Source organism: Bacillus sp. RB3, assembly GCF_030164735.1.
GTDB classification, from domain to species: Bacteria; Bacillota; Bacilli; order Bacillales; family Bacillaceae_G; genus Bacillus_A; species Bacillus_A cereus.
Window position 1 is genome coordinate 1 of record NZ_JASNGE010000002.1, and the last position, 115,343, is coordinate 115,343.

Sequence of the window (115,343 nt, forward strand, 5' to 3'; positions counted from 1 at the left end):
CTATTTCATCTTATATTTAATTATTTTTTTTGTAAATGTGGAACAACTTTATTGTTTAGGTTGTCTATTAAGTATTACAGCATGAAGAAAGGAATAATTAGCATGAAAAATTACTAGCAAGTTTATATGTAAGTTTAATAAGAGTTATTATACAGTTTAGCACTTCTAATGCAAGTGGCAAAAAAAATAGAGAGAAAACAAGAAGGGAGAGTTATTAATTCCGTAGCTAAACGAAAAGGAATGGTTGCTTACAAGGATTAAGCAAAAAATTGAGGCGATATTTATAACCGATTATCGGTATCTAATATATAAGGAATGCTTTTAGTATTTGTAGCAATTCCTGAAAGGATTAAATGGAGGATTTATGAAAGGACAAAAAGGCAAGAAGCAGAAGACATATATATCTATTCGATTAAATATAATGTTCCTTTGCATATTTGTACTATTCTCAGCTATTATTATGCAGCTAGGAAAGGTACAAATCGTTGAGGGAGAGGCTTATAAGAACCAAGTGGAAAGTAGTCAAAATGCAATAACTAGTATTCCAGTTCCACGTGGACAAATTTTAGATCGAGAAGGGAAAACAGTTGTTAATAATAAATCTCTTCGCACAATTACGTATACAAGGGTGAAGGGAATTACGAGTGAAGATATTTTAAAAACAGCAAAAGACTTGGCGAAAGTACTTGAAATGCCTGAACAAGATATAAATAAATTAACAGATATCGATAAAAAAGATTTTTGGATGCAGTTGAATTTGAAACGTGCGGAGACAAAGATTACTAAGAAAGATATAGAAAAGTTTAAAGAAAAGGGTATAGAGGGAAAAGAGTTAGATAAAAAAATAGAAGACTTAAGACGAGGTCGTGTTACAGAGGTAGAATTAGCAGAATTAACAGCACAAGATTTAAAGGTGTTAGCTATTAAAAGTAAAATGAGTTCAGGTTATCAACTAACACCACAAATTATTAAAAAAGATGTAACAGATGAAGAGTATGCGCGGATAAGTGAAAACCTTGCGAATTTTCCAGGAGTAGATGCAACTGTTGATTGGGAACGTAATTATGTAAATGGTAATTTATTTCGTTCTGTATTAGGAAATATTACGAGTAGTGAAGAAGGATTACCGAAAGAAAATTTAGATTCTTATTTAGTACGTGGATATAACCGTAATGATCGTGTTGGAAAAAGTTATATTGAACAACGATATGAAGATGTATTACACGGCACAAAAGAAGAAGTGAAAAATATTACTGATAAATCAGGAAACATTGTTAGCACAGAAATAATCTCTAAAGGAAAAAGTGGTAATAGTTTAACATTAACGATTGATATGGAATTACAAAAGAAAGTGGAAGAAAGTATAGAGAAAAACTTGAGAGCTTTTAAGAGTTCAGAGCCACTGCTCGATCGAGCTTTTGTTGTCATGACGAATCCAAATAACGGACAAATTTTATCAATGGCAGGCAAAAAGATTGTAGAAAAAGAAGGAAGAATAGAGGTTGAGGATTTGGCATTAGGTAACATGACAACTTCGTATGAGCTAGGGTCAGCTGTAAAAGGTGCTACTTTATTAACTGGATATGAGACAGGGGCAATACATCCAGGAGATCAATTTTATGACGCGCCGATGAAATTTAAAGGTACACAAGCTAAGAAATCGTGGAATGTATCCGGATTTGGTAATATTAATGATTTACGGGCTTTACAAGTATCTTCGAATGTATACATGTTCCAAACAGCTTTAAAAATTGCGGGAGTCAATTACGTACCAAATGGCTCATTGGATATTAAACAAGGAGCATTTGATACGATGCGCTATTATTTCAAGCAATTTGGTTTAGGTGTCCCAACAGGTATTGATTTACCGAATGAAATAATTGGACAAACGAGAAAAGTAGATAGTCAACCTGGGTTTTTACTAGATTTTTCTATCGGTCAGTATGATACGTATACGCCGTTGCAATTAGCGCAATATATTTCAACGATTGCGAATGGTGGTTATAGAATGCAACCTCAAATTGTACAAGAAATACGAGAACAATCAATAAAAGAAGAGGTTGGCAAAGTTATACGTTCCATAGAGCCTGTCGTATTAAATCGAATTGATATGAAGAAAGAACATATTGATCGGATAAAAGAAGGGTTTAGATGGGTATTCCAAGAAGGTGATGGAACTGGCGTGAAATATTTCAAAAACGCGCCATATAAACCAGCAGGAAAGACAGGAACAGCCCAAACTGTATATGGTGGAGATGACCCGATTGGTAGAAATGCAAAAGGAGAACGTATGGAATGTTACAACTTAACGTTAGTTGGATATGCTCCATATGATAATCCAGAAGTAGCATTTTCCGTAGTAGTTCCATGGCTTCATGATGATAAAAATGGAATTAATTCTATAATTGGAAAGGAAGTATTAGATGTATACTTTGATTTGAAACAGCAACGTATACATGGTGAAGCTACTAGTACAGGTAGTTCTAAGCAAAATTAGAGTACTTTTCTCAGGGAAGAGACCCTGTTCATATAAAGCCATTTATAAGTAAAAAAATGAAATATGAAATAAGAGATAGAGGCGTCGTAGCTACTATCTCTTATTTTGTTAATAACTCTCATACTAGCTATAAATTTTTTTCAGTTTATGGAACAAATTTGGTTCGGTGATTGTCTATTATGTGTACGTATAAAAAGGTGCTAAAAATTTGGAAGGAATGATGATTTTGAAAAATAAGAGGATGCTAAAAATAGGAATATGCGTTGGTATATTAGGTTTAAGTCTTACAAGCCTAGAAGCTTTTACAGGATGGGCACTGCAAGTTGAAGCGAAAGAAAAGACTGGTCAAGTGAAACATAAAAATCAGGCAACGCATAAAGAGTTCTCTCAACTTGAGAAAAAATTTGATGCTCGATTAGGTGTATATGCGATTGATACTGGTACAAATCAAACAATCTCTTATCGACCTAACGAAAGATTTGCCTTCGCATCAACCTACAAGGCTTTAGCCGCGGGAGTATTACTACAGCAAAACTCAATTGATTCATTAAATGAAGTAATTACATATACGAAAGAAGACTTAGTGGATTATTCACCTGTTACAGAGAAACATGTAGATACTGGAATGAAACTAGGAGAAATTGCTGAGGCAGCTGTTCGTTCAAGCGATAATACTGCAGGGAACATTTTATTTAATAAAATAGGAGGACCGAAAGGATATGAAAAAGCGCTTAGGCATATGGGGGATCGGATTACTATGTCTGATCGCTTTGAAACAGAATTAAACGAAGCTATTCCAGGAGACATTCGTGACACTAGTACAGCGAAAGCTATTGCTACGAATCTTAAAGCTTTTACGGTCGGAAATGCACTTCCAACTGAAAAACGTAAAATTTTTACAGAGTGGATGAAAGGAAATGCTACAGGGGACAAACTTATTCGTGCAGGCGTACCAACTGAATGGGTAGTTGGAGATAAATCAGGTGCTGGTAGTTACGGGACAAGAAATGATATTGCTATCGTTTGGCCTCCAAATAGAGCACCAATTATCATCGCAATTTTATCTAGTAAAGATGAGAAAGAGGCAACCTATGATAATCAACTCATTGCAGAGGCAACTAAAGTTATAGTTAAGGCTCTTAAATAGTATTTTAGTTTTCGCATTTTTAACATGAAAGTATTAAAAGTATAAAGTTAGAAAACGACTCTTTTCTTGTGATAAGAGTCGTTTTTGTATTCTTATTATTAAAAAGGTAAAAGTAAAAATATAACGAATATATATGACATATCTCATACGAAATTTCATGTACTGTATTATTATATTGATTTAAATAAATTTCAAGAAAGTATAATATAATTCAGTTAGCATATAGAAGTGTTTGATGAGAATGTAAAGGAGAAAATATGAAAAAGAAAATTAATAGAATTGTAATGATTATTTGTATATTAGTAGGTTTTACAATCTTTTTATATTTACAGAACAATTTAATAAGTATAACTGAGGTTAAAATAACCTCTAGTAAAATACCATCCTCTTTTAAAGGGTATAAAATTCTACAAATTTCAGACTTACACAATAAAAAATTTGGCGATAATCAAGATGTGTTAATTCAAAAAATAAAAAGTATAGACCCAGATATTATTGCGATTACGGGTGATTTAATTGACAGTAAATCATACGATGCAGAAGTGAGTATGCAATTAATACAAAAAATGGTAAATAAGTATCCTGTATATTTTGTGACAGGAAACCATGAACAATGGTCTGGAAAGTATAACAGTTTAGAAAAAGAGTTGAAGAAATATGGTGTCAATGTTTTAAGGAATGAACATGTAGGCATTCGAAAGGGTGAGCAAGAAATAAACTTGCTAGGTATTGATGATCCAGAGTTTGTTACTGGAAACCGTGATGAAGGAAATATTATAATAGATGAAATTAAAAAAGCAAAAATTGAAATGCAGCCAGATAGATATAATGTATTATTATCCCATAGGCCTGAATTTATAAAGGAATATACGAATGAGAGGTTGGATTTGGTTTTATCGGGACATGCTCATGGAGGGCAAGTTAGATTGCCATTTATCGGTGGATTAGTTGCTCCAAATCAAGGTGTTTTACCTAAATATACAGCAGGTTTATATGTAGAACAAAATACATCAATGGTAGTGAGTAGAGGATTAGGAAATAGTATCATTCCGCAAAGAATTTTGAATAGGCCAGAGATTGTAGTCGTGCAGTTAAATTAAGCTGTACGATTTTTTTATACAAAAGTGAGTAAAGAGATTTTATGTATTTTGCAGGAGTTAACATTACAATTTTGTTAAAAATTTTCTACGTTACATAAAGTAACAAAATTTGACCCTGATTGTTTGTTATAGTGTAAATAATCAAAAAACTTAAAATTTGTCGAGTGAAAATTGTGATAAGTAATTCATGTAAAAAACTTAAAGGGGTGTACACATGCATAAAGAATATGAAATTGAAGAATACACAGCGATTGAGGAACAAATACATTATTATTGTAAATGTTTATTAGTAAGTCATCCTGATCAAATAATAAAGTATTTAGAAAAAAGGTTAGAAAAATATGCAGAAACATTACAATATGCACATTTATATCCTGACACAGTTATTTTACCGTTACAGCAATTAGTTATTGAATATTCTTTAGATGTTGCTAGAATTCGGAAGTATATGAATTTAAAAACGTAAAGTGAAATTTATAGTTTAAATGAAACAGAGTCGACTTTAGGAAATGAAATTCTAATGTCGACTCTGTTTCATTGTTTAATATCGTTGATTGAACATACATACTAATCAATGAAGTTTGACATATAATTAAGCAAGGGTAAAATAAAAGTGAGTACTCACTCATTTTATTGGAAAAGGAGGATGAAACGTGCAACAACCTTCCATTATTTTACGGACTGTATCAAAAAGTTTTGGGAAAAAAGAAGTGTTACACAATCTTTCATTGCAAGTTGAAAAAGCAGAAATTTTTGGTTTTGTTGGACCTTCTGGATCGGGGAAAACAACGCTCATTAAAATGATTGCAGGTATTAATGAGGCAACGAAAGGTGAAGTGCTTGTTAATAATACTAATATGCCTAATTTAAATGAAATGAAAAGAATTGGTTATATGGCCCAGGCGGATGCATTATACGAAGAATTGTCAGCATATGAAAATGCAGATTTTATAGCAACGATGTATGGACTAAAGGGAAAACGTAAAAAGACAAGAATTGCAGAGGTTTTTGAACTTGTACAATTGTCTCAGTATATGAAAAAGCAAGTACAACAATTTTCAGGTGGAATGAAAAAACGCTTATCATTAGCAATAGCGCTCCTTCACGAACCAGAAATATTAATTTTAGATGAGCCTACAGTGGGGATAGATCCGCTTCTTAGAAAAACGATTTGGGAAAAATTTTATGATCTTAAAAAGAAAGGCACAACGATTATTGTAACGACGCACATTATGGATGAAGCTGAATTTTGTGAGCGTCTAGGGTTAATTAGAGAAGGGAAACTAGTTGCGGTTGGAACAACTGAAGAATTGAAAAAATGCGTGTCATCTGGACGGATTGAAGATGTCTTTTTGCTAGAAGAGGTGGTGCCATCATGAGAGTTACTGGTGTAATTATACGTATTATTCGTCAATTTTTTCGAGATAAGCGTTCGTTAGCAATGATGTTTGGAGCACCGATGTTATTACTTTGGCTTTTGTCACTAGTGTTTACACAGAAAGACTATATACCGCAAATTGCTGTTGTTGATATGCCCGCTCAAATAGTAAAAATGATGAAAAATCAAGAAGCGTCAATTTATGAATACAGTAAGGAAAAGGCGATTTCTGAGTTGGAAAAACAAAAAGTAGATGCAGTATTTCGTATAGAGAATGGAAAAATGAAACTTCTGTTGGAAGGTAGTGATTCGTCAAAAAATCGTGCTGTACTTCAAGTATTGCAAAAAAGCACAGAGAAGAATGATGTATCGATTATGAAACCTGAAGTAAATTATTTACATGGCTCTAAAGACTTTACGATGTTTGATGGGCTTGGTCCTGTATTAATTGGTTTCTTTACATTTTTCTTTGTATTTATATTATCAGGTGTATCTTTCGTAAGAGAACGTTTAAGTGGTACGCTAGAAAGGTTATTATCCACCCCAGTAAGAAGATGGGAAATAGTCGCAGGTTATATTATTGGTTTTGGAATCTTTGCCTTTATACAATCCATTATTATCGTAAGCTTTTCCGTTTATATTTTAGATTTATACGTAGCTGGCTCCATATGGCTAACGCTACTTATTACATGTATGCTCTCTTTAACTGCACTAACATTAGGTACGTTTTTATCAGCATACGCAAATAATGAATTTCAAATGATTCAATTTATACCGCTTGTTATTGTGCCACAAATCTTCTTTTCTGGATTGTTTCCAATGGAATCTATGAATAAGTGGCTACAAATGTTAGGGAAAGTATTTCCACTCACATACGGCGCTGACGCAATGAGACAAGTGATGATTCGGAATCAAGGGTTTACAGAGATTGCATTAGATCTTACTGTATTATTACTTTTTTCACTATTATTTGCAGTAGGAAATGTATTTGCTTTAAAGAAACATCGCAAAATATAATAATGACAAAAAGGAGCTTTATAAATGCAGAAGGATTGGCTGGAGGAATTAATAGCTGCAACTAATACGGATAAACGAAATGAACGTCAAATGCGAATATTAGAGGCGGCTGTTGATATGTTTGGAGAGAAAGGATACGCTTCAACTTCAACAAGTGAAATTGCAAAGCGTGCTGGTGTAGCGGAAGGAACCATCTTCCGCTACTATAAGACGAAAAAAGATTTATTACTAGCGGTCGTAATGCCAACTTTAACTAAGTTCGTTGCACCATTTTTCGTACAAACCTTTGCAAAAGAAATATTTAAATCAGAGTATGAATCGTATGAAGGACTTTTAAGGGTTGTAATTCATAATAGATTTAAATTTGCTCAAAAACACTTTCCTATGATAAAAATATTAATTCAAGAAGTACCATTTCAACCAGAACTAAAAAATGAAATACAGCAATTAGTAGAAACAGAACTGTTTTCACATTTCAAAAAGTTGATTGTGAAATTTCAAGAAGAAGGAGAGATTATTGAGATACCACCATCTTCCGTACTACGTCTTACTTTATCAGCTGTATTAGGTTTATTATTAACACGATTTTTATTATTACCTGAAGAAAAATGGAATGATGAAGCAGAAATTGAAAATACGATTCAATTTATATTGTATGGATTAACTCCACGAATTTAATCGTCGAAGTGTGAATTACATATATTACTTTTTAAGTAAAAATAAATCGCCTTTAAAAAGGCGATTTATTTTCGTTATATATTTTTGATAAATAAGTACTTGTTTATTAAAAACATTCTAAATCAGCGTGTTTCTTTGTCTCTTCTTCTAAGACCTAATAATCCTGCTAGTCCTAATAAACCAAGCCAAGCCCAATTATTATTTCTATCACGATTATCATTTAAATCATTTGTTGTATTTACATTTCGAGTTCTTACATCATTATTAACTCTGTCTAAATTATTGTCATTTACTCGAGTTGAAATATCAGTGTTATTCACTCTATTCATATTATTTCCATCGTATTCAGCTTGCGCAGATGTACCTAAAAACATAATAGAGAGTGCTAAAACACTTAAAATAGATGATAATTTCTTTTTCATAACAATTCCCTCCTTTCTTAATCATTAATTTCTCCGGAGCATCTGTGTATTATTCATTTCACAATATCTAAACCAGTATAATAGGGCGCACATTTATTGAAAATAGAGTTGAATGATTGTTAATATATTATTGTATATATTTCTCATAAAAATAAATGAATCAAACTTTGCTTAAAATGTTAATCTTAGTACAATTTATAGTATACGGACTAGCACTAAGGAGGTAATGAGATGCGACAATTTGCAAAACCTACAATCGTCGTAAGTAAATGTTTAGAATTTGATGCTTGTCGATATAATGGAGAGATGATTCCAGATGTAACAATACGAAATTTGCAGCCATTTGTTACATTTATACCTGTTTGTCCAGAAGTGGAGATTGGATTAGGAACTCCTCGTGAAACGATACGAATTGTAGAAGAAAATGGTGAGAACAGACTTGTGCAACCGTCGACACGAGAAGATGTAACTGAAAAAATGGAGCAGTTTTCAAATGACTTTTTACAAACAATATCGGATGTGGATGGTTTTATTTTAAAGAATCGTTCACCAAGTTGTGGTACGCGTGATGTGAAAATTTATTCTGGTTTTGAAAAAGCGCCAGCAAAGGGAAAAGGATCGGGCTTATTTGGCGGAGCAGTAGTAAAAAAATTTTCGCATCTTCCTATTGAAGAGGAAGGCAGATTGTCGAATTTTATTATTAGAGAGCATTTCTTTACAAGACTATTTACAATCGCATATTACAAAATGATTAAACATAATAAAAATATGAAAGACCTTGTATCGTTTCAGTCGGACAATAAATATTTATTTATGGCATATAATCAAGTGAAACAAAAGGAATTAGGGCGTATAATTGCAAATCACAAAAATGAAAAGATTGAAGTTGTATTTGAAAACTATGAGAAGACTTTATATGAATTATTTATGCGCACCCCCCGCTATACATCGAATGTAAATGTATGCGAGCACATTTTTGGATACTTTAAAACAAAGCTAAAAAAACAAGAAAAAGATCATTTTATAGAACTGTTACAAAAGTATGCAGAAAAGAAAATACCACTTAGTAGTTTACTTACAATTTTAAAATCATGGGCCATTCGATTTGATGAAAAGTATTTATTAAGACAAACGTATTTCGAACCATACCCTGAAGCATTAGTAGAAATTTCTGATTCGGGAAAAGGTAGAGATTATTAAACAATAAATTACATAATTCGACACAAAATCTCCTATGTTGTTGTAGAACAATGTAGGAATTTTTTTGTGCATTAGTACAGAATCTGTTTTAAAATTAATTTATGACAGAATTATAGCAATTGTCTAACTAATATTCTTGTCTTTTAAGTTGTTATGTTTGTAGTAGAAACTCGCACGCTGTCGAAACTCAATATTCGATAAGGGGTGTGTAGCGGAATGGAATTTACTCTAACTCGCGAAAAACAAATGATTAAAGAAATGGTACGTGACTTTGCTGAAAAGGAAATCGCACCGAAAGCTGTATATTATGACAAAACTGCAGAGTTTCCATATGAAACATTTCAAAAAATGGGCGAACTAGGATTATTAGGCATCCCATTCCCAGAAGAGTATGGAGGTTCAGGTGGCGATACTGTATCGTATGCGTTAGCAGTTGAAGAAATTGGTCGCGCTTGTGGTGGCACTGGTTTAAGTTATGCTGCAACAATTTCATTAGGTGCTTCTCCAATTTATTATTTCGGTACAGAAGAACAAAAACAAAAGTATTTAGTTCCAATGGCGTCAGGTAAAACATTAGGTGCCTTCGGATTAACGGAGCCGAATGCTGGATCAGATGCAGGTGGTACTCAAACGAAAGCGGTACTAGATGACGATGAGTATGTAATCAGTGGTGAGAAGTGTTGGATTACAAACGCAGAGTATGCAAATACCATTATTGTAACCGCTGTCAACGGTGTTGAAGAGAATGGTAGAAAACGCATTTCAGCATTTATCGTACCTACTACTAGTGAAGGATTAACGATTTCTAGTCCTTACGATAAAATGGGCGTTCGCGCTTCTAATACTTGTGAAATCGTACTTGATGGTGTTCGTGTACCGAAAGAAAATATTCTTGGTGATGTAAATAAAGGTTTTAAACAATTTTTATATACACTTGATGGAGGACGTATTTCAATCGCAGCATTGGCAGTTGGTATTGCGCAATCAGCCTTTGAACGTGCATTGCAATATGCGAAAGAACGTCAACAATTTGGAAAGTCAATCTCTAATTTCCAAGCGATTCAATTTAAATTAGCTGATATGGCGACTGAAGTAGAGCTAGCACGCAATTTAGTACATAAAGCAGCTTGGTTAAAAGATAACGATAAACCTTTCGGTAAAGAAGCGGCAATGGCAAAACTATTTGCATCGGAAGCGGCAAGCCGTATTGCGAATCAAGCAGTACAGATTCATGGTGGATATGGCTATATGCGTGAATATGAAGTTGAACGACATATTCGTGATGCGAAACTATTAGAAATTGGTGAAGGAACTTCTGAAATTCAACGTCTCGTAATTGCTAGACATTTAGGATGTAGATAAAAGGGAGGAATCACTATGTTTCAAAAAATATTAATTGCGAATCGCGGGGAAATCGCTGTTCGTATTATGAAAACTTGTCAAAAACTTGGCATTCGCACTGTTGCTATTTATTCTGAAGCAGATGAAAATGCCCTTCATGTGAAAATGGCAAATGAAGCTTACTTAGTAGGTGGACCGCGTGTCCAAGAAAGCTATTTAAACCTTGAAAAAATTATTGAAATAGCTAAGAAGACAAATGCAGAAGCAATTCATCCGGGTTATGGTTTATTATCAGAGAATCCGTCTTTTCCGGTTCGCTGCAAAGAAGAAGGAATCGTATTTATCGGTCCTTCAGAAGAAATCATTACGAAGATGGGAAGTAAAATCGAATCACGTATCGCAATGCAAGCAGCAGATGTCCCAGTAGTCCCAGGTATTACTACAAATATTGAAACTGCTGAAGAAGCAATTGAAATTGCAAAACAAATTGGTTATCCATTAATGCTTAAGGCATCCGCAGGCGGCGGAGGCATTGGTATGCAGTTGATGGAAACTGAGCAAACGCTCACCAAAGCGTTTGAAAGTAATAAAACGAGAGCGCAAAACTTCTTCGGTAACGGAGAAATGTATTTAGAGCGATATATAGCAGACGCGCATCATATTGAAATTCAGCTTTTAGCAGATACACATGGTAACACAGTGTATTTATGGGAGCGTGAATGTTCGGTACAGCGCCGAAATCAAAAAGTAATCGAAGAAGCACCTTCACCATTTTTAGATGAAGGTACACGAAAGGCGATGGGAGAAGTTGCTGTACAAGCTGCCAAAGCACTTGGTTATACAAATGCAGGTACAGTTGAGTTTCTTGTAGATGATCAGAAGAACTTCTATTTCTTAGAGATGAATACGAGATTACAAGTAGAGCATCCAGTGACAGAAGAAATTACGGGATTAGACCTTGTAGAACAACAACTTCTGATTGCAAGTGGAGAGAAACTATCATTTACTCAGGATGATGTAAAACGTAGTGGTCATGCCATTGAAGCTCGTATTTATGCAGAGGATCCGAAAACATTCTTCCCGTCACCTGGGAAAATTACAGATTTAACATTACCGTCAAATGTACGGATTGATCACTTCTTAGAAAATCATGTAACGATTACACCTTTCTATGATCCAATGATTGCGAAAGTCATTGCACATGGCGAGACTCGTGAAGAAGCAATTTCAAAATTACATGATGCTCTAGAGGAATTAAACGTAGAAGGTATTAAAACGAACACACCAATGCTACTGCAAGTTTTGGAAGACGAAGTGTTCAAAGAGGGTATTTATACAACAGGCTTTGTAACGAAACAACTCGTTAAAAAATAAGATTTAACAATATTAAGGGGGAAAAAATGATGACGAAAGTATACGCATCGATGGCAGGAAACGTTTGGAAGATTGTTGTAGGAGTAGGAGATACAGTAGAGGAAGAGCAGGATGTCGTCATTTTGGAATCTATGAAAATGGAAATTCCAATCATTTCAGAAGAAGCTGGCACAGTTATGAAAATTAATGTGCAAGAAGGCGATTTTGTAAATGAAGGAGATGTATTATTAGAAATTGAATAGGGAGATATAGGGGGAAGCGAATTGAAACTACCTAATTTTGCTGTCATTAAAGAAGTCGGGCCACGTGATGGCTTACAAAATGAAAAAAAGATTGTTGGCACAAAAGATAAAGTAAAATGGATTCAACTACTTACAGAAGCAGGATTGTCGTATGTTGAAGTTTCCTCATTCGTTCACCCAAAATGGGTCCCTGCATTAGCGGATGCAAATGATGTATTTTCTGAGCTGAAAAGGGATCCAAATGTTACATATGCTGCGCTTGTTCCGAATCAAAATGGTTTGGAACGAGCTTTTTTGCAAAATGTAGATGAGGTGAATGTTTTTTTATCAGCAAGTGAATCTCATAATAAAAGTAATATTAATAAATCGATTAAAGAAGCATTAGTTGTAATTGAAGATATAACAAAACAGGCATTATTCGAAGGGAAAAAGGTAAGAGGCTATGTTTCTACTGTATTTGGATGTCCTTATGAAGGGGATATAAGTGTCGCAGCAGTTGACGAATTATGTAATCAACTATTTTCATACGGCATTTATGAAGTTTCTCTTGGGGATACAATCGGTGTAGCGAATCCATTACAAGTAGAACAAGTATTAGAACATCTATTAAAGAAGTATGATGCTTCGCAGTTTGCCATGCATTTTCATAATACGTATGGAATGGCTCTAGCGAATGTAGTTAAATCATTAGAATACGGTATTACAACGTTTGATAGTTCTTGTGGTGGACTCGGGGGCTGCCCTTATGCACCAGGAGCATCAGGTAATGTTGCCACTGATGACCTAGTACATATGCTCCATAAATTAGGAGTCCAAACGAATATAGACGAAGAAAAGTTATTGAGAGCTAGTCAATTTATTCAAAGTAAGTTGAATATCCAATTACCGAGTCATGTGTATAGAGCGCTTCAACATAAAACGATAAGTAGGTGAGAAGATGCTACAATTACAAAACATTTCAGTTGATTATGTAACACCTCACGTAGTAAAGATTTCGTTAAATCGTGCAAGACAAGCAAACTCATTATCTTTGGCATTATTAGATGAACTACAAACGATATTAACTCAAATAAGTGAAGATTCAAACGCACGTGTAGTTATTTTGACTGGTGCTGGTGAAAAAGCATTTTGTGCTGGTGCAGATTTAAAAGAGCGTGCCGGTATGAATGAAGAACAAGTTCGCCATGCTGTTAGTATGATTCGCACTACTATGGAGATGGTTGAACAATTACCACAGCCAGTTATTGCTGCTATAAATGGAATTGCACTTGGTGGTGGTACGGAATTAAGTTTAGCTTGTGATTTTAGAATTGCTGCTGAATCCGCAAGTCTTGGTCTTACTGAAACGACACTTGCAATTATACCAGGAGCAGGTGGTACACAGCGCTTACCGAGATTAATTGGTGTTGGTAGAGCGAAAGAATTAATTTATACAGGTAGACGTATTTCAGCGCAAGAAGCAAAAGAATACGGTTTAGTAGAATTTGTTGTACCAGCTAATTTACTTGAAGAGAAAGCGATTGAAATAGCAGAGAAAATTGCTAGTAATGGACCTATTGCTGTTCGATTAGCAAAAGAGGCAATTTCAAATGGTATTCAAGTTGATTTACATACCGGATTACAAATGGAAAAACAAGCGTATGAAGGTGTAATCCATACGAAAGATCGAATAGAAGGATTACAGGCATTCAAAGAAAAACGCAAACCGATGTATAAGGGGGAGTAAATATGTTAGACCAAAAACAACAATCTAATTCATTTGAAGAACGAGTTGAAACAATTAAACAAGGCGGGGCACCGAAATATCATGAGCAAAATAAAGCAAAAGGAAAATTATTTGTTCGAGATCGTTTAGCGCTTCTATTTGATAATGGCGAATATGTAGAAGATGCATTATTTGCTAACTGTGAACAAACAGGCTTACCTGCGGATGGCGTTGTAACGGCAACGGGTAAAATACATGGGCGTACTGCGTGTGTAATGGCCAATGATTCTACTGTAAAAGCTGGATCATGGGGATCACGCACAGTTGAAAAGATTTTACGTATTCAAGAAACAGCTGAAAAACTACGTGTTCCGTTATTTTATTTAGTCGACTCTGCTGGAGCACGTATTACAGATCAAGTAGAAATGTTCCCAGGGCGCCGCGGTGCAGGAAGAATCTTCTATAATCAAGTGAAGTTATCAGGTAAAGTTCCTCAAGTATGCTTGTTATTTGGACCTTCTGCAGCTGGTGGTGCGTATATTCCAGCCTTTTGTGACGTTGTAATGATGGTAGAAGGAAATGCATCTATGTATTTAGGATCTCCTCGTATGGCTGAGATGGTTATCGGTGAGAAGGTAACTTTAGAAGAGATGGGCGGAGCTCGTATGCATTGCTCTGTATCAGGATGCGGAGATGTTTTATGTAAGACAGAAGAAGATGCGATTAAACAAGCAAGACAATACATTTCATATTTTCCAAATAACTACTTAGAAAAGACTCCATTGGTTACACCTCAAGAACCGAAACAATTCGATAAAACGTTAGAACAAATCATTCCAGAAAATCAAAATGCTCCTTTCAATATGAAAGATCTCATTAATAGAGTTATTGATGAAGGTTCATTCTATGAAGTAAAAAAATTATTTGCTCAAGAGCTAATTACAGGCTTAGCACGTATTGATGGTAAGCCAGTTGGTATTATTGCAAATCAGCCGCGTATGAAGGGCGGCGTATTATTCCACGATTCAGCTGATAAAGCTGCTAAGTTTATTAATTTATGCGATGCATATCATATTCCATTATTATTCCTTGCGGATGTACCAGGATTTATGATTGGTACAAAAGTAGAGCGTGCCGGTATTATTCGCCACGGTGCAAAAATGATTTCTGCAATGAGTGAAGCAACTGTACCGAAGATTTCTATCGTTGTTCGTAAAGCATATGGCGCTGGTTTATATGCGATGGCAGGTCCAGCATTTGAACCAGATTGCTGTCTGGCATTACCGACAGCCTCTATTGCGGTAATGGGTCCAGAAGCTGCGGTTAATGCTGTATATGCAAATAAAATTGCAGCTTTACCAGAAGAAGAGCGTGCTAGCTTCATTGCTGAAAAACGTGAAGAGTATAAGAAAGATATTGATATTTATCATTTAGCATCAGAGATGGTGATTGATGGTATTGTTCATCCAAACAATTTACGTGAAGAGTTAAAAGGACGTTTCGAAATGTATATGAGTAAATATCAAGTATTCACAGATCGTAAACATCCTGTATATCCAGTTTAAAAGCCCTATTTAGGGCTTTCTTGCTCAAAAAGTTAAGGAGGGGAAAACATTGAAACAAGCAGTTTGGTTTCCAACAGAAGAGTACAAGGAAAAAACACGTTTATATGGTTGGATGAAATCATTGGGATATGAAGACTATGAAACTTTTTATAATAAATCTATTGAGGAAACAGCTTGGTTTTGGGGAGAGGCAGAAAAAGCGGTAGGCTATCAATGGATGAAACCTTATACAGAAGTGTTAGACTTAGAAAATGGTACACCGTTTGCACAGTGGTATAATGGCGGAACATGTAACGTTGTAGAATCAGCTTTATCTCGCTGGCTTGCGGATGAAGAGACGAGAATACAGCCAGCACTTCAGTACGAAGGGGAAAATGGAACTTCAAAATCATTTACATATGAAGAGCTTGACAACTGGGTAAGCCGTGTTGCAAATGGTTTGAAACACGCGGGTATTGAGAAAGGTGATCGTGTAACAATTTATATGCCGATGATTCCAGAAACAGTTGTTGCGATGCTAGCTGTAATGAAAATCGGAGCAATTATTTCACCAATATTCTCAGGCTTTGCGTCTGATGCAGTCATGACACGTGTGCAAGCGGCAGGTTCAAAAATGATTATTACCGCAGATGGATTTTCACGCCGCGGTAAAATTGTTTCTTTAAAAGATGAAGTAGATAAAGCTTGTGAACATTGCCCAACTGTTGAAAAAGTTGTTATCGTTCGTCATGCAGGAAATGATTTTACACCACATAACTATGATTTTTCGTGGAGTACGCTAGAAAAAGAAAAACCATTCATACATGCCGAGGAAATGCAAAGTGATGATCCATTGATGCTCATTTATACATCAGGAACGACTGGTAAGCCGAAAGGAACAGTACACACGCATGCAGGATTTCCTTTGAAAGCAGCTTTTGATGCAGGATTTGGAATGAATATTAAACAAGGTGATCGTGTATTATGGGTAACTGATATGGGCTGGATGATGGGGCCGTTTCTATTATTCGGTTCACTCATTAATGGAGCAACGATGGTTATGTACGAAGGTGTTCCAGACTTCCCAGAAGCAGACCGGTTATGGGAGACAGTTGATAAATATGAGATTACTCATTTAGGTATTTCGCCAACGTTAATCCGAGCATTAATGGCAAAAGGTGATGAGTATGTCAATAAACATTCTTTAAAGAGTTTGGAAGTATTCGCATCAACAGGAGAACCTTGGAATCCTGATCCATGGATGTGGTTATTTGAAACAGTTGGAAAAGGAAATGTCCCAATCTGTAACTACTCAGGTGGAACTGAAATCTCTGGTGGGATTTTCGGTAATGTTCTTATTAAGCCAATAGCACCGATTAGTTTTAACGCATCTTTACCAGGAATGGCAGCTGTCGTACTGGATGATCAAGGTAAACCAATTCGAGATGAAGTCGGAGAATTATGCTTAGAGAAACCTTGGGTAGGTATGACGAAAAGCTTCTGGGAAGATGATGAACGTTACGTAAACACATATTGGTCGCGTTTTGAAAATAAATGGGTCCACGGTGACTGGGTCATTTACGATGGTGAACAATATATCATCACAGGGCGTTCAGACGATACGTTAAATATTGCAGGTAAACGTATTGGACCCGCTGAATATGAATCTATTCTTGTGAAACATAACGATGTAATCGAAGCTGCTGCAATTGGTGTACCTGACGAAGTAAAAGGTGAAGTTTGTCATTGTTTTGTAGTATTAAGAGACCATGTAACATTCACAGGAGAATTAAAAAAAGAATTAATGAGTTTAGTAAACTCTCATATTGGAAAAGCGTTGTGTCCTAAAGACATCCACGTTGTAGAAGATTTACCGAAAACACGTAATTCTAAAGTAATGCGCCGTGTTATTAAAGCAGCTTACTTAGGAAAAGAATTAGGTGATTTGTCTTCACTTGTAAATCCTGAAGTAGTTCCGTTTATTCAGGGGTTACAGTCTAGTAAATTATAAAATTAGAAAGGAGCTCTATATAAATAGAGCTCCTTTTTTATGTTTATAAAAAAAGAAGAAGTGAAGTTGATGAAGATGAAAAATTCTACTATTAGTGTTAAGTATGTTTTATAGTTTTAATCAAAATACGATATTATAGAATGTCTATTCAATGGGGGAATACTAATTTACAACAACAAGGTGGTGACAAAGCGTGACTGCTTATATGTCTGTTTAAACCTTTACGTGTTAATATATAAAAAGCTGACTATACTCAGTCAGCTTTTTATATATTACATTCTAGTATTTATCTCGCTATTTGTCAGGCAGTAATGCCCCCACCTAAAAATTCAGCGAAAGCAAGGAAGTAGGTGAGGGATCAACTTTCCGGAAAAGTCCGATTGGTTCCAAAAGACATATTCTTTCCGTTAAGTTGACATTAAAAATATTACCAGTTTTTTCTTTTACAATGGCAACAAATAAAGAAACATTTACAACGACACTTATTTCGTTTAGAACTCCAATTGTCATCACAATGACACTTTTCTTTAGATTTCCACCAATCATCATTACAATGTTTTTCCTGAGAACTCCAATCGTCATCACAATGACACTTTTCTTTAGATTTCCACCAATCATCATTACAATGCTTTTTCTGAGAACTCCAATCATCATCACAATGACGCTTTTCTTTAGATTTCCACCAATCATCACAACAATGCTTCTTCTGAGAACTCCAGCAATCATTTTTCCATGACATTTATTTCTACCTCCTTTCAATAGTGTTCATATTATTCTATGTTTTAATAAAAAAATGGCTTGTTTATTAACCTACTATTTTATCTTTATATGATAGAGTGTTTTCTACTCGATATAGAGTTCATACAAACTATGCTAATTTTTAAGAGATAGTGGAGGGAACTACTACTAGTTATGGTATTTTTTAATAAACATTTGTTGAAGAAAGCGTTCTGATTACAAATAATATCTTATTTTCGAGTACGCTTTTTTGAATGTATATTTCACAATAACAAAGGAAAAATCCACAAATAAAGTCTATGTATATGTGAGTTAATGGGAAAATCTAGTGCGTTTTTAAGGAGCGTCTTATTTAAAAGAAAAAAGATTTGTTTTAGAAAGCGGTGTCTAAACATTAAATGGAGTAGGACTAAATTCACGGCCGCTCATTAAACAAGCTTTTAATTAGGAGAGGTCTGTTTTTATAATGAATAATGAAAAGAAAGTTTGGTACAATTGCTTGTTTTTTTTTTTTATGTGTTTGCCTCGTACCCTTTTAAGCTAGTGGACATACTTTATTAATAGAAAGGATTAGGGGGTGAGGTATTGGGTTCTCGATTTAATAATTGTAAAAAGAAGTGTACATGTAAACAAGATGATTGTTGGGAAGTATTCGAAGAGTGTAAAAAAGAACAGCATGAGAAATGTGATAATTCTTGTGTACAAGGAATTAGAGATGAACTTAAGAAATTAATTAATCGAACAGTTCAAATTAACACAGAGGGACGTACTTATGTAGGTACTGTTTCGTCTGTAAGTTGTGATGTAGTTAAGCTTGCAGCTATTCCTGGATCGGTTGGAGTAATTATTTCCATTTGCAAAATTGAAGCAATTTTCCCACCGGTTACAACGGTTACTGCTGACTTTGATTTTAATGGTATTGATGTAGCAAACAAAGCATAATTATGCTGCTTTTTTGTAAAGCCATTCACATGAATGGCTTTATTCTAATTTTATATAAAAGGAGAATATATTCTTTATATAGAAATAAGTTTGAGGTTATAAAGCATGATGTACGAAAGGAGCAAGGAAGTGATTAAACTAGAAAGCTTTAAGAAATCTGATTTTAAACAATTAATAAATTGGATTAATTCCGAAGAATTTCTAATACAATGGTCAGGAAATGCATTCACATTTCCTTTAGACGAACAGCAATTAGAGAAGTATATAGAAAGTGCAAATACACTCGCTTTCAAAGTGGTAGATGAAGAGACTTCAGACGTTATTGGACATATTTCGCTTGGGCAAATAGATAATATTAATAAGTCCGCTAGAATTGGAAAAGTATTAGTTGGTAATACGAAGATGAGAGGACGTTCTATAGGAAAACATATGATGAAAGCAGTACTTCATATTGCTTTTGACGAATTAAAACTACATAGAGTAACTCTTGGTGTGTATGATTTTAATACATCGGCCATTTCATGTTACGAAAAAATAGGGTTTGTAAAAGAAGGCTTATTAAGAGAGTCAAAAAGAGTAGGAGAAACGTATTGGAATTTATGGGAAATGAGTATGTTAGAATATGAATGGAAGAAGTAGAAACGATAGTAATTTAAGTAATTTATAATTATATTATGTTAACAAAGGGATTTGGTGGGTATAGTGGATAATAAAACAAAAATAATTTCAATTGCAGCTGTTTCGGGAGGAGGTAAAACTACAATTACAGAAAGATTAAAGCATAAGTTTAAAAACTCAAAAGCTCTATATTTTGATAGTTATACATTTGATAACTCTCCTGCTGATATTTGTAAATGGATTGATGATGGGGCGAATTACGACGAGTGGGTATTAACACCATTAATTCATGATATTGAGCAACTTATACAAAATAATACCTTAGACTATATTATTGTAGATTATCCTTTTGCATACTTAAATAGTGAGATGCGAAAATTCATTGATGTAACTATATTTATTGATACGCCTTTAGATATTGCGATGGCTAGAAGGATTTTGCGAGATTTTAAGGAAGGTACAATAGATGAAATACATAATGATTTAGAACATTACATGACATATGCGAGAAAAGCTTATTTAGAGGCAATTCATACTGTTAAGCCGAATTCAGATATCATATTGGATGGTTCTTTATCTGTAAGTGAAATAATTAATCACGCTGTAGAGGAACTTGGCCGAAGAGAAGTGATTGTCAATGGTTAAATGTATAACAGATGCTGTTAGGTGGATAATTGAAGTAAGGGAGAGATAAATGTGTACACTTTATTTCAATATAATTGGCAAGTAAGAGATGATTGGTTTAAGTGGTGTGAACAACTTTCAGAGGAAGATTTACTTTGCAAACTGGTGGTATGTTAGAAACATTATTTCATATTGTAGATGTAGAGTATAGTTGGATTAGTGCTCTTCAAGGAGAAGAAGATAGAAAACCGCAATTTAAAGATTATCAATCGGTTCAAAAAGTGAAAGCGTTATTTGATTTATATAAACGAGAACTTGAAGTTTTTTTGCAGTCATGATCATCTAGCATAGAATGCTAGCACACTTAAAATAAGCCGTATAAAAAGTTAATCATTGTGTGCTTTGATTATATAACGTCGGCGAAATAAATAGTGTGAGGGACAGCTATCTTAACAAGTGTTTCATGTAACGTTCATATACTTTAATTTTTTATAATTAATCAAATTTGAATTTTGTTTGTTGTTAAGAAAAGGTGAGAAGAAAATAAAAAAAGAGGGCTAATGCCCTCTTTTTCTTTTAATTTGGTAATTAATCACAGATTGGTATCCCAAGCACTCTTAGAGCTAATGCTACTTGAAGGGAAATCTCTAATCTAGCAATTTCAATACCAGCTACTGAAAGAACTAAAAAAGGTTGTCCGTTTACAAATACAACGCAACTATCCATAGTTAAACCTCCTTTCTAGTAATTTACTATAGTATATGAGTAGAACTTTAAAATGTAATAGTTCAATTGTTGGATTTAATAGAATTAATAGATTAACCCATTTAAACTAAACAAACGAACACAACGAAAGGAAACAGAGATGGATGTATGCCTCAAAAAACATAGGTTTTAAGACATGTAATGGGATATGAAATTCATCATATTGGTCAGCTGTCTGAATGGGCGAGGAAGTTAAACTTGCAACCAGTTTCAGCAAATTTGAAGAGGATGATAGAATTAAAAACCGACTTGCATCTTAAGCGCAAGTCGGTTTTATATATAAGAAGATTTCTTAATTGAAATCCTCGGATTTTTTCTGACGTATATGTAAAAACATTAAGGTGGTAATGATTAAAAAAATCATTATAGTTTGTATAATTAAATTTTTAAACTGAAGCAATATTGTCCAAGATGTAAGGGCGTCTTTAAAAGCTTGGAGTGCAGAGTACGAGGAAGGATCAAAACCATACTGTAGTAACTTTTTTGTTTCAATAAATGAAATGTTTTCTTCATCTGCATCTAATATTACTGAAATTAGTCTAGTATCTCCAAGTTTTGCTGTACTGACAAAACTATAATTACCGTTAGTTGAAAAACTAGTTTGTAAGCCATCAACACCTTGAAGTTTAATGTTTTCATTAAGGGAATATATCATTTTATTCGTATTGAAAACCTGGGAATCTTTGAAGGTAAATTGGTAAGAGGTTAGTTTCGTAATATTCAATACATCTGGAAAATCTTTTACTAATCGTGCTGCTAGTTTAGCTGCGTCTATCGCTGTTGTAGTTGATTGTTTATTTGTATTATTATTAATTCCAGTAGAGTTTAGAAATGGAGATGGTTGTAATAACTTTAGTTCTTTTGCTTTTTTATTCATTAATATTGTAAAGTTATCTTCATTTCCAGCAATGTGTTCTGCTAGAGCGAGTGCAGAACGATTATTCCCTGCCAGTAGCAATGCATGAAGTAAATCACGAACCGTTGTTTTATCATTCGATGTTACTTGTATAGGGCTTGTTTCTACTCGGAAAACTTCGTTACTTATTTGTACTAAGTCATCTAACTGTATCTTTCTATCATTTAGTTGCTCCAATACGATATATTCTGTCATTAATTTAGATAAAGCAGCTGATTGTACTGGAGTTTCTTCATTTTTTTTATAAACAATTTCACCTGAATTAGCATTTATTAAAATAGCTGATTTAGCTTGAATAATCGGACCATTTACATAAAGGTAAAAATATAAAACGATAAGTGCAGTAATGAAAAAAGATAATAATAAAATAGCGAATTTTTTTAAGAATTGCATAAGCGATCCTCCTATTATGACATCAATACTAGTATTGTAAAAAGGAATGCTTAATTAGGAAGAAAGAAAAGGTAAAGAATTTCTAAAGAATTATAAAGGATTATTAAGTTTTGGGCATTAATGGAAAAAGTTCAATTTCTTATATGATAAGAAATTGAACTTTTTATTTATAATATTAACATTTGTATGGGAGTAGTTTTACAGTGAATGTTGTTTTTTCATCATCACTATATACTTCAATTGTTCCTTTATGCAATTCGACTATACTTTTTGCAATAGCTAATCCAAGTCCAGATCCACCAGTGTTTGTAGAGCGAGATTTCTCAACGCGATAAAAACGTTCAAAAATATGAGGTAAATCCGTACTAGGAATAGGTTGCCCGTAATTTGTTATATCAATTGTAATCATATTATTGCTTTCATAAGCAGTAAGGTCAATATAGCGACCTTCGCTTCCATAAGCGATAGCGTTTATAATAAGATTTTCAAACACACGCACTAATTTTTCACCATCAGCTAATACCATGAGCTTTTGAGATGGGAAAGAAGGTCGACATTCTATATTTGCTTCTTGAAATTGTATACGGAATTGAACAGTTAATTGTCCAAGTAACTCTACTATGTCAATAGGAACAGAATACAAGCTTAACTCTTTATTTTGAACACGTGTATATTCGAACAAGTCATTCATTAATGCATTAAGACGAGTTACTTTATCGTAAATGACTTGAATATAGTATCGCAATTCTACTTCATCTCTATAATTATCATGATGGATTAAATTTACGTATCCAACTATAGAAGTAAGGGGAGTGCGTAAGTCATGTGATACATTTGTAATAAGTTCACTTTTTGCTTGTTCCGCTTGTCTTTCTTCATCAATGGAGACTTTTAATTGTTCAACAATTTCATTGACCCCGATTGCTAATTCTTCTAGATAATTATGATTTACAATAGAAACTTTATGATTGAAGTTTCCATTTGCAATATAACGAATTTCTTCTATCATTTTTTTAATACAAGTTTCATAGTAAAGTTTTTTCTCGTGGCGATAAAAAATGTAAAGATAGGATGAAAAAATAGAAAATAAAAACAAATAAGATACAATCATCATCCATAACGATTCTTTAATCCCTTTATACTTTTCATAACCAAAAATTCGAATGAATTCTTTACCAAGTTCAGTTAGAGTAAGTGAACTCTCAATTACACTCGTAACGAGGCGATAAATAATTAACTCAGTAATAGGCGTGAGTGTGATAGCTAATAAGAGCCAAAAAATAAGTTTCCATTTAGGGATATCTTTTAATATATCAAATGCTTCATTTCTCAATTTTATAGCCAACTCCCCAAACAGTGTGAATAAATTTTTCTCCATTTATAACTGTTTCAAGTTTATCCCGTAAGTTGCTAATATGAACCATTACAGTCTTATTTGAACCGTAACCATCTTCATTCCAAACGCGTTCGAAAATTTCTTCTGAACTAAATACTCTTCCTGTATTACTTGCAAGTAAATATAAAATATCGAACTCAATAGAGGTTAATTTAATATACTCTCCATTTACTTTAACAGTATGATTATGTTTGTGTATTTCAACAGAGCGAATACGAATAATACCATCTTCATTCTTTTGCGAAGTAGCGTTTTGGAAAGAGGATCTTCGTAATAAAGCTTTCACTCTTGCTACTAATTCTAATGGATTGAATGGCTTGATCATATAATCATCGGCACCTGTCATAAGACCTAATATTTTATCCATATCTTCTGCTTTTGCACTAAGCATTAGAATTGGTACAGTATTATTTTCACGCACTTCCTGACAAACTTCTAATCCGTTTCGTTTTGGCATCATAATATCCAAAATCATAAGGTCAACTTCATATGTAGAAACCTTTTGCAATGCTTCATCGCCATCATAAGCTTTATAAATGTTATAGCCTTCATTTCGCAAATAAACAGCAAGTAATTCAACAATTTCTTTATCATCATCAATAATTAATATATTTTTATTCATTGTGTAGTTCCTTTCCTTACAAATCATCAACATTACTATAATATCAAACATTTATGTACTTGTAGCGATGATTCTGTATAAAATTTCATGTAACGTATTAAAAAGGAGTAAAAAGATTAATAACGAATATAAAATAACGAGGATATTTAGATCCTACATTATAATGAAAGTTAGTTATAAGGGGGATTTTCTATGTTATGTAATGATATATATTCATTTACTCCAACTGGAAAAATAGAAAATGATATTAAAGCTTTTCTACTAAAATATAATAAAGAGTTTACATATAAACATTCAATTCGTGTGGCAAATGAGGCAAAAAAGATTGCAGAAAAGTTTCACGTAGATAAAGAAAAAGCAGCAATTGCAGGATATTTACATGATATTAGTGGCATTTTTCCGAACGAGGAGCGGATTGCAGTTGCTGAAGAATTTGGTGTAGAAATAGTGGAAGCAGAAAGAAAGTTTCCTATGATCATTCATCAAAAACTATCGAGAGTAATCGCAAAAGAAATATTTAAAGTAGAAGATGAAGAGATTTTAAATGCAATTTGTTGCCACACAACGTTGCGTAAACATGCAACGAAGATGGATTTAGTATTATTTGTTGCAGATAAAATAGAATGGGATCAAAAAGGGACACCACCATATTTAATAGAAATAAAAAAAGGATTGGAAAAATCTTTGGAAAAAGCAGCTTTTGTATATATTTCATATTTGTGGGAAAGGAAAGATACATTGAAAGTTATACATCCATGGCTAGAAGAAGCATACTGGGATTTAAAAGGAATTGTACAGTAGAAAGGACAAGGAAATGCAATTAAAAGAATATATGAATCAAACATTTCCAGGAGTTACATTAGTACCCTACTTATATTCTTAGTGGGAAAATCATTTACAATTTGATTTTGGAAAAGATAAATATCAAATTGTAGAAGGAACCGACAATTTAAATACGGAATACTTTTCTCAACTATATACATATAATAAATTCTTATTTGAAGACATATTTTCAAAAGAAGATGTAGTGTTTGTAGTGACAAATGTTTATAGATTTAAAAAGGAAAATATAAAAACTCCACAGAAAATAAATGTATACAATAAATATATTAAGAAAAGAGATTTAAGATTTCATATAAGATAAGAAACGTTACCGTTTTTATTTGAAGATGAAGAAGCAGATTTATATTGTACATATCATTTTTCTTTAAAATGCCTTGCGGAACATATTAAATATGAATCGCTTATACAAGTTGCTAATCATGAGGATTTCTCTGCTCTGTATCCTCGATTTGGACGAAAAAAAGAAATTTCTTATCCAAATGTATTTCTCATAAATGCAACGAAAGATATTGTCATGTTTATGTATGATGATAGAGGATGTGAAGTAATTGCGAAGAATAAAGAAATAATACGAGATTTATATAAGAAATACAAAGAATGGATTCCAGATTATGAACGAGAAAATATAGATAACTTATTTAAATGACAATAGGGGAAGTGAAGCGTGTAATGAAACGTATTGCAATTGTATCTGCATGGGAACCAGAACTGACGTATTTGCATCAACATTATCCAAGTGAACGTGTTGAAAAAAGAGCAGCTTGGGAATTTCATTTTCATACTATTAATGAGCTGGAAATTATATCAGTTGTTACTGGTGTTGGTAAAGTAAGCTGCGCTAGTTGTGTACAATTGTTAATTAGTGAGTTTCAGCCAGATGAGTTGTTTATGACAGGAATATGCGGAAGTTTATCAAACAAGGTGCAAAACGGTCATATTGTAGTGGCACTAAGCGCAATACAACACGATGTTACTGCTGCTGGTTCAGGGGAAGATGTTTTTAATTTATATAACGGTAGAACAGCACCTATTGAAACAACAAAATCACTTGTAAGAAGAATAAAAAAAATACGATCGTATGATCCGATACATTTCGGCACATTTTTATCAGGAGATCAACGTATTCGTAGTTCGGAAATGAGATATTTACTCCATACCGTATATGGAGCATTGGCAGTTGATCAAGAAGTAGCAGCTTTCGCCTATGTGTGTCAAATAAATAAAAAACCATTTCTATGTTTAAAAGCTGCTTCAGATCAGGCTAATGATAAAACGAAAGAAGAACAAAAAATCTTTAAAATGCTAGCATGCGAAAGAGCATGTGAGCATTTAATTGCTTTTTTACGTGTTTATGAGATTAATGTAGTAAATAATAGATAGTTTGTTATAAAACAAATTAAAAGTGAGTTATATGTAGGGAAATGTCCGTTCATTTCAAATTAAGAGCTGAAATTTATAATAGATGGAATATATTATATGGGTACATGTTGAGGTTAATACAAGCAATTGGAGGGCAATTTTATATGATTCAATATAAAAGGTGTAGTGAAGTAAATATTGATTTAGTATATGAAGCTTTTAAAGATGGATTTTCCGATTATATTATTAAGATGGAAGTTTCAAAAGGGGATTTTATACACCGTTTTTTGGGACCAGAAGGTAATTTGCTAGAACATTCTTTTCTTGCTTTAGACGGTGACAAATCAGTTGGCGTAATATTAGGTGGTATAAAAGATTATGAAAGTATAAAGACTATGCGCTGCGGAACATTAGCGGTTCATCCTAATTACCGCGGTATTGGTGTGAGTCAAAAATTATTTGAACTGCATAAAGAAGAGGCGATTCAACATGGATGTAAGCAACTTTTTCTCGAAGTCATTGTAGGAAACGACCGAGCGATTCATTTTTATAATAAGTTGGGCTATGAAAAAGTGTACGATCTTTCTTATTATAATTTAAATGATTTGACTAAAATAATGAATAAAGATTGTAAGGATATTGAAGTAAAACAATTAGAATTTCCAACTTTTAAAGATGAAATTCAGAAATGGTTAAACTTCCATATAAATTGGCAAAATGATATTGATTATATCGAACAAACAAATAATGTATTTTATGGTGCATATGTCGATAATGACTTAAAAGGCTCTCTATGTGTAAATGAACAAGGTAAAATTAGTTTTATTTTCGTAGACAAAGATTATAGAAATATTGGTGTTGGGATGAAATTATTACAAGTAGCAAGAGAAGAATTACATTTATCAAGTTTATCAATTGGGTTTCCTAACAATAATTTATTGGAGGGTTTTTTAAAGAAATGTGGATTTGAAAAGAATTCTTTAGCGCAATATGAAATGTATTTATTACTCTAAGAGCGGAAAGATTTATTCTTTTCGTTTTTTATTTTGCTGTTATGTTGGTAAATGCTCCGCAACTATAATTTATAATGAGAGGGATTTTGTTTATCCTTAAGTTATTTTTTAAATTGTCAATTTTATGCTAATAATTTTCTTTGTATAATATTCTAATTTTATGTAGAATAGATACGATGGGAGGGGATGAAATGAATAATGGATTAAAGTTTAAGATTTTTGAATTGCATTGTCTCGTTCAAAAGACTTATTCTGATATTAAAATAGCATGTGATATTGCTATTTATCAAGAAAACACTTCTAAATATTTAATTTCATTAGGATTTTTAAATAAATCATATATGACTTATATAGAAGCAAAAAGATTCTATCGCGAAAATGAAGAGCTTGTAAGTGTAGAATTTGATAATTTTTTTGATATGTATGATAAATTAGAAAATGAATTAAAACAAGTTATTTCAACTGAAGATAAAAATCCTTCATCGCTACATAACAGATTTGATCAGTTTCAGCAGAAAGTTGAAAATATAAATGACCTAATAAAAGTATTGCAAAATGCTCGTTAATGAATGCTTTTTTCTTTTTTGTATAGAAATTATGTATTAAAAACATTTTAGGGATATTATATATTGAAGAGGTGGCTTTTGTAGATTACAAAAGTCATCTTTTTATGTTAGGAATAGATTGTATACATTTTAGCAGTTTCATATAAATAATAGAAATTTATACGAGGTAAATACCATGGGAAATAAAAAAGAAATAGCTATAGTTGCATTAACAACAGGATTTGTTTTAACAAGTGTAACACCATATGGAGTAGGTCATGCAGAGGAACCTGGTCAAATGCAAGTTGAAATTCAAGAGGATTCATTCCGTACAGGTGATCTTACACAACCATCAAAAAAGGCGCCAGAGAATGTAGTGAAAGATGCACTTAAGGAAAATACGGAGCATGCATTGTCTCCAAAACAAGTTAGTGCAGAAACAGGAGTAGATTACAAGGTTCTTCAAAAACGTGGTTCTTATGATGGAACTACACTTGTGCGCATGCAACAAATATATGAAGGAAAAGAAGTGTATGGCCACCAGTTAACTGCTCACGTAGATAAAAAAGGTATTATTAAAAGCATTTCAGGAGCTAGCGCACAAAATTTAACACAAGAAGATTTAAAGAAACCTATTAATTTATCAAAAGAAGAAGCGAAACAATATATTTATAAAAAGTACGGAAACGACATTAAATTTATTTCTGAACCAGAAGTTAAGGCGGTTATTTTTGTTGATGAAAATCATGGGCAGGCTAGCAATGCATATCAAGTTACATTTGCTGCTACAACACCAAATTATGTATCTGGAACTTATTTAGTGAATGCTCATAATGGCGATATGTTAAAAGATATGGTACAAGAATCAAGTTTGAAAATAAGTGAAGAGTATGTTGAATCCGTTAAGGAAAATAAAACTAGCAATTTCACATCATTAACTGGAACAGGAAAAGATGATTTAGGCGTAACTCGTACATTTGGTATTTCTAAACAGACCAGTGGGAATTATGCGCTTGCTGATTACACAAGAGGGCAAGGAATTGAGACATATGATGTAAATTATAGAGATATTACAAATGAAGAAAGTTATTATCCTGGCATACTAGCAACTAGCGCTTCAACAACATTTAATGATCCAAAGGCGGTAAGCGCTCATTTCTTAGCAACAAAGGTATATGATTTTTATAAAGAAAAATATAATCGTAATAGTTTTGATAATAAAGGAAAAAAAGTAGTTTCAGTTGTACATGCATGGGATTCTGGAGGAACAAATGATCCTGAAAATTGGGAGAATGCATTTAGTACTAATATTAATAACATCAGTATGCTTTTATATGGAGATCCTATGGTAAAAGCGTTCGATATAGCCGGTCATGAATTTACACACGCAGTTACATCAAGTGAATCTAACCTTGAATTCTCAGGAGAATCTGGGGCAATTAACGAGGCATTATCGGATATTATGGGAACGGCTATAGAGAAATACATAAATAATGGGGAATTTAACTGGACAATAGGAGAGCAAACTGGATCGACTTTTCGTAATATGAAAAATCCAACTGCAATTAATTTTTCAGAAGGACTACCGTATCCCGATGATTATAGTAAATATAATGATTTAAATGGAGAGGATTATGGAGGCGTACATTTTAATTCAAGTATTATTAATAAAGTTGCGTATTTAATTGCACAAGGTGGTACTCATAACGGTGTAAATGTAAATGGTATTGGTGAAGATAAAATGTTTGATATTTTCTATTATGCAAATACTGATGAATTAAACATGACTTCTGATTTCTCTGAATTGAAATTGGCATGCCTTAAAGTCGCAGCTAATAAATATGGAACGAACTCAATTGAAGTTCAAGCAGTCCAAAATGCTTTTGATGCGGCAAAAATTACAGGAACGGTGAAAGAAAACGAAAAAACAGCAGGAAACCAAGCTCCAGAGTTAACTGTACCGTTTACGATTACACTACGTGTAGGTGATACGTTTGATCCAATGAGAAATGTAAAAGCTGTTGATAAAGAAGATGGTGATTTAACAAATAAAGTAAAGCATAAAGGCGATGTAGATACTTCAAAACCAGGTACATACATTGTGGAATACCTGGTTGTTGATTCTCAAGGGGGGAATGCAACGGCTACACAGACTGTAATTGTAGAGGGAAATGGCGAAACATCAGATTTAGAACCTAAATTAACAGTGCCTGTTGGAGCGACAATTCATGTAGGAGATTCATTTGTTCCAATGGCAGAAGTATTAGCTATCGATAAAGAAGACGGTGATCTTACTTCTAAAATCAAAGTTGATGGTGAAGTAGATACAAATAAAGCCGGTACTTACGTATTAAAATACACAGTTACAGATTCAAAAGGCCATGAAGTAACGGCGAAGCAAACTGTAACGGTCAAAGTTAGAGAAGAAGTTAAAAATGATAAACCAATACTAAAAGTACCTGCTACAACTTCAATTACTGAGGGTGATCAATTTGATCCGTTGATAGGAGTATCAGCTACTGACAAAGAAGACGGTGACCTTACTTCTAAAGTAGCGTATGAAGGAACTATAGATACAAATAAAGCCGGTATTTATGAAATAATATATAGTGTAAGAGATTCCGTGGGTAATGAGGTAAATACGATACAAAAAGTATTAGTGAAAGATAAAGAAACTAGCAAACCTAATGGTCTTGCTAATAAGACAAATAACAATAATATCTCAAATAACAGTAATACCGATAAAAAAGAATATACATATAAGGAGCTGCCAAAGACGGGTGTAAGTACAACTAACAGTGCAGCAATCGGCATATTGATGATTATTGCAGGTACAGTACTCACTTTGATTCGCAAATTTAGAAAGATACAAAAATAATAGTAGGGATCATTCGTTTGAAGAAAAGAGTTCAGTATTCAAAAGAAATAAAGTAGAAAGTAAATAAAACGAAATATGGATTTTTTACTTATTAAGATTTTAATAGTTAAGCGGTACATTTGGCTTTTATAAAAATTTGCAGTTGGATACTATTCTGTCTACAGAACTATATTACATATAAAACACGTTACTATTCTCATTAAAATAAAAGAATAGTAACGTGTTTTTTAATTTGAAAATAGTATAAATCCTATAGCTCATGAATATAGGAGTACTTCTAATTTGCCATTGATAAGTTACTGAAAACACTTTGTTTTAATGGAAGTGTCACTCTAAATGACAACATGAGATTTTCGGTATTTACCAGGTGTTTCATTGGTGAATTTTTTAAAAATTTTAGTGAAATAACTTTGATCGCTAAAATTAAGCGAAGCGCATATATCTGATAAGGGATAGGTGGTGAAAGTTAATAATTTCTTTGCTTCTTCGACTCGTTCACGTTGAATGTACTCAATTAATGAAATACCGACTTCTTTTTTAAATAATATAGATAAATAATCTGAATTCACATTTGCAAATTTAGCAAGTTGTTTAACAGATATTGGATTGTAAATATTTTTAAAAATGTAGTTTTTACAAATAGCAATAGTCTGTGAATGTTGCTGTGTTTTTTGTGCCTTTACACGGTCTGCAAAGGTACAAAAAGCATTTTTTAATAAATCCCAAACAGATTCTTTGTCTTTTAAATCTTCTGTTCTTTGAATATGTAAATCATAAATTTTGTAAGCAATCCCAGATGGAAGTCCCCCTTTTATCGCATATCTAGTAGCGAGCGTGATGGATGAAATACAAATGTTTTTATGACGTCTTAATTGATGGAATGAAGATAAAGATGAAAGAGTCTCTTGTTGGAATTCATAATAATATTTGAGGACGGTTTCTTTATCCCCGTCTTCTATAGAACTAAGTAGTTGCTGCTCTATATATAAATTATGATAAATGGATTCGTCTTTTTGCATTGAAATATATACATCTTCGTTTAAGATGCTGCTATGACTTATATGAAGTGAGTCACTGTTATTTGAAAAGGTGCTTACATCTGAATTTTTTTTATAGAGAATGTTATAGAACAATATCGCTATATTTACAAAGAAATTTTGATCTTTGACTGACAATGAAAAATAATGGTCTCTTGTTCTTTTATAATTTGGAATAAAATTAAGGTTACTATCCGCTTTACTTGTAGAAAAATTTACATGTGTCAAGGGCCCAATAATAACAGTACCGTTCACCATATAATCGCTCTTTATGTGAATTAAAATAAAGTGCCCTAGATATTCGTGAGTTCTGAAGATGGGGGAATTATATGTATCATTTCTCTGAAAAAGCATATGTAACTGTTCTATTTTTGATGTATATAACGAATGTGAATCATTTTTGGATTTAAATTCTAAAAGAATATTTTTGTTACAATCTAAAAAACAAACTGGAATTTCGAAAGATTGAAAAAACATATTGCAAATGTACTCTATCTCAACTAGACTGAGTTTTTTAGTCATATTCTTCCTCCTTACAGTTATGCGTAATAGTTAAATAAACATATATTCCTTTTTCATAAGTAGATACGGAAAACCTTTATCAATAAAAAATATAAATAAAAGTTATAAACTTCTAAGAATAATACCATAATTTAACATGAATAGCACATATTATTTGAATATACAGGTAATAGTTTTGGACAGTAACGTAAAATATGAATCGTCACACTTATTTGTTGGTTATTACTTATATGTATCAAAAAATGATTAAGATTGGATTTTAAATAGGGATAGGAAGTGAGATATGAATAGATTGACAGTAAGTGACTAGTCGAAATTAGCAGTGAAAGCTATTATGTAACAAATGTAATGATTCTTGAAATAGGGATATACGTGTAATTTAGGGGAGAAAATTACATATATCATGCGGAGAGACAACGTAATAATAGAAGATAAGAAAAGTGAATAAGTGATTGTAAACAATGGATTGTTGGACGACTATGTTTTATGTTATTCGTTTAAATCTGATACTTGGCACACTATTGCTTTTAAGAAGGTAATAGTAATAAAGAAATTTTTAAAATGATAGAAGTAGCAAAGGGGATAAGAGAAATGAAAAAAATATTTAGTGTGCTTTTAGTGTTATTCTTAACATTTTCTACATGGTCTAGTGTATTAGTAAAGGCAGATTCACCATCTAAAGGTACTTTAACGATTCATAAGTATGAACAAGAAAAAGATGGAGCGCAGGGACTAGAAGGTGACGGTTCTGCAAATCAAGAGGTGCCAAAAGATGTGAAACCATTAAAAGGTGTAACGTTTGAAGTGAAAAGAGTTGCTTCTTTTGAAAAAATTTCAAACGATGGGAAAATCGTAAAAGAAGACGTGAAACCTGTAATGGGAGCCACTCCAAATCAAGTAGTAACAGATGATAACGGACAAGCTGTATTAAAAGATCTTCCGCTAGGACGTTATGAGGTGAAAGAAGTGGCAGGACCTCCACATGTTAATCTAAATCCCAATACGTATACAGTGGATATCCCATTAACGAATAAAGAGGGTAAGGTGCTAAACTATGATGTTCACATGTATCCCAAAAATGAGATTAAACGTGGTGCAGTGGATTTAATAAAAACTGGTGTAAATGAAAAAGCATTAGCAGGTGCAGTATTCTCTTTATTTAAAAAAGATGGTACAGAAGTGAAAAAAGGGTTAGTAACAGATGCTAATGGTCATATTCGCGTGCAAGGATTGGAGTATGGTGAATACTATTTCCAAGAAACAAAAGCTCCGAAAGGCTACGTAATAGATCCAACTAAACGTGAGTTTTTTGTTAAGAACTCCGGAACAATTAATGAAGATGGAACTATTACTTCTGGTACAGTAGTTAAAATAGAAGTGAAAAACAATGAAGAACCAACAATTGATAAAAAAATTAACGGAAAATTGGAAGCGTTACCAATAAATCCTTTAACTAATTATAATTATGATATTAAAACATTAATTCCAGAAGACATTAAGGAATACAAAAAATATGTGGTAACAGATACTTTGGATAATCGTTTAGTGATTCAAGGAAAGCCAATCGTGAAAATTGATGGAGCAGAAGTAAATGCAAACGTTGTTGAGGTAGCTATAGAAGGTCAAAAAGTAACAGCTACAGTAAAAGATTTCACAAAATTAGATGGTAAAAAAGAATTTCATTTGCAAATTAAATCCCAAGTAAAAGAAGGAGTACCATCTGGTTCGGAAATTTTAAATACAGCAAAAATACATTTTACAAATAAAAATGATGTAATTGGAGAAAAGGAATCTAAACCTGTAGTTGTTATTCCGACAACTGGAATAATTGAGTTAACAAAAATTGATAGTGCTAATAAGAATAAATTAAAAGGTGCAGAGTTTGTACTTAAAGATAATAATGGAAAAATAGTTGTCGTAGCAGGAAAAGAAGTAACAGGTGTATCAGATGAAAATGGTGTTATTAAATGGTCTAACATTCCATATGGAGACTATCAAATTTTTGAAACGAAAGCACCAACATATACAAAAGAAGATGGTACAAAAGCATCTTATCAATTATTAAAAGATCCCATTGATGTAAAGATTAGTGAAAATAATCAAACGGTTAAATTGACGATTGAAAATAATAAAAGTGGATGGATTCTTCCGGTAACGGGTGGCATAGGAACGACTCTTTTTACTGTAATAGGCCTTACGTTAATGCTTACAGCGGCATTTGTTTTCTTTAGAAAAAAGTTTGCTAGAAATTAAGATTTTAGGAACATGTAACTATGGGAAAAGGGGAGAAGCAAAATGCTTCCCTCTTTTCGATATTTAAGCATATACAGAGGTGGAAATATGAAACGAAATCTTGTTTTGGGGGGTATTTTTTTATTTGGATTAGGTATTTTTTTATATCCTACTATTAGTAATTGGTTGGCGACTCGTGCACATTATTCTGAGATTAGCTCTTACGATAAGAAGATTAAAGCATTACAAAAGAAAGAAGTCGAACGTAGGGAAAAAGAAGCAGCCGAATATAATAAACAAGTTCAAACTTCTGCGAAAACATTTACAGATCCATTTTCTGAAAAAAAAAGTAATCATCAAGCGTATGCTGATGTGTTAAATTTAGGAGATGTAATGGGGTATATTGAAATATCGAAAATTAATATAAAACTGCCAATCTATCAAGGGACCTCTGAGGAAGTATTGGGTCGCGGGATAGGTCATTTAGATTTTTCTTCGCTCCCGGTAGGTGGAGAAAGTACGCATACTATTTTAACAGGGCATCGTGGTTTACCATCAGCAAAATTATTTACAGATTTAGATAAGTTGAGCAAAGGAGATCTTTTTTATATTCATTCTTTAGACAAAGTTCTTGCTTATAAAGTAGATCAAATTAAAGTAGTGTTACCACATGAAACGGACGATCTACAAATTGTAGAAAATAAAGATTATACAACTTTAATTACGTGTACGCCTTATGGAGTAAACACCAATAGATTGCTAGTTCGAGGTGAGCGCGTGGAGTTAAACGAGAAAGAAAAACAAAAAGTGAGTACAGAGATATTTATATTTAATAAGTGGACTGTAATAGTTACAATCCTATTGTTATGTGTGCTTCTAGTCGTAATTTATAAGAAAAAGTTAACTCGATAGAATGTATTTATCCTGCATTAATGGGAAGTGGGACCGGAAATTCAAAGATAAGTAAAGACGGTATATAGGGGATGAAGTAAATCATCATTAATAAAAATTCATTTTATTCGATTATAAAAAAAATACGGTAAAGGTGGGAACAAAGGAATTGAGGCTACGATTAAAGCTGGTAAGTATTCATTTTATTGTTTTGTTAATGTTAAGTGTAAGTTTTGTCGTATATGTACCAAAAGAAGCATATGGATCCACGACTACCTTAGAAGGTCTAGGAGATATATCGCGTTATAATGCTGTTGTCTTTGGTAACCATAAAGCAATAGGTGGCGACATTGAAGGAGCAATTGCAGTTCAAGGTGATATGGATGCATCGGGGTATACGATTGTAGGTGCAGCAGCAGGAACATCTAATATAGTAGGTGAAAAATGGGTTGATGAGGGATATCCGTCCTTGTTATTGTCTGGAAAACTAAAAAAATCAAGAGAAGAATCTTTTATCATTCAAAACGGAATAGTCGTAATGACAAAAGAGAGTGATCCAGATCGCATCATACAATCTTCTTATGATCGTATCGTTTATAAAGAAAAACTAGAAATTGACGCGAAATTTAATGAATTTCGCAATATAGTGAACCAAGTTAGTAAAAATGCAGGTCAATATAAAACGAATACCCCAATTCCAAATATGAGTCATGGAATCGGAAAAGATATAAACAATCCTAATATTTATGTTTCATCAGAATTGACAGGGAAAATCAGTGTAGATATAAGAGATGTATTTTTGCCCAATGCTAAGGACAAAGATTTTATTGTAATGTATTCAGATGCAATAGAGGTTACATTTAAAAATGGGTCTATTCTATATGACACGAACAATATTGGAAAGGCTACAGATATAGTTCCTACATCACAACCATATTCGCCTAATTCCCCGTTTACTGAGCTATATGGGAAAATGATTTGGGTTTTTCCAAATGCGAAAAAAATTACAACAGAGGGATATGGTGTAGTTGGGAGTGTGTTTGCTCCCAATGCTGTATTAGAAACAAAAGGCGGTTCGATTAATGGACAAGCATTTGTTGGTGCGGTACAACAAACTGGTGGATTTGAGTTTCACAATTTCAAATTTAACTGGAAACATTGGAACAAGCCTAGTACAGGAAAAGTAAAAATAAAAAAGGTTGATAGTAATAATGATAATAAAAAATTGGTGGGAGCAAAGTTTAAAATTGAAGATTTAAATGGGAAAATAGTTGGAGAACTAGTAACAAATGAAGAAGGAGAAGCGATATCAAAAGACTTACCAATAGGAAACTATACTTTAGTGGAAAAAGAAGCACCTAAAGGTTACGAATTATCAAAAGATAAAATAGCTGTAAAAGTAGAGAAAGATGCAGAAGTAGAAATTAAAATAGGAAATAAGAAATTGCCAGATCCAATGGGAAAAATGAAGCTTGTGAAAGTAGACATAAGTGATAAAAATAAAAAACTAGCAGGGGCAAAGTTTCATATAGAAGATGCAAAAGGAAAAGTAGTTGGAGAGTTAATAACAGATGAAAAAGGAGAAATGATATCAAAGGACTTACCAATAGGAAACTATACCCTAGTGGAAATAGAGGCACCTAAAGGTTATGAATTATTAAAAGATAAAATAGCTGTAAAAATAGAAAAAGATACAGTAGTAGAAATTAAAATAGAAAATAAGAAATTGCCAGATCCGACTGGGCAATTTGAAATTGAAAAAGTTGATGATAAGGATAGTGAATTAAAGCTAAAAGGCGCTGTATTTCAAGTGTTAGATAAAGAAGGGAAAGAACTTAGTAGATTAATAACGGATGAAAAAGGAAAGGTAATTTCCAACCAATTAGCAATTGGTAAGTATACGATTAAAGAAATAAAAGCACCGAACGGATACATGTTACTTAGAGATCCAATAGAAATAGAAATTACAGAAGCAGTAAAGACACAAAAAATAACAGTGAAAAATGCGAAGAATAATTGGGTAATTCCTAATACTGGTGGGAGCGGAACAACAATTTTTTACGTAATTGGTATTATGCTAATGTTTGGTGTGCTATATTTCTGTAAGAAAAATCGTATATTATGAACTGATTTTATAGAGTTAGACAGATTGTTGCGTTAGAGAGTTTTTAGGGCATGAGTTCGGTATTGTACTGGACTCATGTTACTACATTTGTTGAAGGAGGAAGGATAATAGTAAACATAGAATATATTAATGAATTAAAATGTTTAAGAGGTGAACATGGTGGCAATAAAACAAGACGAAATTAAAGTAGTTGTCGGAGCTGGAGTGTTTAATAATAATCCAGGCTGGATTCAAACGCAAGAAGATGAACTTAACTTACTAGATAAAGCTACGTGGGAAGAAAGATTTGAATACAACTCTATTTCAGCTATTTTAGCTGAGCATGTATGGGAACACCTTACTTTTGAAGAAGGTGTAAGAGCAGCTGAAATCTGTTATGAATTTTTAAAACCATCTGGTCATATTCGGTGCGGAGTCCCTGATGCATTCTTTCAGGATGAGGTATATCAAAATATAGTTCAAATAGGGGGACCCGGTCCGAAAGATCATCCAGCAGCAAGTCATAAAATCGTTCATAATTATAAAACATTAAAGAAAATGTTTGAAACTGCTGGATTCGAGGTAGTTTTACTTGAATATTGTGATGAAAATGGTCAGTTTTATTACAACGAATGGGATGCAAACGACGGTGTTATTTTCCGTTCGAAAAGGTATGATTCTAGAAATAAAGGCGATAAACTTGGTTTTCCATCGCTAATTGTTGATGCGATTAAGCGCTAATCATTCAACCAAAAAAGGAGTTAATCCTATGATTTCATAAGTCGCAAATGCGGCTTTTTTATTTGTACGTAAATCTATATTTAATTTTCAATACTATATAACTCGATTTAGAAAATATTTAAGTTTTTCTCAGCGTCATTCAATTTAAATTAACACTTCGTTGACATAAATATTTATTTTATATTTATATTCGTGTAAAATAAAATGAGAACATATATTCTATATAAGGAGGCAATCAAAATGATAGCTGAAATTGGGAAACTAAATGATGGATATATTGTGAAATTTGAACGCCAATTTCCATATACGGCAGAAGAAGTTTGGTCTGTATTAACAGAAAACAGTAAGCTGAAAAAATGGATGTCCAATTTACAGATTGAAAGCCTTAAAACGGGTGGAATAATAAAGTTCGACATGATGAACGGTTCATTCATAAACATTGATATTTTAGAGTGTCAAGTAAACTCAGTACTTGAATTTACTTGGGATAAAGATCGTGTCCGATTTGAAATACATAAAGAGGAAAATGGTACTCTTTTATTCCTTAAAGAGTACATTCATGAATTAACAGATCATACACCGAGAGATATAGCTGGTTGGCATATTTGTTTAAATCTTTTTTCTTACGTTTTAGAAGGAGAAGAGAAAGAATTTTCTAAAGATGAATGGCAACAATGGTTTGGAATATATAAAGATAAGGTTCTTGAAGTAAGAGGGTAATCACTTTAAAGGTTATATTCATTGTGTAATTATTATATTATAAATACGCTTTTAATGAGAAATAAGAATAGAGGTTCATATGAAGGTAAATTAATTGATTGCTAGTCGCGATCGAATCAATTAGTGAATTTTTATAACCTAAAGAAGGAAGAGGATATAAAAGTAAATAAAGAAATATAATTCAAACGTTATAAACAGTTGACTCTCACACAATGTCATTGTTTAAGATAAAGTTGAGCTTCAAAGTAGATGTAACTTATAGGAGGAAATCATGTTTAAAATAGGGGATTTTTCAAAACTATCTTCCATTAGTATACGAATGTTGAGACACTACGATAAAGTGGAATTACTACAACCAGTAAAAGTCGATGAGCAGAGTGGATATCGATTTTATTCAGCAGACCAATTAAAAAAAGTAAATCAAATTCAAACGTTAAAAGCTATGGGGTTTAATATTGCTACCATCAAAGAAATAATAGAATGCGATAATATAGATACCATAAAAGAGCAATTTTTAAATCGTAGTGCTCAAATTAAAGAAGACATGAATAACCTCCAAAAACAATTACGTCTCCTCGAAGACTCAATGAAAACGATGAGAGAGGATGTTGTTGAGATGAATTATCATGTTTCAATAAAAGAAATTCCAGAAAGAACTGTAGCTAGTGTTAGAAAGATTATTCCATCGTATAATTGCGAAGGTGATTTATGGAGTGTATTAATGCAAGAAATTCAAATGGAAAATATTAGTATTGCCCAACCGAGTTATAGTATTGCGGTTTTCCATGATCGTGAATACAAAGAAAATGATGTAGATATAGAAATACAGCTAAGTATTCTAGGTAAGCACGAAAATACAAAAGACGTTACATTTAAAAATATGGAATCGACTAATGTAGCTTCTATAACAGTTAATGGAAGTTATGAACAGATGACAGCTGTAAATGAGGCTGCGGCAAAATGGATTGAGACAGAGGGTTACAAATTAGCAGGCCCGATGTTTAATATTTATCATGTGAGCCCAGCGATGGAATCCGATCCTAATAAGTGGGTTACAGAAGTTTGTTATCCAGTTAAATGAAGATAAAGAAAAAAGGCATTATTTATATGCCTTTTTTCTTTATAAACTTATCCATAAATATCAAGATAAATTACTTCTTGATTTGATTCGTCAACTACTAGCACAATTTTATTTGCAAATGTACAAAATGAGCGGATTATAATGGATTCCTTTAATGAATCTTCTAAAAACCAACCTGTTGGTAATAAAGAAATGCAACCATCTTTTTGGAAATTTCAGCAATGTTTACATTAGCAACAAAAGCCACCGTAATAAGGGGCTTTTGTCTTAAATAATTTAATGATATGTGTACCCTCCATCTGGAAATAATACATTACCCGTAGTAAAACTATTTTGCATTAAATATAGAACAGTATGTGCAATTTCATTATTATGGCCAGGCCTTTTTACAAGAGAAAGAGATTTATAAGATTCATAAGCAGCTAGTCTATTTTCGTTTTGTTCATTCTCTCTTTGTATCGTTCCAGGAGAAACAACATTAACTCTTATAGGAGCTAATTCAACAGCTAAAGCTTTCCCTAAGCTTTCAATAGCCCCATTACAAGCTCCGTAAGCAGGCGCACCTTTAATTGGTCTTTGACTAAAGGCACCGGACATTAACACGATCGATCCAGAGTTTGAAAGAAAAGGGATGGCATATTTTACGGCATAATATTGAGGCCAAAACTTTCCGATGAAGCTACTTTCAGCAATTTCCTCTGTAGAGGTAATTGGTCCAAGTGTGTAAGAGGCTCCGGGTGTGAATAAATGATCAAAGTTCCCAACTGTCTTGAAAAAATTTTGTAATTGCTCTTTATTTTGATTATCCAATACGTAAGTGTGGAGATGATTGCTATTTATTAATTTTTTAGCAATTTTTAATTTTTCTTCCGAACGCCCTGCAATAATAACATGTGCACCTTGTTTAATTGCTTGTGTTGCCGTTGCTAATCCAATACCAGAACTCCCGCCAATGATAACAATACGCTTATCTTTTAATGTAGTAATAGACATATTTTAGCCACTCCTTTAATAAAAAACTTTAGAATATAACTTATGCTTTTATTATTCGCTAAAAGGGATCAAGTGAAAAGTACGCACTTTGTATGTACATAGTCGCAAATTTCGTACTAATCGCTATTTACGCGGATAAGTAATAAGAAAAATTGCTAAATATGGTTTATCTCGCATTAACGGGCAGTAAAACTCTCACCTCAAAGTTAGGAAAATGCGAGGAAGTTAGGTGAGAGATCAACTGCCCGTAAACGTCCGATTGGTTCAACTAATAATCAGTGGGGGATGAATAAAACCCCCACTGATTAAAGTTTCACTTTATGATATCAGTGGAGAGGTGAGAAAAATGGATTTACAAGAACCGAAGTTAAAAGGGGTAATAGCGACATTACAAATAATCGGTGGGAAATGGAAGCCACTCATTTTGTTTATTTTGCTAACAGATGGGACGAAACGTTTTGGTGAATTAAAGAAATTAATACCAGATATATCTCAAGGAACGTTAGCAAAGCAATTACGTGAATTAGAGCAAGATCAACTAATAAAACGCGAAATTTATCAAGAAATACCACCTAAAGTAGAATATAGCTTAACTGAACATGGAAAAACAGTCAGTACTGTTTTGGATAGTATGTGTAGTTGGGGAAGAGGACATTTAGAACATATAGATAAAGGTGAACTATAAAATTGTTATGTAAACTTAGCGTCGTACGAAGTGGAATGGTGTTTTAATAATTTGTATTTTATAATATATAATTAAATAGTGTTGTAGGTTATTATACATATTTAATTCGTTTTTACAAAGGGGAGTTATAAGGTGAATGAATTAGAGTACAAAAGCTTTTATGATAAAGTAGGAAGATTAAATGGATGGGATTTTAGTAAAATAAAATGTGAAACTGTAGGAGAAATATGGGACTTTTATGGAGAAGTGAAAGAAAGATGTAAATCATCAGACATTCTACTTGATGTTGGTACAGGCGGAGGAGAAAATGTACTTAACATAGCATCATCAGCTAAATTGTTAATTGGAATTGATAATTCTAACGGCATGATTGAAACGGCACATTCTAATTTGAAAAAATCAGGTGTACAAAATGTTGAGTTTCTTCAAATGGGTTCTGGAGCTTTAACGTTTCCACATGCGCATTTTGATATCGCTTCAAGTTGTCATGCACCATTTGCAGCGACTGAATTATCAAAAGTAATGAAAAAGGGTGCTTTTTTCTTAACGCAACAAGTTAGCGAACATGATAAATTAAACCTAAAAGAGACATTTGGGAGAGGTCAATGCTTAGGTGAAAGAGATGGAACTTTAAAAGAAAAGTATATGGGTGAACTTATAAATGCAGGATTTGAACTCGTGCAAGTACGTGAATATGATGTTACTGATTATTACAGTACGCCTGAAGATCTCATTTTCTTATTAAAACATACGCCTATTATTCCTAAATTTGGGGAAGAGGAAGAGGATTTTACTATTTTAGAAAAGTTCATTGATACGAATAGTTCTGAAAAAGGGATTCGTACGAATTCAAAAAGATTTATGATTATTGCTGTAAAATCTTAATGTATTTTATTGTAAAAGCTGCTTTTCGTTTAAGGAAAGGCAGCTTTTTTATATGGAAATAATGCAGGGGAAACTTAAAAAAATAAAAATAAGTAAAGTGTTAATCAAAAAAATGAAATATGGAGCATAATTGTTTTGAAACATTACTGTACTAGCAATGAAAGAAGCTAACATATTCATACTAAAGTTGTAGTTTCTATATAAAAAATCCATTCTTCCGTTTGATTTTATCTATTTATAAGTGTAATACAATACGAATAGATAATAAGAAATGAGGGGGAATGTAAAGTGATTACACATATATCAGATATAAAACTACAAACGGTTTCCATAGAAGGGGTAAAACAAGTTTATAAGGACATATTATCTCTTCCAATAAAAAAAGAAACAGCATCTTTCATTCAATTTGAAGTAACACCTTATACAACAATTAGTTTTCAAGAAGTGTATGAACCAATTGCACCTGCACATTTTGCTTTTGAAATCCCATATTCAAAATTTCATGAAACAGCAAGATGGCTTGAGGAGTCTGGATTACTCATTGCGAAATGGAAAGATGGTCATATAATTGATGAAGAGGATGGTCGATTCAATTTATACTTTAAAGACGGAGATGGAAATCTACTCGAAATTATCGCGCATAGTTATGTTAAAGAAGATGTATTAGTACCGCAGTCACCTTTAAACATTTTATATGTAAGGGAAATTGGTCTTCCTGTTAAAAGTGTACCTATTTTTAGGGAATGGCTGAAATCAAATCTAAATATGAAAACGATGGAAGACGGGGATATTTTTAATTTTGTAGTTGGTGGCACTGCTTATGTCGTCGCAACTTGGTGGCAGCGACCTTGGATTCCAATCGCGATGAAAGCTTTACCACCGAAAGTTCATGTTTCTTTCGGAACAGCGGATCTCGCATTTTTACAGCGAATCCAAATTAACTTTAAGAAAAATAATGTGCCATTTGAATGTAAACATAATGAAGTGTCATTTATTATGCAGGGATATTCATTTTCTATTGTGTATACACCAGAGTTTCATTCCAATATTCCTAGCAAAATAAACTTACCGCTTTCTATATAGTTATAGAAAGCGGTAAGTTTATTTTGTTTTAAGGAAAATTAAAGTCTAGTTATTATGTTGATTTAACATTTGAGCTATTCCTTGACCAAATGACCAATTCTCCATAGGTGTCTCGTGTAGTGTAATGAAAACATCAGCAGTAGAGATTTGTAAAGTATTAGCTGTACTAGTGGCTATAGCTTTATATAAATCTTTTTTTTGACTAATTGTTCTCCCAGGTCCACATGTAATAGAAATATAAATCATATTATTGGATCGTTTTAATGAACCTTCTAAAAGATAAGATGAATTATAAAAAAGTTGATGAGAAGGATAAGGTAAAAACATTTGAAAATAATCATTTTCAGGAATATTGAAATGTTCAATTAACGAATGGTGAATTTGATTGCTTACATTTTTTAATAACTTATTATCGGATAATTTTTCAGGATGATAAACAGTGACAAATGGCATAATAGAGGACTCCTTTCCTTTTGATTTTATTTTACTTCCAATATTTCCATTTGTATAATTGAAAATATATTAACGAATTATCAATAAAATCGATGAAGATGGTGTATGAAATGGAAATGAAAGAGTTACTTACATTTAAAAAAATTATTGAAGAAGGAACGTTTTCACAAGCTGCTAAACAATTAAACTATGCACAATCAACAGTAACAACACATATAAAAAAGCTGGAAAATGAAATTGGTTTTCTGTTATTTGAAAGAGGATGGGATGCAAGATTAACAGAAGAAGGAAAACTTTTTGCAGAGGAAGTAGAAAACTTAGTAACACATTGGGAATATTCTATAACTCAAGCACAACGTATTAGTAATGAAGAAAAAGGGCGTTTGAGAATAGGCCTATTAGAATCCGTTGCTAAAAGGTTAATACCAATAATATTAGAGTTTTTAAATGCTGAAAAACCATATATACATTGTGATTTTGTAGTGGGAAATACAGCACTTTTATCAGAAATGATAGAACATAATAAGATTGATTTTGCGGTGTGCGGAAATAATGAAAATAAATCAAAGGTAAAATTCATCCCAATATGTGATGAACAGATTGAATTTATAGTGAATAATCCCGAGCATCCTTTGTTACAAAAAGAATCCGTTGAAGCATTTGATATTATAGATTATCCAGTTATTGTAGGAGAAAGTAATTGTTATTCGTATCAATCTGTAAGTTCTCTCCTAGCGAAAAATAATTTATCTTTTAAAAGAGTTTATAATTGTAGTGCTTTAAACCTCATTCCAGAAATGCTTTTTGAAAATGCGATAGGAATTATCCCGAAAGGTACAATTTTGAATGAAGAAATACTATCTTTTAAGATTAAGGACTTTAATTCTAAAATCCCGATTGGTATATTAATTTCTACTAAAAATAACAATTATTTAAGTCAAACGAAACAAAAAATTATCAACATCATTAAAGTCGCCCTATAATTATGCTAAAAAATTATAGGGCTGTTTTCGATACGTACTTTTCTTTTAGCATTTCAGAGATTTTTGTAATAATAGGATTTATGTGAGTAGAAGGATTTCTTAACATTGTAGTGAATTTAAAATAGGGGTGTAGAATACTATATGGTTTAAGGAGGGTGAAACTTGAACTTAGGTGAGCCAATGGCTAAAGGAAATACAGCGAAAATTTATCTGTATGATAATAAGATTGTGAAGTTATTTAAAGAATATCTTCCAGGTACAGAGTCTATGAATGAAGCAAAAAAACAAAAATATGCTTATTCATGCGGGCTGCCAGTTCCAAACGTATTTGAAGTGACAAAGATACACTATAGACAGGCAATTATTATGGAATACGTAAAAGGGGACAGTGTTGGTGATCTCCTACTTAATAATTTAAATGAGGCAGAGCGTTATATCGGACTTTGTGTTAATGAGCAAAAAAAGATCCATGCTATATGTGTGAATATCGATGATATGGAATCAATGAGAGAAAAGTTAAAACGACAAATTAAATCTGTACATAAATTGGATGAAAAACAAAAGGAAAATATATTAAATAAGTTAGATGCAATCAAATTTGAACATAGATTATGTCATGGTGATCTCCATCCATTTAATCTAATTCTCAGTAATGGTAATGTGAAAATTATAGATTGGGTAGATGCGACTTCAGGTGATATTCGTGCAGATGTATTTCGTACATATTTATTGTACGCTCAAGCTTCAGTAGAATTAGCTGAAATGTATTTACATATATATTGCAGAAATGCGGGCTTATCAAGAGATGAGATCTTTCAATGGGCTCCTATTATTATTGCAGCTAGGTTAACTGAAAAGGTGTCAGCTAATAATAATGAATTACTAAATAAATTAATGCTTCAGTATTGTAATTAAATGAGTAAAATTATTGGATTTTGCTTACAAAGAATATAGTAGTAAAAAAGGAGTCTGTTTTATGAAAACTGATGAATCGATTTCATTGAATACCGAATTTGAGAAATCTGCTCCTGCGCTACAACTTTTGAAATTACATAAGCGATTCGGTGAATTTATTGCAGTAAATCGTATTGATTTAACTATTCCAAGTGGTTCTTTTTACGGAGTTGTTGGACCTAACGGAGCAGGAAAAACTACATCTTTATCAATGGCTGTTGGTTTGTTAAGGCCGGATGGCGGAAACGCTAAAGTTTTTGGGATTGATGTTTGGAGTAATCCAAAACAAGCTAAAACGTTGATTGGAGTATTACCAGATGGATTGGCTTTACCAGAAAGACTTACTGGTCGCGAATTATTAACATATATGGGGTTGTTAAGAGGAATAGATGCCAATGAAGTTGCTCAGCGGGCAGAAGAATTACTTGCAGTATTAGAGTTGAATAATACTGAGGGGACTTTAGTTATTAATTATTCTACTGGTATGCGTAAAAAACTCGGCCTTGCACTTGCACTTCTTCATGCGCCAAAATTACTCGTTCTCGATGAACCGTTTGAGGCGGTAGATCCCATTTCTGCAACTACTATTAAAAAGATTTTACAGAAATTTGTTAGTTCAGGTGGTTCTGTAGTATTTTCTAGTCACGTCATGGCATTAGTTGAACAACTTTGTGACCACGTTGCAATTATTTCGAAAGGGGGAGTACTTTCATCCGGAAAGATGGAAGATGTTTGTGGTGAAGAAAAACTAGAGGATATTTTCATTCGATTAGTAGGTAAACCCGCCGCTAAAGGAGGGGAATTGTCTTGGTTAATGTTTTAATTCAAATGAAGTTATCAATACTTAAACATTCAATGAATCGTGGCAGGGCAGTTCTATTTATTATGACAGGATTAGTTGGTTTGTCGCTAGCGATTGGAACTATTTTACTTTTTTCTTTTTATCCGACAGAACAAAATATATCAAAAAGCATTCTATATGTAACATTCGCCATTTGGACAGTAGGATGGATTATAGGTCCGATGCTTACTGGAGGAGACGAAATATTACGCCCTGAATATTTTGTGTTGCTTCCGCTCAATTCTTATAAACTAGCTAGGATGCTTCTCGGTGTAACTTTTATAGGAGTAGGACCACTGGTTAGTTTTTTAGCTTTTATAGGATTATTAATTTATGCAGCTAGAATTAGCATATATGCGATTATAGTAGCAGTTCCAGCAATTATTTTGCAGTTAGTTTTTGTAGTATTGTTATCCAAAGTAATAGTTAGTATTATGGGTGAGGCGATGAAATCAAGAGTCGGTATGGAAATGGGAGCGATGTTCATTGGTTTCATCATTGCATTTCTAAATGTCGGCTGGTATGCACTTCCTGTAATCAATAGAATCGTATTTAGTGATACTACGCTATTTTACATGATTCCATCTAGTTGGACGATACTTGCTGTAGAGTACGCTAGTCAATCTAATTGGTTATTAGCTTTTATTTTCTTAGGTACAATAACAATATTTTGTGGGTTTCTTTTATTTATATGGACTATATTATTGACTAGACGTAAAGAGATAGATTCAAAAAAAGTTCAAGTGAAGATTATTAATAAGCATTATAGAAAGGCTTTTAAAATCTTTTTTGAAACTAAAATAGGAGCTGTTATAACTAAGGAACTTAAAAGTTGGAGAAGAGATCCACAACGAGGCCGTTTCCTGCGAATGGGCATATGGATAGGTGTATTTTATGGGGTTTTAGTTACGATTGCTAATATACCTTACTTAATGCCTTGGGCGGGGGGAATTATGGTTGTATTTACAGGTATGTTTGCTTGTAATTTATATGGTTTCGATGGAAGCGCGTTATGGTTAACGTTGGTGACACCTGGTGCAGAAAGGATTGACGTGCGTGGCCGCCAATTAGCTTGGTTGATAGCTATTGGTCCTGTGGCAATTTTAACTACAATAATTTTCACTTTTTCTAGCGGACTTACTTTCGTTTATCCATGGGTATTTGCAGTAGTCCCAGCTTTACTTGGTGGGACAGTCGGCCTTATTGTCTTATTTTCTGTAGTTAATTTAATTCCAATTACTGATCCACATCGCCGTGGAAGAGGAACGATAATATCTGCTGACGATATGAATGCGAGTAAAATGTTTATAACCACGTGGCTCATGCTGTTGATGGTGCTAGTAATAACGATACCTTCGTTACTAGTTATATGGTTGGGGACATCATTACATATACAATTCATACAATGGTTAGGTGTACCGACTGGGGTTTGTACGGGAGTGTTTTTAGCATGGCTATTTGGGCGCATCGCTTACAAAAAACTTGAAAGAAATGGCCCTGAGTTGCTATTTGAAATGAAAAGTGGGATGAAAATTAACAGTGATAATTACAAAAAGAAAATTCGTAATAAAGAAATGGAATTACCAAAGAAAAAACTTACCGTTGTTGTTCTTCTTGTGTTTATGGGAATCTTTTTCTTGGTGCACCAAAGTATAGTGCCGATTGTCTTTGAAATATTTGATGTGGATGAAAGAGTCCGTCTATTTTTTCTTTCGCGCTACCTTCCTCATATTGCCCGCATTCCTGTAAGTATCATTTTCGCTGTACTAGGTATAGTGTTTTTGTATAAAGCAATATTAATTAAGAAACAGCACGTAAAAGAATCACAACTAATAAAAGATGATATGTAAAACATTCCTAATCAATCAAGTTTTTAGCGGATGTTGTTCAACTATAGTTACGTAGTTAAACAACATTCGCTTTACATATTTATTAAAGAATAATTATTTTCAAGTTTTAACCTATAAAGATTCATTATCCGTATTTGTTCCTCAGTTAATTCTTTTTTATCCCAATACATGTGCATTAAGCTATATTCAAAAATTTCCTTTAATTTAACAAATAATAGAAACTTGTCTATCATTTCTTTAGGTAGTTCATTTTCCTCTTGATAGCCTTCAAATAGTTCTTTTGTAATAGAATACTCATAGTCAATGATATTCCCATTTCCAGCAAATGAATATTCTATCGCACTATAAATAGGAACGGCTAAATTGAATATGTAAAAATGTTTTTGGAATGAATCCAAGAGAATTCCAGCTTAACAAAATGCCTATTCAATCATTTATTAAACTAAAAATAGAAGGAGAGTTTAAAATGAATATTTCTAGAAAAATAGAAGTTGAACAGTTACGAAATGAAAATAGTGAGTTGTTTGATAAAGATGTACTTAACATATTGAATGGCCAAATGATGTATGAAGAATTTAAAACTGAGAAGCTAATGGGTGAGTCTTATTATGCTCCATTTAACGAAGCGATGTGTGTGAATCCCGCTACTAAACATGTTTTTAATGAAGAGTTTATTAAAACAAGAGCAGAAGGTCATAACAGTTCAGTAGAAAGTTATAAAAAAAAGGTTATAGATCCGTTAGAAAAACTTTTTGCGAAAAAGTATAAATGTATTGTTTTATGGTTTGGTGAAGATATGTTTTGCCAAATGAATCTACTTGCTTTACTTTCATACCTTGAACAGTCTTGTTATGAAGGGAAAGTATACTTAAATAGTTTCAGGGAGGATGAATTTAAAGTAAATCAAATTGAACTTGAATTGGGTAATTATTCTACTATATACAATGAAGTATTAGTAAACCATAAAAAGACTTCTCATAAGGTACCACCTGTAATGTATCAGGCTATAGACTTATTTTTAGAAATGCTAAAAGAAGATAATATCGTAATGAAATTTATCTCTAAAAATCAAGGTTTATCAAATCAAGAATTATTAATAAAGTTGTTTCAACTTTTTCCAAAAATCGGATATGGTGATTCTCAGTACATAGAATTAATAAATAAAATAAAGAAGAAAGCTGAACCTAAAATATAGGAACAGCTACCTTCTTACAATTGTTCAAGTAACGCTAATTCGCCCTCTACAAATAACATTAGTTCTTTAATTGTTTCGCCAGAAAAATCAAAACGAATTCCAGCTGCTTCATATACTTCCGGTAAAGATTTAGAGCTACCTAATGATAAGGCTTTTTTATAATTTTCTAGTGCTTGTTTAGGATTTTCTTTATATTGCTTATACATTTGTAGCGCACCAAGTTGTGCAATTGCATATTCAATGTAATAGAATGGTATCTCGAATATGTGTAGTACAGGTAACCAGCCAGTTGCGATCCAATTTTCATAACCCTCAATATTTACGATGTTCGATTGGTAAGCGTTATGTAATTCTAAATATTTTTCATTTCTTTCTTTAGCGGTATGATTAGGGTTTTCATACATCCAATGCTGAAATTGATCAACGATAAGCATTTGTGGTAAATACTTAACAATATCTTTAAAGAAATCTAATTTTGCTTCTATAAATTCTTCTTTATTTTCATAAAAAATATCCCAATACTCCATCGAAAACAATTCCATTGTCATGCTAGCAAGTTCTGCTGATTCTGAAGGGATTTCTAAATATTTATGAAGCTCTAACTGCTTCATACAATCATTATGAATACTATGACCCATTTCATGGAGGAAAGTAGTAACATCATAATGTGTATGATTGAGATTCATAAAAATAAAAGATAATTGAGAAGCAGGCAAATATTCGCAAAATCCTCCTGGTCCTTTTCCTTTACGACTTTCTAAATCTAAGCAATTATTTTTATGCATACGGTCCAGTAATGTAGAAAATTCAGGATCTACTTTGTGTAAAATAAGAGAACTTTTTTCGATTAAATCACTCGCGTCTTCGATAGGTTTTAATGCTTTTTGATTTGGTGCGGTTGCTTTTAAATCCCATGGACGAAGGGTATCTACTTGAAGTTCACATTTTTTCTCATTAAATATTTTATCAATAAGTGGTACTACGTATTTACGAATAGATTCAGCAAGCTCATAGCAGTCATCAGGCGTATAATCAAAACGTTCATGTTTTTTAAACATATAATCACGATAATTATCTAACTGAATGTTTTTTGCTTTTTGGTGACGAATTACGATTAATTCATTTAATATATGTTGTAATTTATCTTCAACAGATAAGAACTTTTCGGAAATAAGCGTTTTTGCTTTTTTTCGTATATCACGATCTGAATCTTGTAAGTAAGACTGTAGTTCAGTAATTGTTTTTTCTTCACCGTCCCATAGTGCAGTTAAACCACCTGTAATTTCGAAGTACTCTGTTACTAGTTTGTCTTCAGTTATCTCTAAATCAATGTTCTTTTCACAAAATAATGTTTGCGCATTCTTTATTTTTTTATTTAGTAAGCTATTCGTATTTAGATCAAGTTCCATTCGAAAAGGTGACTCTAAATATTTATTATCAAATGAATTTTGATAACGTTTCAAAAGAGGTCGTACATATTGTTGATCATATTCGTAAGTATCTTTAATTTTTTTATTATCTGTATTACATTGGAAAGCGATATAGTGCGATTTTAATTGTTCTTCAATTTCCCAAATGAAAGTAGATTGTTTTTTTAACCAGTTTTCAAGTTCTAGCTTGGAAGAAATCACTTCATTTAATAAAGTAGAAAGAGTATTTTCTAATTCTAGTACATTACTAATATCAATCGTATTTACACGTTGCAATATATATCCCTCACTTTTTATTTACTTAAGGAAGTATTCTTCTTCTTTACTACAATCCCTTTTTTTCCTAAGAAGTTTGTGCCCACTACTCCAAGAACAATCAAGATTGTTCCGATGATGTGATAGTATGCGATTTGTTCATGTAAGAATACAACACCCGCGATAATTGTAATAAGTGTAGATAAGTTGCTGAAAACACTTATTTTAGCTGCTTCAATATAAGATAACGAATAGTTTAATAACAATGCGGTTAGTAAAGAAGATAGCAAACCTAAATATAAAATGGAAATAAGAAATGTTCCGTTCATAAATGGTTTAAAGTATATAGTTAATGTCCCTTTGTTTATATGGCTGACGATAGCAATTAAATTAAAACTAATAAAGCCAATCGCTGTCATTGTGTAGGTTAAATCCATTAGCTTGAAATTATTCGCCATTTTTCGTGCTAATACATTATAGAAAGCAGATGATAATGCCGATAACAAAATAAGAATAACGCCGATGACGCTAGTTTCATAAGCCCCTAGACCATTCATTATAAATATATAAATGACACCGATGACGGAGATGAGTACAGAGATTTTTTGTGATGTATTCGTATACTCTTTCAAAAAATAGGAAGCTAACATCATCGTAAATATAGGGATCGCCGCTTGTATAATTCCCGCCTCAGATGAACTTGTATACACTAAGCCAAAAGCTTGAAAAGCAAAAAAAATTGCTGGATAAAATATCGCAATTGGTAAAAGGGAAAGTATGTTTTTTAATGATATATTTAACTTTACGAATCCAAAAATAACCGGAATATTTGCTGCTATGAAAGCAATTGTAAAACGATGAGCCAGAGTATCAAGAGGGCTTGTAATGGTTAGTGTTAGTTTCACGAATAAAAAGGAAAATCCAATAATAAATGAATAGAGTAATGCTGATATATATGCTTTTGTTGTATTTTTCATAATTTCACCTCATAGTAGTTAATTTCTTACTGGCCAGTATACGTACATAGTAATCTTTTTGATCTAGTGCTACAATGTGAACAAATACAAACTGTACCGGTACAAAATAAACGTAAGAGGTGTCATAATGTATAAGTATTTACATGTTTTAAATGATATAGAAAACATGATTCAACATGGAGTGATAAAAGAAGGAAAGAAATTACCGTCTATACGGTCACTCGTTACACAATATGAATGTAATAAAGCAACAGTTATACGAGCACTTCACGAATTAGAAAAGCGTCATATTATTTATTCCGTGCCTCAAAGTGGGTACTACGTTGTTAAAAAATCTGGAAATACCATAGAAAATAACGTGATAATTGATTTCGCTTCTTCAGCACCAGATCCAGATGTTTTCCCGTATTTAGATTTTCAGCATTGTATTAATAAGGCCATTGATACGTATAAAAATGACTTGTTCGTATATGGGACGCCAAAAGGTTTACCGTCTTTAATTCCGGTCATTCAAAAACAATTAGCAAATTATCAAGTCTTTACAAAAGAAGAAAATATTTTTATAACGTCAGGTGTTCAGCAGGCACTTGCTATATTAACTTCTATACCATTTCCGAATGGAAATGAAACTGTATTAATTGAACAGCCAACATATCATCTATATATTGATTATCTAGAAATAAATAAAGTTCCTGTAATCGGTATTAAACGTACGAATGAAGGTATCGATTTGAATGAATTGGAGCAAATATTTCAAACTGGAAAAATAAAATTCTTCTATACGATACCGAGATATCATCATCCGCTTGGAACATCTTATTCTAAAGATGAGAAAGAAAAAATCACACTATTGGCTAAGAATTACAATGTATTTATAGTGGAAGATGATTATTTAGCAGATTTAGAAACTGATTCAAAAGCAGATCCGTTATATAGCTTGGATAATTGTAGTCATGTCATATATTTGAAAAGTTATTCGAAGATTATTTTTCCAGGTTTACGGGTTGGAGTTGCGGTCATCCCACGATCCATTGCAAATGCTTTCTATACATACAAAAAAATACTAGATATTGATAGTCCGATGATTTCTCAAGCGGCTTTAGAAATTTATATAAAGAGCGGTATGTTTGAACGTCATAAAAGTAAAATTAATTCTTCCTACTACAATAGATCAATAAAACTAGCAGAAACATTAGAAAAAGTGCAAAATGAAAATTCATCATTATTTACATATAATAGACAAAACACACTTGGAATACACACTTGTTTAGAAATGCCGAAAAACATAGTTACAGAAACACTTATACAAAAATTAGGTGACATTCAAATAAGTGTCGATACTATTGATAAGAATTATATGAGGGATTTTCCTAAAGAAAAACTATTAAAATTAAATGTTTCGAATGTAAAAGAAGATAAGATTGAAGAAGGTATTCGTAAAGTAATTGAGGAAATCAAGCAATCAAGACAGTTGGATTTTCAGTTTAGAAAGGAATAATTTGAATTAGGAAGTTTGTTGTGAGATTGTTTTACAATTAGTTACTCCAGATGGAGAAGCCTATATGAGGAAATATGATAGGAAGCATATACCAGAGGTTATAAAGCTGAATAAAATGAAACGATTACGGAGAAAAGTAGCAGTTGTGGCCGGAGCAACTATATATGTAACTGAATAACTATATGTTTTTTAAGAGCACTCTTAGCAAAAAGTGCTCTTTTTCATTAATGTAAATATTTACTTAGCATCTTTTTAAAATGATTTTTATCATAATTTACATATTGCGTAGCTGTATTTCGTATTGAATCTCCCGCGTAAAATCTTTCGTACAATTCGTGTCTTGATCCTAATGGGCTTCCAATAATATCCCAGGCTAACTTAAATAATTTTGTGCGTTGTTCGGCATCTATATTTGTTCCTTTAAAGTGCTTTTTCAATAAATCATCTATTGGACTCTGGAAGTCATTCGAGCTCGAAGGAAGTTGAATGAAACCACCTGCTCCAATTAATTGTAAAATTTCTATTGCACGGGGATAATATTTGGAACCAAGATTCCTTGCAGTTTCGATATATTTAAATTTCGGCAAATAAGTTTTTGTTTCATTTGTAGTACCTTCAACTTCTGCAGCAATTAAAAGTGCGCGAATTGTTTCGATTTGCATAATTAATTCCCCAAGCTTCTCTTGAACATGCAAATAAGTAGTAGCACCGATTGCTTCAGCAATTTCACAAGCAATTGCAGTTATAAATTCTAGCTTTACTACTAATCGTACAATTGCTTGGTGATAAGCTAAACTACTAGAAGCTATATCTGACTTTATTGCCCATAACGCTTCAGGGTTGTTATATAGTAAGACACGTTCCCATGGTACAAATACATTATCAAAGATTAATAGTGCATCCATTTCATCGTACTGTGAGCTAAGAGGGGAATCAACTGTAATTGAATGTGTATTCGCAAATGGTTCTCTACAAACCATATGTAATCCAGGAGAATTGGCTGCTACAATGAGAAAGTGAGCTAAATCTTTTTGAGTATCAGTCAGTTTTGCTAATGGATAGATTAATAAATCATTTGAATAAGGAGAAGCAGTACCGATCATTTTAGCACCACTTAAATAAATTCCGTCAGAAGTTTTCTTCGTAACTCTTAGTAATCCTAAGTCATTTGTATTCAACATTGATTCTGTAGATCGATTTATTTGTGGATCACGTTGAACTACGCTTAAGAACAAGTGATTATCTCTCGCTTCTTCATAATAAGATGTAATTTTATCTGGAAACTGTACATCGAATTTTTTATAAAAATATTTTGATACGTACCAGCCGGTAAGTCTCGATCTTGCGTAATCAGATAGTCTACTCATTACACCGTCTGTAGCATAACTCCACGTTTCAAAAGCGGTTCTCCTCATTAATAATTCGTTATAGGAATTCGGAATTAAAAAGGCTGTATGGACAAATTTTTTCGTTTTTGGGCTAACATATCCAATAGAATCTCTTCGTATTGGATCATCAAACAATGAAAATAAATTAGAAATGGTACTTAATGTTCCTGCAAAATGTTTGTCTGTAGTTACATCTACTTTTTGTCCATAGAGCCAAACGTTACGACCATCTTGTAAGCTCTTTATATAGTAATCTTTCAAATTTTGCATATTTCCTCCTTCTAAAGACTATTCATATATTTGGACATCTTTTAATGGGGGGGAATATACGTGGAAAGTTATTACTGCCGAATCTGTAGCATTATACATTTTATGCACAGTATCTTTTTTTACTGTGAAAATATTTCCCTCTGTAAACTCTTCAATCCGCTCGCTATTATTTTCGTACGTTATATTTTGTAGCGTACCATTGACTATTAGTATACATCCTACAGATATTCCGTGATCGTGCACAAAAGTCTTTGCTTTGCTGGGGAAATTTAATACTAAAATCTCTACAAATTCAGACTGATAGATAACGTTCCGTCCGTATTCAAGATTAACTGGTGAAGTAATAAAAGGAGATATTTTATGAAGTGAAATATTTAATGATTGAATAGCGTGTATTAAATTGACCGTATCGTAGTTACATAGGTTATTAAACGTTTTTTGTATGTTATGAATCAATTGCATGTAAAACTTCCTCCTAAGCATGTACAGTAAAAGAAAACCTAATCTAATATTATATAGAGCGTATTGAATTACATAATATTGTATTGAAACATTTCCAAAAAGTTACTTCTTTTACTTAGGAAGTTCATTTAATTTGAAAATTGCGGTAATTAGTTCCGTTAAAATGATATGCTTGAACTATATATTTTTTATCCCGTTAAATCCCGACTGGTGGGGGCTGATAATCAGTGGAGGATGAACAAACCCCCCACTGATTAAAGTTTCACTTTATTGGAAAGGTGATGAAATAAATGGCAGTTCTTTTAGTGGGAAATCTATATCAAATGTCTATTGTTTTACTGATTTTATGTTCATTTTGTTTTTATAGATATTTAAAGAAAATAAAAAAGGAAAGAAAGCTTACAGGTTTTGAAATTACGATGTATATCGTTACGCAACTTGCGTATTTCATTTGGGCGGCAACAACTTTTCTTAAAATGTTATCAGAATAGTAATCTTAAAGTGTTAGATGCTGAACAGTAATGTACAGGAGCAGTAACGGTATAAACGTGGGCAAGGGTAATTTCTCTAGTGGGTAAATAAATATAGTCGATAACTAGATGGATAACAATATTACTTATAACATCTTTATAAAAAGAGAGGATATAAATGGAACAATATAAATTAATTTTAAAAGGGCCTAAACAACTCAAGTGGGAAATAAATGAAATTAAGGACATACAGGACGATGAAATTATCGTTAAAACAATCGCAGGAGCGATAAGCATTGGGGCCGAGTTACCACAGTATAATGGATCCGATGTTACGGAAACGAATCCTTTTTATCCAAGAAAAACTGGATATGAAAGTTATGGTGAAGTGATTCAAGTTGGTAATAAAGTAACACATGTAAACGTAGGTGATAAAGTAGTTTCTTTTTATGGACATGAAACGATAGGGATAGTTAAGGGGCATAAAGTAATCCGAGTGCCTAGTTCTATACAACCTAAAGTTGCTTTATTATCTATTCTTTCGTGTGATGCCGCTAAAGGAGTATTGAAACTAAACCCGCGACAGGATGAAAAAGTACTTATAACTGGAATGGGAGTTATTGGTTTACTCGCTTGTAATTTCTTAAAATACTATGTAGGCATTGAGCACGTGGATGTTGTTGAGCCTAATAAAAATAGAAGAGATTTTGCAAAGAAGTTTGGTGCGAAAAACATATATGATTCAGAAGAGAAAATAATAGAAACATATAATTAGGGTTTTGAATGTTCTGCTACAAATAGTGGGTTCCATACTTTGCAAAAAACTCTTAAAACTAATGGTGAAATATGTATACTGTCTGATGGTAATATAGAAGAACTAACATTAACTGCTAACTTTTATCAGAAAGAATTGCAAATCGTTGGATCAAGTGATGGATCCGATTATCAAAAGCATGCAGACTGGTTTTTTGAAGAAATAGGAAAAACACCATTTATAGAAGAGATCTTTCAACATGAAATACATTATACTTCACTCATAGAATGCTTTGATGAATTGAGTTTAGGGATAATTAAACCATTAAAAGTATATGTTTCATATGAATAACGAAAAAAATGAGTAAATATTTGTCACATACCTCACAAATGTTTCGTCACATTTATGATTACTAAATGAGGAGGAACATATATGAAAATATTTGTAGCAGGTGCAACTGGTGTAATAGGACGTTCTTTATTACCACTGTTAATAAAAAATGGGCACACGGTGTTTGCGATGATCCGTACTACTTCGCAAGTAGAAGCAATGAAAAAGGTTGGTGCCATACCAGTAATAGCTGATGTATTTAATAGAGAGGCTGTATTTTCTGTATTAGAAGAAACAAATCCCGATGTAGTTATTCATCAATTAACGTCATTGTCATCATGGAATTTTGAGGATAATGCAAAAATTAGAACAAAAGGCACTCGTAACCTTGTCGATGCAGCTAAAAATGTAGGGGTACAGAAAATAATCGCTCAAAGTATTTCATGGGCGTATGAACCAGGGGATACATTTGCGACTGAAAAAGATTCACTACATATTACTGCTTCCGCGCCTCGGCAAGTCACTGTTAATGGCATATTAAAATTAGAAGAAGCTGTTACTGAGTTACCTGAATCGGTTATACTTCGTTATGGCACATTATATGGACCAGGAACATGGTATGCGGAAAACGGATTAATAGCAAATCAAGTTCGTAATAATGAGATTATCGCATCAGACGGGATAAGCTCGTTTATACATGTCGAAGATGCTGCAAGAGCTACTATGCTAGCCCTTAATTGGCCTTCAGGAATCGTAAATATTGTAGATAATTATCCAGCAACTAGTAAAGAATGGTTACCAATATATGCAGCAGCGATAGGGGCACCTAAGCCTAAAGTTCAAGATGGGAAAAATAGTTGGGAAAGAGGAGCTTCCAATAATAAGGCACGTAAAGAGTATGGTTGGATACCTTTATTTCCATCATGGTCTGAAGGATTTAACAACTTAATAGGTAAGTAAAACACAACTTTAATGGGAATGATAGTAAAATACACCATTAAAGGATTGGGTTATTATGAATATAATTTGGGAAAGTATTATATTAACTTTTACTGGAATAATTGTCTTGAAAATGACAGGTAGTGCATCTGTCAGCCAAATGACAAGAGCTGAAATCATTATAGTTGTATCAATCGGCCGTATTATTGTAGAACCTGTATTAAGTAGAAAAGTAGTCCCATCTATATTTGCGGCCATCATATTTGCAAGCATATTACTTATTATTCATTTCTTTGAATTGAAATCAAAGAAGGTGGAACAATTTCTAAATGGAAGTAGCATTATAATTGTTGAAAACGGAGAGATTGTAAAAGAAAATTTGATGCAGGCAAAAATGTCGGAGCAACAACTATATATGCAATTAAGAGAAAAAGGGATCCATGATGTAAAGAGTTTACAGCAAGTTACAGCGGAACCGAATGGGCGTATTGGTTATCGATTAATAAAAGAAGCAGAACCAATAACTTTAGAAATGTTAGAAAAAGTATTAGATAGGTACAATATAAAAAGATAATTTCTCGTGAGAAAAAGCCAATTTTTTAACGATAAAATGTAAGAGAGAACTATAATTAAAAGTTATTAAGAATTATTAAAGATGTTTATATATTGATTATGCACAAATAAAAAGGACAAGCATATAATAGAAGTACCTATTAACTTTAAGTAACCTTAACTTTCTTTAATAGGATATCTCAAAATCCCCAAAAAGAGCACTTGCGGAAACAAGTGCTCTTTTATTTGGAATTTTAAACCATAAATATTGAATGAAATGTTAAACTGAAAAGAGCAATTTTTGTAATTAAAACTGTAGTATATGAATGGAGTGTTATTGAATGCAAACAAGAAAAGCCTATCTATATGTATTTGACACGATGTCGGATTGGGAGTACGGACATTTAATTGCTGAACTTAATACAGGGAGATATTTTAAAAAAGATGTAGCGCCTTTTAAAGTAGTCACAGTTGGAATAAATAAAGAAATGGTTATTTCAATGGGGGGCTTGAATATACAGCCGGATATTTCCCTAGATGAATGTATCCTTGAGAGTAACGATCTATTAATTTTACCTGGAGGGAATACTTGGAGTGAAGAAATACATAAACCTATTTTGCAAAAAGTTGATGAGGCTTTAAAACTTGGTACAATTGTGGCTGCCATTTGCGGTGCAACTATAGGTCTTGCAAATTACGGTTACTTGGATTCTATAAATCACACAAGTAATAGTTTAGAGTATATGAAAATGGTTTGTCCTACTTATAAAGGAGAAAATTTTTATAAAGAGGGACCTGTATCATCCAGTGAAAACTTTATTACCGCATCGGGTGTAGCTCCTCTAGAATTTGCCATGGAGGTATTGAGAAAATTAGATGTATTTGCGCCGGATACACTTCATTCATGGTATAAATTGAATGAGACTCATGAAGCGGAATATTTCTTCCAGTTAATGAATTCAATTAATAGCTGATTAGTATTTCGAATGAAAATTATATTTTAGATGATACGAAAACTAATAACGAAATAATATTATGAAGATAAAAGGTAAGGGTGTTCCTATGAATATATGAGAAAATATCCTTACCTTTTATAGTATTATTTCTGAAAGGCAAAAGTAATAGCATTTGTTTTTAATTGAATGTGTCTTTCATTACGAACTATATTATAAGCTAATTCTTTTATTTCAACTTTTACTTCTTTCCATCCTTTATAAATACTTTTTAATAGATGTATCATTTCATCAGTTGGGAGATTAATTTCAATTAAAGCTTCTAATTCTTCATTCGTTTTTAAAACAATTTCTTGTATGTTAGAGTTAATAATTAAACAATTAATACCGCCGTTTTTTGTCCCTTGTTTCATAGAATGGAGCACTTTTTTAAAATCTTCTTTTGATTTAACATGCTCTAAACTTGATACTGCAACGATATAATCATAAGCGTTAGAGTCAATATGATAGTTTTCAATTTCTGCTTGTTCTGTTTTTATAACCTCGAATACATCATGTTCTTTACTATAAATTTTTAGCTTTGTTAAAGCGGAATCAAGTAAATCAACACATGTAACAGTGCCATTATAATTTTTTATTATTTGTGCAATTGGAATGCTATTTCTACCGATGCCAGAGCCAAGATCAAGTACTTGCAAGTTGTTTTGTCCTTCAAAGTGATCCATCAAGTTCATAACTGTTTTAACCGGTTTGTACAGCCAAGAGCCAATTTCAAATAGTTTATATTGTTCATAGCAAAGGCCGTGATATTTCTTTTCTTCTTGTCTTATGTAATCGATACGGTTCACATTGTTTCAGCTCCAATATTTTTATTGCAAAATGAATAGGTGGGACAGCCTTTAACATTTGTTTGAATTCGAAAAATACCACCAGCATGTGGATACTCTTTTAATTCGTCATCAGTCATTCTTGTTCTGGCTGTGGTAACATATAAATCTGTTAAATTAGGTCCTCCAAATGTACATGATGTTACATATAAAGCTGGAATTGGAATATTTAATATTTGTTCTCCAGTAGATGGATTCCATCTAGTTATTTTTGAACCTCCCCAATGTGCAATCCATAAACAGCCGTCTTCGTCAATTGTCATACCATCAGGTAGACCATCATTTTCAGAGAAAATGATTACATCAATTGGATTATGAATGTCTCCAGTACGTATATTATATTGATAGCGAACCACTTTTTTAGTAGGTGTATCTATAAAGTAAAAGTATGTATGATCAGGTGACCAAGCAATTCCATTTGATGTATTTACATGTGAAACTTTTTTCTCTACACTTAAATTATGATGTAAACAATACAAGGAACCTGCAGCATTCATACCGTATGTATCTGTAGAACCTGCCCAGAAACGACCAGCTGGATCACATTTTCCATCATTGAAACGATTTTCTATTAAATGTGGTTCAGGGTCAAAGATATGTGTCAGTTTTTCGGTATTTATATTAATAGAATAAAAGCCTTTTTCCATAGCTAAGAGTAGTACATCCTCTAAATATGGAACAACACAGCCGATTTGTTGATTGAGTGCAATTACTCGGTTCGTATTAGCGGTAGGGTTGTATATGCATAATTTTCTCTCCATAATATCAACCCAATATAAAAGTTGCTTTTTTTCATTCCAACATGGTCCTTCAGCTAAACTTGCTTTAGCATCTAAAACTAATTCTATATTACTGAACAAGATGTTCACCTCGCGTTATAAGATATTAATATAATTCAATAAGAATAGAGGTAAACCTTTTAGTCAAAGGATATTAAAATTTATGCTGTAGAAAAATGACCTTCTCACAAGTGATTAAAAAAGTGTATAAACAAGGAGAGGAAAATGCATATGATGTTTTATGAGATTGTTTGCTTTTCTTGTAAGAATATATTTCGTGTTTACGAAGGCAGTGAAAAATATAAGCGATTTAAAGAAAAACCAAACGGGGCATATTGTTGTGATGAGTGTAGTCATAAAATTCAATTAGAAGCGATAAAGAATTTTTTTAGGTAATTATATGTTTTTGATTCGGAAAAGTTTGACAATAAAAGTGTTATAAATTATCATATTAAAAAACTAATATTTAAAATGGCATGGAAGAGAAGAGTAGTTAAGAAAGAATACGTACAGAGAGCTCTGGTAGCTGAGAAAGAGCTGTATACATCTTAACGAAAAAAGACTTGGAGCTGCGCAAGGAACTAATTTATTTAGGGATGGTGCGACGGGTTCTCCCGTTATAGAGATAGGGTATAAGCATATTTTGCCGTACCTGAAGAGGTTAATATGGTGACATATTAACAAACTGAGGTGGTACCGCGAAGCTAACAACTCTCGTCCTCAAGATGAATAATCTTGGGGGTGGGAGTTTTTTTATTGCATAAAACTGAGAATACGAAAACAAAAAATAATTGAGGTGAGCAATAAATGCATTGGGCGTATGAAGTAGCACATGAATTAATTAGGAAACATCCAAATAAAGAAACGTTTGTTTGTGCATCTGGAATTAGTCCTTCAGGTTCTGTTCATATTGGGAACTTTCGTGAAATCGTAACGACTTATTTCGTAGTAAGAGCACTTCAAGGTTTAGGGAAAAAGACTCGTTTTATATTTTCGTGGGATGATTATGATCGATTTAGAAAAGTTCCAAAAAATATTGATCCATCTTTTGCAAAGTATATTGGTATGCCATACTGTGATATTCCAGATCCGTCTGGATGTCATAACTCGTATGCGGAGCATTTTGAAAAAGAGTTTGAAACATCGCTTCAAGCATTTGGAATTGAAGTAGAATTTATTTATCAATATGATGAATATAGAAGTGGAAGGTATAACAAAAATATTTTAGAGGCTTTGTATAAACGAAAAGAAATATATGATATTTTAATGGATTTTAAAACTGGAGAGTGTAGTGAAGAAGAGCGAAACAATTTTTATCCAGCTACATTATATTGTGAGAGGTGTGGAAAAGATACAACAACTATTACACATTTTGATGAAGTATTAAAAACAGTCCGGTATGAATGTGAATGCGGAAATGAAAAAGAATTATCCGTATTAAATACAAATAAAATGAAACTAAACTGGAAAATCGATTGGCCGATGAGATGGATGATAGAGGATGTTATTTTTGAACCGGGTGGAAGAGATCATTCATCAGAAACGGGTAGTTATAATGTATCAAAAGAAATTGCAAGGAAAATATTCAATCGTGAAGCGCCTCATTACGTTGCTTACGATTTCATTGGTATTAAAGGGAATCATGAAAAAATGTCTAGTTCTTCAGGGAATAGCATTACACCAAGCGATTTATTGAAAGTGTATATACCAGAAGTAATTCTCTTTATGTTTGCCAAATACAAATCAGGCACTGCTTTTCATATTGGGTTGGATGAAGATGTGATTCGTAATTATACAGAGTATGAACGATTGAAAGATAGCTATGAAAATAAAACGCTCAAAAATGAAGATTTATTTGATGCAATTAAACTCTCTAAAGTTGATAGGCAGTTTAAAGAATATCCGAGATTTAATCAAGTAGCAGGAACGTTACCGCTATTAAATTTTGATTCATCTATTTTACAAGATACATTAGAAAAAATAGATAGAAGTTATACATTAGATGCTATGATAGCGATATGTAACCGCGCAGAGTATTGGATAAAAAACTTTCAATCTGAAAAATTAATTGCGGTAAATCGAGAGAGAAATACAGAGTTTTACAACACATTAGATGAAAGACAGAAAGAATGGTTAGTAAAAGTTTGCAATATACTTCGTTCTAACAAAGATTACTCTAACTTAATGGAGCAATTGTATTCGATTTGCCATCATGACAATAAAAAAATAATGAAAAAAAATCAAAAACAATTATTTATTATTATTTATAAGCTTATTATGAATCAGTCTAGTGGCCCACGTATATCGTTATTAATACATGTGGTGGGCATCGAAAAATTCATCTCATTACTAGATTTCTAAAATAAAGCTAAAAGAAACGCAAGTACTTAGACATCTAAGTACTTGCGTTTCAAATTTTGCTAGCGTGAATACATTTTTGGACATTCATCACCACTTGGTTCATAAAAACAATGGCTTTTAAACTGTCCTACAAATGGCTGATTATACCATTCAGGTGGACAAGCTCCAACTGGACGGAAATACCAAAGAGCCCATCGTGCAGGCCAGCGCCATTTACCTTGTAAAACTTTTCGTGCAATTTCTTTTTCTGATTCACGAGCGCGTTGATAAAAATATCCATATTGTACTGCTTCAAATCCGCCGGGGCTTTGATATACAGCGTCGCGTACGGTACGGAGTTGTTTAAAATCTAAGCAATCACAAAATACACGGTTTACTACAACGCATCCAACTAACTCCTCACCTTGGCGACCTTCACCTTCAGCTTCAGCACGAATTAAACGAGCTAGTAAATCAACATCACTTTCGTTGTATGGAATAAGGGGCATAGTGATACCACCTTTCTGTTATAGTAAAGAGTGTATGTTATAAAACAATCTGCGTGCTTTTTTACATAAAAATAACATTTAATTTTAAGAGGAGCTTGTATAAAAAGAGCTAATTAGTAATAGTAGATAAATATAAAAGGGAGAGGTATTATGTATCGAATTCATAAAGACCATATCATTTACTCAATGTCACCAGAAAATAAGCCTTGTATGGAAGTGGAAATTGGGAGCAGTCTTGTATTTGAAACATATGATTGCTTTGAAAATCAAATCGATTCTGAAGATGTTGTGTTTCAAGAATTAGATTGGAACCGAATTAATCCAGCGACTGGACCTGTATATGTTAAAGGAGCAGAACCTGGCGATATATTAGCCGTAACGATTGAAAAGATTAAAATTGCAGAGCAGGGCGTTTTAACTACAGGTGCAAACCTTGGTGTAATAGGGAATGAGTTAAATGAAAATACAGTGAAAATTGTCCCAATACATAATGAACATGTTTTGTTTTCAAGTGAACTACAAATCCCGATTAATCCAATGATTGGGGTAATTGGTACTGCACCGAAAGAAGAGAGCATTTCATGTGGCACACCGCATGATCACGGCGGGAATATGGACTGTAAAGAAATTAAAGAAGGAACAACATTACTACTACCAGTTAATGTCCCAGGAGCACTATTAGCGTTAGGTGATTTACACGCAGCAATGGGTGATGGTGAAATTGGTGTTAGTGGTGTAGAGGTTGCTGGTGAGGTAACTGTAACAGTTCAAATTATAAAAGGGAAAAAATGGCCGTTACCAATGGCTATTCAAAAAGAAAAAATGATGACGATTGCTTCAGAGAAATTGTTAGATGATGCAGCAAGTCGTGCTGTACATAATATGGTGACATTTTTACATGAAGAATTAGCAATGTCTAAAGCTGATGCAACTCTTTTATTATCGGCAGCAGGTAATTTAAAAGTTTGCCAAGTTGTGGATCCGTTGAAAACGGCGCGTATGGAATTAGGGATGGATTATGTGGAGAAACTAGGATTTACTTTTAGTAAATTTCATATTAAATAGATAAGGGGCGAAAAAGGATACTTTTGTATAAAAGCATCCTTTTTTAATTTACGGATTTTGTGAAAAGAGGTAGTATTTATTTTATATAAGTATATTTGAGATTGTGGATTAAAAAGGAGTTCAATAATGGTCAAAATTATGATTGTAGAAGACGATATGAAAATTGCAGAACTATTATCAAAACATGTTGCGAAATATGGTTATCAAGGAGTTATTGTATCGGACTTTCAAAATGTATTAGACATTTTTTTAGATGAACAACCAGAGTTAGTTTTATTAGATATTAATTTACCGAGTTTTGATGGGTACTTTTGGTGTCGTCAAATTCGCGGTGTTTCTACATGTCCGATACTATTCATTTCGGCTCGTGAAGGTACGATGGATCAAGTTATGGCGTTAGAAAATGGTGGCGATGATTTTATTCCGAAGCCTTTTCATTATGAAGTTGTAGTGGCGAAAATTCGTAGTCATTTAAGACGTGCATATGGAGATTATGCACCGAAACTAGAAGAGCGAATGATTGAGCAACAAGGCCTTTGTTTATATCCTGAAAGACTTGTATTGAAACTTAGAAACGAAGAGATTGATATAACGAGAAACGAAGCTATTTTATTAGAGACATTAATGAAAAATTATCCGCGTGTTGTGAGTAGGGAAGTGTTGTTAAATAAATTATGGGATAGCGAATCTTATGTTGATGATAATACATTAAGTGTAAATACAACACGTGTGCGTAAAAAGTTACAAACGTTACATATAGAAGGTGCGATTGAAACGATTCGTAGTGTTGGATATAGATTGCATATTACTTGGGATACTGGTATAGAAAAATGATAAGGTTGTTTATACGTGATCATATACCACTTATTTGCTTTACTATAATTCAACTACTAGCTATATTTCTCGTATATTGGTTTGATGGGCATAATCATATTACAACGGCGTTATATGCAATGTTTCTAGGGGCTTTCTTTATGGGAAGTTATTTAGTGTTTCGTTATTTTACACATCGTTCTTTTTATGAGCGCTTAGCAAACCCGATGCAATCTTTGGATGAATCTGTTCAAAAATCTGATTTTGCAGCTGTATCGGCTGCTCTTCAAGAACTACTTGAGGTGCAATATCGACATTATCAAAATCAGCTGCAAATGCAAGAGAGAAAAAATAATGACCATTTAACCTTTATGAATCAGTGGATTCATCAAATGAAAACACCTTTATCTGTAATAGAATTAATTACACAGGATGAAGTAGATTCACGTTTTGAAAGTATAAATGAGGAAACTGATCAATTAAAAAAGGGATTAGAAATGGCTCTGTATGTCGCACGTTTAGAAGCATTTACACAAGATTTTTATGTAGAAAGAGTACAACTACATAAAATAGTGAATGATTCGGTACATGAGCATAAACGGTTCTTTATCCGGAATTTTGTATATCCAGAGCTTGAAATTGATAAGGACATTACTGTAGAAAGTGATGCGAAATGGTTACAATTTTTAATTGGGCAAATACTATCGAATGCGATTAAATATTCATCAGGTAGTAGAGAAAAGATTAAAGTGAAAGCTTGTAAGGAAGGTAATACCGTTATACTTGAAATTGCTGATAATGGCGTAGGTATACCGAAGCAAGATTTACCAAGAGTCTTCAAACCTTTCTTTACAGGAGAAAACGGTAGAGATTTTAAAGAATCAACAGGAATGGGGCTATATCTCGTATATGAAATTACGAAGCAATTAGGACATAGTGTAGAAATCCATTCAGAAGTTGATAAAGGTACGGTAGTACGAGTAATATTTTTTAATGTGTAAAAAGTGATCAAGGCTAAAGAACGTTGGAGATAAGTTTTTTAGCCTTGTTTTGTATTTTTTAAAAAGTTTTCATATGAATAAATGATACAAATTAGTAAGAATTAAAGATATGAGCACATGAAATTGTAAAAATAAACTTGAAGAAAAATAATTGCTTTTGAAGTACAAATAATAATATTTACGCATACAGTATTATCATGGTACAATATGGTTATTAATGACAGAAAGGAATGATGGGTGGACGATGATTAACTAATCTTATTTTTAAATGTTGAAATTCAATAAATTTCAATTTCTAAAAAATAGGATTAGTCTGCCCAATTTCCATAGAACGGTATTGCTATTTATGTTACGTAATAGCTTATTTGGGTGTAAATATTTTAACGACTAATCCTGCCAAATTTATTTGGGAGGATTTTTTTATTCTCCCTTAATGAAAGGGATCGGTATTATGAAAGAACTATTAAAATTAAATGATGTTTATGTTGAAATAAAAGAAAATATGTTGTTAGAGAAAATGAATGTGACAGTAAAACAAGGGGATGTTATCGGATTAATTGGTAAAAACGGTGCTGGTAAATCAACGTTACTTCAATTAATAAATGGAAAGATTGAGCCTTCAAAAGGGATTGTTGAATGGCAGCAAATGAATATGACAACCGCATATGTTGAGCAAGAAATAGAATCTTTTATTAGTAATGATGTAATTGCAAAAGAAGCAGAACTTCTTGCAAAATGGGGCGTGCCAACGAACGATTTTCATACTTTAAGTGGTGGTGAAAAGCTGAAAATTCGATTAGCAAAAGGATTTGCTGAAAATCCTAATGTCTTAATATTAGACGAACCGACAAATCATTTGGATGAGATCAGTACGGGATTTCTCATTAAACAAATAAAAAACATGAAAGGTACAGTTATCGTTGTATCGCATGATCGATATTTTTTAGATGTTGTCGCAACAAAAATATGGTCAATTGAGGACAAAAAATTAATTGAGCATAGTGGTAATTATACGAGCTACATGAAAGCACGTGAGCAAAAAAGAAAGTCGCAGCAGCGTGAATATGAAAAACAACAAAAAAAGATAGAACAAGTAGAAACACATATAAAAGAATTGAGTTCATGGTCACAAAAGGCACACGCGCAGTCTACAAAACAAGAAGGTGTGAAAGAATTCTATCGTGTAAAAGCGAAGCGAATGGATGCACAAGTGAAGTCAAAACGAAAAAGACTTGAAAAAGAGCTGGAGAAAACGAAAGTAGAACGTGTGAAAGAAGAGTATTCAGTTGAGTTTTCTATTCAAGCGAACAAAAAAGTAGGAAAACGCTTTTTAGAAGTAAAGCAATTAAAAAAAGACTTTCATGGGAAAGTATTATTTGAAAACGTTAATTTTACAATTCAGCACGGTGAGAAAGTTGCGATTGTTGGACCAAACGGTAGTGGGAAAACAACATTACTGAAGATGATTATGGGAACGGAAACTGCTGAAGGAGAAATATGGATTTCACCTTCAGCAAACATCGGCTATTTAACACAAGAAGTTTTTGATTTACCGCTTGATAAAACACCAGAAAATTTATTTTTTAAAGAGACGTTTGAAGAAAGAGGAAAAGTCCAAAATTTAATGAAACATTTAGGATTCCAAGCGTCTCAATGGAAAGAGCCGATTGAGCATATGAGTATGGGAGAAAGAGTAAAGTGTAAGCTAATGGCTTATATTTTAGATGAAAAAGATGTACTCATTTTAGACGAACCGACGAATCACTTGGATCTACCTTCACGTGAACAACTTGAAAATACATTAGCTGAGTATAACGGAACATTAGTAATTGTATCTCACGATCGATATTTTCTGGAGAAAACAACTAACACAAAACTCGTGTTTTCAAACAATACGATACAAAAGCAGCTAGAAGAACCTACTAAAACAAGAGATGATATTGAAGAGCTACGTTTAACGTTAGAAACAGAGAGACAAGAAGTATTAGGAAAATTAAGCTTTTTAACTTCTAAAGACAAAGAATATAAAGCACTGGATGAACGGTTTATTGAACTTACGAAGCAGATTAAGGAGCTATAACGTAAATAAGGGGGATTAACATGGGAGAAGAGAGATTCACTAAGTTATTTAAAATAGATTGTGGAGATATATACTTGCAAGAGTTTACGGTCAAAGATGCAGAGAGTATTTATAAAATAGCAAATCAACCGGAAATAGCAAAATTTTTACCAGACTGGAAATCAACGAAAGAACAAAGGGTGGATTGGATTGCAGATTATGAAATACCAGCAAACAAAGCATTTCTTGATGCAGTGAAAACTACGAATAACATAGATAATCATATGTTAAAGCTAGGAATATTTAAGAAAGCTACAAATGAACTCATTGGATGGTGCTGCACAGGTATGAAAGAAGAACTCCCTTCACCAAACAGAGAGATAATGTATGCTATCTCAAATGAATATCAAAATCATGGCTATGCTACAAAAGCGACTAAAGGTTTAATTGACTATTTGTTTAAAGAAACAAATTTAAATGTCCTTAACGCAATTGCTTTAATTAACAATGTAGCATCAAATAAAGTTATTGAAAAATGCGGGTTTATTTATAAGAGCCAACAGAGGATAGAAAATCAAATATATAATCATTATATATTGAGAAAATCTGAGTGGATAAAAATATAACGTTTGGTAGTAAAAGACCGATAGCAATCGGTCTTTTCTCATTTATATAATAAAGATTTATTATACATTATATTTCCTACTACTATACAATTATTATAAGATAGTTATGCGTTAATTTTAGTTTGAAATAATTATGTTGTCAGTTTTTTTAGAAATCTTACAAGCGTGTAAGGTAAATGAAAGATGAATCAATATGAGCTGTAAGACAATTCATTTACACTTTATAGTGAGCAGTGGAAATGAAGGGAGAATATACATGGAAATTTTACATGCAAAAAGTATTAGTAAAGTATATAAAGGGAAAGTACCTTATAAAGCATTAGTAGATATTGATTTATCAATTCAAGAAGGTGAATTTGTAGGAATTATGGGTCCATCAGGTAGCGGAAAAACAACGTTATTGAATATGGTATCTACTATTGATTCTCCATCATCGGGAGAAATATTTATTAATGGCACAAATCCTTTTCAATTATCATCAGAAGAATTAGCGTTATTCCGCAGAAAACAATTAGGATTTGTTTTTCAATCATTTAATCTTCTTAGCACACTTACTGTAAAAGAAAACATCGTATTGCCGATGACTTTAGATGGTGTTTCCGTGCAAGAAATGAACAAGCGATTGGAAGAGATTGCAGAGAAGTTAAATATTACAGATATATTGAATAAAAGAACGTTTGAAATATCAGGGGGACAAGCTCAAAGAACAGCAATCGCTCGTGCAATTGTTCATAAGCCGCAATTATTACTTGCAGATGAACCAACAGGGAACTTGGACTCTAAATCTTCAAATGATGTAATGGAGATGCTGGATACTCTAAATAAAGAAGAAAAAGCAACGATGATGTTAGTTACACATGATCCGTATGCAGCGAGCTTTTGCAGCCGAGTAATCTTTATTAAAGATGGTCAACTATATAACGAAATTTATTGTGGTGAAAGTAGGCAAACTTTTTATCAAAAGATTATGGATGTCCTTTCTTTGTTAGGAGGGAAAAGGCATGACTTTTCGTCAGTTCGCATTTAATAATATTTTTCGCAATAAGCGTACATATGCTGCCCATTTTTTAAGTAGTGCATTTTCTATTATGATTTTCTTTACGTATGCTCTTTTATTATTTCATCCTGATTTACAAGGTGAGTTGAAATCGACAAGTGCAACAATAAGTGCATTTGGTACATTGGGATTTTCAGTTTCGCAAGGATTGATTTTTGTATTTTCATTTTTCTTCATTTTATATTCAGTTAGTTCGTTTTTAAAAACGCGTAAGAAAGAATTTGGCATTTTAATGATGCAAGGTATGTCAATGAGACAGCTTAAGAAATTATTATTAATTGAAAATATGTTGATTGGACTTGGTTCAATTTGTATAGGGATTTTCATTGGACTCATATTTTCTAAACTAGTCTTATTGATAAGTGCAAGTGTATTAATGATTAATAATGGTTTACCTTTTTATATACCAGTGCGGGCTGTATTATTAACTGTTATCACATTTCTTTTCTTGTTTTTAATTGTTTCATTATTTACATTTAAAATGATAAAAGTAACGGAACTTGTGGAACTTATTCGAGCAGAGGAAAAGCCAAAACCTGAACCGAAATCTTCAGTTTTATTATCGCTACTTTCTTTAATTAGTATAGGGTATGGATATTTTTCAGTATTTCGCTTCATACCAAGTACCAATTTTATTACGCTTGGAATAGGTGTGCTCCTAGTAATTATAGGAACGTACTTTTTATATACACAGTGTAGCGTGTATATATTGCGCCTTGCTAAAAGGAGAGAATCTTTCTTTTTAAAGAGAACAAATATATTAACATTTTCTGAATTAATTTACCGTATGAAAGATAATGCAACGATGTTTTTTATAGTATCTATTGTTTCAGCAGTTGCATTTACAGCAATTGGTACAACAACCGCAATTGGAAATAGGGATTTAGTAAGGATGACAAATCCCTATACATTTTTGTATGGAAGTCTTGAAAATGACAAAGTATTGAATAAAAATCTTTCTATTATAAAAAAGCACCTTTCTGATGCTAATATTCCGTATCGAATGGCTTCATCTTCATATATATACACAGAAAATGGCGTAAATGTAATGAAGTTAAGTGAATACAACGATCTTGCTAAAGCACTAGGCTATCAACAAGAAAAAATTGAAAAAGAAGATGAAATTTTATTAATTCCTGGAGTCGTATCACAAAAACAAGAATTTAAAAATGGCGAGTATAAAAAGAATATAGAAGTCATTCAAGGTGACTGGACAAAGACATTTCATGTGAAAAAAGCTGTAGAAAATTTAGTTTTACCACACGATTCTAGAACTATTTATATCGCTGTTCAAGATCAGGTATATGATGGAATGCCTCTTACTAGTGACCCAGTTAATAAAGAAATTCCATATCGTACTTACGGATTTGTTGTAGATGATTGGATAAAAACGAAAGAGATTTCCAATCAATTAAAGAGTATATTCGATAAAGATCTTAGGGACAGAGATTTCTACTTTGAAGCTTTAACATTAAACTTGTTGGAAGCAAAGCAAAAGAATGGTTTATTACTTATGGTAAGTATTTTAGTCGGAATCGTCTTCTTTACATTCGCTGCTAGTTTTATTTATTTCCGATTATATACAGATTTGGATCGCGATCAGCAGCAATATAAAATGATTTCGAAAATGGGATTAAGTAAAGGTGAGTTAAAAAAAGTTGTAACGAGACAGTTATTATTAATGTTCTTTTTACCAATTGTCGTTGCAGTGATTCATACTGTAGTCGCTTATATAGCATTACAGCAATTAGTCGATTTTTCTATCATAAATAGCTCTATCGTTATTTTAATTTCATTTATATGTATACAAGTTTTATATTTCTTTATAACCCGTTGGCGTTATCTGCAAAAGCTTTATAAGGTTATGGAGCAATAGAATTTATTAGCTTGTAAGACTACAATAAAGTATGTAGAAAAATGAACTGTATGATGAAAGGAAACGAGATGAAAAGAACTTTAACTATTTTTATGTTAACGATACTATTATTAATAAGTTTTAGTGCATGTTCTAAAAAGGAAAATCCATTTCCTGCAAACGGTGTATTAATTATTGGAGATGAAAATAATATTTCACCAATTATTAATCGTTATCAGGAAATTACGGAAGAAAATGAAGTGTTTTCTGTGAAAAAAGGGGAAGTTGGAAATGGAAATGTCTTAATTTTAAATGAATCTACAGCACAAGCATTGATTAAAGAAAAACTTTTTCGAAAACAAGATAATGGCTCCAATTATATTATAGATACGTTACCGAAATTCCCCAAAGAAGGGGCGCTATTATTTACAAGTGAAGACAATAAGACTATGAAAAGTATTAAAATAGGAGAGGAAGAGATTCCTGTTACATACGATAGTGATGCTTGGATAGGTAACAATCGTAAATATTCAACGGAATGGTATATGATTGTAGCAAAAAATAGTGTTTATAAAGAAATAAAGGCAAATGAAATGAAAATGCATCTTCTTCATTTGAAAAAATCACTAGGTGACGAAAAACCTAAAATGTCGACAGATAATACATTGGTTAATGAAAATGTCAAAGTAAAAAAGTTAATTAAAGGTTTGGAAGGAGAAGTATCTTTTCACTTTGTAACGATTGGCGAAAAACCTTAAAAAAGAGTTCGAAGTTGATAAAAATTTCATCAGCTTCGAACTCTTTTTAGTTTATAGACAAATCAATTATTATGCTTTACATTACTTCATTTAATCGAGTCTCACTCGTTTCTTCAATCGCATTTGAATTTTGAACTGAATTATTTTGTGCTTCTTTTTCTTTACGAGCCTTTTGTAGCATTTCAAGTATAATCCATAAAGGAACACCTTTATCCTTTAACATCTTCCATAAATCTAATTCATTAAATTTATGCTCAGGCTGTTTCATTTCTTTTTCAGATGAACGAATATCAAACTTGATAGGATCATTTATTTTCTTACTTTCAAGTTTAGTAGAAGAGATAGTATTATGCTCAAGAGTAGATGGAGTTATTTTAGTAGGTTGAGATAATGTATGAATATTTGATCCGATTTGCATGCTTTTTCCTCCTTTTCAAGCAATGAGATTAGTTTTCTTATGGTTTTTAAATCTTTTTAACATGAGGCAACTATATCTAATTATAAATTCAAATAAACAGATTTACAAGTTGTATTGTAAAAAGTAAATATTTACTTGAATTAATATTTATCAACATTTGTATATGTTTTCTATATATACAACGTATATAAAATACTTTACATTATGTTTAAGTTGTTAAAGTATTCTGTTAATTTTTTAAAAAAGAAAAATGTAAACGTTTTATTAGGGGGAGAAAGTATGGGGAAGTTATTTTTAAAAATATGTTTTTTCGCATTAGTGACCGTATGTTCATTCGCAGCGAAAATATCATACGCTGAAGAGAGGCAACAAAATAATTATCCAATCATATTGGTGAATGGATTTGCTGGATGGGGTAGAGAAGAAATGCTTGGCGTAAAATATTGGGGTGGTGTTCATGATATACAGGAAGATTTGAAACGCAATGGTTATACGGTACATACCGCAGCTGTTGGACCTGTTTCTAGTAACTGGGATCGTGCATGTGAATTGTATGCACAAATTAGCGGTGGGACAGTAGACTATGGTGCCGTACATGCTGAGAAACATGGACATAATCGTTTTGGCAGAACTTATAGTGGTTTTGCGCCGAATTGGAGTGAAACAAATAAAGTTCATTTAGTTGGACATAGCATGGGTGGACAAACGATTAGAACATTAGTACAGCTATTAAAAGAAGGTAGTTTTGAAGAAAAGAATTATGTGAAAAATCACCCAGACATCAAAATATCACCACTATTTGAAGGCGGAAAATCATATGTTCATAGTGTTACAACATTAGCAACCCCTCACAACGGTACAACACTTGCGGATGGTAGTCTTCTGCTACCGTTCGTTAAAGATTTACTCATTACAGCTGCAAGCTTTGGAGGAAACAATAATTTATCATTATATGATTTTAAATTGGATCAATGGGGTATAAAGAAAAATGCTGGAGAGTCCTTTTTCCAATATAGTAATCGTATTCTAAATAGTTCACTTTGGAAAAATACAAAAGATATAAGTCAATGGGATTTAAGTACAGATGGTGCAAAGGAGTTAAATAATTGGGTAAAGACGCAACCAGATGTGTATTATTTATCCTATAGTGGACATGCATCACAAGCAGCACCTATAACAGGTTTACATTTACCGCATATTACGATGAATAAAGTGTTGATGGGGAATGCATTTTTCTTAGGTTCTTATGCGAGATATGAAGAAAACCGTCCGTTAGTTGATACTTCTTGGTGGCAAAATGATGGTGTAGTAAATACGAATTCTATGATTGCACCATCTTCTAATGTTGCTGTAAATAATAATGGGTCATTACAGATTGGAAAATGGAATCATATCGAAACGAAAGCGAATTGGGATCATCTCGATATGGTAGGATTAAGTGTTTCAGACTCATTAGGTTTTTCTAGCATTCAAGAGTTTTATAGAACAATTGCTGAAAAGCTATCACGTTTACCGAAATAGGTAATAATAAAGCGCTCTCGATGGAATTCGAGAGCGCTTTATATTATATTGAAAGAGGGATTTGGTAGAAAAATATGGGGGGATATTATGAAAATTCAAGTTGTATTATCAGGATACGGAACAGTAGGCAGAGAGTTTATAAAATTATTAAATGAAAAATATTCATATATATATGAAACATATGGGATTCAATTAGTTGTAAGTGGCGTATTAGGGAGAAATATTGCAATACATAATGAAGACGGCTTATCACTTCATCATTTATTGATGTATGGTGGCGGTACCGCTGCAATTGAAAAATATTTAGAGTATCATCCGAAGGAACGTGCAACAACTAGCATAAGTGGTACTGTATTGGTAGAATCAACAGTTACAAATCTTAAAGATGGAAATCCAGGGAAACAATATATGAAACAAGCGATTGAGAAACAGATGGATATAGTAGCAATTTCTAAAGGGGCGCTCGTTACAAACTGGAGAGAAATAAATGAAGCAGCAAGAGGCGCCAATGTACGAATTCGATATAGCGGTGCAACAGCCGCTGCATTACCGACCCTAGATATCGGACAATTTAGTTTAGCCGGTTGCAGTATTGAAAAAATAGAAGGAATATTAAATGGAACAACTAATTATATTCTTACGAAAATGTATGAGGAAGATATGACATTTGAAGAAGCATTGAAAGAAGCACAAGATAAAGGAATTGCTGAGACAAACCCTATATTAGATATAAGTGGTTCAGATAGTGCGTGTAAATTGTTACTTTTGACAAACAGCTTAATGGAAACAGAGAAAACACTTACTGATATACATATAAAAGGAATCGAGCACGTTACAAAACAGCAAATTAGAAATGCTAAGGAACAACATAAAATTATTAAATTAATAGCATCAACATATAAGGATGAGGGTGGCAATGTGAATTTAAATGTTGAACCGTGCGAAATAGAAAAAAATCATCCGTTAGCAAAAGTAAATGGGACCGAAAAAGGAATTACGTTCTTTACAGATACGATGGGACAAGTTACTACAATTGGTGGGGCTTCTAATCCACGAGGCGCTGCAGCTGCAGCTTTAAAAGATGTAATTAACTTATATCGAAAAGATTTGTAAGACCGTACCGCCCTTTATAAAAAATACATATGTCGTGGACCTTTTGAGAATGAAATAAATATGCAAAAATGATTGCAGGGGGTAAGGAATTGTTTAAGGATTTTAAAGTTGTTAAAGATCGTCCTGTTTATATTCAATTGAAAGATTATTTGAAGAAGATGATTATGAAAGGGCATTTGCTCGGGGATCAAAAAATCCCATCAACAAGGGAACTAAGTGAATTACTAAGTGTGAGTAGAAACACTGTACTCGCTGCTTATGCAGATTTAGAACAAGAAGGACTCATTTATGCAGTTAAAGGAAAAGGGAACTTTGTTGCGAAGGTGGATATATCTAACACTTCGTCTGTTGAAATAAATTGGAAAAATAAACTTAATACAGTGACCGCATTAGCGGATGAATTAGATTTAATGAAACATGGTGTTCGTTGGGAAAAGGGAATGATTGTCTTTAATAGTATAGCCCCGGATGAGAAGCTATTTGATGTTGAAAATTTCAAAAGAGCTTTTCTTACTCGTATGTCCATTGAAGGAGACATCGTATTGAACTACGGATATGCAAAGGGATATAGACCGTTAATGAATTATTTACTTCATTACATGGAAATGAAAGGTGTAGACATTTCAAATAAAGATATTCTAATTACAAATGGATTTACAGAAGGATTGGATATTGTACTCTCGTCTTTATCAAAAAAATCTGGTCGTGTCATTTGTGAGAATCCAACTCACCACGCTGCACTAAAGCTGTTCCGTTTACATGGACTTGAAGTTCAGGGGATTGATATGAATGAGGATGGTATTGATACGAATGAAGTTGAAAAAAGCTTGCGTGAAAAAGATTTTGATTTTGCTTATTTAATTCCTTCTTATCATAATCCAACCGGTATTGTTACGAGTTCAGAGAAAAGAACGGAATTGATGAGGTTATTCTCAAAATACAACGTTCCTATTATAGAGGACGGATTTAATGAAGAATTACGTTATTCAGGTTCACATTTAGCTCCATTATTAACTTTTGCTGGAGCTGGCAATAATGTGATTTATATTAGTAGCTTTTCAAAGGTACTTTTCCCTGGTTTACGTGTAGGTTGGATTATTGCAGATAAAGAGCTGATTCATTATTTAGAAAGCGTAAAAAGAGCAAGAACGATTCACACATCTACGCTAGATCAAGCTGTTCTGTTTCAATATTTACATGAGGGATATTTTGAAAAATATTTAAAAAAGGCAAGATCTGTTTATAAGAAAAAATATGAGTTAGCTGTCGGGGCATGTAACCAGTACATTCCTTTTAAAAGAATGACTGGAGATGGTGGACTGCATTTATTTATAGAGCTAGAAGAGCATATGAATGCCCGCACACTTTTACAAAAGTGTTATGAGAAAGGCGTTACGTTTTCACCTGGAGATGTTTTTTACTCTGATGGAGAAGGAGCGAACACTTTCCGATTAGGGTTTTCGCGCTTGAAAGAAGAAGAAATAGTTCGGGGAATTAAAATAATTGGTGATACATTAAAAAATGAAATTTGGAGTTGAGAAAATGAAAATCGGTGTTATTATGGGCGGGGTATCGTCTGAAAAACAAGTTTCAATTATGACGGGGAATGAAATGATTGCTCATTTAGATAAAAATAAGTATGAAATAGTTCCAATTACATTAAATGAAAAAGTGGATTTAATTGAAAAAGCGAAAGACATTGACTTTGCGTTGCTCGCATTACACGGAAAATACGGAGAAGATGGGACAGTTCAAGGAACACTGGAGAGTTTAGGGATTCCTTATAGCGGAAGTAATATGTTATCTAGCAGTATATGTATGGATAAAAATATTTCGAAAAAGATTTTACGTTATGAAGGTGTAGAAACACCAGATTGGATTGAACTTACAAAAATGGAGGATCTAAATCTTGATGAGTTAGATAAGTTAGGATTTCCATTAGTAGTAAAACCAAACTCTGGCGGATCGAGTGTCGGAGTGAAAATCGTTTATAATAAAAATGAATTGATCTCAATGCTAGAAACTGTATTCGAATGGGATTCTGAAGTAGTAATTGAGAAGTATATAAAAGGTGATGAAATTACATGTTCAATTCTGGATGGAAAACAGTTACCTATAGTTTCAATTCGACATGCAGCCGAGTTCTTTGACTACAATGCAAAATATGATGATACTAGTACAGTTGAGGAAGTTATTGAACTTCCAGCAGAAATTAATGAACGTGTAAATAAAGCGTCACTCGCTTGTTATAAAGCATTAAAATGTAGTGTTTATGCAAGAGTTGATATGATGGTGAAGGACGGAGTTCCATATGTAATGGAAATTAATACATTACCAGGGATGACACAATCAAGTTTATTGCCAAAAAGTGCAGAAGCAGCGGGAATTAGTTATAGCAAACTATTAGATATGATTATTGAAACATCATTAAAAGTTAGAAAAGAAGAAGGGTTTTAAGGGAATTATATAACTAATTTTTTTGACAGTTTCACGAAGTATGCTATGATGAATACATTATAAAAACAAAATATTTATCCACTAGGGGGGCCTTTTATAGGCTGAGATCAAATGTGATTTTGAGACTCTTAGTACCTGATCTGGTTAATGCCAGCGTAGGGAAGTGGGAAAGACGTTGCTATTTAATGAGTAAATAAATACTGTCAATTTCACTTTCTTTACGCCTGTAAAGAAAGTTTTTTTATTTTAAAGCGTTAATAGCTGTGGATAAATATCTATATTTTATATATTATTGGAGGGATTTAAATGACTTTTTCACAATCGTTACGTAAAGAAGTAGATTCAATTTGGGAAGCGAGTTTTAACCATCTTTTTGTAAAAAAACTTGGTGAAGGAACGTTAGATTTAGCTAGTTTTCGTTATTATGTGCTTCAAGATTCATATTATTTGAGCCATTTTGCTAGAGTACAAACTTTAGGAGCTGCGAAAGCTCTTGAATTAGAGACGACAGCTCGTATGGCACATCATGCTCAAAATACATATGAGGCAGAGTTATCTTTACATGAGAATTTTGCTAAAAAGCTAGGGATAACAAAAGAAGAAAAAGATAATTTTATTCCTGCGCCAACTGCATATGCGTATACTTCACATATGTATCGTGCTGGGTATGAAGGGCATTTAGGAGATATCATTGCAGCAATTTTACCTTGCTATTGGTTGTATTATGAAATTGGCGAACGCTTAAAAGAGTGCCAGCCGGAAGAGCCAATTTATAACGAATGGATTTCTGCTTATGGATCTGATTGGTTCCGTACGCTAGTTGAAGAACAAATTACACGTTTAGATACTATCGCTGAAAAAGTAACAGAGGCAGATCGCAAACGTATGAAACAGCATTTTATTATTAGCAGTCAATATGAATATTCATTTTGGGAAATGGCTTATACATTAGAAAAGTGGCCAGTGGATACAGACGTAAAAGACGTAATTGGATAAAGAATAGAAGTAATGTTATAGCTAGGTATGGATCATACCTAGCTATATATTTTTTCTTGTCAAATTTGCGTAAAGTCATTAGTGCTACTGATATGGCGAAATAGAATATCGATAATTTAGCTCATTTACTTGTCTACGCATTAACTGGATAAACTTCTGTCACATTTATTTTACAATCAAAGAACGTAAATGTTGGTGGTATGAAGTTAAATAAGAAAAGAAACCCGAGCTGTTAGCTGTAACGGAGTTGTGTTTTTTTTTTTTTTTTTTTTTTTTGCAGGAATTTCCAAATTATCATGGAGTGTTGTTAATACGATATGCAAATATGCATATCGTATTTTTTTGAGTTCTTTATGTGTTAAAATTAGATATAGAGATATGGAAATATAAAGAAGCAAAAGCAGGAATATCCAATGAATTTTGAGAGGTGTTATATGTTTACAAATAAGAAATTAATTCGATTTGGTTTATCGTTGTTTGTATTTTTAGGGATAATTAATTTTACAATCAGCTATTTCCAAACATATCTTGAAACAGCAGCAGATATTAAATGGGTAATTCCAGAAATTTGGAAAACTATTTTGCTAGATGTTCCTCAAGGTATACTTGTTCTTTTAGGCGCAATTGCTTTATATGATTTCACAAAAGAGGCATCACAAAAAGACGCATCAATCTAAGTGTGTCTTTTTTAATTAACAATTTCATAGAGAGCTTTGCTGGAGAAATAGAATGAAAAGCCCTAATTAGGGCTTTTTTTGTTGGAATTTCTTAACCGTCATAAAAACTGGTCACTTGGAGGTGTTATAGCGAAAGCCATTTACAGTACAGAAAAATCTAAGCAGCAGACGGAAATATATAGGATATGGATCATAATTATTGAGAAATTAATTGAACTTAGTAAGTATGAAGATATGACGCTAGAATTCATATTTTTTAATTTTTATTTATCTCGCTATTTGCCGGACAGTAAGCCCCCCACCTCAAAATTTAGCGGAAGCAAAGAAGTTAGGTAGGGGATGAACAAAACCCCACTGATTAAATTTTCACTTTATAAAAATGAGCCCATAGTAAAAATAGGTATATGAACAAGGTGCATCATCTAGTGATAAGTCATACTTTGTTGGTGTACGTATTGAACTTAGTTTATAGCGCTATTTCTACTTAGATGTAACGAACAGGAATATAGGGAAGTATTGATGAGGTTGTATTTTATAAACGGAGGTTATGAAAATGAATCAGTTTCAACAAGAACTACAAGCGTTAAGCCTTAATGATTACCGGTCTGAAAATATTGTCTATTGGGACCAGCAAAACCAATATCCATATTACTATATTGAAGATGCTGCTCGTCGCTGTGGCGGTTGTGGTCGTTGTGGCGGTTGTGGTGGAGGTCGTTGTGGCGGCTTCCGTTGTGGTGGCTTCCGTTGTATTGGTTGCTTCGGTTGTTTTGGTTGTGGAGGTTGTGGCGGCTGTGGTGGTTGCTCTAACTGTTTTGATGGTTTTACTGATACTACCGGTACTATTGTAACGTATGAATATTGATAACATCTATCTTGCTAGTTGCGGGCAGTAACATCCCCAAAAAAATTCAGCGAGAGCAAAGAGAAGTTAGGTGGCGGACTGCCCATAAAAGCCCGATTGGTGAGAGCTGATTAAAGTTTCACTTTATCAATTAAAAAACATTAGTTATATGTACGTGCCGACAAAGAATATAGCCATTATTAATGGATATATTCAATCATTCAAGTGAAAGAGTAACAATAAGATATATAGATGTAATCAAGATGTGATGGATAAAGCAATGACTAGATTTAAAATCTAATCATTGTTTTTTTCTTATGGTTTTATCATTAAATATCTGTCTAGTTTGGGCATTGCTTCCTTCTAGCTAATGATTTTATTACAACCGTGTAAGGTTAATGTAATGTTAATCGATAGTAAAATAAGTTGCTTAAGTGTATTTTAAATAAGATTAAAAAGTACTGTTTATCTACAAAATAATAGGGTAAATACTATGTAATTAGGAAGTGTATGAATATGGTTGAACTAAAATCTATTTTCCATTCGTATAAACTAAAGAGAAAAATAGCTAAAGATTTATACGGAAAAAGAGATGAATTATCACTGTTATTAAATGAATTTAATAATATGAAATGTACAGTAACATCTGAAAAGAAGAAAAATAATATATTATCTCGTTTGCAACTAATTTATCAAAATATGAAAACGGATAAGCAGTACCCTCTAGCAGTTGCTTTTGATAGTAAATTATTGGAGCGATTAGAAAAAGAATCTGTACATACTATTGAGGATGGTGTAACATGTCTACATTTAATGTTAGATATGAATTATGAGAAGATAAAACAATATGGTTCGGGTACAAGTAGGTCATTCGTTCCATTATCGCAGTCTTCTATTTGTCTTGCTGATTGTATTTGTTTAACAGGATTTGTAGTAGGTTTACTAGGAACAATTTCATTTGGAGGATTACTGTTATCTATATGTTCAATTACATAACGCTTAATATTTGTAAAGAGAGCGCCGATTTAAGGTGTTCTTTTTCAGTTTTTTGTAAATTTTTTGTAAATGATAAGTACAATACATTATATAAATTTTATAATTTAAATGTATTAAAAAATAAATATAATGAGGTGCTGTATATGATAATTACTTTTAATTGTTAAAAGAGTCGATTTGATAATGTTTTATTCAGATAAATAGTTTTTACTTTTCTTTTAAATACTTGATTTAAATGGATTAGATTAAGTAACTATTGTTCTAGCTTTTTGATAATCAAGACAACTGAAGAAAGGAAGGAATCATTTTATGAAAAAATTAAGGCTGCTAACATTTGAAAATATAGTAGAACCCCTTTTAAATGAAGAGGTATCATTTATATACTTTCCTATTGAATGGCTGGACATCGTAGAGATACATTATAAGACGTTTTTATTAACGAGTAAGTTGAAACGTTTGAATGAAAGATTATATGATATGTTTTCGGATATATTGTTTATTCAGCATAATCCGTACGTATTAAATGAAAATATACCATGGATTGTATCAAAAGAACCGATTAAACAAGAGCAACTCGATTATATTTTTCAAAGTTGGTATGAGATTATTCATGATTGGAAGCCAAATAGATTAGTAGAACCACCAAAATATGAATGGCAATCCGATTTGATTTCTAATTTGCCAGTACTACATGATAATGAAACGTATTCTAAGTGGGTACCCGCTTTAATCTCACATATTTTTTGTGAGCGTCCTATATATTTAGAAAATACAAATGAAGAAGAAATCTATTTTTCTCCTCTTAGATCACAAAATATTTGTGAGGCGATGTCAGAGCCGATAAAAGATGAAAAAACACAAGATTTTTTCTCCTATGTATATCGATTTCAATGCATAACCCGCGGTGGTGAGAACGCTCCATTATTAAATATTTCAATAGGGATTCGGAGATTTTATCAAGAATATAAGATGATAGGTTAAACAAACCTTGATATAACAACGTTTGTTTGACCTATTTTTATGAATTGCAAACATTTTGCAAACATACGTTATCCAAAGATGCTTTTACCAAAGTTTTTAACGGCTTCTTCTTGCATATTCGGTAAAACATGAGAATAGACACTTAATGTCATTGAAATATCTGTATGACCTAATCTTTCACTGATGATTTTAGGGTTAACTCCTTGTTTCAATAGTAAAGTTGCGTGTGTATGTCTTAAATCATGGAATTTAATTTCTTTTATACCTACTTTGTGTGTCGCCCTGATGAAACCTTTTCTGAAAGGTGCTCTTTTTATGATTCTTCCAAACTCATTACAATTTATTAAATCTTGATCTAGATAAGCAGAGCCAAACCTTAATTTCTCTTTATTAATTAAAATCTTATGTCTTTTTAAGGATTCTATAGTTTCTTTAGGTACAGGAATGGTACGCTTTGATGAATTTGTTTTTGCTGTTTTTTTGATTTTATTGTCATGGCCAGATGTTTGGTTTATTGTAACGGTGTGTTTTTCAAAATCAACGTCCTGCCATCGTAAGCCTAGAACTTCTCCCATACGCATACCTGTAGTTATTGCAAGTAGATATCCAATGTGATATCGTGATTCTTGTGAATGCAAAAGAAACTTTTTTACTTCGTCCTCTGTCCAAGTCTGGATAGGGGTTTTTTCTTTTTTAGGTATCTCAGCAAAATCTGCTGGATTTCGAGAAATAATATTTTGTTTTACGGCAAGGTTTAAAGCGCTCTTTAAAATTCTATGCATAAGCAGAATAGAATTATTTGCAATCCCTTTATCTATCGCAGTCTTATAACATTTTTGAATGTGTATAACATTTAATTTATGGAGCGTAACCATTCCTATACTAGGTATAACATGTTGGTTTATAAATGCCTTATAGCCAGCAAAGGTACTCTTTTCTATGCTCATACTTTTAATTTCTAGCCAATGATTTAGATAATCCTTTAACGTAACTTTAGATGGTTCTATAAAAGTTCCTTCATTCAACTCTGTAATCTTCTTTGCCACATCGGCTTGTGCTTCCTTTTTTGTCTTATATCCAGAAAACCACTTCTGTCTTCTTTTTCCTGTCTCTGGATCAGGGCCGATATCTATAACGATGCAATATTTATTTCCTCTTTTTCGAATATGTCCTTTCACTTAAAGCACTCCTTCATTTATTTTGAGTCATGTTGTATAAGTCTAGTTGTAATTTTGCTGCTATGAAAATTACATAGTTGGACATATCAGCGATGGGTATATTTTACCATATATGAACAGAATTGATTATTTAATATATTGGTTGTTTTTTACAAAAGTTAATTTTATAAAAGAATTTTGTATATTTAAGGAAATATTTTTATTTAAAATATTTTATTTGGAATAGTACATCTTGTATATATCATATTTTGTACAATTAATATTTTCTTAATTGAGAAATGATTTTTATTTGGAGTGAGATATATGGAGAGGAAAAAGAAATGGGAAGGATTAAACTCTAAAAATCTATCTGCTAGTCTACTGGATTCGAGTTTAATAGGACCGACATTGCCACCGATTTCCTCATTTACTCTACCAACGGGAGCAAGCGGAGCAACAGGTCCGACAGGCCCAACGGGAGTAACCGGAATAACAGGCCCAATAGGTCCAACGGGAGTAACCGGGATAACAGGCCCAACAGGTGCAACGGGAGTAACCGGGATAACAGGCCCAACAGGTGCAACGGGAGTAACTGGAATAACAGGCCCAACAGGTGCAACGGGGGTAACTGGAATAACAGGCCCGACAGGTGCAACGGGGGTAACTGGAATAACAGGCCCAACAGGTGCAACGGGGGTAACTGGAATAACAGGCCCAACAGGTGCAACGGGAGTAACCGGAGTAACAGGTCCTTCAGGGGGCCCGGTAGGCCCAACAGGTCCAACAGGTCCTTCAGGAGGTCCAATAGGTCCAACTGGAATAACAGGCCCGACAGGTGCAACGGGAGCAACTGGAATAACAGGCCCGACGGGTCCAACGGGAGCAACTGGAATAACAGGCCCGACGGGTCCAACGGGAGCAACTGGAATAACAGGCCCGACAGGTGCAACGGGAGCAACTGGAATAACAGGCCCGACAGGCCCAACGGGAGTAACCGGAATAACAGGCCCGACAGGCCCAACAGGTGCAACGGGATTTGAATCTGCATTCAGAGCTTTCAAATCTACTGATCAGTCCGTTACTGCTAATACACTGTCTATAGTAACATTTGAAACTACACAATTCGATTTAAATGGTGAATATGATGGTGTATCAACATTTATACCGCAACAAGATGGAGTATATTTAATTATTACTACTATAATTTTTAGTCCTACTGATGATACTCTAAATTATGTGACGGAAGTATTTATAACAGTCAACAGTGCTTTAATAGCAGGAGATGATAGCTTTTTTGGTGGAAATACTGGGCTTTTAAATGCGGTAACAGTTTCTACGATTGTACAATTGAATGCAGGGGATATGGTGCAAGTTCAAGCTGGTAGTACCATAGATGGCGCTATTGCATCTCCACTTCTTACAAATTTTCAAGCTGCGAGGTTTCCATCACCAGTTCCAAATACACTTTTCTTATTAAATAATTTATCTGCAGATTGGAGTAAAAGGCCATTTAGTAGAAAATCATAATTATGTTCATTTTTAAAATACCCTAAAGAAAATGATGAATTTAGATTGAGTTTGTCTATTAAGAATAAGAAAAGCCACTTAGATGAGTGGCTTTTCTTATTCTTAAATTATGGCATATACAGTTAAAACTAAGTGATTACATAATTGAAAATAGTTAAACTTGTACTATTTTGGTTCAGGATAGTAATTTTAATATAAAATCTCAATAGGTATTTATTAACTTTACATCTCTAAAAGAATAATTGAACTTTTGCTATCACTATAGTTACATATAAACCGATTATCAAATGCAATATTTCATATTTTTAACTGTCAAAAAACTAGACTTATATTAGTATTTTTAACTTTCTCAAGTATTTTCAGAATATAAGAGAATAGATGTTTGGGTTATTTGTGATAGAATATTCTTAATAATATAATTTAAAGGAACAAAAAGACCCATAGCGCAGCAAAAGTAGTGTGCAGCCACTCTTATGCTGTTCCCTAATTTGGATAGGGGAAACTATTGCCATGAGTCAGCCCAAGTATAACATGATATTTCAAATAAAATCCTCTATGGTACAGTTTTTCTATTGAAAAAATTCGGGAGGGTGTCTCGCGTTCAAGGAGGCTTCAATATGAATAAGGTGATAGGTCTTGGAGGTATTGTTTCAAGTGATGATATGAATTCGGCGAAATTGTCAAAAATAACAAATTTATCGCAGTCGAATTTATGGAAAACATTGAATGGGAAAGTACCTATGACTTTTACAAAACTAATGAAAATTTTGGATGGATTTGATTCTGAAGAAAAGAAAATGGAAGTAGTTCAGGAGTTTTTGAAGGGTACCAATAAAGAATCGGATATACGACTTGCTATGTATTATTTATATTTAGCAGGTTATTCGGACCTACTTAGTGATCTTGTTGGAAAAGAGTATAAACAATCAGTAACAAATAATTATAGAGAGATTTTTCGTGTTTGTTTAGATAGACAAACTCGTTCATTAAGATCAGGGGAATTCCTTAAAGAAATAGAAGTGTTACGTACAAAGGTCAATTTAAATAAACCAGGAGTAAATATACTTGTGAACACTTTGAGTATCTATGGTTATTTTGATTTAGGGGCATACAATGTTTTAACAGTGCTACAAAGGATGATACAAGAAAAAATAAATCATATGCCAAAAGGTTTAGAAAAAACTTTAAATGAGGTGGAGTTAAACATAATATGCTCATATGCATATTTAATGCAAGATGAGGTGAAAATGGCTAGAGATTTATTGCAAAAAGTACTAGAAGAAGCAAGTGCTCCGGGTTTATTAAAAGCTACGGCATTAAGTATAGTCGCGGAAAGTTATATTTTCTGTAATCCAGATAAAGCATTTTATTATTTTGAGCTTTCACTTGTAGAGTTGAAGAAAATAAGAAATAACAAATCATTACTTAAAAGAAAGTTAGTGGAAAACACCCTCTCTTTTTGTTGTATTATTCATAATATTCATGTAAAATCTGGATATATACATCATGATGCTGAAAGGGCGTTAAAGTATATACGTCAAAATAAGAAAAGTGAAGCTTCTGCAATATTAAATCAGATTGATAATCGAACCGCGATTCAAGACTTTTATTTATCGATAGCAACAAATGATGAGAAACTGCGTAGGAAAGCATATCATCGATTCTTAAAAGACGGTAATTTATTCTACATAAAAATCTTTGATATCTTAAAGTGAGGGACAATGAGAATGAAAAAAATAGTAGCTAGTTTAGTTATTACATGTACAATTACGTTATCGTTGTTATCTGTTGGTTTGGTATCAACTAATGATAATAAAGCCGCTGAAAAAGTAAAAGAAGTACAAATAATGAAAATGGATCCGGGAACTTTAGGATAATAAATGATTTAAAATGCCATTGCATCTAAGGATGTGATGGCATTTCGTACGTTTAAGGGGTTATTCATTTTCTTCATTTTGGGATTTTTGAATAATTAAGGGTGATGGAGGATGGGTTATATGGGGAATTTAATAAAAGAAAAATCAGATAGGGATGTAGTTGAAAATAAAATGGAAGTATTATTAGAAAAAATATATAAAGGTGATAAGGAAGCTATTGAAAAGCTGAATAAAATAAAAAAAGCGATGGTTAGCAATTAAGCTAGTTATCGCTTTTTCGTTATAACTCTTTTTTGATCAAATTAATTATCTCTTCACGCTTTTTTGGATTGAGTTCATTAATTTGAAGCATAATTTCTTTGAGATCATCTTTTAATGATTTTGACTCTGTTGAATTTAAACTTTTATATTCAGAGAGTCCCATGATATAGTCTGCTGACACTCCAGATAAACGAGATATTTTTTCAACGGTCTCTCTAGATGGGTTTCTATGGCCATTTTCGTATAAAGAAATCATGGTTTTTTTAGCATTTATAGCTTCTGCGAATTCAAGTTGACTCATTTTAAGAAGTTCTACCCGTATTTCTTTAATTCTAACACCAATTATATTTTTACTCATTAGTAAATCCTCCCCTTAAAATTCATTGATTATAGTCAATGAATTCCCTATATAGAATGTATCAAAAAGGTTTGCTACAAGACAACTAAAATTTTTTGAATAAAAAGGGTTGCTTGAAGCAAACCTTTGGTATATACTCAAATTAACAAACAAGATGAAGGTGATAAAATGATGGTACTTGATACAGAAAAAGTTAAAATCTTAAGGACGAATCTTGGATATAGTCAAAGTTATGTTGCTGAAAAGATAGGTTATCGAAACAAATCGATCTACTGTAATTTAGAATTAGGTAACAGACAGCCAAGTATAACTAAATTGGTTAAGTTAGCAAAATTTTTAAATGTGACAACAGAGGAAATTTTAAAGGAGTCAGTATAAGACGACTTATTTTTTTACCTAAATGTTTGCTTGAAGCAAACTAGATGTTATACTTCATAAAATATTTTTACCTTTAATCAAAATTTCATAAGTAAATTACAGATATAAAGGAGCGAAAAAAATGGGATTAGATCAATTTATTAAAGAATCTATCCGTGAAGTTGTAAGAGAGGAAATTAGATCAGCAATAGCTGACTTACAACTACAATCACAACCAAATAAGGTTATGCGAGTAAAAGAAGCGGCAGCTTACCTCAACATTGCTGTTTGTAGAATGTACGAATTAGCAAATCACCCTAGGTTTCCAGTAATAAGAGAAGGGCGTAAACTTCTTTTCTTGCAAAAGGATTTAGAAGCTTGGCTTGAAACACAAAAGGGGGAACCAAACGTTGATTGAAAGTACATTCAGCCTTTTAATCACAGGGGTGGTTATCGTGTCAGTCGTGGGTGGCGTAGCGCTATTTGATACTTTTGCAAAACTTATCAACGAGAATGATCAGCTGAAGCAAGAAAATCAGCAATTAAGGAAGGTGAAAAAAATATGAGCATTACAGCACCGGTTTTACAAAAGGACATGCAAAAGAAACAGGTGTTAGATGAGTTCTTAAATTATTGTAATCAAATGCAAATCCAAGCATTAAGAACACATGATGAAAAGTTATTGCGTGAGTGGGTAAAGGAAGCGCGTCTGGCAAGAAGAGAACTTGCAACACTGTATCGAGCGAAAGAAAAACATGATGCAGAACGTGAAAGAGATCATAAAAACATCTTAGAGATTATTAGGCGGTTAAGAAGCCAGGGAGTAAACGCGGACGTGGTGGAAAGAGCTCATTACATTACTCTTTCAGAGGAGGTGAGTTGAATGTTAGAAAATCCAATTGTATTAGGTAATCAACAAGATTCATGCAAAAAAAACTTCGAACATTATTGTAGCGATTGTGAAGGTGAATTGTATTTTGGAATGACCTATTACGAATTTGAAGGAAGTTTAATTTGTGAAGAATGTGCCGAAGAGTTTTTAGAGCGGCACGCAACGAGGTTTGTTGCAGGGGAATAAAAAAGAACCCACGGCAATGGGTTCCCTTTGAAAAATAAGTCAGAGCTAGTATATCACAGAAAGCGAGTGAATAGAACATGCAAGCAAAAGTATTGGTAAATACACTTAATATGGACCACGATCAGTGGTTGCAAGCACGTACACAAGGCATTGGTGGTTCAGATGTTTCTGCAATTGCAGGTTTAAATAAATGGAAATCAGCAGTTCAAGTGTTCCTTGAAAAAACACAAGCGATTGAAAAAGAAGATATACAAAGTGAAGCGGCATACTTCGGTAATGTTTTGGAAGAAGTAGTTGCAAAAGAATTCTACAAACGTACAGATTTAAAAGTTCAGCGCAGAAATGCAATCCTTCAGCATCCTGAATATCCTTGGATGTTAGCAAACGTAGACCGATTAATTGTTGGTGAAAGAGTTGGACTCGAATGCAAAACGACGTCGGAATATTTAAAAAAAGAGTGGGAAGACGAGGAAGTTCCAGCAGCTTATCTCTTGCAGTGCCAACATTATATGGCTGTAACTGGCTATGAAGCATGGTGGATTGCAGTACTCATTGGCGGCAATAAGTTTGTTCATAAGAAAATCGAACGAGATGAGGAATTGATTCAGTACCTTATTGATATTGAAAATGATTTCTGGCTCAACAATGTTGAGAAAAACGAACCACCGATGTTTGACGGTTCAGATGCATCAACAGAATTACTTAAACATTTATATCCAGAATCCATTACAGATAGGTTTGTAAGTTTAGGCAAGCAAGAAGAACTTCTCATTGAAGCTCGTGATCAAGTGGATAGAGAGATTAAAGCGTTGCAAGAGCAAAAGGCAGAGTACGAAAACAAAATCAAAGCAAAGCTTGGTACAAGTGAAGTTGGTGGAACGGAGAACTACAAAGTTTATTGGAAGTCATATATAACAAATCGTTTTGATAGCAAGCGATTTAAAGCAGATCATCCTGATTTGTATGAGCAGTATGTTAAAGAATCTAAATCAAGAAAATTCACGGTTAAATAAGGGGAGGAAACTGTTATGAAGCTATTTGTTCAATCCACAGTATTTAATAAAGAGTTAGTTGGTAAAGCGATTTTGATTGAAGGTCGTGATGTTGATGGAGATAAGTGGGATGACATTTATCTTGTAAATAGCGTGGAAGCTGAGAACTTAATTTTAGTGAATTTACTCGGGAGAAAGTGTTCTTTGCACATGGAAAACTTTGAAGGGGAATATGGTATGAAGTTAACGGTCTTGACGAAAGGGGTTAAAAACTAATGGCAACTAACAAAGATGTAAAAAATCAATTAGCAAATCGTAAGGTAAGCGCACCAGTAACACCTGAACAAACAGTAGAAGCGTATATGAAGAAAATGGCTCCACGTTTTGCGGAAGTGTTACCGAAACACATGAGTATGGATCGGATGAGCCGAATTGCATTAACAACGATTCGTACAAATCCAAAGCTGCTTGAATGCAAAGTATCATCGCTTATGGGAGCTGTTATGCAAGCCGTACAGTTAGGGCTTGAACCTGGGTTATTAGGACATTGTTACATCTTACCGTATAAGAGTGAAGCGACATTCATTATCGGATATAAAGGCATGATTGACTTAGCAAGACGTTCTGGCCACATTCAAAGCATCTATGCACATGCGGTGTATGAAAATGATGAGTTTGAATACGAGTTAGGTTTACACCCTCAACTGAAGCACAAACCGTCATTTGGTGATCGTGGTGAGTTTATTGGAGCGTATGCAGTCGCACATTTCAAAGACGGTGGGCATCAAATGGAATTTATGCCAAAGAGTGAAATTGAAAAACGGAGAGGGCGTTCAGCTTCAGCAAATTCCAACTATAGCCCGTGGAAAACAGATTATGAGGAAATGGCAAAGAAAACAGTGGTTCGTTACATGTTTAAATACTTACCAATTAGCATTGAAGTGCAGTCACAAGCGCAGCATGACGAAGTGGTTCGTAAAGATATCACGGAAGAACCAGAATTCATTGAAGCTGATCCAATTGAAGTAGATCAATCAACTGAAGGTAATGGACAAGCAGAATTCGTGATTGAAGGTGAATAACAAGTCAAAGGTGCTACTCTCTCGCAAATTGTGGGAGAGGGCACAATCAAAAATTGAATTAAGGCAGTCGATTGCGCGTTATATACAAACTGGTTATCCAGGTTATCGGATAGAGAAAGTCATTAAGGAAAATGAGTCTTACATCGCGATTTGTACAAGGGGGTAGATAGGGTGGCAACTTTTAGAGTTAGTAAGGATAAAAATTATACCACTATCAACAATACAGGTCTTAAAGATAAGCGATTAACTTGGAAAGCAAAAGGAATTCTCGCTTACATCTTATCTTTACCAGATGATTGGGTTTTCTATATGGAAGAAGTAGCGGAGCATGCCAAAGATAAATTGGATAGCTTGAAGTCTGGAATGAAAGAGTTAAAGGAGTACGGTTACGTCAAAAGGTACCCTGTAAAAGATGAAAAAGGCAAAATCGTTAGATGGGAAACGATTATATATGAAGTTCCACAAGCGGAAAATCCACTAGTGGGAAATCCACAAATGGAAAACCCACTGGTGGACAAACCACAAGTGGAAAATCCACCGCTACTAAGTACTAAAGAACTAAGTACTGAAATACCAAGTACTAATCTAACTAATGATGATGTAGATAAGCATCCTTTGATAGATGAAGAATTTCAAAAAAGTTATAACTACCTTTTACAGAACAACATTCCATTAAGTGAAAAGGCAATGCAGGATTTGGGAGAGTTTAGTGATGTATTAGGTAGCCAAATCATTATGGAAGCTGTTGATAGGGCGGTTGATCAGAACGCGAAACGATGGAAATACATTAGCGGTATTTTATTCAACTGGCAAAAAAGCAACGTGAAAACATTGGCAGATGTAATCAAGCTTGATGAGGATTATAAAAATCAAAGAGGTGGTGTAGAGAATGCAACACGTAGGGGACGCGCTGGCAAAGGTTTTAGTACGGGCAGAAGCTATGAGGAAGAAATTGCAAGCAGAGAACGCAATAGACCCAACTACATCAAACGAGTATAGATGTTTAAAATGTCAGGATTCAGAAGTGATTTTTTACGAAGAAGTTAATCAATTCGGTATGAGAGTGTCTATGCAAAAAGATTGTGAATGCAAAGCGCAACGAGTATTAGAGCGTAGGTTAAAAAACGCAATGATTCCCGAAGAATTTACAAATGCCCGTTTTGATTCTTACAAGCGGGAAACAGAGCAACAAAAGCTTCTTTACAAAACGATGGTGGAGTATCTGCATTACTTTAAACAAATCAAAGGGACAAAACAAAATAGTTTAGGTTTTGTTGCAACATTTGGTGAGTTACGAATTAAGCAATTAGAACCAGCTAAGCGAGCGCAAGCAAAGAGAGAACATAACAGTTTTGGACTTGGTAAAACGCATCTTCAAGTAGCTGCAGCAAAGTATCTTATGAATCAAGGATATAGCGTGCTGCTAATATCAGACGGAACTTTTATGGATGATCTCATTGCAGCCAAGATGATGAATGATGATAAAAAAGAATTTAATCGCCTGATGGATCATGCAAAAAAAGTAGGGGTTCTCATTTGGGATGATTTAGGGAAATCAAAATGGTCAGAAGCAAAAGAGAATCTCTACTATCAAATGATTGATTATCGGTATCGACATAATATGCCTATTTTATACAGTTCTAATGAAGATAATGAAACATTAGGAGAAAAAATTGGTTTTGCAGCAAATAGTCGATTACAAGGCATGAGCAAGCATTACATCGTCGAAATTGAAGGCGAAGATTATCGTGAAAAGGAGTGAAGAAAATGTGCATGACATGCAGTAACACTGGCGTAGTTCATAAAGAAATTTATCCTGGGATGATAACGGTTGAGGGTTGTAATTGTGAGGTAGCAAAGCAGCAGGAAGCTTCATACCAAGAACATTGGGATGCTTGGATACAAAAATTTGAAGGATGGAAAAGGGGGTTACTGCATGAGCAACGTGTCGGTTGAGAAAAAGCGTGAGTTTATGCAATTTGTTTTAAACCATATCTTGCCCAGAAGACACGAGGGCTTTCCATTTATCTACACATTTCATAAACATTTAAGGTTTGTAACTAGAATCCACTTTGTTGAAAATGCAAAGAAGTATCCGTATGGAATTGAAATTTCAGCACATTTTGCAGAAGGCAAACTGTTCGCGTTTTATAAACCGAATTTAACTGTCACAGATGGGATGTCAGCATATCATCATTTCAATGTGAATGATGCACCGATATATATTCAAATCAATTTTAAAGGTAAATACAAGGAACCTTTGTATATGGAAGTACTTGAAGATGATGAGTGCTCACTTGAAACGCATATCGACGGAGAAGATCATGATGAAATTGAAAAGTTAATAAAATACCAACTCATTAATCATGCACTAGACACAAGAAATAAAGAACTGTTCCACCAGTTGATTGCAAATTAAGGGGGAGGTGAAAGGATGGTGGTTCTTTACAAATTCAAACTCACTACCATTTTCGAACAATGGCCGAATGAAGAATATGTGGTAGCGGAAACTGAAGGAAAGGCAAGATTTCTGTACTGGCAAAAGTTCAGAACAAAGCTTCTAACGATGCCAATGGCTGAATTCATGAAGTTTGTAAAGTGTGAGAACGAAGGGGTTTTTGATATCAAGCGGATGTACAGCACAGAACAAGCGTTTAAGAAAATGCAAAACTTTAGAAACCTACATTTTGCTTACATGGGTATGCGAGTAAACGTAGCTGGCATGTGGGGTATGATCGTTGGGAACTGGAAAACTAATCTGTTCGTTTTGTTCGATGGAGAAATTGAAAAGCACAACTGCCATCCTTATTGGGAAATTGCTTACTACGATGATGGGGGCAATGTGGTTCGAAATTATCAGAAGGGAGAGTATGCGGTATAAGTAAAAAAGGACGAGCAGTCGTACCTGCCGTCCTTTATAGGAGAAAAATTATTCTGGATTAGAACTACGAATAACCAGAAAAAGCGCTTTAAAACAGTGTTGTCAAAGATGTAATAATCTATGCAACAAAAAGCTTAGTCGGAATTCAAAACACCAAATGGCTTGCATTGGCAACATGCTCAAAAGTAGTATATGTAAAATGAAAAATTCCATACAAAAAGCAGACAACATTTTCGGTTGTCTGCCAGTTAGTCGAATGAGTTAGCTAATTGTGATAAATTGCATTCCCATTGCGAGAAGAGTGAAGCTGCTAGTTCGAACAGCTTGTTGGTATTATTTTCGATATTTTTAAAAATATACAGTAAGAATTAGAAAAGTGATGAACCAATCTGCCTCTTACTGTAAAAGAAGGAAGTACCAGCCGTGGATTAAGCGGCTTGAAAATAGTATGTATTGATTTTTGAAAAATATTCAAGGGGTGAAGAAACATGGAATGTGCACAAAATGCTGCATATGAAATCACTCAGTTAATTAGTGAAGCGAAAGAGAAAAGTTATGAGTAAATATAACAATAAGAAAGTTTCTGTAGGAAAGCGTTTTGGAAGATTGGTCGTATTAGAAGATACAGGGAAAAGAAATAATTCAAAAAGAAAAATATTTCTTTGTGAGTGTGATTGCGGAAATAAAGTTGAAGTGGATATTGCTGGACTTAGGACAGGTGACAATCAATCGTGTGGGTGTCTACGGTTGGAGAAGGTAACAAAACATTCCAGCAGTTGCACAAAGCTATACAAAAAATGGGCTGATATGCTGCAACGCTGTAATAATCCAAATTCAACAAACTATAAGTACTACGGTGAACGTGGGATAAAAGTTTGTGATGAGTGGTATGATTTTGTCGTTTTCAAAAAATGGGCTGCCGAAAATGGATACAAAGAACCGTTAAGTATTGATCGAATCGACCCGAATGGGAATTATGAACCTGAAAATTGTAGGTGGGTTACTAGAAAACAGCAAGATCGAAATAAAAGGGATTCGATATTTGTATGGATTCACGGAGAACATTTGAATTTGATGGATGCAGCAGAGAAATATTATGTCAGCTATGGTTGTTTGAAATATCGATATCATAAAGGAATCCGTGGAGAAAAGTTAATTTCGCCATCCCAAAGGGGGAAGAAACTTGAATAAGTATAACGCAAAAAAAGTAGAGGTAGATGGCATCATTTTTCATAGCAAAGCAGAAGCGGATTATTACTCCGGATTAAAAATCCGCCAAGCTGCAGGTGAAATTACGAGCTTTGAATTACAGCCGAGATTTACATTGCAACCGGCATTTACAAAGAACGGTAAGAAATTTAAGGCAATTACATATAGTGCAGACTTCATGGTCTATTTGCCAAATGGTGATGTGGAAGTCATAGACATAAAGGGTATGGTGACGGAAACATTCGCGGTGAAAAAGAAGGTGTTCGAATATAAATATCCACACTTACAACTCATTCTTTTAAAGCATGTTATCAAATATGGCGGATTCATCACACTAGATGAGTACAACAAATTAAAGCGTGAAGAGAAAAAACTAAAACAAGCGAAATAAGGGGGCGGATCATATGTCATATATCGAATTTAAACCAACTTTAAAGAAAGTAAATCTTAAACCTGATGGTAAGAAAGAAATTGTTTTGGAAGTAACGGATTCATCATTGCGCGGTAAGTTGGATGTACTTTCCGAAATGATCGATACAAAAGTATTTATCTCGCTGGAATCCATGCAGGTTAATTTCAACGTTACTGTTAACGCAAAAACGAACGAACCTGTAACGCAGTATGAGGTTGATGACAAAGGGTTTGTGAAAGAAGTAAAGGCATCATTTGAACAGTTAGAAGCTGATTTCGATATTCCAGAAGAGAAAATTCCAACTCGTGAAGAGAAAGAGCAAGCGGATCGTGAAATTGTAGATGCGTTTATCATCAGCGGGCTCGCTCCAGGTTTAGATGATTTACCGCATGATTTTGCTTACATCGTAAAACGAAAACTCGAAGGAGAGTCATATCTAAAATTAGCAAACGAGCTGAAGATTTCTAACGTGAAGCTAATTGAAATGATTGATGATTACCGTGCTCGCATTGCACCGATGGCGATTAAATGGCACGAATGGAAAGAGAAACAGCCGGATGTAGGAGAGCAGTCAAAGGTAGAAGAGAAACCGAAGGAAGAAACAGTTGTAACGGTAGAAGAACAGGTGCAAGAAAAAGAATCGCAATCTTCTGAAGAAATTGAAGTCACTGATGAGGACAAGCCTTTTGATGAAACATTAGAAGACTAATAAAAACAGGTTGGTAGTATGACAATTTCGTTGTACTACTTGCCTTCCAATCTCATATGGGGTGATGGATTGAACAAAGCCGAAAAACGTCAAATCCGAATCAAGATTTTAAATATACAAGATGAAAATTGTAAAGGGTGTAAAACTGTTCCGAAATTGATTAGAAACAATTATGAAATAGCGCGTTGGTGTTCAGAGAACTGTGAAGTTGGTAAAAATCTAAAAAGCTTAGGTGAGGGCCTACTCGAGGGGAGAACGGAACATATGGCTGAACAAAAAAACTGGGATCAAATTTGTGTAACTGCTGAAAAATTACGTGCTGCTGATGAAAAGAAATGGACTTGGGGAAATATCGCGGCAGAATTTGGCGTGACCGAAGGGAATTTATATTATCACGTTGCAAAAAGACGTGAAACAAATGCAACGCCCGATAAGCGTGTAGGCGCACCTAAGAATCCTCAGAATACAAAACCATCAACACAACCTCAAAATGACGAGAAAACGAAATCTGAACCGCCAAAATTAAAATGTGTAGTAACTAATCATATCGAGAATGTTGAAACGCTAGATGTTTCTTGGAAAGAGCGATTAAATGACATTCTTGATGAAAAAGATACACTTCGAAAAGAATTGAGAGAAGTTTTGAAAGTGTATGAGGAATTAAAGGGATTAAAAGAACAACTAGCACAAGATCTTATCGCGGAAAAGAAAGCACGCTTTGAAGCGGAAGATGCTTTTGAAAGCATGAAGCAACAATTACGAGCTCGTGAGGAAGATTATAACTCGTTGCTCAATGAATTTAACGCTGTTACGGAAAAGAATCATGAGTTAGGGCATGATTTACAAAAAATGCATGTCAATGTACGTGCAGCGGAAGAAACTGCTGCGAAAGAACGTGAACATCGTTTAGAGTTACAAGGTAGATCGCAAGCGCTCGGTATAGCGCTCAAAGCAGTCTTGTAGGTGGATGCTATGAAACTGACTAAAGAAGAACGAAAAGAGCTCACATACCGAATTGGTGACATTATCGAACAGAAATGTAGACGTTGTTATTACAATCGTACATCAAACGAATGTTTTAGTGTGAAAGAGTGTAAAGCATGCCCGACTGGTGATGAATTACGTCGGTTGGGCCGATATTTGGATACACAGCCTAAAAAGAATGGTGGACCGAGAATAGAAAAATCGAGTGGTTTAACACCTGAGGTTGTCAGGAATTTAAACATGCAAGGTATACCGGATAAAGATATTGGTATTATGTATGTATGATCTTAGCCCCTCGTATGTCGGAAAAAAGAAAAAACAATGGAAACGAGTGGGGATTTGGAAAGGTCCAACTGATATGAGAGAAATCAAAAGGGGTGGAGCGAATGCCGGAAATAGTTGATGTGAAAACTTTGACGGATGATGCGTTTTTTAAAAAATATAAAAAGCTAGTTTATAAGTTTGTATGGGAAAAGTACGGATCAAATTTGGAGTCTATCAAAAGTAATACAGGTTTAGAAATAGAGGATCTAATTCAATGTGGCATGATTGGATTACTTAAGGCAAGAAAAGATTTTGATCCTGCATATGGGTGCAAGTTCTCCACTTTAGCGATTCCTAAAATGCATGGGGAAACTACTAGAGCGATTATAAATAATCAAAAAGTTAAAGTGACGCGAGAAATATTCTACTTAAAAGGCAGAATTATTAGAGAAAAATTAGCGGAAGAAAAACCAGAGGTCATTAGTCAGTTATTAGGCGTAACTGTTGAGGATGTAGAAGAAGCTTTGCGATATCAGCAAATTCCAAGTTCTTTACATGACGTAACATTTTCATCAGGAAGTGGAGATACTGAATTAACCTTAGAGCAAATGCTTGTCGATGAAAGCTTAACACGTAAAACAGAAGAAATCGATGAAAAGATAGTGATGCGTTCTTTTATAAATACGCTACCAGATAGAGAGTTAATGATCTGGGATATGTATTCAAATCATATGTCACAAGAAAGTATTGGTGAACGTGTAGGGGTTACTCAGACTCAAATTAGTCGAATTCTAAAACAAATCAATCGAAGAGCTACAGCTTTCGGGAAAGCGCAGGGGGTGGCAAAGTAGTACCAATTTTGAATTTTATTAAGAAAGTTTAAATTAAAGATTTCATTTGAAAGGAATATCCCAGTAATAAAATAGAGCACTGATGTACAGTGCCCATCTTATCAGAGATTGCTTATTCCATAAAAATAAAGCCATTACGGACAATTCACAATGGTAATAGTGACGTTGGCCATTGTTCCAGGAGAATCAAGGGGTGAAGCAGTAACGATTACTGTTCCAGGTCCATTTGCGGCTAGAAATACAGCAGTAAAGTTACCTGAAGCATTGGTAATGGTAGCAAGAGGGACCATGAAAGCAAGAGAAGGATTACTAAATGAAAAGCTGACTACTACCCCTGCAGCAGGGATACCATTTACTAATACTTGACCCGAAAAAAATAAAGTATTATTTCCTTGGGTGGATACACATGCTGTGGTTGCATTAGAAGTTAAGGTAATAGATGCAAGTCCAGCAGGAAGATTAAATCCAGTTGGTCCAGTTGGTCCAGTTGGTCCAGTTGGTCCAGTAGGTCCAGTTGGTCCGGTTGGTCCGGTTAGTCCAGTTGGTCCAGTAGGTCCGGTTGATCCAGTAGGTCCGGTTGGTCCGGTTAGTCCAGTTGGTCCAGTAGGTCCGGTTGATCCAGTTGATCCAGTTGGTCCGGTTGGTCCAGTTAATCCTGTAGCACCAGTAGCGCCTGTTGAACCAGTAGGACCGGTTGGAGATTGAAAAGGTAGAACAGGTGGAAGTGTGGGGCCAATTGCATCTGGATTTAGTGCAGCAGAAGATAAAAAACCATCCATTATATATCACCTCTGAAAATTCGTATTACTAATAGTAAATGCGAGAGTTGAGGAGAGTGAAACGGACAAGTAATTGTATTTATGAAATTTAACAAAATAGTTATTTTATAACCTAAAAATAAAAGAACCCGTTTGTTATAAACGGATTCTTCCCTTAAGGTGTGCAAGAAATTCAAGGTAACTTGACCAGAGTAACCCGTGAAATCCCTTGTGGTAATACTGTATGTAAAGGAACCAATAAGGTTAATGAATTTTAAACAAAATCCTTATTTAAATATAAAAAGAGCGCCCGGGAAACCGCCTTTTGGTCAAGACACATATCGAAATGAAATGTGGTAGCAATATATTTTATGTATGTTTTGAGTGTATGTGCAAGTTTAAAACAAAATCTTTATTTGAATAGAAAGAGATTCAAGAATTATAAGGTGAAAAGCGTCATGTATTATCCATTGTAATTAAATATTCATAGTATGAAAGATGGAAGACAAAATATTTACAGGATGAGGTGAATATAGGATGTTTTTTGATTTTTTTTATAATAAAACACAAATGCGCCCTTTAGGAGGATCGGGGCCTGCACAAAGTACTATTCAAGCAGTTCATCAGGCTATACAAGCACAACAACAACAAGCGCTACAATCACAGCACACGCAACAAAGTTATACCCCAGCACAATCATATTATTCTTTACAACCTTATTACCCAGCACAATCATATTATTCTTTACAACCTTATTACCCAGCACAATCATATTATTCTTTACAATCGTATTACCCAGCACAATCGTATTACCCAATGTAGATTATACAGAATAGAATATTCTTTTTATTGATTTCGTATGAAACTATATTTTTTTATAGTAATAAAAATAATAAAGTAAATTTAAATAAAAAGAGCGCTTTTAAAAGCGCTCCATGACCAAGATTTATATTTAAACAGGATACCACATTATACTTTATGTATGTTTGGGTTTATGTGCAGGCTGTAATAAAATCGTTATTTGAATAGAAAAAGAGATAGGGTTCACACCCCCATCTCTTCCAACAAAGATAAGTGCAGTTTTGCTTCTTCGCAATTTGGATTAATGCAGTAATGAATAAACGAATGTTCATCGTGTTGTATGAGAGGTTGATCACAAGATACACATGTATATAGTGAGAGCATTTTATATACCTCCTTACAAATTATGGATTAATTTTAACATATTTTTAGCTGGTTGAGGAGTAAGAAAAAATCGTTATTTAAATAAAGGAAACCCCGTTTGTCCGCGGGGTTCCTAAGGGTAATTGTCAAGTAATGACGTACTCGACTAAATAACCATATCATGAATTTTTTGGTAAAAATACTGGTAAATGTGTCCAAATGGGAAAGCCATTATTTTGAACAAAAACGCTATTTGGTATGTAAATGTAAGAGCACTTCTGGAAGTGCCCTTCTGTAATGACTATCCGCTCTAAAAAGAAAGAATGCAATATATCATATGAAATTATGTTTGTTTAAGTGTGGGTCTTTTATATAAAAATTTCATTTTGTAGAAAAGGAGAAATTAAAAAAGAGCAGCTAGCAAGGCTTGGAGTGCAAAAGCTAACTTCTCGGCTCCTATCTTAAAAAGAGATGTATGGCGCACGAACTGGGATATACGTTACAAGATATTGGTGAAATGAATATTGCAAAATTAACTAAAAGATATCCTGATGGTTTTAATCGAGAAGCAAGTCAAACACGTGTAGATGTAAAGTAAGACCAAATTTGAATTTTGTAGAAAAAGAGCACTATTAGAATAGTGCCCAACTTCAATTCGCAGGAGAATTATGAGGAAACTTAAGTAGGTGGCTTAAGTTTCTCTGTAATAATTATGAACCTACGATTAAAAAAATGCCTATATTTTAGAGGGGAGTTAGGGAGTATTTGTATACAGTGAAATCCTTTTTGAAAATATCTTCAACTAATTGAATAGTTTCGGAGTCATAAAAACTTTCATATGTTGGGAGTCGTGGGAATATAGGGTCGGTAATATCAGCATCTGCATAGTTACCTTTAAAAATGGTGATCTCACTTTGATGATGCCATGACCTAGTTAATATATCTAAAGGGGACTTCTTTAAGCCATATATATTCTCTAAATTTGAAATTTCAGAAGAGAAATTTTCAAGGTGAATATAGTTTGTTACAAACTTTTCTTCATCTTGGATATATTGTTGCACATAGTGGGGGTTCACATCATCTAAATTTTTCATATGTGCTTTTAAGTAATATAAAAAAAGTTTAAAGGAGATTTTTTTATTACAGTTTTTATCATGATATAAAAACTGTCTAATTGGCTGCCATTCGGGATGCTCAATATTTGGTGGAGGGATTAGTGAGAGAAATGAACTTACTGCTCTTTTATAGGGATTTCTAACAAGTTTATATGTGGGTTTTTCATTTGTGTATAGTGCATGAGCAAGCCCAGTAAAGTAGTATACTGAATTTTTGTAAATGTCGAACTCATAATTATGGATGAATGGGTTATATTTAATGGCTTCCTTAAACAAGTTAATTTGATAAAAAAACCAATGAGCAAGTGATGTACATCCACTTTTTTGACTCCAAAATAATATTATGGGGAAATCTTGATGAAAATGAGGTCCTCGTGCGTATTTCATAATGAAGTCGTAAATATTTGAGTTCGTCATATGTTACCTCCCATCATATTCTAGAAATCTCATCTTTGTATACGGTATGGAGAAAATTCTATATATATGATAAAGGGCTTTGTAGGGCTATCAATTACTTTATAAAAGCGTTAATTGAAAACAAAAAAGAGCTTACAAAAGAGTAGGCTCTTAGAATGATAGGCTTTATGAGTAGTGAATTACCATACACCTTATGCTTTATTTTGTATAATCGTGAAAATAACATTGAATAAAAAGAGCACATATTTAAATGTGCTCCTTTAAAAGGTGACAGCTTACAGAGTCTAATTTGTAAGCTGAATACATGTGCAGCCCATATTAATATATGTATTTTCTTATGAAGTGTGAAAAGAGAGCACTTTTTCATAGTGCTCTTTGTAAGGAGATTCCTATAAGTGAAACGATTCCATATCAATACTATATGCTTGTCTTATCAAAAGGTGAAAACTTTTATATAAATGTTTTTCATAATAACAAACTTAAGGGCACGCATTTAGCGATGCTCTTAGACAAGAAAAATTGATATTTATGGGTGGGTCCTCTTCATACAATATTATATGCTTGTCCAGTTTAAATGTTAAAAGTTTTTAATAAAAATGTTATTTTATAATCAATAAATAAAAGAACCCGTTTGTTATAAACGGATTCTTCACACAAGGTCTGCAAGAAATTCAAGGTAACTGGACCGGAGCACTTATTGAATTGCTTGTGATAATACTGTATGCAAAGGAACCAATAATGTTAATGAATTTTAAACAAGATCCTTATTTAACAACAAATAAAAAGAGTGCATTTTTATATGCACCCTTAGTAAGGTAGGTGAATGTTTTATGAGATATAGAAAATCTAAAAAATCGTAATCAGATTTTCACGAGTAAATTTTTAATATTGTATGCCTTACATGGAATTATGGAGCCTGTCATTAAATAATCAAGAGCGCCTTGAGAGAAAAACGCTCTGACTAAAACTAATGTTGAAAAAGAATACCCATAATATTCTATGTATGTTTTTGATTTAGGTGCGAGATTAAATAAAATCTTTATTTGAAATAAAAAAGGCCCTAGAGGACTAGGGCCAAGATTGAAGTATCATCTTTAAAGTGAAAGTAAAAAGAATGATATGATGTTATTTTAACACAAATCTTAAAATTAAGAAATAACGATATTAATAAAATCGTTATTTTGTTGAATGAAAAAAAGTCTCTCATTGAGAGACTTTTGAAAATGTTTATATTTTTAACTAACTTAAAAATCTTTTCTTAATATCCGGAGTAGGGATAAGACATTGTTTTTGTTTGCCAAACCATTTGTATCTATTTTCTGCAACTTTTTTATAATAAAGGTTTCGAATAGGTCTTGGAATTATTAAAAGGATAAATAATAATTTACAGCTTCCTTTTAAGTATTTACAAATATTCAGTATAGCATCTGATTCTGTATAAGCCTTATTATTATCGATTAGTATCACGCTATCTATGGTTTTGCTAATGTTGTATTGATCTAATAACTGAATACCTATGCTACTTTGGCGTGATGCAAATTTAAAATATCCTTTAGGATCTCTTTTAATAATAAATTGAACACTTTGATTACATAAATTACAGTCTCCATCAAATAGTATAATTCGTGTCATTTATAATCCTTTCTAAAACGTTTATTTGAATGCTTTTTATTTTAACTGAAAAGAGAATATAAATACACTGATTGTGAATTATTGAATGAAGAAAAGTTTTTATTAAAAACGCTATTCGATAATAAAAATTAAAAGTGAAAAGAGCACTATGAATAAGTGCCCTTTCCAAGAGTGAGTATAAATACCTATCATTCTATACTAGTATATGCTGATAGATATAAATTGTGAAAAAATTGAAAAAACCTTATTTGATAAAGATATAACTAAGTTACAATAAATTCTACGATAATTGGAGTTGCTCCATCAAGTACATCTCCACCAGGAATGGTAATAGAAGAAGGGCCAACAGTGATAGTTGAGGTATCAGCTGTTTGGAGAACGCCATTAATATAGAGGTTGTAGTAAGAATATGAAGCTGGAAATGCTGTATTGGTCCCTATATCATTTGTAAAAGCTGTTGCAGCAATTGCAAATGTAGCACCAGTACCTGTCCCAGAGCTTGCTAAGCCGGTGAATTTTCTACCAGCCACAAAAGGTTTAACGATAGCCATTGAAATTCGCTCCTTTCTAAAATTAACTCGAACAAACTTTTAGAAAGCTTGGTCCTGTATTATATTTTATGGTTTACTTTTCAAAAAGAAACGGCTTATATATTAGCGTATTAGTATAATTTTTATCATTTGTATATAACATTATTAGGGTTTTGACGATGCGTTTCGTGTTATTAGAAAGATTTTGAATAAAAATTTCATTTTGTCATAAATAAAAAGGCGGTTGTTTCCGCAACCACCTTTTTATAAAGCAGAGCCACTTTTTCAGATATAACATATGGATGATTCCTGAAAAAAGTTATAGGACATAACCCTATTTTTATAACGAAAGTGACGAGCTCAAGTTATAAGAAAGGACTGGATATATTGTATGAAATCTTTTCTAAAGTGTTCGCAAATAAAAGAGCAGCTAGCAAAAGCTAACTGCTCATATAAGGAAATCGGAGAAAGATAACCATGTGTCTATAGTGTTGACGGAATATTGAGTTTTATTCAGGGGATAGAGGGTCTTTTGCAAAGAAAAAGGCTAAGATTTCTCCTAGCAAAAGAGTTATGTCGTACAGAAAGGTACTTGTGCGCAAACCAGGTGTTTGTTAATTCATTATATAACGTTTCTTAGGTAGATAAGCTGAATCATAGTAATCTTTACGTAAACTTTACATGGTATTGAAGATTTTGATAGAGATCAAATTTGAATTTTATTAAGAAAGTGGACTAAAAGCGTTGATAACTAGATGGGAAAAGAGAGCATCATCACTGAAATAAAAAAGCCCTGCACACAGGGCATCTAAAAGATACCTTAGCAATAACGACGATTAGGGGGACGTATTAGCTAAGGTATCTGGATGGATGGCTATGCAATCAAGAGCATTGTTGAATGTATTGGGATATTCAACACGTTAAGAATAACATGAAATTTCAGTTAATTCATCCGGTAAATTTGTCCAAAAAAGGTGCTTCTATAAAAGTTTTTCACGGAAGAAATGGATTCGTGGATCTTAACAAAAGTGTTATTTTAACTGAAAGAGCATCCAACCTTTATTAAAAGGCTCATTGATTTTAACTTCAGATGTGTCTCTAATTGAATAGTTATCACGAAAATTTACAACAGAAGAAACCTTTTGCTTTTTATTATCTGCCACATGTCCGTATAGGTGGATTTCATGTGTTCTATATTCTTCTGAAGGTTCAACTTTTTTGATTATGATATCAAGATCTTTTTCTTTTTTAAAGTAACCGATAGTTACTAGTTCAGCAGTTTTACTTACTTCCGGCCATTCTTCACTATATTCTTTTGGAACGAATTGAGATGAAACAAAGTGTATAAATAAAATGGGGATAGTAATAAAAGCTATACATACAATGCCATAACGTAATAATTTTCTTTCCACAAACTGTCACCTACCAATGGTGTTTTGTTTAATAAAGTTAACATTTTATATATTAAACCATTATTAAACAGGAAAACATTCTTTTTGGTGACATTAGTATTACAAATTTGTAAGGTTTATTAGAAAAATTAACTTAATGGAAAGTTGAATAAAATAGTTATTTTGCAAAAAAGGAGAGGTGATCGATGTGCATTTAGATATTCCAAGAATCAAAAAGGTGGGAAATTTAACAGTAAGATTCGTAAATGAAAAAGATCAGTTAGAAATTAAGGTGCATATTAATCACCATGATTTTAAAGAAGCTAACATTCAGATCGATCAACAACTTTTAATCGATAAGGGAGCTATGAAAAAAAGAGGGGCATTAAAACAAGCTCAAAATTGGTTGCAACGTAATAAGCAGTTCGTTGTGGATGTTATCGATAAACAGTTTCCAACGTTTTGGTGATTTTATAACAAAATTCTTATTTGAATAGAGAGAAGCCCTAGAGTTTAGGGGGTCTAGGGCTTCAAGTCTGAGTATACCTTAAAAGGTATTATAAAGAGAAAAGAACATATTGAAGATAACATATGAATGTTTCATAAATGTATCAAAAAAGTGAACAAATTCTTTATTTTATATGAGAGTGAGGTGATCCCAATAAAAATTACACAATTAGATATCGATAAAATGGTACTTCGATTAAATGTAGGGTACAACGGTTTTAAATTTAAAGAATCGGATCTAAAGGACGGCGAGCTAAAGGATTGGGCCAAAAAGAATAATTTGTTAAAAAGTGATGATAAGGACAAGGGTTAATAAAATCGTTATTTAAATAAAAGAACCCCCGATTGTCTGCGGGGTTTCTAAGGGTAATCGTCAAGTAATGACGTACTCGACTAAACAACCATTTCATGAATTTTTTGGTAAAAATACTGGTAAATGCGTCCAAGTGGGGAAGGGCATCATTTTGAACAAAAACACTATTTGATACAGGTTTAAAAATACCATATGTATCCTATGAAAAATATGGATACAACTAAAAGTATAAATAGAAAATATTTAAAGAATTTGAGTAATATTTTCATTGCTTAACTCCTAATTTTTTAGCTATTTTATGGGAATATATAGATTTTTATACAACTAAACCAAAACTTCATTTTATTAGAAAAGGAGAATTGGAGATGGAATTCTATAAAGTATCTTTTTGTGGCGATCAGGATATAAAGGTTATCCTAGCCAATAGTAAATATGAAGCTGCAGGGTATTATTTAATGCAGTGTCATAACGGAAGTGGTTTTATGGATGATGTGGTACTTGAAACGATGGCAGCTGATGAAAAAATCGAAGTTTCGTGTGTTGGTTTCCCAGTGTATAAAACATTAGAAGAACTATATAAAGAGAAAGAATTCGGTGATACACCATGCGTTATTGTCGGATTAGCAAATTAGAAAACTAAACAAAAATTTCATTTTGTAGAAAAACGCCAAAGTAAAACGAGCACTTGTTCCAGAGTGCTCGCTTAAAAACATTCCATGTATTGGGGTTATGTTTGTAAGTCATGAACCAGTGAATGACTGAAAAATAAGGTTCAAGATAGTTTATTCATTTTAGAGTAAATGGGTACCTGTACAGTAAAAAAGAGCGGCTAGCAAAGGCTAACTGCTCTCCTAAAGAAACATTAAGAAGGAAGTTCAATCATTAAGTGTATTTATAGTATGGACAAGATTTAGGAATTTATTCAGGGAGGAATTAATATGGTTGATGGATTTGAGGCGTTATTTACAAAAGTGGCCCAAGTGCAGGGAGATCAAGAGTTGACTTGTAGTTGTACAGAGTGTTATTGGAATATGTATTTCCCTAATCGTTCAAATTCAAAAGAATGTGTATCAGAAAGCTTAGCGGATTTCAAAATGACACCTAATTCAACTGAATGTAAAGGATATTGGGATTATACAGAAGCGTGCGGCCATCCAAAACGATAAAAAAGCAGCTAGCAAAAGCTAACTGCTCATCTCCAAGGGGGAACAAGGAGAAAGTAACTTAATGGGTTGTCTACAGTATTGACGGAATATTGAGTTTTATTCAGGGGATAGAGGGTCTTTTGCAAAGAAAAAGGCTAGGATTTCTCCTAGCAAAAGAGTTAAGTCGTACAGAAAGGTATTTGTGTGCAAACCAGGTGTTTGCAAATTCATTATATAACGCTTCTGAGGTGGACAGGCTGAATCATAGCAATCTTTACGTAAACTTTACGTGGTATTGAAGATTTTGATAGAGATCAAATTTGAATTTTATTAAGAAAGTGGACTATAAGTATAAATAATTGGATGAGGGAAATCGACATTACTGAAATAAAAAAGCCCTGCACATAAGGCATCTAAAAAGATACCTTAGCAGTAGCGACAACCAGGAGGGGTTGTAGCTAAGGTATCTTAATAGATTGTTGCATACTTAGTATGCAATTAAGAGCATTGTTGAATGTATTGGGGTATTCAACACGTTAAGAATAACACGAAATTTCTGTTAATTCATCCGGTAAATTTGTCCAAAAAAGGTGCTTCTATAAAAGTTTTTCACCTAAGAAATGGATTCGTGGACCTTAACAAAAGAGTTATTTTGTATAAGAATCTTTACGCCTATACACAAAAATAGCAGGCAACTGATTAAATTGCCTGCTATGCTCATAACGTTTCACGGAGGAGTGCCTTCCGTTTTGAAAGAGCGGAGCCAGGGAGAGTGTGTGGCTCAAATGTAGTATGTGTAATGTAAAAAAGATTATTCGTAAAGGAGAATGAAAAATTATTTTATAAGGACTGGTATTCTTTTAGTTTCAAATCTTCCAAAGTCTATAGGACAATATGCAAACGTTGCTATAGGTTCTGAAGTCTCGTTTGTAAAAAAAGTGTGGTTAATTACGTCACCAGAAGAAGAATAAAAAGTAATTTTGGTTTTTGATATAGGAGGAAGCGTTATTACTAGTGGTTTACTTGTCATACTGATCAACTCCTAAATTATTTGGTTTTATATGAACTTTATATGTATTCAATAAATGTATATGAATTCATTTTATAAAGTTAGTACTTTGTGAATTGAGAAATTTAACAAAATAGTTATTTCATAACAAACGAAAAAGAGTACACATGTAAGTATGCTCTTTGATAAGAAAGGTAGATTTCTATGAGTGGAGAGTCTTTATACAATAACATATGCTTGTCCAGTTAAAAGGTGAAAAAACGTTCGAAAAATCTTTATCTAATTTAAAAGAGTACCATTTGGGCGTATGGTACTCTTGGACAAAGAACTATATTGTGTATATTTTATAGTCCGTATAAGTATATAGACTTCGTAAATAAATCGTGAATCATTTTTCAACAAAATCGTTATGCAAGTATAAAAATTAAAAAGCTGTTTAATGCATCAATACTAAACAGCCTAAAATAAGAAAAATATAACTTGAAATATTGATTATAAGTTTAAAGCTAATTGGGCACTTGGAGGGATTTCTCTTTTTTGTACCTCAGCCCAATTTTTACCACTGGAGCCTCTAGATAATACTTGTAAGTATGCTCCTCTACTTAGTTTTTTAGTTGTATTAATAATAATATCTTGTTTTTGGCCTTTATCATTATATGCTGTAAATCTATATTCATAGGATGGTGCTCCAGTTCGTATTGAATCCATACCTAAATACTCACCGTCACTTTTAACTGTAGTGTAGTACAGATCTAAGTTGCGAGAGAGGTTAAATTTATCAAAGGTAGCGCGACCTTCTGGTACAACTGTAATGCCGAGTATAGGTGCTAAAAGTGCAACAATAAAAGTGCGCTTCATCATGTTTATTTACCTCCATATGTTATTTGTAAACCAAAATATATTTTATAGGAATTGAATGAATTAGTCATCAGAAAAAGTATTCCAGAGACCTTACACTTTTGTAAGGTAAGAAAATTTTAATAAAAACGCTATTTTATTAGAAAAGGAGAATGAATGATGAAAACATTTACTGTAACGTATACGGAAACTAAGGTGTATGAGGGAATTGTAGAAGCGGAAACATTAGAACAAGCAGCTGATCGCGTTCGTGATGGATATGTCGAAGAAGAGGTGCTAGTTGAAAAAGACATAACTATCGATGAGCTAAAACTGGAACAAACGGAAGAACCGGATAACGTTCGAAGTTTGGTTATAAATTACGGAGAACTTAGTTTTACGAATTTTGAACATGCTGTAAATGTTCTTTCAGAGGAGTATGGATTTGAAGGTGAAGCATGGGAAATGGTTGTAGCGAGTGGAGACTTAGAAATATTATGTGAGTTTCTAAGCGAAGATGGTATAAGTGCAGAAATCGAATAAAAACTTCATTTTATACAATAAAACAGCTAGCGCGATTAGCTAGCTGTCCTGTTAAGAAAAAGAAAACGGTGCTTATCAAATGTGCAGTTGTAATTGCGAATTACAACTATAGTATGAACAGAGTTGTAAATGTTATGCGAAAATAATCTAATAAAAATTTCATTTTGTAGAAAAGGAGAAATTAAAAAAGAGCAGCTAGCAAGGCTTGGAGTGCAAAAGCTAACTGCTCACCTAATGGAGGTCTTGTCTCAACTAGGTTGTCTATAGTATTCACAGAATATTGGATTTTATTCAAACAAACCTTAAAGAGCACCTTTGAATAGTGCTCTTTAAGGAAAAAATGAGATGTTGAAAAGTAAATTAGGTTTTTTTACTTCGAGATAATATATGACTATTTCATCATAATGTGACGATGAATCACAAAAGAGCAGCTAGCAAAAGCTAACTGCTCGGCTCCTATCTTAAAATAAGATGTTAGGTGTAAGGTTGATTCGTGATGAATGGAGCCTGTATCTATTATTAACGAAACATTGAGTTTTATTCAGGGGAGGAAGAGAAATGAGACCACGTAGATTTGAGTATTTGATTTCTTATAAGTATTACCATAATAACGGTAATACGGATTGTACGTATTTATTCAATAGTAGAAAAGATGTCCTAGATTTAATGGATCTATTAAAAGAAAAATGCAATGCTCATACGGTCATAATCAATAACAGTCAATTACTAAGAGAAAAGAGAGCATTATAAAAACTCAACAAAATAATCCTTTGAATAGAAAGTGAGGTTAGGAGAATGGAGAATAACATAAAACTTTTAGGTGATGACGGGATGTTGGGTATGGAGTTTAAGAATAGAACGATTCGTGTTTATAACACAGAAGGCGATGTGATGGAATTACTTTCAACAAAAGAACAGATTCGAGAGGCTATCGATTATTTAAAAGAATGCCAGAAAGAAATGAAGTAATGTTTTAAAGAGTAATCACATCGAACGGAGGGGAACCCTATCAACAAGGAACTCCGGATAAGGAAATCAGAATTATGTATGATCGTAGTTTTACTTATGTTGGGAAACTCAAGAAGAAGTGGGAAAGTGAAGAGAAATGGCAAGGTCCAACTGATATGAGAGAAATAAAAAAAGGCTAGGATTTCGCCTAGCAAAAGAGTTATGTCGTACAGAAAGGTACTTGTGTGCAAACCAGGTGTTTGCAAAGTCATTTTTAGTTAAACTTGTGTTAGTCAATAATACTTGCAGGTTATTTATCATTAGTCTAAGGAAGAACGAATGTTTTTTGCTGAGTGATATCTGATGTGAAGACAGCCGTTACATTTGAGTTTTTAAAATGTTCAGCTATATCTTTACCAAGCAAATCCTTTACTTTTTTATATTGATTATCAGAAATAGGTGTTCTCCGGGTGTGATGATAATAAATTTCTTTATTAGGCAGCACAGACTTTTTGTTGGCATTTTGGATTTTTTGTATGCCGTCATGACTATCAAGGTAAGAGATTTTAAATTCATCATTTGGGTTTTCTACACTTTGAATCGACTCTTTAAGTTTTTTCTGAAACTCGGTAAACCCTGGGCTTGTTGTGTTACTTAACCCTGTAGCGTATGTAATGTAAGGACCCCAGTACATATTGATATCAGCAATACCATTTTTGAATAAGACTGGGTAATTCTTTATAAATGAGATTTCACTATTTTCGCACACAAGAACCAAAAATTGATTTCTTTCTTTGTTTGAAAAGAAGATTTTAATTCTATGATTATTAAAGTCAAATACAATTTCTAGTATTTTATTAGAATTTATAGAGCACAATATTTCATATTCCTTTTGGAATTTCATTAAAAATACACCTCCTAACACGGTCAATATTCGACATTTAGGAGTGTAAATCCTGCATAATTTGTAGAGATAGGTTGAAGATTGAACGAAAACGCTATTTTAATACGGAATGAGGGAGTGAAATGGAGCAATAATCAATATTTGAAATGAATGAAACAAAAATTAAACTGTATGAAGTCTTGGAGGATAACGACTACCATTGCGAGATTAGGAGTTATTACCTCCACAACGATTACATGGGCGAGGTTAAATATTTTTACATTAGAACGACAGACGACACGATTATTGATATGTGTTTAAGTGAGTTTCCAGAAGTGTTTGCTGTGTACGAGGGATTCACTGAAGCGCAGATCAAGAAGATTTACAGAGGGAGATTGTAAAAGCCACATTTAATTAGGGAAATCCTAGGCCAAGGAATACATCATTAAAGATACTACTTTAGTAATATAATTGGTGATGCATTCCTAACATTAAGCCTTGTTGCACTTGCTATTTTATCTGCCCACCATGGATTCCTGAGAAAGTGCCAAGGCACCTAGGATTGTAGCTAAATGGAATAGCATAAGCATCATCTCCGTTACAAGTTTTTTCTTAACTAAGAAGTTAAGTACTTCAGAAATGGAGCAGGAAAGTGTGCCAGCATACAAGATGCCAACAAACCAGCCTTTACTACCCAGCCACACTGGTAAGTCGGTCAGGAATGATTGAATCGAACAATCAACAGTTAAAACCAAAATATAGTAAATAGTTTATTAGATTTGAATGCAAGTGTCAAATTAATCTATTGTATAGATCGAACGGAGGGGAACCGTATCGTATGAATCAATTGTCATTTTTTAAAGACATCGATGAAAAGGAGATGCGAAGACTTGTGGTGAAGGAGCTGAAAAACTACAAAGCATTGTGTGTCCGGATGAAGAATCAAGAAGAACGGGCTCAAGCTGGGTGTGTTGTTCTTTTTCCTAAAATGAAAGGTGACGATAAGAATCATGAGATACGCTTTAAACAAATTGAACGGACGTTGCAATATGCGCTTGATAAAGAACAGCGACAGATTATTGAGTTAAAGTATTTGGGGAATGAGAAAGTGAAAGATTCCTATGTTTATAACGAGTTGATGATGAGACGCGATAAATTTTATGAGAATAAAAAAAGTGCCGTTCGGTTGATAGCTATGGCTTTGGGGATAATATAGAATAATTATTTATAGGAAGGAAAAAGCACCCGAAAATTAAGTGCTTTTTCCTTTTTGAAATATATATTTTACCGTTTATAATTAGATACTGTAGCATGTCCATCTCCAGAACTAATTGCTACCTTATACGTACAATAGCCATTCATATAATAATCATTAGAACTGTCTCCTGACATTCTATCAACTATATTATCTGTACCACCGCAGTTCTCATATAATACGGCGTTAACTGTTCGATGATTTGTTGTCACTGTCCATGTACCATATTGATGTTTCCCCTCTACTGAATAGCTCGGATTTTTGCCTGATGAGTAAGCGTATTCAAGCATATTTGGAGAATTTACTCCA

General features: G+C 33.2%; 122 protein-coding genes, 7 pseudogenes, 1 riboswitch and 1 other annotated feature (1 of these 131 running past the window's edge). Of the genes and pseudogenes, 100 read left to right on the forward strand and 29 right to left on the reverse strand.

Annotation, left to right across the window (positions count from 1 at the left end):
• Window positions 1–364 precede the first annotated feature (364 nt).
• From QO049_RS02825 to QO049_RS02855, 7 genes are all read left to right on the forward strand, one after another.
• Entirely contained in the window at window positions 365–2,497 is a 2,133-nt protein-coding gene (locus tag QO049_RS02825; protein ID WP_000678283.1) for a peptidoglycan D,D-transpeptidase FtsI family protein, read from the forward strand.
• Window positions 2,498–2,717: 220 nt separating this feature from the next.
• Window positions 2,718–3,644 carry a class A beta-lactamase Bla1 gene (bla, locus tag QO049_RS02830; protein WP_246963063.1) on the forward strand — a complete coding sequence of 309 codons (927 nt, stop codon included), beginning with the start codon at window positions 2,718–2,720 and terminating at the stop codon, window positions 3,642–3,644.
• A gap of 257 nt (window positions 3,645–3,901) precedes the next feature.
• Window positions 3,902–4,744 carry a metallophosphoesterase gene (locus tag QO049_RS02835; protein WP_000727188.1) on the forward strand — a complete coding sequence of 281 codons (843 nt, stop codon included), beginning with the start codon at window positions 3,902–3,904 and terminating at the stop codon, window positions 4,742–4,744.
• A 214-nt stretch (window positions 4,745–4,958) separates the two neighbouring features.
• Complete coding sequence (locus QO049_RS02840) at window positions 4,959–5,210, forward strand: hypothetical protein (protein WP_000548621.1); 252 nt, start codon at window positions 4,959–4,961, stop codon at window positions 5,208–5,210.
• 187 nt (window positions 5,211–5,397) lie between these two features.
• Entirely contained in the window at window positions 5,398–6,123 is a 726-nt protein-coding gene (locus tag QO049_RS02845; protein WP_246962802.1) for an ABC transporter ATP-binding protein, read from the forward strand.
• Entirely contained in the window at window positions 6,120–7,139 is a 1,020-nt protein-coding gene (locus QO049_RS02850; RefSeq protein ID WP_001266719.1) for an ABC transporter permease, read from the forward strand. Before QO049_RS02845 ends, QO049_RS02850 begins: the two co-directional genes overlap by 4 nt.
• Before the next feature lie 24 nt (window positions 7,140–7,163).
• On the forward strand, window positions 7,164–7,817 hold the full coding sequence (locus QO049_RS02855) for a TetR/AcrR family transcriptional regulator (protein WP_001168198.1): 654 nt from the start codon (window positions 7,164–7,166) through the stop codon (window positions 7,815–7,817).
• A gap of 122 nt (window positions 7,818–7,939) precedes the next feature.
• Here the strand turns inward: QO049_RS02855 and QO049_RS02860 are convergent, their stop codons facing one another.
• Window positions 7,940–8,239 (reverse strand): WGxxGxxG family protein, encoded by a 300-nt coding sequence (locus QO049_RS02860; RefSeq protein ID WP_000728151.1) that lies wholly within the window; start codon window positions 8,237–8,239, stop codon window positions 7,940–7,942.
• 231 nt (window positions 8,240–8,470) lie between these two features.
• Here QO049_RS02860 and QO049_RS02865 point away from each other — a divergent pair, with 231 nt between their 5' ends.
• The 8 genes from QO049_RS02865 (at window position 8,471) to QO049_RS02900 (ending at window position 17,656) form a co-directional block, all read left to right on the forward strand.
• Complete coding sequence (locus QO049_RS02865; protein ID WP_001248645.1) at window positions 8,471–9,439, forward strand: YbgA family protein; 969 nt, start codon at window positions 8,471–8,473, stop codon at window positions 9,437–9,439.
• A gap of 216 nt (window positions 9,440–9,655) precedes the next feature.
• Window positions 9,656–10,801 carry an acyl-CoA dehydrogenase gene (locus QO049_RS02870; RefSeq protein WP_098595362.1) on the forward strand — a complete coding sequence of 382 codons (1,146 nt, stop codon included), beginning with the start codon at window positions 9,656–9,658 and terminating at the stop codon, window positions 10,799–10,801.
• Between the two features lie 15 nt (window positions 10,802–10,816).
• Window positions 10,817–12,154, forward strand: coding sequence for an acetyl-CoA carboxylase biotin carboxylase subunit (locus QO049_RS02875; RefSeq protein ID WP_098595363.1), 1,338 nt, complete (start codon window positions 10,817–10,819; stop codon window positions 12,152–12,154).
• Window positions 12,155–12,180: 26 nt separating this feature from the next.
• A complete protein-coding gene (locus QO049_RS02880; protein WP_001987345.1) occupies window positions 12,181–12,396 on the forward strand; it encodes an acetyl-CoA carboxylase biotin carboxyl carrier protein subunit in 216 nt (71 codons plus the stop codon).
• Between the two features lie 21 nt (window positions 12,397–12,417).
• Entirely contained in the window at window positions 12,418–13,329 is a 912-nt protein-coding gene (gene mvaB / locus QO049_RS02885) for a hydroxymethylglutaryl-CoA lyase (protein ID WP_000775433.1), read from the forward strand.
• Between the two features lie 4 nt (window positions 13,330–13,333).
• The gene (locus QO049_RS02890) at window positions 13,334–14,122 is read left to right on the forward strand and encodes an enoyl-CoA hydratase (RefSeq protein ID WP_000939793.1); all 789 of its coding nucleotides are present in this window, start codon (window positions 13,334–13,336) and stop codon (window positions 14,120–14,122) included.
• Between the two features lie 2 nt (window positions 14,123–14,124).
• Window positions 14,125–15,666 carry an acyl-CoA carboxylase subunit beta gene (locus tag QO049_RS02895; protein WP_000886742.1) on the forward strand — a complete coding sequence of 514 codons (1,542 nt, stop codon included), beginning with the start codon at window positions 14,125–14,127 and terminating at the stop codon, window positions 15,664–15,666.
• A gap of 49 nt (window positions 15,667–15,715) precedes the next feature.
• Window positions 15,716–17,656: an AMP-binding protein gene (locus QO049_RS02900; RefSeq protein ID WP_000806481.1), complete on the forward strand. Its 1,941-nt coding sequence runs from the start codon at window positions 15,716–15,718 to the stop codon at window positions 17,654–17,656.
• Window positions 17,657–17,977: 321 nt separating this feature from the next.
• On the opposite strand, the gene QO049_RS02905 is transcribed toward QO049_RS02900, so the two are convergent.
• Complete coding sequence (locus QO049_RS02905) at window positions 17,978–18,349, reverse strand: hypothetical protein (protein ID WP_340689347.1); 372 nt, start codon at window positions 18,347–18,349, stop codon at window positions 17,978–17,980.
• A gap of 630 nt (window positions 18,350–18,979) precedes the next feature.
• Here QO049_RS02905 and QO049_RS02910 point away from each other — a divergent pair.
• The 4 genes and pseudogenes from QO049_RS02910 to QO049_RS02925 form a co-directional block, all read left to right on the forward strand.
• Entirely contained in the window at window positions 18,980–19,336 is a 357-nt protein-coding gene (locus QO049_RS02910; RefSeq protein ID WP_000535573.1) for a hypothetical protein, read from the forward strand.
• Window positions 19,337–19,441: 105 nt separating this feature from the next.
• Window positions 19,442–19,975, forward strand: a complete 534-nt coding sequence (locus tag QO049_RS02915; RefSeq protein WP_000990082.1) for a GNAT family N-acetyltransferase — start codon at window positions 19,442–19,444, stop codon at window positions 19,973–19,975.
• A 63-nt stretch (window positions 19,976–20,038) separates the two neighbouring features.
• Window positions 20,039–20,599, forward strand: coding sequence for a nucleoside/nucleotide kinase family protein (locus tag QO049_RS02920; RefSeq protein WP_000369206.1), 561 nt, complete (start codon window positions 20,039–20,041; stop codon window positions 20,597–20,599).
• Between the two features lie 51 nt (window positions 20,600–20,650).
• A pseudogene (locus QO049_RS02925) lies at window positions 20,651–20,910 on the forward strand (DinB family protein); the annotation flags it as partial.
• Between the two features lie 256 nt (window positions 20,911–21,166).
• Here the strand turns inward: QO049_RS02925 and QO049_RS02930 are convergent.
• From QO049_RS02930 to QO049_RS02945, 4 genes are all read right to left on the reverse strand, one after another.
• Complete coding sequence (locus QO049_RS02930; protein WP_000376554.1) at window positions 21,167–21,304, reverse strand: DUF3956 domain-containing protein; 138 nt, start codon at window positions 21,302–21,304, stop codon at window positions 21,167–21,169.
• A gap of 331 nt (window positions 21,305–21,635) precedes the next feature.
• Window positions 21,636–22,652, reverse strand: coding sequence for a D-alanyl-D-alanine carboxypeptidase family protein (locus tag QO049_RS02935; protein ID WP_246962806.1), 1,017 nt, complete (start codon window positions 22,650–22,652; stop codon window positions 21,636–21,638).
• Between the two features lie 175 nt (window positions 22,653–22,827).
• Window positions 22,828–23,985: a sensor histidine kinase gene (locus tag QO049_RS02940; protein WP_001243309.1), complete on the reverse strand. Its 1,158-nt coding sequence runs from the start codon at window positions 23,983–23,985 to the stop codon at window positions 22,828–22,830.
• Window positions 23,975–24,670 carry a response regulator transcription factor gene (locus tag QO049_RS02945; protein ID WP_001038807.1) on the reverse strand — a complete coding sequence of 232 codons (696 nt, stop codon included), beginning with the start codon at window positions 24,668–24,670 and terminating at the stop codon, window positions 23,975–23,977. Before QO049_RS02945 ends, QO049_RS02940 begins: the two co-directional genes overlap by 11 nt.
• Before the next feature lie 192 nt (window positions 24,671–24,862).
• On the opposite strand from QO049_RS02945, the gene yqeK reads away from it, so the two are divergent.
• From yqeK to QO049_RS02975, 6 genes and pseudogenes are all read left to right on the forward strand, one after another.
• Window positions 24,863–25,471 carry a bis(5'-nucleosyl)-tetraphosphatase (symmetrical) YqeK gene (gene yqeK, locus QO049_RS02950; RefSeq protein WP_000882443.1) on the forward strand — a complete coding sequence of 203 codons (609 nt, stop codon included), beginning with the start codon at window positions 24,863–24,865 and terminating at the stop codon, window positions 25,469–25,471.
• A gap of 13 nt (window positions 25,472–25,484) precedes the next feature.
• Window positions 25,485–26,159 (forward strand): annotated as a pseudogene (locus tag QO049_RS02955) (DUF3885 domain-containing protein).
• The gene (locus QO049_RS02960; protein WP_002101023.1) at window positions 26,156–26,893 is read left to right on the forward strand and encodes a phosphorylase family protein; all 738 of its coding nucleotides are present in this window, start codon (window positions 26,156–26,158) and stop codon (window positions 26,891–26,893) included. The pseudogene QO049_RS02955 and the gene QO049_RS02960 overlap by 4 nt, the downstream one beginning before the upstream one ends.
• A 143-nt stretch (window positions 26,894–27,036) precedes the next feature.
• A complete protein-coding gene (locus QO049_RS02965) occupies window positions 27,037–27,885 on the forward strand; it encodes a GNAT family N-acetyltransferase (RefSeq protein ID WP_098286710.1) in 849 nt (282 codons plus the stop codon).
• 191 nt (window positions 27,886–28,076) lie between these two features.
• A complete protein-coding gene (locus QO049_RS02970) occupies window positions 28,077–28,451 on the forward strand; it encodes a hypothetical protein (protein WP_001059023.1) in 375 nt (124 codons plus the stop codon).
• Between the two features lie 175 nt (window positions 28,452–28,626).
• Window positions 28,627–31,308 carry a M4 family metallopeptidase gene (locus tag QO049_RS02975; protein WP_284489114.1) on the forward strand — a complete coding sequence of 894 codons (2,682 nt, stop codon included), beginning with the start codon at window positions 28,627–28,629 and terminating at the stop codon, window positions 31,306–31,308.
• A gap of 332 nt (window positions 31,309–31,640) precedes the next feature.
• On the opposite strand, the gene QO049_RS02980 is transcribed toward QO049_RS02975, so the two are convergent.
• On the reverse strand, window positions 31,641–32,867 hold the full coding sequence (locus QO049_RS02980; protein ID WP_000162832.1) for an AraC family transcriptional regulator: 1,227 nt from the start codon (window positions 32,865–32,867) through the stop codon (window positions 31,641–31,643).
• Window positions 32,868–33,458: 591 nt separating this feature from the next.
• On the opposite strand from QO049_RS02980, the gene QO049_RS02985 reads away from it, so the two are divergent.
• The 6 genes from QO049_RS02985 (at window position 33,459) to QO049_RS03010 (ending at window position 40,636) form a co-directional block, all read left to right on the forward strand.
• On the forward strand, window positions 33,459–35,120 hold the full coding sequence (locus tag QO049_RS02985) for an LPXTG cell wall anchor domain-containing protein (protein ID WP_246962810.1): 1,662 nt from the start codon (window positions 33,459–33,461) through the stop codon (window positions 35,118–35,120).
• An 87-nt stretch (window positions 35,121–35,207) separates the two neighbouring features.
• Window positions 35,208–36,011: a class C sortase gene (locus QO049_RS02990; RefSeq protein WP_080296745.1), complete on the forward strand. Its 804-nt coding sequence runs from the start codon at window positions 35,208–35,210 to the stop codon at window positions 36,009–36,011.
• A 148-nt stretch (window positions 36,012–36,159) separates the two neighbouring features.
• Window positions 36,160–38,115 (forward strand): MSCRAMM family protein, encoded by a 1,956-nt coding sequence (locus QO049_RS02995; RefSeq protein ID WP_098535392.1) that lies wholly within the window; start codon window positions 36,160–36,162, stop codon window positions 38,113–38,115.
• Window positions 38,116–38,271: 156 nt separating this feature from the next.
• Window positions 38,272–38,835: a class I SAM-dependent methyltransferase gene (locus QO049_RS03000; protein ID WP_246962814.1), complete on the forward strand. Its 564-nt coding sequence runs from the start codon at window positions 38,272–38,274 to the stop codon at window positions 38,833–38,835.
• Between the two features lie 240 nt (window positions 38,836–39,075).
• Complete coding sequence (locus QO049_RS03005) at window positions 39,076–39,555, forward strand: SRPBCC family protein (protein WP_246962816.1); 480 nt, start codon at window positions 39,076–39,078, stop codon at window positions 39,553–39,555.
• A 271-nt stretch (window positions 39,556–39,826) separates the two neighbouring features.
• Window positions 39,827–40,636 carry a MerR family transcriptional regulator gene (locus tag QO049_RS03010; RefSeq protein WP_000472633.1) on the forward strand — a complete coding sequence of 270 codons (810 nt, stop codon included), beginning with the start codon at window positions 39,827–39,829 and terminating at the stop codon, window positions 40,634–40,636.
• Between the two features lie 276 nt (window positions 40,637–40,912).
• Here the strand turns inward: QO049_RS03010 and QO049_RS03015 are convergent, their stop codons facing one another.
• On the reverse strand, window positions 40,913–41,629 hold the full coding sequence (locus tag QO049_RS03015) for an SDR family oxidoreductase (protein ID WP_053512864.1): 717 nt from the start codon (window positions 41,627–41,629) through the stop codon (window positions 40,913–40,915).
• Window positions 41,630–41,975: 346 nt separating this feature from the next.
• On the opposite strand from QO049_RS03015, the gene QO049_RS03020 reads away from it, so the two are divergent.
• From QO049_RS03020 to QO049_RS03030, 3 genes are all read left to right on the forward strand, one after another.
• Window positions 41,976–42,314: a winged helix-turn-helix transcriptional regulator gene (locus tag QO049_RS03020; protein ID WP_016110039.1), complete on the forward strand. Its 339-nt coding sequence runs from the start codon at window positions 41,976–41,978 to the stop codon at window positions 42,312–42,314.
• Window positions 42,315–42,446: 132 nt separating this feature from the next.
• Window positions 42,447–43,199 carry a class I SAM-dependent methyltransferase gene (locus tag QO049_RS03025; protein ID WP_058839802.1) on the forward strand — a complete coding sequence of 251 codons (753 nt, stop codon included), beginning with the start codon at window positions 42,447–42,449 and terminating at the stop codon, window positions 43,197–43,199.
• A gap of 288 nt (window positions 43,200–43,487) precedes the next feature.
• Window positions 43,488–44,282, forward strand: coding sequence for a VOC family protein (locus tag QO049_RS03030; RefSeq protein WP_071739142.1), 795 nt, complete (start codon window positions 43,488–43,490; stop codon window positions 44,280–44,282).
• Between the two features lie 45 nt (window positions 44,283–44,327).
• Here the strand turns inward: QO049_RS03030 and QO049_RS03035 are convergent, their stop codons facing one another.
• On the reverse strand, window positions 44,328–44,735 hold the full coding sequence (locus tag QO049_RS03035; protein WP_048657161.1) for a tautomerase family protein: 408 nt from the start codon (window positions 44,733–44,735) through the stop codon (window positions 44,328–44,330).
• A gap of 110 nt (window positions 44,736–44,845) precedes the next feature.
• Here QO049_RS03035 and QO049_RS03040 point away from each other — a divergent pair, with 110 nt between their 5' ends.
• The 4 genes from QO049_RS03040 to QO049_RS03055 all read left to right on the forward strand — a co-directional run bounded on the left by QO049_RS03040 (window position 44,846) and on the right by QO049_RS03055 (window position 49,363).
• Window positions 44,846–45,718 carry a LysR family transcriptional regulator gene (locus tag QO049_RS03040; RefSeq protein WP_246962818.1) on the forward strand — a complete coding sequence of 291 codons (873 nt, stop codon included), beginning with the start codon at window positions 44,846–44,848 and terminating at the stop codon, window positions 45,716–45,718.
• 162 nt (window positions 45,719–45,880) lie between these two features.
• Window positions 45,881–46,633 (forward strand): aminoglycoside phosphotransferase family protein, encoded by a 753-nt coding sequence (locus tag QO049_RS03045; protein ID WP_284489115.1) that lies wholly within the window; start codon window positions 45,881–45,883, stop codon window positions 46,631–46,633.
• Between the two features lie 61 nt (window positions 46,634–46,694).
• Window positions 46,695–47,495: an ABC transporter ATP-binding protein gene (locus tag QO049_RS03050; RefSeq protein WP_016110045.1), complete on the forward strand. Its 801-nt coding sequence runs from the start codon at window positions 46,695–46,697 to the stop codon at window positions 47,493–47,495.
• Entirely contained in the window at window positions 47,480–49,363 is a 1,884-nt protein-coding gene (locus tag QO049_RS03055; RefSeq protein WP_246962820.1) for a hypothetical protein, read from the forward strand. The genes QO049_RS03050 and QO049_RS03055 overlap by 16 nt, the downstream gene beginning before the upstream one ends.
• 71 nt (window positions 49,364–49,434) lie before the next feature.
• Here the strand turns inward: QO049_RS03055 and QO049_RS03060 are convergent, their stop codons facing one another.
• Window positions 49,435–49,761 (reverse strand): hypothetical protein, encoded by a 327-nt coding sequence (locus QO049_RS03060; RefSeq protein WP_063245773.1) that lies wholly within the window; start codon window positions 49,759–49,761, stop codon window positions 49,435–49,437.
• Here QO049_RS03060 and QO049_RS03065 point away from each other — a divergent pair.
• A complete protein-coding gene (locus QO049_RS03065) occupies window positions 49,752–50,558 on the forward strand; it encodes an AraC family transcriptional regulator (RefSeq protein WP_142314561.1) in 807 nt (268 codons plus the stop codon). The two genes, QO049_RS03060 and QO049_RS03065, sit on opposite strands and share 10 nt — an antisense overlap.
• A 14-nt stretch (window positions 50,559–50,572) precedes the next feature.
• On the opposite strand, the gene QO049_RS03070 is transcribed toward QO049_RS03065, so the two are convergent.
• Both QO049_RS03070 and QO049_RS03075 read right to left on the reverse strand, forming a co-directional pair.
• Window positions 50,573–52,264 carry a M3 family oligoendopeptidase gene (locus QO049_RS03070; protein ID WP_144502175.1) on the reverse strand — a complete coding sequence of 564 codons (1,692 nt, stop codon included), beginning with the start codon at window positions 52,262–52,264 and terminating at the stop codon, window positions 50,573–50,575.
• Window positions 52,265–52,281: 17 nt separating this feature from the next.
• A complete protein-coding gene (locus tag QO049_RS03075; RefSeq protein WP_246962822.1) occupies window positions 52,282–53,220 on the reverse strand; it encodes a DMT family transporter in 939 nt (312 codons plus the stop codon).
• Window positions 53,221–53,347: 127 nt separating this feature from the next.
• Between QO049_RS03075 and QO049_RS03080 the strand changes: the two genes are divergently transcribed.
• The gene (locus QO049_RS03080; RefSeq protein WP_246962824.1) at window positions 53,348–54,718 is read left to right on the forward strand and encodes an aminotransferase-like domain-containing protein; all 1,371 of its coding nucleotides are present in this window, start codon (window positions 53,348–53,350) and stop codon (window positions 54,716–54,718) included.
• Window positions 54,719–54,942: 224 nt separating this feature from the next.
• Here the strand turns inward: QO049_RS03080 and QO049_RS03085 are convergent, their stop codons facing one another.
• The gene (locus tag QO049_RS03085; RefSeq protein ID WP_246962826.1) at window positions 54,943–56,376 is read right to left on the reverse strand and encodes a 4-hydroxyphenylacetate 3-hydroxylase family protein; all 1,434 of its coding nucleotides are present in this window, start codon (window positions 56,374–56,376) and stop codon (window positions 54,943–54,945) included.
• Between the two features lie 18 nt (window positions 56,377–56,394).
• Complete coding sequence (locus QO049_RS03090; RefSeq protein ID WP_001176004.1) at window positions 56,395–56,838, reverse strand: cysteine dioxygenase; 444 nt, start codon at window positions 56,836–56,838, stop codon at window positions 56,395–56,397.
• 290 nt (window positions 56,839–57,128) lie between these two features.
• On the opposite strand from QO049_RS03090, the gene QO049_RS03095 reads away from it, so the two are divergent.
• From QO049_RS03095 to QO049_RS03115, 5 genes and pseudogenes are all read left to right on the forward strand, one after another.
• Entirely contained in the window at window positions 57,129–57,329 is a 201-nt protein-coding gene (locus QO049_RS03095) for a hypothetical protein (protein ID WP_246962828.1), read from the forward strand.
• A 157-nt stretch (window positions 57,330–57,486) separates the two neighbouring features.
• A pseudogene (locus QO049_RS03100) lies at window positions 57,487–58,413 on the forward strand (zinc-dependent alcohol dehydrogenase).
• 81 nt (window positions 58,414–58,494) lie between these two features.
• A complete protein-coding gene (locus QO049_RS03105) occupies window positions 58,495–59,352 on the forward strand; it encodes an NAD-dependent epimerase/dehydratase family protein (protein ID WP_016110053.1) in 858 nt (285 codons plus the stop codon).
• A gap of 55 nt (window positions 59,353–59,407) precedes the next feature.
• Window positions 59,408–59,905, forward strand: a complete 498-nt coding sequence (locus tag QO049_RS03110; protein ID WP_001021697.1) for a DUF421 domain-containing protein — start codon at window positions 59,408–59,410, stop codon at window positions 59,903–59,905.
• 319 nt (window positions 59,906–60,224) lie between these two features.
• On the forward strand, window positions 60,225–60,857 hold the full coding sequence (locus QO049_RS03115) for a type 1 glutamine amidotransferase family protein (RefSeq protein ID WP_001194775.1): 633 nt from the start codon (window positions 60,225–60,227) through the stop codon (window positions 60,855–60,857).
• Between the two features lie 125 nt (window positions 60,858–60,982).
• On the opposite strand, the gene QO049_RS03120 is transcribed toward QO049_RS03115, so the two are convergent.
• Entirely contained in the window at window positions 60,983–61,684 is a 702-nt protein-coding gene (locus QO049_RS03120) for a class I SAM-dependent methyltransferase (protein ID WP_246962830.1), read from the reverse strand.
• Complete coding sequence (locus QO049_RS03125) at window positions 61,681–62,583, reverse strand: SMP-30/gluconolactonase/LRE family protein (protein ID WP_000492419.1); 903 nt, start codon at window positions 62,581–62,583, stop codon at window positions 61,681–61,683. Before QO049_RS03125 ends, QO049_RS03120 begins: the two co-directional genes overlap by 4 nt.
• A gap of 144 nt (window positions 62,584–62,727) precedes the next feature.
• Here QO049_RS03125 and QO049_RS03130 point away from each other — a divergent pair, with 144 nt between their 5' ends.
• Together QO049_RS03130 and lysS are read left to right on the forward strand one after the other, a co-directional pair.
• On the forward strand, window positions 62,728–62,898 hold the full coding sequence (locus QO049_RS03130; RefSeq protein WP_000551047.1) for a DUF2197 domain-containing protein: 171 nt from the start codon (window positions 62,728–62,730) through the stop codon (window positions 62,896–62,898).
• A gap of 72 nt (window positions 62,899–62,970) precedes the next feature.
• Window positions 62,971–63,227: a binding site (T-box leader), on the forward strand.
• Between the two features lie 82 nt (window positions 63,228–63,309).
• Entirely contained in the window at window positions 63,310–64,863 is a 1,554-nt protein-coding gene (lysS, locus tag QO049_RS03135) for a lysine--tRNA ligase (RefSeq protein WP_284489116.1), read from the forward strand.
• A 59-nt stretch (window positions 64,864–64,922) separates the two neighbouring features.
• Here the strand turns inward: lysS and QO049_RS03140 are convergent, their stop codons facing one another.
• The gene (locus QO049_RS03140; RefSeq protein WP_284489117.1) at window positions 64,923–65,351 is read right to left on the reverse strand and encodes a cell wall hydrolase; all 429 of its coding nucleotides are present in this window, start codon (window positions 65,349–65,351) and stop codon (window positions 64,923–64,925) included.
• 150 nt (window positions 65,352–65,501) lie between these two features.
• Here QO049_RS03140 and QO049_RS03145 point away from each other — a divergent pair, with 150 nt between their 5' ends.
• From QO049_RS03145 to QO049_RS03180, 8 genes are all read left to right on the forward strand, one after another.
• A complete protein-coding gene (locus QO049_RS03145; RefSeq protein WP_000285665.1) occupies window positions 65,502–66,416 on the forward strand; it encodes an acetamidase/formamidase family protein in 915 nt (304 codons plus the stop codon).
• Window positions 66,417–66,542: 126 nt separating this feature from the next.
• A complete protein-coding gene (locus QO049_RS03150; RefSeq protein WP_000238969.1) occupies window positions 66,543–67,250 on the forward strand; it encodes a response regulator transcription factor in 708 nt (235 codons plus the stop codon).
• Window positions 67,247–68,230, forward strand: a complete 984-nt coding sequence (locus QO049_RS03155) for a sensor histidine kinase (RefSeq protein ID WP_098619612.1) — start codon at window positions 67,247–67,249, stop codon at window positions 68,228–68,230. Before QO049_RS03150 ends, QO049_RS03155 begins: the two co-directional genes overlap by 4 nt.
• Before the next feature lie 451 nt (window positions 68,231–68,681).
• A complete protein-coding gene (gene abc-f / locus QO049_RS03160) occupies window positions 68,682–70,310 on the forward strand; it encodes a ribosomal protection-like ABC-F family protein (RefSeq protein WP_002103136.1) in 1,629 nt (542 codons plus the stop codon).
• Between the two features lie 20 nt (window positions 70,311–70,330).
• A complete protein-coding gene (locus QO049_RS03165) occupies window positions 70,331–70,915 on the forward strand; it encodes a GNAT family N-acetyltransferase (RefSeq protein ID WP_000503527.1) in 585 nt (194 codons plus the stop codon).
• A 256-nt stretch (window positions 70,916–71,171) separates the two neighbouring features.
• Window positions 71,172–71,942, forward strand: a complete 771-nt coding sequence (locus QO049_RS03170) for an ABC transporter ATP-binding protein (protein ID WP_000404276.1) — start codon at window positions 71,172–71,174, stop codon at window positions 71,940–71,942.
• The gene (locus QO049_RS03175; RefSeq protein WP_246962834.1) at window positions 71,917–73,848 is read left to right on the forward strand and encodes an ABC transporter permease; all 1,932 of its coding nucleotides are present in this window, start codon (window positions 71,917–71,919) and stop codon (window positions 73,846–73,848) included. The genes QO049_RS03170 and QO049_RS03175 overlap by 26 nt, the downstream gene beginning before the upstream one ends.
• Before the next feature lie 50 nt (window positions 73,849–73,898).
• On the forward strand, window positions 73,899–74,585 hold the full coding sequence (locus QO049_RS03180) for a lipoprotein BA_5634 family protein (protein ID WP_000975419.1): 687 nt from the start codon (window positions 73,899–73,901) through the stop codon (window positions 74,583–74,585).
• Window positions 74,586–74,661: 76 nt separating this feature from the next.
• Here QO049_RS03180 and QO049_RS03185 read toward each other — a convergent pair whose 3' ends face one another.
• Entirely contained in the window at window positions 74,662–75,003 is a 342-nt protein-coding gene (locus tag QO049_RS03185) for a DUF3914 domain-containing protein (RefSeq protein ID WP_001165515.1), read from the reverse strand.
• A gap of 279 nt (window positions 75,004–75,282) precedes the next feature.
• Between QO049_RS03185 and QO049_RS03190 the strand changes: the two genes are divergently transcribed.
• The 10 genes and pseudogenes from QO049_RS03190 (at window position 75,283) to QO049_RS03235 (ending at window position 84,588) form a co-directional block, all read left to right on the forward strand.
• Complete coding sequence (locus QO049_RS03190; RefSeq protein WP_000517066.1) at window positions 75,283–76,524, forward strand: esterase/lipase family protein; 1,242 nt, start codon at window positions 75,283–75,285, stop codon at window positions 76,522–76,524.
• 87 nt (window positions 76,525–76,611) lie between these two features.
• Complete coding sequence (locus QO049_RS03195; protein WP_246962836.1) at window positions 76,612–77,637, forward strand: homoserine dehydrogenase; 1,026 nt, start codon at window positions 76,612–76,614, stop codon at window positions 77,635–77,637.
• An 89-nt stretch (window positions 77,638–77,726) separates the two neighbouring features.
• Window positions 77,727–79,175, forward strand: coding sequence for a MocR-like pyridoxine biosynthesis transcription factor PdxR (gene pdxR / locus QO049_RS03200; RefSeq protein WP_065223044.1), 1,449 nt, complete (start codon window positions 77,727–77,729; stop codon window positions 79,173–79,175).
• A gap of 4 nt (window positions 79,176–79,179) precedes the next feature.
• The gene (locus QO049_RS03205) at window positions 79,180–80,094 is read left to right on the forward strand and encodes a D-alanine--D-alanine ligase (RefSeq protein WP_001987735.1); all 915 of its coding nucleotides are present in this window, start codon (window positions 79,180–79,182) and stop codon (window positions 80,092–80,094) included.
• 73 nt (window positions 80,095–80,167) lie between these two features.
• Window positions 80,168–80,273, forward strand: a riboswitch (TPP riboswitch).
• Window positions 80,274–80,400: 127 nt separating this feature from the next.
• Entirely contained in the window at window positions 80,401–81,090 is a 690-nt protein-coding gene (tenA, locus tag QO049_RS03210) for a thiaminase II (protein ID WP_246962838.1), read from the forward strand.
• 413 nt (window positions 81,091–81,503) lie between these two features.
• On the forward strand, window positions 81,504–81,767 hold the full coding sequence (locus QO049_RS03215) for a DUF3937 domain-containing protein (protein WP_002082716.1): 264 nt from the start codon (window positions 81,504–81,506) through the stop codon (window positions 81,765–81,767).
• A 553-nt stretch (window positions 81,768–82,320) separates the two neighbouring features.
• Window positions 82,321–82,632: a heterocycloanthracin/sonorensin family bacteriocin gene (locus QO049_RS03220; RefSeq protein ID WP_284489118.1), complete on the forward strand. Its 312-nt coding sequence runs from the start codon at window positions 82,321–82,323 to the stop codon at window positions 82,630–82,632.
• A gap of 145 nt (window positions 82,633–82,777) precedes the next feature.
• Window positions 82,778–82,912: pseudogene (locus QO049_RS03225) on the forward strand (site-specific integrase); the annotation flags it as partial.
• A 209-nt stretch (window positions 82,913–83,121) separates the two neighbouring features.
• Window positions 83,122–83,607: a homoserine dehydrogenase gene (locus QO049_RS03230; protein WP_246962842.1), complete on the forward strand. Its 486-nt coding sequence runs from the start codon at window positions 83,122–83,124 to the stop codon at window positions 83,605–83,607.
• A gap of 309 nt (window positions 83,608–83,916) precedes the next feature.
• Window positions 83,917–84,588 carry a pPIWI_RE module domain-containing protein gene (locus QO049_RS03235; protein ID WP_284489119.1) on the forward strand — a complete coding sequence of 224 codons (672 nt, stop codon included), beginning with the start codon at window positions 83,917–83,919 and terminating at the stop codon, window positions 84,586–84,588.
• A gap of 68 nt (window positions 84,589–84,656) precedes the next feature.
• Here QO049_RS03235 and QO049_RS03240 read toward each other — a convergent pair whose 3' ends face one another.
• On the reverse strand, window positions 84,657–85,766 hold the full coding sequence (locus QO049_RS03240; RefSeq protein ID WP_284489120.1) for a site-specific integrase: 1,110 nt from the start codon (window positions 85,764–85,766) through the stop codon (window positions 84,657–84,659).
• Window positions 85,767–86,069: 303 nt separating this feature from the next.
• Here QO049_RS03240 and QO049_RS03245 point away from each other — a divergent pair, with 303 nt between their 5' ends.
• The 4 genes from QO049_RS03245 (at window position 86,070) to QO049_RS03260 (ending at window position 89,410) form a co-directional block, all read left to right on the forward strand.
• A complete protein-coding gene (locus tag QO049_RS03245) occupies window positions 86,070–87,272 on the forward strand; it encodes an exosporium leader peptide-containing protein (RefSeq protein WP_284489121.1) in 1,203 nt (400 codons plus the stop codon).
• Window positions 87,273–87,889: 617 nt separating this feature from the next.
• Window positions 87,890–88,987 carry an AimR family lysis-lysogeny pheromone receptor gene (locus tag QO049_RS03250; protein WP_097820541.1) on the forward strand — a complete coding sequence of 366 codons (1,098 nt, stop codon included), beginning with the start codon at window positions 87,890–87,892 and terminating at the stop codon, window positions 88,985–88,987.
• Between the two features lie 12 nt (window positions 88,988–88,999).
• Window positions 89,000–89,149 (forward strand): hypothetical protein, encoded by a 150-nt coding sequence (locus tag QO049_RS03255; protein ID WP_167754516.1) that lies wholly within the window; start codon window positions 89,000–89,002, stop codon window positions 89,147–89,149.
• A 120-nt stretch (window positions 89,150–89,269) separates the two neighbouring features.
• Window positions 89,270–89,410, forward strand: coding sequence for a hypothetical protein (locus QO049_RS03260; protein WP_000527328.1), 141 nt, complete (start codon window positions 89,270–89,272; stop codon window positions 89,408–89,410).
• 19 nt (window positions 89,411–89,429) lie between these two features.
• On the opposite strand, the gene QO049_RS03265 is transcribed toward QO049_RS03260, so the two are convergent.
• A complete protein-coding gene (locus tag QO049_RS03265; RefSeq protein ID WP_048567701.1) occupies window positions 89,430–89,768 on the reverse strand; it encodes a helix-turn-helix domain-containing protein in 339 nt (112 codons plus the stop codon).
• 171 nt (window positions 89,769–89,939) lie between these two features.
• Here QO049_RS03265 and QO049_RS03270 point away from each other — a divergent pair, with 171 nt between their 5' ends.
• The 21 genes and pseudogenes from QO049_RS03270 (at window position 89,940) to QO049_RS03370 (ending at window position 101,292) form a co-directional block, all read left to right on the forward strand.
• Window positions 89,940–90,146 carry a helix-turn-helix domain-containing protein gene (locus QO049_RS03270; RefSeq protein WP_000242167.1) on the forward strand — a complete coding sequence of 69 codons (207 nt, stop codon included), beginning with the start codon at window positions 89,940–89,942 and terminating at the stop codon, window positions 90,144–90,146.
• A gap of 121 nt (window positions 90,147–90,267) precedes the next feature.
• Entirely contained in the window at window positions 90,268–90,543 is a 276-nt protein-coding gene (locus QO049_RS03275) for a helix-turn-helix domain-containing protein (protein WP_098284910.1), read from the forward strand.
• Window positions 90,536–90,691 (forward strand): hypothetical protein, encoded by a 156-nt coding sequence (locus QO049_RS03280; protein WP_176522193.1) that lies wholly within the window; start codon window positions 90,536–90,538, stop codon window positions 90,689–90,691. Before QO049_RS03275 ends, QO049_RS03280 begins: the two co-directional genes overlap by 8 nt.
• Window positions 90,688–91,008, forward strand: a complete 321-nt coding sequence (locus QO049_RS03285; protein ID WP_000028517.1) for a hypothetical protein — start codon at window positions 90,688–90,690, stop codon at window positions 91,006–91,008. The genes QO049_RS03280 and QO049_RS03285 overlap by 4 nt, the downstream gene beginning before the upstream one ends.
• Window positions 91,009–91,203, forward strand: a complete 195-nt coding sequence (locus QO049_RS03290) for a hypothetical protein (RefSeq protein ID WP_097856485.1) — start codon at window positions 91,009–91,011, stop codon at window positions 91,201–91,203.
• 77 nt (window positions 91,204–91,280) lie between these two features.
• Window positions 91,281–92,216, forward strand: a complete 936-nt coding sequence (locus QO049_RS03295; RefSeq protein ID WP_284489122.1) for a YqaJ viral recombinase family nuclease — start codon at window positions 91,281–91,283, stop codon at window positions 92,214–92,216.
• 15 nt (window positions 92,217–92,231) lie between these two features.
• Window positions 92,232–92,471 (forward strand): hypothetical protein, encoded by a 240-nt coding sequence (locus QO049_RS03300; RefSeq protein WP_284489123.1) that lies wholly within the window; start codon window positions 92,232–92,234, stop codon window positions 92,469–92,471.
• A complete protein-coding gene (recT, locus tag QO049_RS03305; protein WP_098284908.1) occupies window positions 92,471–93,277 on the forward strand; it encodes a recombination protein RecT in 807 nt (268 codons plus the stop codon). Before QO049_RS03300 ends, recT begins: the two co-directional genes overlap by 1 nt.
• Window positions 93,278–93,448: 171 nt before the next feature.
• Complete coding sequence (locus QO049_RS03310) at window positions 93,449–94,276, forward strand: DnaD domain protein (protein WP_284489124.1); 828 nt, start codon at window positions 93,449–93,451, stop codon at window positions 94,274–94,276.
• On the forward strand, window positions 94,167–95,039 hold the full coding sequence (locus QO049_RS03315; protein WP_255289818.1) for an ATP-binding protein: 873 nt from the start codon (window positions 94,167–94,169) through the stop codon (window positions 95,037–95,039). The genes QO049_RS03310 and QO049_RS03315 overlap by 110 nt, the downstream gene beginning before the upstream one ends.
• 5 nt (window positions 95,040–95,044) lie before the next feature.
• Window positions 95,045–95,233, forward strand: a complete 189-nt coding sequence (locus QO049_RS03320) for a hypothetical protein (RefSeq protein ID WP_000335953.1) — start codon at window positions 95,045–95,047, stop codon at window positions 95,231–95,233.
• A complete protein-coding gene (locus QO049_RS03325; protein ID WP_000073300.1) occupies window positions 95,214–95,696 on the forward strand; it encodes a YpiB family protein in 483 nt (160 codons plus the stop codon). Before QO049_RS03320 ends, QO049_RS03325 begins: the two co-directional genes overlap by 20 nt.
• A 15-nt stretch (window positions 95,697–95,711) precedes the next feature.
• Window positions 95,712–96,158 (forward strand): MFS transporter, encoded by a 447-nt coding sequence (locus tag QO049_RS03330; RefSeq protein ID WP_284489125.1) that lies wholly within the window; start codon window positions 95,712–95,714, stop codon window positions 96,156–96,158.
• Between the two features lie 555 nt (window positions 96,159–96,713).
• A complete protein-coding gene (locus QO049_RS03335; RefSeq protein ID WP_284489126.1) occupies window positions 96,714–97,349 on the forward strand; it encodes a hypothetical protein in 636 nt (211 codons plus the stop codon).
• Entirely contained in the window at window positions 97,342–97,758 is a 417-nt protein-coding gene (locus tag QO049_RS03340; protein ID WP_284489127.1) for a DUF1064 domain-containing protein, read from the forward strand. Before QO049_RS03335 ends, QO049_RS03340 begins: the two co-directional genes overlap by 8 nt.
• Window positions 97,759–97,771: 13 nt before the next feature.
• Window positions 97,772–98,488 carry a 2-methylcitrate dehydratase gene (locus QO049_RS03345; RefSeq protein WP_284489128.1) on the forward strand — a complete coding sequence of 239 codons (717 nt, stop codon included), beginning with the start codon at window positions 97,772–97,774 and terminating at the stop codon, window positions 98,486–98,488.
• 69 nt (window positions 98,489–98,557) lie between these two features.
• A complete protein-coding gene (locus tag QO049_RS03350) occupies window positions 98,558–99,451 on the forward strand; it encodes a zinc-finger domain-containing protein (protein WP_284489129.1) in 894 nt (297 codons plus the stop codon).
• A 9-nt stretch (window positions 99,452–99,460) separates the two neighbouring features.
• Window positions 99,461–99,875, forward strand: a pseudogene (locus tag QO049_RS03355) (hypothetical protein).
• On the forward strand, window positions 99,859–100,587 hold the full coding sequence (locus QO049_RS03360) for a sigma-70 family RNA polymerase sigma factor (protein WP_284489130.1): 729 nt from the start codon (window positions 99,859–99,861) through the stop codon (window positions 100,585–100,587). Before QO049_RS03355 ends, QO049_RS03360 begins: the two are co-directional and overlap by 17 nt.
• A 150-nt stretch (window positions 100,588–100,737) precedes the next feature.
• Window positions 100,738–100,953, forward strand: a complete 216-nt coding sequence (locus QO049_RS03365; protein ID WP_242071340.1) for a hypothetical protein — start codon at window positions 100,738–100,740, stop codon at window positions 100,951–100,953.
• Between the two features lie 45 nt (window positions 100,954–100,998).
• Entirely contained in the window at window positions 100,999–101,292 is a 294-nt protein-coding gene (locus QO049_RS03370) for a hypothetical protein (protein WP_284489131.1), read from the forward strand.
• 17 nt (window positions 101,293–101,309) lie between these two features.
• Here QO049_RS03370 and QO049_RS30690 read toward each other — a convergent pair.
• Window positions 101,310–101,366 (reverse strand): annotated as a pseudogene (locus tag QO049_RS30690) (exosporium leader peptide-containing protein); the annotation flags it as partial.
• Window positions 101,367–101,882: 516 nt separating this feature from the next.
• Between QO049_RS30690 and QO049_RS03375 the strand changes: the two are divergent.
• Together QO049_RS03375 and QO049_RS03380 are read left to right on the forward strand one after the other, a co-directional pair.
• On the forward strand, window positions 101,883–102,167 hold the full coding sequence (locus tag QO049_RS03375; protein ID WP_284489132.1) for a DUF3947 family protein: 285 nt from the start codon (window positions 101,883–101,885) through the stop codon (window positions 102,165–102,167).
• An 817-nt stretch (window positions 102,168–102,984) separates the two neighbouring features.
• Window positions 102,985–103,107: pseudogene (locus QO049_RS03380) on the forward strand (nucleoside triphosphate pyrophosphohydrolase family protein); the annotation flags it as partial.
• Between the two features lie 145 nt (window positions 103,108–103,252).
• Here QO049_RS03380 and QO049_RS03385 read toward each other — a convergent pair.
• The 4 genes from QO049_RS03385 to QO049_RS03400 all read right to left on the reverse strand — a co-directional run bounded on the left by QO049_RS03385 (window position 103,253) and on the right by QO049_RS03400 (window position 107,615).
• Window positions 103,253–104,041: a sulfotransferase family 2 domain-containing protein gene (locus QO049_RS03385; protein ID WP_152127602.1), complete on the reverse strand. Its 789-nt coding sequence runs from the start codon at window positions 104,039–104,041 to the stop codon at window positions 103,253–103,255.
• Window positions 104,042–105,280: 1,239 nt separating this feature from the next.
• Window positions 105,281–105,673 carry a thiol-disulfide oxidoreductase DCC family protein gene (locus tag QO049_RS03390; protein WP_284489133.1) on the reverse strand — a complete coding sequence of 131 codons (393 nt, stop codon included), beginning with the start codon at window positions 105,671–105,673 and terminating at the stop codon, window positions 105,281–105,283.
• 263 nt (window positions 105,674–105,936) lie between these two features.
• Complete coding sequence (locus QO049_RS03395) at window positions 105,937–106,224, reverse strand: DUF4183 domain-containing protein (RefSeq protein ID WP_044585247.1); 288 nt, start codon at window positions 106,222–106,224, stop codon at window positions 105,937–105,939.
• 1,010 nt (window positions 106,225–107,234) lie between these two features.
• A complete protein-coding gene (locus tag QO049_RS03400; protein WP_284489134.1) occupies window positions 107,235–107,615 on the reverse strand; it encodes a phosphoglycolate phosphatase in 381 nt (126 codons plus the stop codon).
• Window positions 107,616–107,793: 178 nt separating this feature from the next.
• Between QO049_RS03400 and QO049_RS03405 the strand changes: the two genes are divergently transcribed.
• From QO049_RS03405 to QO049_RS03415, 3 genes are all read left to right on the forward strand, one after another.
• On the forward strand, window positions 107,794–108,063 hold the full coding sequence (locus QO049_RS03405) for a hypothetical protein (RefSeq protein ID WP_284489135.1): 270 nt from the start codon (window positions 107,794–107,796) through the stop codon (window positions 108,061–108,063).
• A 716-nt stretch (window positions 108,064–108,779) separates the two neighbouring features.
• Entirely contained in the window at window positions 108,780–109,046 is a 267-nt protein-coding gene (locus tag QO049_RS03410) for a hypothetical protein (RefSeq protein ID WP_151919546.1), read from the forward strand.
• Window positions 109,047–109,352: 306 nt separating this feature from the next.
• Entirely contained in the window at window positions 109,353–109,580 is a 228-nt protein-coding gene (locus tag QO049_RS03415) for a hypothetical protein (RefSeq protein ID WP_284489136.1), read from the forward strand.
• An 814-nt stretch (window positions 109,581–110,394) separates the two neighbouring features.
• Here QO049_RS03415 and QO049_RS03420 read toward each other — a convergent pair.
• Together QO049_RS03420 and QO049_RS03425 are read right to left on the reverse strand one after the other, a co-directional pair.
• On the reverse strand, window positions 110,395–110,589 hold the full coding sequence (locus tag QO049_RS03420) for a hypothetical protein (RefSeq protein ID WP_284489137.1): 195 nt from the start codon (window positions 110,587–110,589) through the stop codon (window positions 110,395–110,397).
• Window positions 110,590–111,060: 471 nt separating this feature from the next.
• Window positions 111,061–111,429: a YxeA family protein gene (locus tag QO049_RS03425; protein WP_284489138.1), complete on the reverse strand. Its 369-nt coding sequence runs from the start codon at window positions 111,427–111,429 to the stop codon at window positions 111,061–111,063.
• Between the two features lie 309 nt (window positions 111,430–111,738).
• Here QO049_RS03425 and QO049_RS30890 point away from each other — a divergent pair, with 309 nt between their 5' ends.
• The 3 genes from QO049_RS30890 (at window position 111,739) to QO049_RS03440 (ending at window position 112,917) form a co-directional block, all read left to right on the forward strand.
• Window positions 111,739–111,948 (forward strand): hypothetical protein, encoded by a 210-nt coding sequence (locus QO049_RS30890; protein ID WP_071686402.1) that lies wholly within the window; start codon window positions 111,739–111,741, stop codon window positions 111,946–111,948.
• 558 nt (window positions 111,949–112,506) lie between these two features.
• The gene (locus tag QO049_RS03435) at window positions 112,507–112,698 is read left to right on the forward strand and encodes a hypothetical protein (RefSeq protein ID WP_284489139.1); all 192 of its coding nucleotides are present in this window, start codon (window positions 112,507–112,509) and stop codon (window positions 112,696–112,698) included.
• Window positions 112,699–112,743: 45 nt separating this feature from the next.
• Entirely contained in the window at window positions 112,744–112,917 is a 174-nt protein-coding gene (locus QO049_RS03440) for a hypothetical protein (protein WP_000429748.1), read from the forward strand.
• A 304-nt stretch (window positions 112,918–113,221) separates the two neighbouring features.
• On the opposite strand, the gene QO049_RS03445 is transcribed toward QO049_RS03440, so the two are convergent.
• On the reverse strand, window positions 113,222–113,800 hold the full coding sequence (locus tag QO049_RS03445; protein WP_284489140.1) for a hypothetical protein: 579 nt from the start codon (window positions 113,798–113,800) through the stop codon (window positions 113,222–113,224).
• Between the two features lie 146 nt (window positions 113,801–113,946).
• Between QO049_RS03445 and QO049_RS03450 the strand changes: the two genes are divergently transcribed.
• Together QO049_RS03450 and QO049_RS03455 are read left to right on the forward strand one after the other, a co-directional pair.
• The gene (locus QO049_RS03450; protein ID WP_284489141.1) at window positions 113,947–114,180 is read left to right on the forward strand and encodes a hypothetical protein; all 234 of its coding nucleotides are present in this window, start codon (window positions 113,947–113,949) and stop codon (window positions 114,178–114,180) included.
• 437 nt (window positions 114,181–114,617) lie between these two features.
• The gene (locus QO049_RS03455) at window positions 114,618–114,995 is read left to right on the forward strand and encodes an ArpU family phage packaging/lysis transcriptional regulator (RefSeq protein WP_284489142.1); all 378 of its coding nucleotides are present in this window, start codon (window positions 114,618–114,620) and stop codon (window positions 114,993–114,995) included.
• A gap of 68 nt (window positions 114,996–115,063) precedes the next feature.
• Here the strand turns inward: QO049_RS03455 and QO049_RS03460 are convergent, their stop codons facing one another.
• On the reverse strand, window positions 115,064–115,343 hold the 3' portion of the coding sequence (locus QO049_RS03460) for a hypothetical protein (protein WP_284489143.1). 71 nt of this gene lie beyond the right edge of the window; 280 of the gene's 351 nt are visible here — the last part of the coding sequence; its start codon lies beyond the right edge, outside the window; the stop codon is at window positions 115,064–115,066.

Bases quoted from the DNA above. Each gene is read 5' to 3' on its own strand.
- QO049_RS02825 (WP_000678283.1), top strand. From the start codon at position 365: ATGAAAGGACAAAAAGGCAAGAAGCAGAAGACATATATATCTATTCGA.
- bla (WP_246963063.1), top strand. From the start codon at position 2,718: ATGATTTTGAAAAATAAGAGGATGCTAAAAATAGGAATATGCGTTGGT.
- QO049_RS02835 (WP_000727188.1), top strand. From the start codon at position 3,902: ATGAAAAAGAAAATTAATAGAATTGTAATGATTATTTGTATATTAGTA.
- QO049_RS02840 (WP_000548621.1), top strand. From the start codon at position 4,959: ATGCATAAAGAATATGAAATTGAAGAATACACAGCGATTGAGGAACAA.
- QO049_RS02850 (WP_001266719.1), top strand. From the start codon at position 6,120: ATGAGAGTTACTGGTGTAATTATACGTATTATTCGTCAATTTTTTCGA.
- QO049_RS02855 (WP_001168198.1), top strand. From the start codon at position 7,164: ATGCAGAAGGATTGGCTGGAGGAATTAATAGCTGCAACTAATACGGAT.
- QO049_RS02860 (WP_000728151.1), bottom strand. From the start codon at position 8,239: ATGAAAAAGAAATTATCATCTATTTTAAGTGTTTTAGCACTCTCTATT.
- QO049_RS02865 (WP_001248645.1), top strand. From the start codon at position 8,471: ATGCGACAATTTGCAAAACCTACAATCGTCGTAAGTAAATGTTTAGAA.
- QO049_RS02870 (WP_098595362.1), top strand. From the start codon at position 9,656: ATGGAATTTACTCTAACTCGCGAAAAACAAATGATTAAAGAAATGGTA.
- QO049_RS02875 (WP_098595363.1), top strand. From the start codon at position 10,817: ATGTTTCAAAAAATATTAATTGCGAATCGCGGGGAAATCGCTGTTCGT.
- QO049_RS02880 (WP_001987345.1), top strand. From the start codon at position 12,181: ATGATGACGAAAGTATACGCATCGATGGCAGGAAACGTTTGGAAGATT.
- QO049_RS02890 (WP_000939793.1), top strand. From the start codon at position 13,334: ATGCTACAATTACAAAACATTTCAGTTGATTATGTAACACCTCACGTA.
- QO049_RS02895 (WP_000886742.1), top strand. From the start codon at position 14,125: ATGTTAGACCAAAAACAACAATCTAATTCATTTGAAGAACGAGTTGAA.
- QO049_RS02915 (WP_000990082.1), top strand. From the start codon at position 19,442: ATGATGTACGAAAGGAGCAAGGAAGTGATTAAACTAGAAAGCTTTAAG.
- QO049_RS02930 (WP_000376554.1), bottom strand. From the start codon at position 21,304: ATGGATAGTTGCGTTGTATTTGTAAACGGACAACCTTTTTTAGTTCTT.
- QO049_RS02935 (WP_246962806.1), bottom strand. From the start codon at position 22,652: ATGCAATTCTTAAAAAAATTCGCTATTTTATTATTATCTTTTTTCATT.
- QO049_RS02945 (WP_001038807.1), bottom strand. From the start codon at position 24,670: ATGAATAAAAATATATTAATTATTGATGATGATAAAGAAATTGTTGAA.
- yqeK (WP_000882443.1), top strand. From the start codon at position 24,863: ATGTTATGTAATGATATATATTCATTTACTCCAACTGGAAAAATAGAA.
- QO049_RS02960 (WP_002101023.1), top strand. From the start codon at position 26,156: ATGACAATAGGGGAAGTGAAGCGTGTAATGAAACGTATTGCAATTGTA.
- QO049_RS02965 (WP_098286710.1), top strand. From the start codon at position 27,037: ATGATTCAATATAAAAGGTGTAGTGAAGTAAATATTGATTTAGTATAT.
- QO049_RS02970 (WP_001059023.1), top strand. From the start codon at position 28,077: ATGAATAATGGATTAAAGTTTAAGATTTTTGAATTGCATTGTCTCGTT.
- QO049_RS02975 (WP_284489114.1), top strand. From the start codon at position 28,627: ATGGGAAATAAAAAAGAAATAGCTATAGTTGCATTAACAACAGGATTT.
- QO049_RS02980 (WP_000162832.1), bottom strand. From the start codon at position 32,867: ATGACTAAAAAACTCAGTCTAGTTGAGATAGAGTACATTTGCAATATG.
- QO049_RS02985 (WP_246962810.1), top strand. From the start codon at position 33,459: ATGAAAAAAATATTTAGTGTGCTTTTAGTGTTATTCTTAACATTTTCT.
- QO049_RS02990 (WP_080296745.1), top strand. From the start codon at position 35,208: ATGAAACGAAATCTTGTTTTGGGGGGTATTTTTTTATTTGGATTAGGT.
- QO049_RS03000 (WP_246962814.1), top strand. From the start codon at position 38,272: ATGGTGGCAATAAAACAAGACGAAATTAAAGTAGTTGTCGGAGCTGGA.
- QO049_RS03005 (WP_246962816.1), top strand. From the start codon at position 39,076: ATGATAGCTGAAATTGGGAAACTAAATGATGGATATATTGTGAAATTT.
- QO049_RS03010 (WP_000472633.1), top strand. From the start codon at position 39,827: ATGTTTAAAATAGGGGATTTTTCAAAACTATCTTCCATTAGTATACGA.
- QO049_RS03015 (WP_053512864.1), bottom strand. From the start codon at position 41,629: ATGTCTATTACTACATTAAAAGATAAGCGTATTGTTATCATTGGCGGG.
- QO049_RS03020 (WP_016110039.1), top strand. From the start codon at position 41,976: ATGGATTTACAAGAACCGAAGTTAAAAGGGGTAATAGCGACATTACAA.
- QO049_RS03035 (WP_048657161.1), bottom strand. From the start codon at position 44,735: ATGCCATTTGTCACTGTTTATCATCCTGAAAAATTATCCGATAATAAG.
- QO049_RS03040 (WP_246962818.1), top strand. From the start codon at position 44,846: ATGGAAATGAAAGAGTTACTTACATTTAAAAAAATTATTGAAGAAGGA.
- QO049_RS03050 (WP_016110045.1), top strand. From the start codon at position 46,695: ATGAAAACTGATGAATCGATTTCATTGAATACCGAATTTGAGAAATCT.
- QO049_RS03065 (WP_142314561.1), top strand. From the start codon at position 49,752: ATGAATCCAAGAGAATTCCAGCTTAACAAAATGCCTATTCAATCATTT.
- QO049_RS03075 (WP_246962822.1), bottom strand. From the start codon at position 53,220: ATGAAAAATACAACAAAAGCATATATATCAGCATTACTCTATTCATTT.
- QO049_RS03080 (WP_246962824.1), top strand. From the start codon at position 53,348: ATGTATAAGTATTTACATGTTTTAAATGATATAGAAAACATGATTCAA.
- QO049_RS03085 (WP_246962826.1), bottom strand. From the start codon at position 56,376: ATGCAAAATTTGAAAGATTACTATATAAAGAGCTTACAAGATGGTCGT.
- QO049_RS03090 (WP_001176004.1), bottom strand. From the start codon at position 56,838: ATGCAATTGATTCATAACATACAAAAAACGTTTAATAACCTATGTAAC.
- QO049_RS03095 (WP_246962828.1), top strand. From the start codon at position 57,129: ATGGCAGTTCTTTTAGTGGGAAATCTATATCAAATGTCTATTGTTTTA.
- QO049_RS03105 (WP_016110053.1), top strand. From the start codon at position 58,495: ATGAAAATATTTGTAGCAGGTGCAACTGGTGTAATAGGACGTTCTTTA.
- QO049_RS03110 (WP_001021697.1), top strand. From the start codon at position 59,408: ATGAATATAATTTGGGAAAGTATTATATTAACTTTTACTGGAATAATT.
- QO049_RS03115 (WP_001194775.1), top strand. From the start codon at position 60,225: ATGCAAACAAGAAAAGCCTATCTATATGTATTTGACACGATGTCGGAT.
- QO049_RS03130 (WP_000551047.1), top strand. From the start codon at position 62,728: ATGCATATGATGTTTTATGAGATTGTTTGCTTTTCTTGTAAGAATATA.
- lysS (WP_284489116.1), top strand. From the start codon at position 63,310: ATGCATTGGGCGTATGAAGTAGCACATGAATTAATTAGGAAACATCCA.
- QO049_RS03140 (WP_284489117.1), bottom strand. From the start codon at position 65,351: ATGCCCCTTATTCCATACAACGAAAGTGATGTTGATTTACTAGCTCGT.
- QO049_RS03145 (WP_000285665.1), top strand. From the start codon at position 65,502: ATGTATCGAATTCATAAAGACCATATCATTTACTCAATGTCACCAGAA.
- QO049_RS03150 (WP_000238969.1), top strand. From the start codon at position 66,543: ATGGTCAAAATTATGATTGTAGAAGACGATATGAAAATTGCAGAACTA.
- QO049_RS03155 (WP_098619612.1), top strand. From the start codon at position 67,247: ATGATAAGGTTGTTTATACGTGATCATATACCACTTATTTGCTTTACT.
- abc-f (WP_002103136.1), top strand. From the start codon at position 68,682: ATGAAAGAACTATTAAAATTAAATGATGTTTATGTTGAAATAAAAGAA.
- QO049_RS03165 (WP_000503527.1), top strand. From the start codon at position 70,331: ATGGGAGAAGAGAGATTCACTAAGTTATTTAAAATAGATTGTGGAGAT.
- QO049_RS03170 (WP_000404276.1), top strand. From the start codon at position 71,172: ATGGAAATTTTACATGCAAAAAGTATTAGTAAAGTATATAAAGGGAAA.
- QO049_RS03175 (WP_246962834.1), top strand. From the start codon at position 71,917: ATGACTTTTCGTCAGTTCGCATTTAATAATATTTTTCGCAATAAGCGT.
- QO049_RS03180 (WP_000975419.1), top strand. From the start codon at position 73,899: ATGATGAAAGGAAACGAGATGAAAAGAACTTTAACTATTTTTATGTTA.
- QO049_RS03185 (WP_001165515.1), bottom strand. From the start codon at position 75,003: ATGCAAATCGGATCAAATATTCATACATTATCTCAACCTACTAAAATA.
- QO049_RS03190 (WP_000517066.1), top strand. From the start codon at position 75,283: ATGGGGAAGTTATTTTTAAAAATATGTTTTTTCGCATTAGTGACCGTA.
- QO049_RS03195 (WP_246962836.1), top strand. From the start codon at position 76,612: ATGAAAATTCAAGTTGTATTATCAGGATACGGAACAGTAGGCAGAGAG.
- QO049_RS03205 (WP_001987735.1), top strand. From the start codon at position 79,180: ATGAAAATCGGTGTTATTATGGGCGGGGTATCGTCTGAAAAACAAGTT.
- tenA (WP_246962838.1), top strand. From the start codon at position 80,401: ATGACTTTTTCACAATCGTTACGTAAAGAAGTAGATTCAATTTGGGAA.
- QO049_RS03215 (WP_002082716.1), top strand. From the start codon at position 81,504: ATGAATTTTGAGAGGTGTTATATGTTTACAAATAAGAAATTAATTCGA.
- QO049_RS03220 (WP_284489118.1), top strand. From the start codon at position 82,321: ATGAATCAGTTTCAACAAGAACTACAAGCGTTAAGCCTTAATGATTAC.
- QO049_RS03230 (WP_246962842.1), top strand. From the start codon at position 83,122: ATGAATATGGTTGAACTAAAATCTATTTTCCATTCGTATAAACTAAAG.
- QO049_RS03235 (WP_284489119.1), top strand. From the start codon at position 83,917: ATGAAAAAATTAAGGCTGCTAACATTTGAAAATATAGTAGAACCCCTT.
- QO049_RS03245 (WP_284489121.1), top strand. From the start codon at position 86,070: ATGGAGAGGAAAAAGAAATGGGAAGGATTAAACTCTAAAAATCTATCT.
- QO049_RS03250 (WP_097820541.1), top strand. From the start codon at position 87,890: ATGAATAAGGTGATAGGTCTTGGAGGTATTGTTTCAAGTGATGATATG.
- QO049_RS03255 (WP_167754516.1), top strand. From the start codon at position 89,000: ATGAAAAAAATAGTAGCTAGTTTAGTTATTACATGTACAATTACGTTA.
- QO049_RS03260 (WP_000527328.1), top strand. From the start codon at position 89,270: ATGGGGAATTTAATAAAAGAAAAATCAGATAGGGATGTAGTTGAAAAT.
- QO049_RS03265 (WP_048567701.1), bottom strand. From the start codon at position 89,768: ATGAGTAAAAATATAATTGGTGTTAGAATTAAAGAAATACGGGTAGAA.
- QO049_RS03270 (WP_000242167.1), top strand. From the start codon at position 89,940: ATGGTACTTGATACAGAAAAAGTTAAAATCTTAAGGACGAATCTTGGA.
- QO049_RS03275 (WP_098284910.1), top strand. From the start codon at position 90,268: ATGGGATTAGATCAATTTATTAAAGAATCTATCCGTGAAGTTGTAAGA.
- QO049_RS03285 (WP_000028517.1), top strand. From the start codon at position 90,688: ATGAGCATTACAGCACCGGTTTTACAAAAGGACATGCAAAAGAAACAG.
- QO049_RS03290 (WP_097856485.1), top strand. From the start codon at position 91,009: ATGTTAGAAAATCCAATTGTATTAGGTAATCAACAAGATTCATGCAAA.
- QO049_RS03295 (WP_284489122.1), top strand. From the start codon at position 91,281: ATGCAAGCAAAAGTATTGGTAAATACACTTAATATGGACCACGATCAG.
- QO049_RS03300 (WP_284489123.1), top strand. From the start codon at position 92,232: ATGAAGCTATTTGTTCAATCCACAGTATTTAATAAAGAGTTAGTTGGT.
- recT (WP_098284908.1), top strand. From the start codon at position 92,471: ATGGCAACTAACAAAGATGTAAAAAATCAATTAGCAAATCGTAAGGTA.
- QO049_RS03315 (WP_255289818.1), top strand. From the start codon at position 94,167: ATGCAACACGTAGGGGACGCGCTGGCAAAGGTTTTAGTACGGGCAGAA.
- QO049_RS03320 (WP_000335953.1), top strand. From the start codon at position 95,045: ATGTGCATGACATGCAGTAACACTGGCGTAGTTCATAAAGAAATTTAT.
- QO049_RS03325 (WP_000073300.1), top strand. From the start codon at position 95,214: ATGAGCAACGTGTCGGTTGAGAAAAAGCGTGAGTTTATGCAATTTGTT.
- QO049_RS03330 (WP_284489125.1), top strand. From the start codon at position 95,712: ATGGTGGTTCTTTACAAATTCAAACTCACTACCATTTTCGAACAATGG.
- QO049_RS03335 (WP_284489126.1), top strand. From the start codon at position 96,714: ATGAGTAAATATAACAATAAGAAAGTTTCTGTAGGAAAGCGTTTTGGA.
- QO049_RS03345 (WP_284489128.1), top strand. From the start codon at position 97,772: ATGTCATATATCGAATTTAAACCAACTTTAAAGAAAGTAAATCTTAAA.
- QO049_RS03360 (WP_284489130.1), top strand. From the start codon at position 99,859: ATGCCGGAAATAGTTGATGTGAAAACTTTGACGGATGATGCGTTTTTT.
- QO049_RS03365 (WP_242071340.1), top strand. From the start codon at position 100,738: ATGGTAATAGTGACGTTGGCCATTGTTCCAGGAGAATCAAGGGGTGAA.
- QO049_RS03375 (WP_284489132.1), top strand. From the start codon at position 101,883: ATGTTTTTTGATTTTTTTTATAATAAAACACAAATGCGCCCTTTAGGA.
- QO049_RS03385 (WP_152127602.1), bottom strand. From the start codon at position 104,041: ATGACGAACTCAAATATTTACGACTTCATTATGAAATACGCACGAGGA.
- QO049_RS03390 (WP_284489133.1), bottom strand. From the start codon at position 105,673: ATGACACGAATTATACTATTTGATGGAGACTGTAATTTATGTAATCAA.
- QO049_RS03395 (WP_044585247.1), bottom strand. From the start codon at position 106,224: ATGGCTATCGTTAAACCTTTTGTGGCTGGTAGAAAATTCACCGGCTTA.
- QO049_RS03410 (WP_151919546.1), top strand. From the start codon at position 108,780: ATGGAATTCTATAAAGTATCTTTTTGTGGCGATCAGGATATAAAGGTT.
- QO049_RS03415 (WP_284489136.1), top strand. From the start codon at position 109,353: ATGGTTGATGGATTTGAGGCGTTATTTACAAAAGTGGCCCAAGTGCAG.
- QO049_RS03420 (WP_284489137.1), bottom strand. From the start codon at position 110,589: ATGACAAGTAAACCACTAGTAATAACGCTTCCTCCTATATCAAAAACC.
- QO049_RS03425 (WP_284489138.1), bottom strand. From the start codon at position 111,429: ATGATGAAGCGCACTTTTATTGTTGCACTTTTAGCACCTATACTCGGC.
- QO049_RS03435 (WP_284489139.1), top strand. From the start codon at position 112,507: ATGAGACCACGTAGATTTGAGTATTTGATTTCTTATAAGTATTACCAT.
- QO049_RS03440 (WP_000429748.1), top strand. From the start codon at position 112,744: ATGGAGAATAACATAAAACTTTTAGGTGATGACGGGATGTTGGGTATG.
- QO049_RS03445 (WP_284489140.1), bottom strand. From the start codon at position 113,800: ATGAAATTCCAAAAGGAATATGAAATATTGTGCTCTATAAATTCTAAT.
- QO049_RS03450 (WP_284489141.1), top strand. From the start codon at position 113,947: ATGAATGAAACAAAAATTAAACTGTATGAAGTCTTGGAGGATAACGAC.
- QO049_RS03455 (WP_284489142.1), top strand. From the start codon at position 114,618: ATGAATCAATTGTCATTTTTTAAAGACATCGATGAAAAGGAGATGCGA.